Source organism: Devosia sp., from assembly GCF_017307495.1.
Lineage (GTDB): Bacteria > Pseudomonadota > Alphaproteobacteria > Rhizobiales > Devosiaceae > Devosia_A.
Genome location: NZ_JAFKHE010000014.1, coordinates 1 through 107,463, shown reverse-complemented (window position 1 = coordinate 107,463; position 107,463 = coordinate 1). Strand labels below are relative to the sequence as shown.

124 protein-coding genes and 2 tRNA genes (1 of these 126 only partly in view) are annotated in these 107,463 nt (G+C 66.3%); 64 read left to right on the top strand and 62 right to left on the bottom strand.

Annotated features, from left to right (window positions below):
* The 3 genes from J0I99_RS05515 to pyc all read left to right on the top strand — a co-directional run.
* A protein-coding gene (locus J0I99_RS05515; RefSeq protein WP_291396398.1) for a glycine betaine ABC transporter substrate-binding protein crosses the window boundary here: on the top strand, positions 1–695 show its 3' portion. The gene continues 355 nt to the left of window position 1, outside the view; the window shows 695 of its 1,050 coding nt (coding positions 356–1,050); its start codon lies off the left edge, out of view; its stop codon occupies positions 693–695.
* 173 nt (positions 696–868) lie between these two features.
* A complete protein-coding gene (locus tag J0I99_RS05510) occupies positions 869–1,276 on the top strand; it encodes a TIGR01244 family sulfur transferase (protein WP_291389893.1) in 408 nt (135 codons plus the stop codon).
* A gap of 87 nt (positions 1,277–1,363) precedes the next feature.
* Positions 1,364–4,804, top strand: a complete 3,441-nt coding sequence (pyc, locus tag J0I99_RS05505) for a pyruvate carboxylase (protein ID WP_291396397.1) — start codon at positions 1,364–1,366, stop codon at positions 4,802–4,804.
* A 235-nt stretch (positions 4,805–5,039) separates the two neighbouring features.
* On the opposite strand, the gene J0I99_RS05500 is transcribed toward pyc, so the two are convergent.
* The 3 genes from J0I99_RS05500 to J0I99_RS05490 form a co-directional block, all read right to left on the bottom strand.
* Positions 5,040–5,276: a hypothetical protein gene (locus J0I99_RS05500; protein WP_291396396.1), complete on the bottom strand. Its 237-nt coding sequence runs from the start codon at positions 5,274–5,276 to the stop codon at positions 5,040–5,042.
* A gap of 259 nt (positions 5,277–5,535) precedes the next feature.
* The gene (locus J0I99_RS05495) at positions 5,536–5,916 is read right to left on the bottom strand and encodes an ester cyclase (protein WP_291396395.1); all 381 of its coding nucleotides are present in this window, start codon (positions 5,914–5,916) and stop codon (positions 5,536–5,538) included.
* 9 nt (positions 5,917–5,925) lie between these two features.
* On the bottom strand, positions 5,926–6,234 hold the full coding sequence (locus J0I99_RS05490) for a YkvA family protein (RefSeq protein ID WP_291391154.1): 309 nt from the start codon (positions 6,232–6,234) through the stop codon (positions 5,926–5,928).
* A gap of 105 nt (positions 6,235–6,339) precedes the next feature.
* On the opposite strand from J0I99_RS05490, the gene ispG reads away from it, so the two are divergent.
* Together ispG and J0I99_RS05480 are read left to right on the top strand one after the other, a co-directional pair.
* Positions 6,340–7,578 carry a flavodoxin-dependent (E)-4-hydroxy-3-methylbut-2-enyl-diphosphate synthase gene (gene ispG, locus J0I99_RS05485; RefSeq protein WP_291396393.1) on the top strand — a complete coding sequence of 413 codons (1,239 nt, stop codon included), beginning with the start codon at positions 6,340–6,342 and terminating at the stop codon, positions 7,576–7,578.
* Entirely contained in the window at positions 7,575–7,697 is a 123-nt protein-coding gene (locus J0I99_RS05480; RefSeq protein WP_291396392.1) for a hypothetical protein, read from the top strand. Before ispG ends, J0I99_RS05480 begins: the two co-directional genes overlap by 4 nt.
* Here J0I99_RS05480 and J0I99_RS05475 read toward each other — a convergent pair.
* On the bottom strand, positions 7,684–8,157 hold the full coding sequence (locus tag J0I99_RS05475; protein ID WP_291396391.1) for a YbaK/EbsC family protein: 474 nt from the start codon (positions 8,155–8,157) through the stop codon (positions 7,684–7,686). The two genes, J0I99_RS05480 and J0I99_RS05475, sit on opposite strands and share 14 nt — an antisense overlap.
* A gap of 27 nt (positions 8,158–8,184) precedes the next feature.
* Positions 8,185–9,090, bottom strand: coding sequence for a polyprenyl synthetase family protein (locus J0I99_RS05470; RefSeq protein WP_291396390.1), 906 nt, complete (start codon positions 9,088–9,090; stop codon positions 8,185–8,187).
* Positions 9,091–9,391: 301 nt separating this feature from the next.
* On the opposite strand from J0I99_RS05470, the gene rpmF reads away from it, so the two are divergent.
* Both rpmF and fumC read left to right on the top strand, forming a co-directional pair.
* Positions 9,392–9,574: a 50S ribosomal protein L32 gene (rpmF, locus tag J0I99_RS05465; RefSeq protein WP_291391114.1), complete on the top strand. Its 183-nt coding sequence runs from the start codon at positions 9,392–9,394 to the stop codon at positions 9,572–9,574.
* A gap of 104 nt (positions 9,575–9,678) precedes the next feature.
* On the top strand, positions 9,679–11,073 hold the full coding sequence (gene fumC / locus J0I99_RS05460; protein WP_291396388.1) for a class II fumarate hydratase: 1,395 nt from the start codon (positions 9,679–9,681) through the stop codon (positions 11,071–11,073).
* A gap of 31 nt (positions 11,074–11,104) precedes the next feature.
* On the opposite strand, the gene J0I99_RS05455 is transcribed toward fumC, so the two are convergent.
* Positions 11,105–11,533: a hypothetical protein gene (locus tag J0I99_RS05455; RefSeq protein WP_291391174.1), complete on the bottom strand. Its 429-nt coding sequence runs from the start codon at positions 11,531–11,533 to the stop codon at positions 11,105–11,107.
* Between the two features lie 156 nt (positions 11,534–11,689).
* Here J0I99_RS05455 and J0I99_RS05450 point away from each other — a divergent pair, with 156 nt between their 5' ends.
* A complete protein-coding gene (locus tag J0I99_RS05450) occupies positions 11,690–12,142 on the top strand; it encodes a hypothetical protein (RefSeq protein ID WP_291396386.1) in 453 nt (150 codons plus the stop codon).
* A 37-nt stretch (positions 12,143–12,179) separates the two neighbouring features.
* On the opposite strand, the gene J0I99_RS05445 is transcribed toward J0I99_RS05450, so the two are convergent.
* Both J0I99_RS05445 and gloB read right to left on the bottom strand, forming a co-directional pair.
* Complete coding sequence (locus tag J0I99_RS05445) at positions 12,180–12,434, bottom strand: hypothetical protein (RefSeq protein WP_291394090.1); 255 nt, start codon at positions 12,432–12,434, stop codon at positions 12,180–12,182.
* A 177-nt stretch (positions 12,435–12,611) separates the two neighbouring features.
* Complete coding sequence (gene gloB, locus J0I99_RS05440) at positions 12,612–13,388, bottom strand: hydroxyacylglutathione hydrolase (RefSeq protein ID WP_291394089.1); 777 nt, start codon at positions 13,386–13,388, stop codon at positions 12,612–12,614.
* Between the two features lie 105 nt (positions 13,389–13,493).
* Here gloB and J0I99_RS05435 point away from each other — a divergent pair, with 105 nt between their 5' ends.
* Positions 13,494–14,246: a methyltransferase domain-containing protein gene (locus tag J0I99_RS05435; protein ID WP_291394088.1), complete on the top strand. Its 753-nt coding sequence runs from the start codon at positions 13,494–13,496 to the stop codon at positions 14,244–14,246.
* Here J0I99_RS05435 and J0I99_RS05430 read toward each other — a convergent pair.
* The gene (locus J0I99_RS05430) at positions 14,243–14,569 is read right to left on the bottom strand and encodes an antibiotic biosynthesis monooxygenase (protein ID WP_291394087.1); all 327 of its coding nucleotides are present in this window, start codon (positions 14,567–14,569) and stop codon (positions 14,243–14,245) included. The two genes, J0I99_RS05435 and J0I99_RS05430, sit on opposite strands and share 4 nt — an antisense overlap.
* A 134-nt stretch (positions 14,570–14,703) precedes the next feature.
* Between J0I99_RS05430 and J0I99_RS05425 the strand changes: the two genes are divergently transcribed.
* The gene (locus J0I99_RS05425) at positions 14,704–15,807 is read left to right on the top strand and encodes a histidinol-phosphate transaminase (protein WP_291396384.1); all 1,104 of its coding nucleotides are present in this window, start codon (positions 14,704–14,706) and stop codon (positions 15,805–15,807) included.
* Positions 15,807–16,787 (top strand): prephenate/arogenate dehydrogenase family protein, encoded by a 981-nt coding sequence (locus J0I99_RS05420; RefSeq protein ID WP_291396382.1) that lies wholly within the window; start codon positions 15,807–15,809, stop codon positions 16,785–16,787. The genes J0I99_RS05425 and J0I99_RS05420 overlap by 1 nt, the downstream gene beginning before the upstream one ends.
* Before the next feature lies 1 nt (position 16,788).
* Here the strand turns inward: J0I99_RS05420 and J0I99_RS05415 are convergent, their stop codons facing one another.
* Positions 16,789–17,796 carry a DUF2125 domain-containing protein gene (locus tag J0I99_RS05415; protein ID WP_291394084.1) on the bottom strand — a complete coding sequence of 336 codons (1,008 nt, stop codon included), beginning with the start codon at positions 17,794–17,796 and terminating at the stop codon, positions 16,789–16,791.
* Positions 17,797–17,882: 86 nt separating this feature from the next.
* On the opposite strand from J0I99_RS05415, the gene J0I99_RS05410 reads away from it, so the two are divergent.
* The gene (locus J0I99_RS05410) at positions 17,883–18,434 is read left to right on the top strand and encodes a gamma-glutamylcyclotransferase (RefSeq protein WP_291396380.1); all 552 of its coding nucleotides are present in this window, start codon (positions 17,883–17,885) and stop codon (positions 18,432–18,434) included.
* A 69-nt stretch (positions 18,435–18,503) separates the two neighbouring features.
* On the opposite strand, the gene J0I99_RS05405 is transcribed toward J0I99_RS05410, so the two are convergent.
* From J0I99_RS05405 to ftsE, 4 genes are all read right to left on the bottom strand, one after another.
* The gene (locus tag J0I99_RS05405) at positions 18,504–18,848 is read right to left on the bottom strand and encodes a hypothetical protein (protein ID WP_291394082.1); all 345 of its coding nucleotides are present in this window, start codon (positions 18,846–18,848) and stop codon (positions 18,504–18,506) included.
* Between the two features lie 116 nt (positions 18,849–18,964).
* Positions 18,965–19,792: a 1-acyl-sn-glycerol-3-phosphate acyltransferase gene (locus J0I99_RS05400; protein WP_291396379.1), complete on the bottom strand. Its 828-nt coding sequence runs from the start codon at positions 19,790–19,792 to the stop codon at positions 18,965–18,967.
* 62 nt (positions 19,793–19,854) lie between these two features.
* Positions 19,855–20,793, bottom strand: coding sequence for an ABC transporter permease (locus tag J0I99_RS05395; RefSeq protein WP_291389996.1), 939 nt, complete (start codon positions 20,791–20,793; stop codon positions 19,855–19,857).
* Positions 20,786–21,445, bottom strand: a complete 660-nt coding sequence (ftsE, locus tag J0I99_RS05390) for a cell division ATP-binding protein FtsE (protein WP_291389997.1) — start codon at positions 21,443–21,445, stop codon at positions 20,786–20,788. Before ftsE ends, J0I99_RS05395 begins: the two co-directional genes overlap by 8 nt.
* A gap of 162 nt (positions 21,446–21,607) precedes the next feature.
* Here ftsE and J0I99_RS05385 point away from each other — a divergent pair, with 162 nt between their 5' ends.
* Both J0I99_RS05385 and J0I99_RS05380 read left to right on the top strand, forming a co-directional pair.
* Complete coding sequence (locus tag J0I99_RS05385; protein WP_291396377.1) at positions 21,608–22,567, top strand: DUF3426 domain-containing protein; 960 nt, start codon at positions 21,608–21,610, stop codon at positions 22,565–22,567.
* Positions 22,567–22,977 (top strand): response regulator, encoded by a 411-nt coding sequence (locus tag J0I99_RS05380; protein WP_291389999.1) that lies wholly within the window; start codon positions 22,567–22,569, stop codon positions 22,975–22,977. The genes J0I99_RS05385 and J0I99_RS05380 overlap by 1 nt, the downstream gene beginning before the upstream one ends.
* A 9-nt stretch (positions 22,978–22,986) precedes the next feature.
* Here the strand turns inward: J0I99_RS05380 and lysA are convergent, their stop codons facing one another.
* The 3 genes from lysA to argH all read right to left on the bottom strand — a co-directional run bounded on the left by lysA (position 22,987) and on the right by argH (position 26,631).
* Positions 22,987–24,243 (bottom strand): diaminopimelate decarboxylase, encoded by a 1,257-nt coding sequence (gene lysA, locus J0I99_RS05375; protein ID WP_291396647.1) that lies wholly within the window; start codon positions 24,241–24,243, stop codon positions 22,987–22,989.
* A 108-nt stretch (positions 24,244–24,351) separates the two neighbouring features.
* Positions 24,352–25,053, bottom strand: a complete 702-nt coding sequence (locus tag J0I99_RS05370; RefSeq protein ID WP_291396375.1) for a gamma-glutamylcyclotransferase — start codon at positions 25,051–25,053, stop codon at positions 24,352–24,354.
* A gap of 135 nt (positions 25,054–25,188) precedes the next feature.
* On the bottom strand, positions 25,189–26,631 hold the full coding sequence (gene argH, locus J0I99_RS05365; RefSeq protein WP_291396373.1) for an argininosuccinate lyase: 1,443 nt from the start codon (positions 26,629–26,631) through the stop codon (positions 25,189–25,191).
* A 21-nt stretch (positions 26,632–26,652) separates the two neighbouring features.
* On the opposite strand from argH, the gene J0I99_RS05360 reads away from it, so the two are divergent.
* Positions 26,653–27,312: a TlpA disulfide reductase family protein gene (locus J0I99_RS05360; RefSeq protein ID WP_291392884.1), complete on the top strand. Its 660-nt coding sequence runs from the start codon at positions 26,653–26,655 to the stop codon at positions 27,310–27,312.
* Between the two features lie 2 nt (positions 27,313–27,314).
* On the top strand, positions 27,315–28,208 hold the full coding sequence (locus J0I99_RS05355; protein ID WP_291396372.1) for a PfkB family carbohydrate kinase: 894 nt from the start codon (positions 27,315–27,317) through the stop codon (positions 28,206–28,208).
* Positions 28,209–28,345: 137 nt separating this feature from the next.
* Here the strand turns inward: J0I99_RS05355 and J0I99_RS05350 are convergent, their stop codons facing one another.
* From J0I99_RS05350 to J0I99_RS05330, 5 genes are all read right to left on the bottom strand, one after another.
* The gene (locus J0I99_RS05350; RefSeq protein ID WP_291396370.1) at positions 28,346–28,966 is read right to left on the bottom strand and encodes a sugar O-acetyltransferase; all 621 of its coding nucleotides are present in this window, start codon (positions 28,964–28,966) and stop codon (positions 28,346–28,348) included.
* A gap of 123 nt (positions 28,967–29,089) precedes the next feature.
* Positions 29,090–29,272 (bottom strand): hypothetical protein, encoded by a 183-nt coding sequence (locus J0I99_RS05345; protein WP_291392877.1) that lies wholly within the window; start codon positions 29,270–29,272, stop codon positions 29,090–29,092.
* Positions 29,273–29,339: 67 nt separating this feature from the next.
* Positions 29,340–29,933, bottom strand: a complete 594-nt coding sequence (locus tag J0I99_RS05340) for a cob(I)yrinic acid a,c-diamide adenosyltransferase (protein ID WP_291392875.1) — start codon at positions 29,931–29,933, stop codon at positions 29,340–29,342.
* 54 nt (positions 29,934–29,987) lie between these two features.
* Complete coding sequence (locus J0I99_RS05335; protein WP_291392873.1) at positions 29,988–30,179, bottom strand: twin transmembrane helix small protein; 192 nt, start codon at positions 30,177–30,179, stop codon at positions 29,988–29,990.
* Positions 30,176–31,072 (bottom strand): LysR family transcriptional regulator, encoded by an 897-nt coding sequence (locus tag J0I99_RS05330; protein WP_291392871.1) that lies wholly within the window; start codon positions 31,070–31,072, stop codon positions 30,176–30,178. The genes J0I99_RS05335 and J0I99_RS05330 overlap by 4 nt, the downstream gene beginning before the upstream one ends.
* A 105-nt stretch (positions 31,073–31,177) precedes the next feature.
* Between J0I99_RS05330 and J0I99_RS05325 the strand changes: the two genes are divergently transcribed.
* Positions 31,178–32,128: an NAD-dependent epimerase/dehydratase family protein gene (locus tag J0I99_RS05325; RefSeq protein WP_291396369.1), complete on the top strand. Its 951-nt coding sequence runs from the start codon at positions 31,178–31,180 to the stop codon at positions 32,126–32,128.
* Between the two features lie 44 nt (positions 32,129–32,172).
* Here J0I99_RS05325 and gluQRS read toward each other — a convergent pair whose 3' ends face one another.
* On the bottom strand, positions 32,173–33,018 hold the full coding sequence (gene gluQRS / locus J0I99_RS05320; RefSeq protein WP_291392867.1) for a tRNA glutamyl-Q(34) synthetase GluQRS: 846 nt from the start codon (positions 33,016–33,018) through the stop codon (positions 32,173–32,175).
* Positions 33,019–33,050: 32 nt separating this feature from the next.
* Here gluQRS and J0I99_RS05315 point away from each other — a divergent pair, with 32 nt between their 5' ends.
* The 5 genes from J0I99_RS05315 (at position 33,051) to J0I99_RS05295 (ending at position 35,618) form a co-directional block, all read left to right on the top strand.
* Positions 33,051–33,695, top strand: coding sequence for a DNA-3-methyladenine glycosylase 2 family protein (locus tag J0I99_RS05315; RefSeq protein ID WP_291392865.1), 645 nt, complete (start codon positions 33,051–33,053; stop codon positions 33,693–33,695).
* Entirely contained in the window at positions 33,695–34,339 is a 645-nt protein-coding gene (locus tag J0I99_RS05310; protein ID WP_291396367.1) for an alpha/beta hydrolase, read from the top strand. Before J0I99_RS05315 ends, J0I99_RS05310 begins: the two co-directional genes overlap by 1 nt.
* A 98-nt stretch (positions 34,340–34,437) precedes the next feature.
* Complete coding sequence (locus tag J0I99_RS05305) at positions 34,438–34,995, top strand: HNH endonuclease (RefSeq protein WP_291392861.1); 558 nt, start codon at positions 34,438–34,440, stop codon at positions 34,993–34,995.
* 64 nt (positions 34,996–35,059) lie between these two features.
* Positions 35,060–35,323: a type II toxin-antitoxin system ParD family antitoxin gene (locus J0I99_RS05300; RefSeq protein ID WP_291396365.1), complete on the top strand. Its 264-nt coding sequence runs from the start codon at positions 35,060–35,062 to the stop codon at positions 35,321–35,323.
* A gap of 7 nt (positions 35,324–35,330) precedes the next feature.
* Positions 35,331–35,618 (top strand): type II toxin-antitoxin system RelE/ParE family toxin, encoded by a 288-nt coding sequence (locus J0I99_RS05295; RefSeq protein ID WP_291396362.1) that lies wholly within the window; start codon positions 35,331–35,333, stop codon positions 35,616–35,618.
* On the opposite strand, the gene J0I99_RS05290 is transcribed toward J0I99_RS05295, so the two are convergent.
* Both J0I99_RS05290 and J0I99_RS05285 read right to left on the bottom strand, forming a co-directional pair.
* Entirely contained in the window at positions 35,615–36,118 is a 504-nt protein-coding gene (locus J0I99_RS05290; protein WP_291392855.1) for a disulfide bond formation protein B, read from the bottom strand. The two genes, J0I99_RS05295 and J0I99_RS05290, sit on opposite strands and share 4 nt — an antisense overlap.
* Before the next feature lie 79 nt (positions 36,119–36,197).
* Positions 36,198–37,067 carry a DUF72 domain-containing protein gene (locus J0I99_RS05285; protein WP_291396360.1) on the bottom strand — a complete coding sequence of 290 codons (870 nt, stop codon included), beginning with the start codon at positions 37,065–37,067 and terminating at the stop codon, positions 36,198–36,200.
* A 288-nt stretch (positions 37,068–37,355) separates the two neighbouring features.
* On the opposite strand from J0I99_RS05285, the gene J0I99_RS05280 reads away from it, so the two are divergent.
* The 5 genes from J0I99_RS05280 (at position 37,356) to J0I99_RS05260 (ending at position 40,799) form a co-directional block, all read left to right on the top strand.
* A tRNA-Leu gene (locus tag J0I99_RS05280) sits at positions 37,356–37,440 on the top strand.
* A gap of 35 nt (positions 37,441–37,475) precedes the next feature.
* Positions 37,476–37,868, top strand: coding sequence for a hypothetical protein (locus J0I99_RS05275; RefSeq protein WP_291396358.1), 393 nt, complete (start codon positions 37,476–37,478; stop codon positions 37,866–37,868).
* Positions 37,856–38,878: a site-specific integrase gene (locus J0I99_RS05270; protein ID WP_291396356.1), complete on the top strand. Its 1,023-nt coding sequence runs from the start codon at positions 37,856–37,858 to the stop codon at positions 38,876–38,878. The genes J0I99_RS05275 and J0I99_RS05270 overlap by 13 nt, the downstream gene beginning before the upstream one ends.
* A gap of 206 nt (positions 38,879–39,084) precedes the next feature.
* Positions 39,085–39,870, top strand: coding sequence for a hypothetical protein (locus J0I99_RS05265; RefSeq protein WP_291396354.1), 786 nt, complete (start codon positions 39,085–39,087; stop codon positions 39,868–39,870).
* Positions 39,871–39,947: 77 nt separating this feature from the next.
* Complete coding sequence (locus J0I99_RS05260; RefSeq protein WP_291396352.1) at positions 39,948–40,799, top strand: hypothetical protein; 852 nt, start codon at positions 39,948–39,950, stop codon at positions 40,797–40,799.
* 103 nt (positions 40,800–40,902) lie between these two features.
* On the opposite strand, the gene J0I99_RS05255 is transcribed toward J0I99_RS05260, so the two are convergent.
* The 5 genes from J0I99_RS05255 to J0I99_RS05235 all read right to left on the bottom strand — a co-directional run bounded on the left by J0I99_RS05255 (position 40,903) and on the right by J0I99_RS05235 (position 46,022).
* Complete coding sequence (locus J0I99_RS05255; protein WP_291396350.1) at positions 40,903–41,466, bottom strand: recombinase family protein; 564 nt, start codon at positions 41,464–41,466, stop codon at positions 40,903–40,905.
* 1,067 nt (positions 41,467–42,533) lie between these two features.
* Positions 42,534–43,484, bottom strand: coding sequence for a hypothetical protein (locus J0I99_RS05250; protein ID WP_291396349.1), 951 nt, complete (start codon positions 43,482–43,484; stop codon positions 42,534–42,536).
* Positions 43,485–44,368: 884 nt separating this feature from the next.
* The gene (locus J0I99_RS05245) at positions 44,369–44,956 is read right to left on the bottom strand and encodes a hypothetical protein (protein ID WP_291396348.1); all 588 of its coding nucleotides are present in this window, start codon (positions 44,954–44,956) and stop codon (positions 44,369–44,371) included.
* A 54-nt stretch (positions 44,957–45,010) separates the two neighbouring features.
* The gene (locus tag J0I99_RS05240; protein WP_291391909.1) at positions 45,011–45,313 is read right to left on the bottom strand and encodes an AzlD domain-containing protein; all 303 of its coding nucleotides are present in this window, start codon (positions 45,311–45,313) and stop codon (positions 45,011–45,013) included.
* On the bottom strand, positions 45,303–46,022 hold the full coding sequence (locus tag J0I99_RS05235; RefSeq protein WP_291396347.1) for an AzlC family ABC transporter permease: 720 nt from the start codon (positions 46,020–46,022) through the stop codon (positions 45,303–45,305). Before J0I99_RS05235 ends, J0I99_RS05240 begins: the two co-directional genes overlap by 11 nt.
* 267 nt (positions 46,023–46,289) lie before the next feature.
* Here J0I99_RS05235 and J0I99_RS05230 point away from each other — a divergent pair, with 267 nt between their 5' ends.
* The gene (locus tag J0I99_RS05230) at positions 46,290–47,639 is read left to right on the top strand and encodes an MATE family efflux transporter (protein WP_291391926.1); all 1,350 of its coding nucleotides are present in this window, start codon (positions 46,290–46,292) and stop codon (positions 47,637–47,639) included.
* Positions 47,640–47,649: 10 nt separating this feature from the next.
* Here the strand turns inward: J0I99_RS05230 and aac(3) are convergent, their stop codons facing one another.
* Positions 47,650–48,429 (bottom strand): aminoglycoside 3-N-acetyltransferase, encoded by a 780-nt coding sequence (gene aac(3), locus J0I99_RS05225; protein WP_291396345.1) that lies wholly within the window; start codon positions 48,427–48,429, stop codon positions 47,650–47,652.
* Entirely contained in the window at positions 48,426–48,842 is a 417-nt protein-coding gene (locus J0I99_RS05220; protein ID WP_291391912.1) for a helix-turn-helix domain-containing protein, read from the bottom strand. The genes aac(3) and J0I99_RS05220 overlap by 4 nt, the downstream gene beginning before the upstream one ends.
* Before the next feature lie 255 nt (positions 48,843–49,097).
* Here J0I99_RS05220 and J0I99_RS05215 point away from each other — a divergent pair, with 255 nt between their 5' ends.
* Positions 49,098–50,177 carry a D-alanyl-D-alanine carboxypeptidase family protein gene (locus tag J0I99_RS05215; RefSeq protein WP_291391913.1) on the top strand — a complete coding sequence of 360 codons (1,080 nt, stop codon included), beginning with the start codon at positions 49,098–49,100 and terminating at the stop codon, positions 50,175–50,177.
* Position 50,178: 1 nt separating this feature from the next.
* Here J0I99_RS05215 and J0I99_RS05210 read toward each other — a convergent pair whose 3' ends face one another.
* The 5 genes from J0I99_RS05210 to J0I99_RS05190 form a co-directional block, all read right to left on the bottom strand.
* Positions 50,179–50,406 carry a sulfurtransferase TusA family protein gene (locus J0I99_RS05210; protein ID WP_291391914.1) on the bottom strand — a complete coding sequence of 76 codons (228 nt, stop codon included), beginning with the start codon at positions 50,404–50,406 and terminating at the stop codon, positions 50,179–50,181.
* The gene (locus tag J0I99_RS05205) at positions 50,396–50,863 is read right to left on the bottom strand and encodes a CAP domain-containing protein (RefSeq protein ID WP_291391915.1); all 468 of its coding nucleotides are present in this window, start codon (positions 50,861–50,863) and stop codon (positions 50,396–50,398) included. Before J0I99_RS05205 ends, J0I99_RS05210 begins: the two co-directional genes overlap by 11 nt.
* A 53-nt stretch (positions 50,864–50,916) precedes the next feature.
* Positions 50,917–50,993, bottom strand: a tRNA-Arg gene (locus J0I99_RS05200).
* Positions 50,994–51,133: 140 nt separating this feature from the next.
* On the bottom strand, positions 51,134–51,730 hold the full coding sequence (locus J0I99_RS05195; protein ID WP_291396343.1) for a copper chaperone PCu(A)C: 597 nt from the start codon (positions 51,728–51,730) through the stop codon (positions 51,134–51,136).
* A gap of 56 nt (positions 51,731–51,786) precedes the next feature.
* Positions 51,787–52,173, bottom strand: coding sequence for a hypothetical protein (locus tag J0I99_RS05190; protein ID WP_291391917.1), 387 nt, complete (start codon positions 52,171–52,173; stop codon positions 51,787–51,789).
* A 173-nt stretch (positions 52,174–52,346) separates the two neighbouring features.
* Between J0I99_RS05190 and J0I99_RS05185 the strand changes: the two genes are divergently transcribed.
* Entirely contained in the window at positions 52,347–52,772 is a 426-nt protein-coding gene (locus J0I99_RS05185; RefSeq protein ID WP_291396341.1) for an OsmC family protein, read from the top strand.
* On the opposite strand, the gene J0I99_RS05180 is transcribed toward J0I99_RS05185, so the two are convergent.
* Positions 52,769–53,491: a hypothetical protein gene (locus J0I99_RS05180; RefSeq protein WP_291396339.1), complete on the bottom strand. Its 723-nt coding sequence runs from the start codon at positions 53,489–53,491 to the stop codon at positions 52,769–52,771. The genes J0I99_RS05185 and J0I99_RS05180 overlap by 4 nt on opposite strands.
* A gap of 137 nt (positions 53,492–53,628) precedes the next feature.
* Between J0I99_RS05180 and J0I99_RS05175 the strand changes: the two genes are divergently transcribed.
* Positions 53,629–54,438: a thermonuclease family protein gene (locus tag J0I99_RS05175; RefSeq protein ID WP_291396337.1), complete on the top strand. Its 810-nt coding sequence runs from the start codon at positions 53,629–53,631 to the stop codon at positions 54,436–54,438.
* A complete protein-coding gene (locus tag J0I99_RS05170) occupies positions 54,435–55,904 on the top strand; it encodes a M48 family metalloprotease (protein ID WP_291396335.1) in 1,470 nt (489 codons plus the stop codon). The genes J0I99_RS05175 and J0I99_RS05170 overlap by 4 nt, the downstream gene beginning before the upstream one ends.
* Before the next feature lie 21 nt (positions 55,905–55,925).
* Here the strand turns inward: J0I99_RS05170 and J0I99_RS05165 are convergent, their stop codons facing one another.
* On the bottom strand, positions 55,926–56,342 hold the full coding sequence (locus J0I99_RS05165; RefSeq protein ID WP_291391923.1) for a DUF2177 family protein: 417 nt from the start codon (positions 56,340–56,342) through the stop codon (positions 55,926–55,928).
* Between the two features lie 135 nt (positions 56,343–56,477).
* On the opposite strand from J0I99_RS05165, the gene J0I99_RS05160 reads away from it, so the two are divergent.
* Genes J0I99_RS05160 through J0I99_RS05150 form a run of 3 tightly spaced genes read left to right on the top strand, consistent with a single transcriptional unit; the run spans position 56,478 to position 59,403 of the window.
* Positions 56,478–57,818 (top strand): NAD(P)/FAD-dependent oxidoreductase, encoded by a 1,341-nt coding sequence (locus J0I99_RS05160; RefSeq protein ID WP_291396334.1) that lies wholly within the window; start codon positions 56,478–56,480, stop codon positions 57,816–57,818.
* Positions 57,815–58,606, top strand: a complete 792-nt coding sequence (locus tag J0I99_RS05155; protein WP_291396332.1) for a DUF1365 domain-containing protein — start codon at positions 57,815–57,817, stop codon at positions 58,604–58,606. The genes J0I99_RS05160 and J0I99_RS05155 overlap by 4 nt, the downstream gene beginning before the upstream one ends.
* Positions 58,603–59,403 carry a DUF1295 domain-containing protein gene (locus tag J0I99_RS05150; RefSeq protein WP_291396330.1) on the top strand — a complete coding sequence of 267 codons (801 nt, stop codon included), beginning with the start codon at positions 58,603–58,605 and terminating at the stop codon, positions 59,401–59,403. The genes J0I99_RS05155 and J0I99_RS05150 overlap by 4 nt, the downstream gene beginning before the upstream one ends.
* Here the strand turns inward: J0I99_RS05150 and J0I99_RS05145 are convergent.
* Together J0I99_RS05145 and J0I99_RS05140 are read right to left on the bottom strand one after the other, a co-directional pair.
* A complete protein-coding gene (locus tag J0I99_RS05145; RefSeq protein WP_291396328.1) occupies positions 59,375–60,718 on the bottom strand; it encodes an ATP-binding protein in 1,344 nt (447 codons plus the stop codon). The genes J0I99_RS05150 and J0I99_RS05145 overlap by 29 nt on opposite strands.
* Positions 60,715–61,374 carry a response regulator transcription factor gene (locus J0I99_RS05140; protein ID WP_291391687.1) on the bottom strand — a complete coding sequence of 220 codons (660 nt, stop codon included), beginning with the start codon at positions 61,372–61,374 and terminating at the stop codon, positions 60,715–60,717. Before J0I99_RS05140 ends, J0I99_RS05145 begins: the two co-directional genes overlap by 4 nt.
* A gap of 149 nt (positions 61,375–61,523) precedes the next feature.
* Here J0I99_RS05140 and J0I99_RS05135 point away from each other — a divergent pair, with 149 nt between their 5' ends.
* Positions 61,524–61,787, top strand: a complete 264-nt coding sequence (locus J0I99_RS05135) for a PepSY domain-containing protein (RefSeq protein WP_291396326.1) — start codon at positions 61,524–61,526, stop codon at positions 61,785–61,787.
* Entirely contained in the window at positions 61,771–62,331 is a 561-nt protein-coding gene (locus J0I99_RS05130) for a cytochrome b/b6 domain-containing protein (RefSeq protein WP_291391689.1), read from the top strand. Before J0I99_RS05135 ends, J0I99_RS05130 begins: the two co-directional genes overlap by 17 nt.
* Before the next feature lie 64 nt (positions 62,332–62,395).
* Here J0I99_RS05130 and J0I99_RS05125 read toward each other — a convergent pair whose 3' ends face one another.
* Both J0I99_RS05125 and fdxA read right to left on the bottom strand, forming a co-directional pair.
* Positions 62,396–62,959, bottom strand: coding sequence for a CarD family transcriptional regulator (locus J0I99_RS05125; protein ID WP_291396324.1), 564 nt, complete (start codon positions 62,957–62,959; stop codon positions 62,396–62,398).
* Between the two features lie 330 nt (positions 62,960–63,289).
* The gene (fdxA, locus tag J0I99_RS05120; RefSeq protein WP_291391691.1) at positions 63,290–63,628 is read right to left on the bottom strand and encodes a ferredoxin FdxA; all 339 of its coding nucleotides are present in this window, start codon (positions 63,626–63,628) and stop codon (positions 63,290–63,292) included.
* A 247-nt stretch (positions 63,629–63,875) separates the two neighbouring features.
* On the opposite strand from fdxA, the gene J0I99_RS05115 reads away from it, so the two are divergent.
* Positions 63,876–64,160 (top strand): type II toxin-antitoxin system RelE/ParE family toxin, encoded by a 285-nt coding sequence (locus J0I99_RS05115; RefSeq protein ID WP_291391692.1) that lies wholly within the window; start codon positions 63,876–63,878, stop codon positions 64,158–64,160.
* A 10-nt stretch (positions 64,161–64,170) separates the two neighbouring features.
* The gene (locus tag J0I99_RS05110) at positions 64,171–64,455 is read left to right on the top strand and encodes a HigA family addiction module antitoxin (protein ID WP_291391693.1); all 285 of its coding nucleotides are present in this window, start codon (positions 64,171–64,173) and stop codon (positions 64,453–64,455) included.
* Here the strand turns inward: J0I99_RS05110 and J0I99_RS05105 are convergent.
* From J0I99_RS05105 to J0I99_RS05095, 3 genes are all read right to left on the bottom strand, one after another.
* On the bottom strand, positions 64,452–64,841 hold the full coding sequence (locus tag J0I99_RS05105) for an RNA-binding S4 domain-containing protein (RefSeq protein ID WP_291396323.1): 390 nt from the start codon (positions 64,839–64,841) through the stop codon (positions 64,452–64,454). The two genes, J0I99_RS05110 and J0I99_RS05105, sit on opposite strands and share 4 nt — an antisense overlap.
* Before the next feature lie 6 nt (positions 64,842–64,847).
* Complete coding sequence (locus J0I99_RS05100) at positions 64,848–67,907, bottom strand: helicase-related protein (RefSeq protein WP_291396322.1); 3,060 nt, start codon at positions 67,905–67,907, stop codon at positions 64,848–64,850.
* 658 nt (positions 67,908–68,565) lie between these two features.
* On the bottom strand, positions 68,566–69,360 hold the full coding sequence (locus J0I99_RS05095; RefSeq protein WP_291396320.1) for a DUF3108 domain-containing protein: 795 nt from the start codon (positions 69,358–69,360) through the stop codon (positions 68,566–68,568).
* A 195-nt stretch (positions 69,361–69,555) separates the two neighbouring features.
* Between J0I99_RS05095 and rpmB the strand changes: the two genes are divergently transcribed.
* Both rpmB and J0I99_RS05085 read left to right on the top strand, forming a co-directional pair.
* Positions 69,556–69,840, top strand: coding sequence for a 50S ribosomal protein L28 (gene rpmB, locus J0I99_RS05090; RefSeq protein WP_291391697.1), 285 nt, complete (start codon positions 69,556–69,558; stop codon positions 69,838–69,840).
* 248 nt (positions 69,841–70,088) lie between these two features.
* Entirely contained in the window at positions 70,089–70,772 is a 684-nt protein-coding gene (locus J0I99_RS05085; protein WP_291396318.1) for a queuosine precursor transporter, read from the top strand.
* On the opposite strand, the gene J0I99_RS05080 is transcribed toward J0I99_RS05085, so the two are convergent.
* The 4 genes from J0I99_RS05080 to J0I99_RS05065 form a co-directional block, all read right to left on the bottom strand.
* Positions 70,769–71,797: an esterase-like activity of phytase family protein gene (locus tag J0I99_RS05080; RefSeq protein ID WP_291396316.1), complete on the bottom strand. Its 1,029-nt coding sequence runs from the start codon at positions 71,795–71,797 to the stop codon at positions 70,769–70,771. The genes J0I99_RS05085 and J0I99_RS05080 overlap by 4 nt on opposite strands.
* Positions 71,794–73,686 (bottom strand): cobaltochelatase subunit CobT, encoded by a 1,893-nt coding sequence (gene cobT, locus J0I99_RS05075; protein ID WP_291396314.1) that lies wholly within the window; start codon positions 73,684–73,686, stop codon positions 71,794–71,796. The genes J0I99_RS05080 and cobT overlap by 4 nt, the downstream gene beginning before the upstream one ends.
* Positions 73,687–73,852: 166 nt before the next feature.
* Entirely contained in the window at positions 73,853–74,830 is a 978-nt protein-coding gene (gene cobS, locus J0I99_RS05070) for a cobaltochelatase subunit CobS (protein WP_291396313.1), read from the bottom strand.
* A gap of 220 nt (positions 74,831–75,050) precedes the next feature.
* Entirely contained in the window at positions 75,051–75,692 is a 642-nt protein-coding gene (locus J0I99_RS05065; protein ID WP_291396311.1) for a J domain-containing protein, read from the bottom strand.
* Between the two features lie 50 nt (positions 75,693–75,742).
* Here J0I99_RS05065 and J0I99_RS05060 point away from each other — a divergent pair, with 50 nt between their 5' ends.
* The 3 genes from J0I99_RS05060 to J0I99_RS05050 all read left to right on the top strand — a co-directional run bounded on the left by J0I99_RS05060 (position 75,743) and on the right by J0I99_RS05050 (position 78,214).
* Positions 75,743–76,003 (top strand): BolA family transcriptional regulator, encoded by a 261-nt coding sequence (locus tag J0I99_RS05060; RefSeq protein WP_291396308.1) that lies wholly within the window; start codon positions 75,743–75,745, stop codon positions 76,001–76,003.
* A 181-nt stretch (positions 76,004–76,184) separates the two neighbouring features.
* Positions 76,185–77,183 (top strand): OmpA family protein, encoded by a 999-nt coding sequence (locus tag J0I99_RS05055; protein WP_291396306.1) that lies wholly within the window; start codon positions 76,185–76,187, stop codon positions 77,181–77,183.
* 92 nt (positions 77,184–77,275) lie between these two features.
* A complete protein-coding gene (locus J0I99_RS05050) occupies positions 77,276–78,214 on the top strand; it encodes a hypothetical protein (RefSeq protein ID WP_291396305.1) in 939 nt (312 codons plus the stop codon).
* Here the strand turns inward: J0I99_RS05050 and aroB are convergent.
* Positions 78,204–79,325, bottom strand: coding sequence for a 3-dehydroquinate synthase (aroB, locus tag J0I99_RS05045; protein ID WP_291396303.1), 1,122 nt, complete (start codon positions 79,323–79,325; stop codon positions 78,204–78,206). The two genes, J0I99_RS05050 and aroB, sit on opposite strands and share 11 nt — an antisense overlap.
* Positions 79,318–79,911, bottom strand: a complete 594-nt coding sequence (locus J0I99_RS05040; protein ID WP_291396301.1) for a shikimate kinase — start codon at positions 79,909–79,911, stop codon at positions 79,318–79,320. Before J0I99_RS05040 ends, aroB begins: the two co-directional genes overlap by 8 nt.
* Positions 79,912–80,041: 130 nt before the next feature.
* On the opposite strand from J0I99_RS05040, the gene J0I99_RS05035 reads away from it, so the two are divergent.
* Positions 80,042–80,335 carry a hypothetical protein gene (locus J0I99_RS05035; RefSeq protein WP_291396652.1) on the top strand — a complete coding sequence of 98 codons (294 nt, stop codon included), beginning with the start codon at positions 80,042–80,044 and terminating at the stop codon, positions 80,333–80,335.
* Positions 80,332–81,243: a site-specific tyrosine recombinase XerD gene (locus J0I99_RS05030; protein WP_291396299.1), complete on the top strand. Its 912-nt coding sequence runs from the start codon at positions 80,332–80,334 to the stop codon at positions 81,241–81,243. The genes J0I99_RS05035 and J0I99_RS05030 overlap by 4 nt, the downstream gene beginning before the upstream one ends.
* 3 nt (positions 81,244–81,246) lie before the next feature.
* Here the strand turns inward: J0I99_RS05030 and J0I99_RS05025 are convergent, their stop codons facing one another.
* The gene (locus J0I99_RS05025; RefSeq protein ID WP_291396297.1) at positions 81,247–81,573 is read right to left on the bottom strand and encodes a hypothetical protein; all 327 of its coding nucleotides are present in this window, start codon (positions 81,571–81,573) and stop codon (positions 81,247–81,249) included.
* A 294-nt stretch (positions 81,574–81,867) separates the two neighbouring features.
* Between J0I99_RS05025 and J0I99_RS05020 the strand changes: the two genes are divergently transcribed.
* The 4 genes from J0I99_RS05020 to J0I99_RS05005 all read left to right on the top strand — a co-directional run bounded on the left by J0I99_RS05020 (position 81,868) and on the right by J0I99_RS05005 (position 85,614).
* Complete coding sequence (locus J0I99_RS05020) at positions 81,868–82,827, top strand: acetyl-CoA carboxylase carboxyltransferase subunit alpha (protein ID WP_291396294.1); 960 nt, start codon at positions 81,868–81,870, stop codon at positions 82,825–82,827.
* 124 nt (positions 82,828–82,951) lie between these two features.
* Positions 82,952–83,986, top strand: coding sequence for a murein L,D-transpeptidase family protein (locus J0I99_RS05015; RefSeq protein WP_291396293.1), 1,035 nt, complete (start codon positions 82,952–82,954; stop codon positions 83,984–83,986).
* 81 nt (positions 83,987–84,067) lie between these two features.
* Positions 84,068–84,673 (top strand): hypothetical protein, encoded by a 606-nt coding sequence (locus tag J0I99_RS05010; RefSeq protein ID WP_291396291.1) that lies wholly within the window; start codon positions 84,068–84,070, stop codon positions 84,671–84,673.
* Positions 84,674–84,777: 104 nt separating this feature from the next.
* Positions 84,778–85,614: a DMT family transporter gene (locus J0I99_RS05005; protein WP_291396289.1), complete on the top strand. Its 837-nt coding sequence runs from the start codon at positions 84,778–84,780 to the stop codon at positions 85,612–85,614.
* Positions 85,615–85,938: 324 nt separating this feature from the next.
* Here J0I99_RS05005 and J0I99_RS05000 read toward each other — a convergent pair whose 3' ends face one another.
* The 3 genes from J0I99_RS05000 to J0I99_RS04990 all read right to left on the bottom strand — a co-directional run bounded on the left by J0I99_RS05000 (position 85,939) and on the right by J0I99_RS04990 (position 88,311).
* Positions 85,939–87,003, bottom strand: a complete 1,065-nt coding sequence (locus tag J0I99_RS05000; RefSeq protein WP_291396287.1) for an NAD(P)-dependent alcohol dehydrogenase — start codon at positions 87,001–87,003, stop codon at positions 85,939–85,941.
* Between the two features lie 151 nt (positions 87,004–87,154).
* On the bottom strand, positions 87,155–87,925 hold the full coding sequence (locus tag J0I99_RS04995; protein WP_291396285.1) for a hypothetical protein: 771 nt from the start codon (positions 87,923–87,925) through the stop codon (positions 87,155–87,157).
* Positions 87,922–88,311 carry a hypothetical protein gene (locus tag J0I99_RS04990; protein ID WP_291396283.1) on the bottom strand — a complete coding sequence of 130 codons (390 nt, stop codon included), beginning with the start codon at positions 88,309–88,311 and terminating at the stop codon, positions 87,922–87,924. The genes J0I99_RS04995 and J0I99_RS04990 overlap by 4 nt, the downstream gene beginning before the upstream one ends.
* Before the next feature lie 154 nt (positions 88,312–88,465).
* On the opposite strand from J0I99_RS04990, the gene J0I99_RS04985 reads away from it, so the two are divergent.
* Positions 88,466–89,164: a CPBP family intramembrane glutamic endopeptidase gene (locus J0I99_RS04985; RefSeq protein ID WP_291396281.1), complete on the top strand. Its 699-nt coding sequence runs from the start codon at positions 88,466–88,468 to the stop codon at positions 89,162–89,164.
* Between the two features lie 450 nt (positions 89,165–89,614).
* Here J0I99_RS04985 and J0I99_RS04980 read toward each other — a convergent pair whose 3' ends face one another.
* A complete protein-coding gene (locus J0I99_RS04980) occupies positions 89,615–91,036 on the bottom strand; it encodes a pentapeptide repeat-containing protein (RefSeq protein ID WP_291396279.1) in 1,422 nt (473 codons plus the stop codon).
* A 783-nt stretch (positions 91,037–91,819) separates the two neighbouring features.
* Here J0I99_RS04980 and J0I99_RS04975 point away from each other — a divergent pair.
* The 10 genes from J0I99_RS04975 to J0I99_RS04930 all read left to right on the top strand — a co-directional run bounded on the left by J0I99_RS04975 (position 91,820) and on the right by J0I99_RS04930 (position 101,338).
* On the top strand, positions 91,820–92,401 hold the full coding sequence (locus J0I99_RS04975) for a hypothetical protein (protein WP_291396277.1): 582 nt from the start codon (positions 91,820–91,822) through the stop codon (positions 92,399–92,401).
* Positions 92,401–93,057: an ABC transporter ATP-binding protein gene (locus tag J0I99_RS04970; protein WP_291396274.1), complete on the top strand. Its 657-nt coding sequence runs from the start codon at positions 92,401–92,403 to the stop codon at positions 93,055–93,057. The genes J0I99_RS04975 and J0I99_RS04970 overlap by 1 nt, the downstream gene beginning before the upstream one ends.
* A 2-nt stretch (positions 93,058–93,059) precedes the next feature.
* Positions 93,060–93,740, top strand: a complete 681-nt coding sequence (locus tag J0I99_RS04965) for an ABC transporter ATP-binding protein (RefSeq protein ID WP_291396272.1) — start codon at positions 93,060–93,062, stop codon at positions 93,738–93,740.
* Complete coding sequence (locus tag J0I99_RS04960) at positions 93,737–96,385, top strand: FtsX-like permease family protein (RefSeq protein WP_291396270.1); 2,649 nt, start codon at positions 93,737–93,739, stop codon at positions 96,383–96,385. The genes J0I99_RS04965 and J0I99_RS04960 overlap by 4 nt, the downstream gene beginning before the upstream one ends.
* Before the next feature lie 212 nt (positions 96,386–96,597).
* Complete coding sequence (locus J0I99_RS04955; protein ID WP_291396268.1) at positions 96,598–97,215, top strand: hypothetical protein; 618 nt, start codon at positions 96,598–96,600, stop codon at positions 97,213–97,215.
* A gap of 9 nt (positions 97,216–97,224) precedes the next feature.
* Positions 97,225–98,028, top strand: coding sequence for a hypothetical protein (locus J0I99_RS04950; protein WP_291396266.1), 804 nt, complete (start codon positions 97,225–97,227; stop codon positions 98,026–98,028).
* A gap of 66 nt (positions 98,029–98,094) precedes the next feature.
* Complete coding sequence (locus J0I99_RS04945) at positions 98,095–98,772, top strand: response regulator transcription factor (RefSeq protein ID WP_291396264.1); 678 nt, start codon at positions 98,095–98,097, stop codon at positions 98,770–98,772.
* Positions 98,765–100,141, top strand: a complete 1,377-nt coding sequence (locus J0I99_RS04940; RefSeq protein WP_291396262.1) for a HAMP domain-containing sensor histidine kinase — start codon at positions 98,765–98,767, stop codon at positions 100,139–100,141. Before J0I99_RS04945 ends, J0I99_RS04940 begins: the two co-directional genes overlap by 8 nt.
* Positions 100,131–100,826 carry a phosphatase PAP2 family protein gene (locus J0I99_RS04935; RefSeq protein ID WP_291396260.1) on the top strand — a complete coding sequence of 232 codons (696 nt, stop codon included), beginning with the start codon at positions 100,131–100,133 and terminating at the stop codon, positions 100,824–100,826. The genes J0I99_RS04940 and J0I99_RS04935 overlap by 11 nt, the downstream gene beginning before the upstream one ends.
* 80 nt (positions 100,827–100,906) lie before the next feature.
* Positions 100,907–101,338: a PepSY domain-containing protein gene (locus J0I99_RS04930; RefSeq protein WP_291396258.1), complete on the top strand. Its 432-nt coding sequence runs from the start codon at positions 100,907–100,909 to the stop codon at positions 101,336–101,338.
* A 163-nt stretch (positions 101,339–101,501) separates the two neighbouring features.
* On the opposite strand, the gene J0I99_RS04925 is transcribed toward J0I99_RS04930, so the two are convergent.
* Entirely contained in the window at positions 101,502–101,927 is a 426-nt protein-coding gene (locus J0I99_RS04925; protein ID WP_291396256.1) for a LysR substrate-binding domain-containing protein, read from the bottom strand.
* Between the two features lie 67 nt (positions 101,928–101,994).
* Positions 101,995–102,591, bottom strand: coding sequence for a cation transporter (locus tag J0I99_RS04920; protein WP_291396254.1), 597 nt, complete (start codon positions 102,589–102,591; stop codon positions 101,995–101,997).
* 64 nt (positions 102,592–102,655) lie between these two features.
* Here J0I99_RS04920 and J0I99_RS04915 point away from each other — a divergent pair, with 64 nt between their 5' ends.
* From J0I99_RS04915 to J0I99_RS04905, 3 genes are all read left to right on the top strand, one after another.
* On the top strand, positions 102,656–102,934 hold the full coding sequence (locus J0I99_RS04915; protein ID WP_291396251.1) for a metal/formaldehyde-sensitive transcriptional repressor: 279 nt from the start codon (positions 102,656–102,658) through the stop codon (positions 102,932–102,934).
* Complete coding sequence (gene dmeF / locus J0I99_RS04910) at positions 102,931–103,926, top strand: CDF family Co(II)/Ni(II) efflux transporter DmeF (RefSeq protein WP_291396248.1); 996 nt, start codon at positions 102,931–102,933, stop codon at positions 103,924–103,926. The genes J0I99_RS04915 and dmeF overlap by 4 nt, the downstream gene beginning before the upstream one ends.
* Positions 103,927–104,201: 275 nt before the next feature.
* Entirely contained in the window at positions 104,202–104,768 is a 567-nt protein-coding gene (locus tag J0I99_RS04905; protein WP_291396246.1) for a tyrosine-type recombinase/integrase, read from the top strand.
* A gap of 83 nt (positions 104,769–104,851) precedes the next feature.
* Here the strand turns inward: J0I99_RS04905 and J0I99_RS04900 are convergent, their stop codons facing one another.
* The 3 genes from J0I99_RS04900 to J0I99_RS04890 all read right to left on the bottom strand — a co-directional run.
* A complete protein-coding gene (locus J0I99_RS04900; protein ID WP_291396243.1) occupies positions 104,852–105,376 on the bottom strand; it encodes a hypothetical protein in 525 nt (174 codons plus the stop codon).
* A 188-nt stretch (positions 105,377–105,564) separates the two neighbouring features.
* Positions 105,565–106,872: a hypothetical protein gene (locus J0I99_RS04895; RefSeq protein ID WP_291396241.1), complete on the bottom strand. Its 1,308-nt coding sequence runs from the start codon at positions 106,870–106,872 to the stop codon at positions 105,565–105,567.
* Between the two features lie 71 nt (positions 106,873–106,943).
* The coding region (locus J0I99_RS04890) for a hypothetical protein (protein WP_291396239.1) at positions 106,944–107,463 on the bottom strand (520 nt) is incomplete at its 5' end.

The following is a 107,463-nucleotide window of genomic DNA, read 5'->3' as shown; positions in this document are numbered from 1 at the left end:
ACATCTGGAACGCGGCGATCAAGAGCCAGAACGTGCGGCAGGCCGGCACGCCCTACGCCGACAGCGTGTTCGAGGGCTGGTTCGTGCCCGACTATGTCGCGGCGCAGTGGCCGGACGCCACCACGATCGATGGATTGAAGGCGCATGCCGCCGGTTTCGGCGACGGAAACGGCAGGGGCCGGTTCATCTCGTGCCCGATCGACTGGGGCTGCGCCGTCATCAACCGCAACATGCTCAAGGCCTACGGGCTCGACCAGATGTTCGACATCGTCGAGCCGGCCAACCGGTTCGAGCTCGACACGCTGATCGCCGAGGCGGTGGGGCGCAAGGAGCCGATCCTGTTCTACTACTGGGAGCCCAACGCGGTGCTGGCCCAGTTCGGGTTCAAGCCGGTGACGCTCGCGCCCTACAACCCCGACGCGTTCCTATGCATGGGCCGCCGGGCCTGCGCGGCGCCGACGCCCACCGGCTTTGCCCCGGATCCGGTGGTGATCGGACTGTCCGAGTGGGTCTATCTCGATGCCCCGCAGGTGGCCGCCTATTTCGCCCGCGCCAAGATGCCGTTCGAGGAGATGAACAGCATGCTGCAGCAGCTCGGCCAGGAGGGCGCGACGGTCGAGAGCGTCGCCGACCGGTTCGTGGCCGAGCGCGGCGAAATCTGGCGTCCCTGGGTGGGCCTGCCGGCCGCCCCGTAACGGTTGGTTAGGCATGGCGCCAGCGGCGGTCCCAGGGCGCTGGCCAGCGCCGCCTGAACCAAAGTCGTGAGACTTACGGCGGGCCCGGCCCTGCCTTGCCTCGTCACGGCCCCGCTGGCTATAAAGGCTGCCGGGAAGACTTGGGCCTATCTATCGGAGTTAGCGATTTGGACGTGAAGCGGATCAACGACCACGTGAGCGTGTCCCCGCAGATCAGACCCGAAGATGTCAAAGCCATCAAGGACCTGGGCTTCGTCGCCATAATCAACAACCGGCCGGACGGCGAGTCGCCGGACCAGCCTGAAAACGCGGCGATCGAACAGGCGGCGCACGACGCCGGCCTCGCCTATCACTTCATTCCGCTCGGCCGTGACGGGGTCAGCTCCGGCATGATCGAGCAGACCAGGGAGGTGCTCGAGGGGAGCACCGGCCCGGTATTCTGCTTCTGTCGTTCCGGTACGCGCTCGACCACGCTGTGGGCGCTCAGCCAGGCCGGCAAGGCACCCGCCAGCGAGATCATCTCGGCGGCGGCGCATGCCGGGTACGACATGTCCCATCTGCTGGGACATCTGAGCCAGTAGCAACGGGTTTCGGCCCGCAAGGCCGGCCTGAAACGATCCATGCCGGCACCAGTTGCCGCGCGCCCCTCCTCTGCTCGGGTTAAATCGATGCCGATCACCAAGATCCTTGTCGCCAATCGCAGCGAAATCGCCATCCGTGTGTTTCGCGCTGCCAATGAACTGAACATCAAGACGGTCGCCTGCTATGCCGAGGAGGACAAGCTGGCGCTGCATCGCTTCAAGGCCGACGAGGCCTACCTGATCGGCAAGGGCAAGGGCCCGGTCGAAGCCTACCTGCAGATCGACGAATACATCCGCATCGCCCGCATCTCGGGGGCCGACGCGATCCACCCGGGCTACGGCCTGCTGTCGGAATCGCCGGAGTTCGCCGATGCCTGCGAAGATGCGGGGATCATCTTCATCGGCCCGCGCGCCCAGACCATGCGCGACCTCGGCAACAAGGTGGCGGCGCGCAACATGGCCATCGCCTCGGGCGTGCCCGTGGTGCCGGCGACCGAGGCGCTGCCGGACGACATGGACGAGGTCCGTCGCATGGCCGCCGAAATCGGCTATCCGCTGATGCTCAAGGCGAGCTGGGGCGGCGGCGGCCGCGGCATGCGCCGGATCATGGACGAGAAGTCGCTGGTCCACGAAGTGTCCGAGGGCAAGCGCGAGGCCAAGGCCGCGTTCGGCAAGGACGAGATGTACCTCGAAAAGCTGATCGAGCGCGCCCGGCACGTCGAGGTGCAGCTGGTCGGCGACGACCACGGCAATCTCGTCCACCTGTTCGAGCGCGACTGCTCGGTGCAGCGCCGCAACCAGAAGGTGGTCGAGCGCGCCCCGGCGCCGTACCTCAGCCAGCAGGTGCGCGACGACCTGACCGGAGCGGCGATCCGTCTGGGCAAGGCGGCCAACTACCGTGGCGCCGGCACGGTGGAGTTCCTGCTCGATGCCGATACGGACAAGTTCTACTTCATCGAAGTGAACCCGCGCATCCAGGTCGAGCACACCGTGACGGAAGTGGTCACCGGCATCGACATCGTGAAGGCGCAGATCAAGCTGCTCGAGGGCGCGGTGATCGGCACGCCGGAATCGGGCGTGCCGCTGCAGCAGGATATCCGGCTCAACGGCAACGCCATCCAGTGCCGCGTGACCACGGAAGATCCGGAGCAGAACTTCATCCCCGACTACGGCCGCATCACCGCCTATCGCGAGGCGACCGGTTTTGGCGTGCGGCTGGACGGTGGTACCGCCTATGCGGGCGCCATCGTCACCCGCTTCTACGATCCGCTGCTCGAAAAGATCACCTGCTGGGCCCCCACGGCACCGGAGGCGATCGCGCGCATGCACCGGGCGCTGCGCGAGTTCCGCATCCGCGGTGTCGCGACCAACCTCGCCTTCCTCGAAAACATCATCACGCACCCCGATTTCATCGAGAACCGCTACACCACGCGCTTCATCGACACGACGCCGGCGCTGTTCGACTTCAGGCAGCGCCAGGACCGGGCGACCAAGCTCCTCACCTACATTGCCGACGTCACCGTCAACGGCCATCCGGAAGTGCGCGACCGGCCGCGCCCGCCGGCCGACGCGATCGAGCCGGTGGTGCCCGAGTATCCGCCGCTGATCGTCATCGAGGGGTCGAGGCAGGTGCTGGATCGCGATGGGCCCAAGGGCCTCGCGCGCTGGATGAAGGCGCAGCAGCAGGTGCTGTTCACCGACACGACGATGCGCGATGCGCACCAGTCGCTGCTGGCGACGCGCATGCGCTCGTTCGACATCACCCGCATCGCGCAGGCCTACAGCCGCGGCTTGCCGACCCTGTTCTCGCTCGAATGCTGGGGCGGGGCCACGTTCGACGTGGCCATGCGCTTCCTCAACGAGGATCCGTGGGAGCGCCTTGCCGCCGTCCGCGAAGGCGCGCCGAACATCCTGACGCAGATGCTGCTGCGCGGCAGCAACGGCGTCGGCTACACCAACTATGCCGACAACGTGGTGAAGTTCTTCGTGCGCGAGGCGGCCAAGGGCGGCGTCGACGTGTTCCGCATCTTCGACTGCCTGAACTGGGTCGAGAACATGCGCGTCTCGATCGACGCGGTGGCGGAGGCCGACAAGGTCGCCGAGGGCGCCATCTGCTATACCGGCGACCTGCTCGACCCGGACCGCTCCAAGTACGACCTCAAGTACTATGTCGGTCTCGCCAGGGAGCTCGAGGCGGCCGGCGCGCATGTCCTCGGCCTCAAGGACATGGCGGGCCTGCTGAAGCCGGCTGCCGCCAAGAAGCTGATCGAGACGCTGAAGCAGGAAATCGGCCTGCCGATCCACCTGCATACGCACGACACGTCGGGCGCCGCCTCGGCGACGATCATGGCGGCGGTCGAAGCCGGCGTCGACGCGGTGGATGCGGCGATGGACGCGCTGTCGGGTACGACGTCGCAGCCGACGCTCGGCTCGCTGGTCGCGGCGCTCAAGGATGGTCCGCGTGACCCGCACCTCGACGGCAAGGTGATCCGCGAGATCTCGTTCTACTGGGAGGCGGTGCGTACCCAGTACCGCGCCTTCGAGAGCGACCTCAAGGGCGGCGCCTCGGAAGTCTACCTGCACGAAATGCCCGGCGGGCAGTTCACCAACCTCAAGGAGCAGGCGCGTTCGCTCGGGCTCGAGTCGCGCTGGCACGAGGTGGCGCAGACCTATGCCGACGTGAACAAGATGTTCGGCGACATCGTGAAGGTGACGCCGTCCTCCAAGGTGGTCGGCGACATGGCGCTGGCCATGGTGTCGGCGGGGCTCACCCGCGCCGAGGTCGAGGACCCGAGCCGTGACGTCGCGTTCCCGGATTCGGTGGTCGGGTTTTTTGCCGGCGATCTCGGCCAGCCGCCGGGCGGCTTCCCGACGGCGCTGCAGAAGAAGGTGCTGAAGGGCCGCACGCCGCTCACCGCGCGCCCCGGTTCCTACCTCAAGGACGTCGACCTCGAGGCCGAGCGCAAGAAGATCGCCAAGGAGGCCGGCGAGGCCATCGACGACAAGCGCCTCGCCTCCTACCTGATGTATCCCAAGGTGTTCACCGACTTCGTCAAGACGCAGGACAAGTACGGCCCCACCGAGGTGCTGCCGACGCCGGTCTATTTCTACGGCCTCAGGGAGGGCGAGGAAGTGTTCCTCGACCTCGAGAAGGGCAAGACGCTGGTGCTCACCTACCAGGGCCGCACCGAGACCAACGAGAAGGGCGAGGTCCGGGTCTTCTTCGATCTCAACGGCCAGCCGCGCACCATCACCGTGCCGGACCGGCTGAAGGTCGGCGAGGTCAAGGTGCGCGCCAAGGCGGCGCTCGGCGATGCCAGGCAGATCGGCGCGCCGATGCCGGGGGTGATCTCGGGGCTCGGCGTCAAGGTCGGCGACAGGGTGTTCGCCGGCGACGTGCTGCTGTCGATCGAAGCGATGAAGATGGAAACCGCCATCCACGCCGAAGCCGACGGCGTCGTCGCCGAGGTCACGGTCAAGCCCGGCGACCAGATCGACGCCAAGGACCTGCTGGTGCGGTTCGAGTAGCCGCTGCCGGATCTGATCTGCAAGTAAGGCCCGGAGCGATCCGGGCCTTGTCTTTTTCAGCCGCCGGCGAAAGGGCCGTACCAGGCATCTGCCATCCGCTCGAGGGGCGCCTAGAGATGCTCCGGCGGGGCCGGCGGCGCGTCGTAGCTCGCGTAGCACCATGGGCAGCGCCGGGCGGCCCGTGGACGGGTGCCCCTGCAGGAGCGGCAGTAGCGCAATATCTTCACGTCATCATTCATTCGGGCACCACTACACCCTCGCTTTGGGGCAGGGGAACGCGGGCCAGGGTCTGCAGCACCAGGGCGCGGTCGGCCACCGAGCGCAGCCGGATGGTCATGGTCTCGGTCTTGATCGGGGTCTGCGGCGGCAGGACGTAGCCGAGTCCCGGCAGGTGGATCTTCGCCCACTCAGCGAACCGGCGCAGCTTGTTGCCGCCGGAAATCGGGAAGGTGGCGGAGTACTTGAAAGTCATGGATAGCACCTCACGGCCGACATGCGGGCATGGCCGCGCCTGGCACGGTTCTCGCAGTCGGAAAGGATCGGGGGAGTTCGTGAGAGTCCCGGTGCCGCTCTTGCCCCGCGGGCAGTTAGCGACACCAGGCAGCTAGCCTGCCTTGCTGAGGCGGCTTTCCTTCTGACGCTGGATCACGGTGGTGTGCATGGTCGGCATCATGGCCATATCCCACCCGTTGTCAAATTCACGCGCGCCCTGGCAGTCAGCCGCGCAACTGTCAGCCGAGCAACTGTGCCCGAACGGCGGCCAGCGTGTTGCCCCCCCAGTGCTCGGCGTAGCGGCCGTCCTCGAGGCGAACGATGTCTATCACACTGATAGCGACCGGCTTGCCCGTGGCCGGAATGCCCATCAGGGGGCCCAGATGGGTGCCGCGGATGGTTTTGCGCGTCACCACCCTGTCACCCTCGGCCAATTGGTCCTCGATATCGACCACCAGATCGGGAAACGCCGGACGGAGGACCTGGCTGAAGGTGTGCCACATGCCATCGGCGCCACTGGACATTCCCGGCGGGGCTGAGTGGTTTGTGAAACCCGGTGCCATGAGCTCGCGGAACGCCGCGTCGTCGCCCGCCTCGATAACACGCTTGTTGAAGCGCACGACAACGGCTTAACGCCGCCGGTACGTCCCGTCGATCACCTTTTCGCCGTCAGCGCTGCGCTGGTAGACCGGCGCCTGCTGCGGCAGCATCTTGACGATCCAGCCGACCAGCAGCGGCACGATGACGAAGTCGTCGACCCAGCCGAGCAGCGGGACGACGTCGGGGATCAGGTCGATCGGGCTCAGCAGGTAGGCCGGCACCAGCAGCATCAGCGCCTTGAGGTGCACCGGGGTCTCGGGCGCCAGGAAGGCGCGCCACAGCGTTACGAGTTCCTTGCGGAAGGTGAGGAAGCGGGCGAGGAGATTGAACCTGGTCATGGACCAGACATGGTCTTCGTTGGCGCGGGGTTCAAGGTCACGCAATCGTAACATTGCGCCGCCACGGTCAAAGGCCTATCTGCGTTGGCGGCAAGAGGTCTTTCGATGAGCATTTCTCCCCGCCGGCAGTCGGTCGGCGTCAATGTCGGTGGCGTGATGGTGGGCGGCGGCGCGCCGATCGTCGTACAGTCGATGACCAATACCGATACGGCCGACATCGAGGCGACCGTGCGCCAGGTGGCGCAGCTGTGGCGCGCCGGTTCGGAGATCGTCCGCATCACCGTCGATCGCGACGAGAGCGCGGCGGCGGTGCCGCATATCCGCGACCGGCTGGCCCAGCGCGGCATCAACGTGCCGATCGTCGGCGACTTCCACTATATCGGCCACAAGCTCCTCACCGACCATCCGGCCGCCGCCGAGGCGCTGGCGAAGTACCGGATCAATCCGGGCAATGTCGGCTTCAAGCAGAAGCGCGACACGCAGTTCGCGACGCTGATCGAACTGGCGATGCGCTACGACAAGCCGGTCCGCATCGGGGTCAACTGGGGCTCGCTCGACGAAGAACTGCTGACCCGGCTGATGGACGAGAACTCGGCCTCCGCCACGCCCGTATCCGCCGCAGCGGTGCAGCGCGAGGCGATCATCCAGTCGGCGCTGCTCTCGGCCGAACGCGCCGAGGAGCTCGGGCTGGGTCGCGACAGGATCATCCTCTCGACCAAGGTCTCGGACGTCCAGCACCTGATCGCGGTGTACCAGGATCTCGCGGCGCGCTGCGACTATGCGCTGCATCTCGGGCTCACCGAGGCGGGCATGGGCTCGAAGGGCATCGTCGCTTCGTCGGCCGCCATGGGCATCCTGCTGCAGCAGGGGATCGGCGACACCATCCGCGTCTCGCTCACGCCGGAGCCGGGCGGCGATCGCACGCAGGAAGTCCGCGTGGCGCAGGAGCTGCTGCAGACCATGGGCTTCCGGCAGTTCCTGCCCGTCGTCGCGGCCTGCCCGGGCTGCGGCCGCACCACCAGCCAGACCTTCCAGGTGTTGGCCAAGGAAATCCAGGATCACCTGACCAGCTCCATGCCGGAGTGGAAGGAACGCTATCCCGGCGTCGAAAGCCTGTCGGTCGCGGTGATGGGCTGCATCGTCAATGGCCCGGGCGAGAGCAAGCAGGCCGACATCGGCATCTCGCTCCCCGGCACGGGTGAAACGCCGGCCGCGCCGGTGTTCATCGAGGGCCGGAAAGTCGCGACCCTGCGGGGCGCCGATGTCGCCGAGCAGTTCAAGGCGATGGTCGCCGACTATATCGAGAAGCGCTTCGGGGCCGTCGAAAAGACGGCGGCCGAATGAGCCGCCTCAAGGACTTCCTGTTCACGGGCGAGGCTGCGCGTCGCCGCTGGCTCTGGCTCGGCGTACTTGCCGCGCTGCTGGTCGTAATGTGGCTGACGGGCAATCTCAGGCAGCCGTAGGCACGTCGCAGGCATCGGCCCACTTGCCGCCGCAGAGTTCCACCAGCCGCGCCAGCGGCAGGCGCACCGAGGCGTGGGTCGAGCCGCCGGCCGGGATGACCACGTCGTAGATCTTCAGCGACTCGTCACAATAGATGGTCAGCGGCGCCGGCAGGCCGAAGGGGCAGACGCCGCCGACCTGGTGGCTGGTCAGGCGCAGCACGTCCTCGGCGCCGAGCATGCGCGGGCGGCCGCCGAAGGCCTGCTTGGCCTTCTGGTTGGAGAGGCGGGCGTCGCCGCGCGTCACCAGCAGGAATTCGCTGTCGCCGACGCGGATGGCGAGGGTCTTGGCGATCTGGCCGGGGGCGACGCCGTGCACGGCGGCGGCGAGATCGACGGTGGCGGTCGAGTCCCCGGTGACGAGGACCTCGAGATCGGGGGCGCGGGCGGCCAGGTCGGCCTTCACGCTCGCAAGCGACATGGGGCAACTCCGATAAGCATGCGGTGGTCAGTGTTGGCGTTCGGCGAAGAACCTGGCGGTCTCGCGCAGGCCGTCGGCGCGCTGGTCGAACGGCAGCAGGGCCGAAAGGGCGTCGTGGATCATTTCGGCCAGTTCGCGCCGGGCGGCCGCGACGCCGATACGGGAGACGATGGTCTGCTTGCCGGCATGGGCGTCCTTGCCGGTGGCCTTGCCGAGCGTGGCCGGGGTGGCGGTCACATCGAGGATGTCGTCGGCGAGCTGGAAGGCGCGGCCGGCGGCTTCGGCATAGCTGGTGAGCAGCGCCAGCTGCTCGGCCGAGGCGCCGCCGAGGATGGCGCCCATGCGCACGGCGGCGCGGATCAGCGCACCGGTCTTCATCGCCTGCAGCTCGGCAATGGCGCGCTCGGTCAGGAAGCCCGCCTCGCCCTCGATGTCGCGCATCTGGCCGCCGGCCATGCCGCCCGCGCCGGCCCCGGCTGCGAGTTCGCCGACCAGGCGGATGCGGATGGCCGGATCGGGATGCGCGGCCTCCGAAGCCAGTACGGCGAAGGCATGGGTCAGCAGCGCATCGCCGGCGAGAATGGCGGTCGCATCGTCATAGGCCTTGTGCACGGTGGGCTGGCCGCGGCGCAGGTCGTCGTCGTCCATGGCCGGCAGGTCGTCGTGGACGAGCGAGTAGCAGTGCACCAGCTCGACCGCGAGGCCGGCGGTGACAGCCGCGGCGGCGGGGACCCCGAACACTCCGGCGGCCTGGCGGACCAGCAGGGGGCGCAGGCGCTTGCCGCCGTTGAGGCTGCCGTGGCGCATGGCGGCCACCAGCCGCTCGGCCGGCACCCCGGGCCCGGCGAGGGCAGGGCCGGTCAGCAGCGCGTCGAGCGCCCGCTCGATGTCGGCGGCATTGCTGGCGAGGTCTTGGGAGAAGGAGTAGGTCACGAGGCAGAGTCCAGGGCGCGGTGTCGCGTTTCTACCCAAACGGTCGTGCGCGGGCCACCCCCACCCTCGGTCGCTTCCCACAAGGGCGGGGGAGGTGGTAGCCGAGATGCCTGAGTTCAACGACTCACTCCGCCCTGTGGGGAGGGATCAAGGGTGGGGGAGCCTACGCGCTGATTCAGCGATTTGGCCCCTTCACACAGGCGTCATTGTGCTCTATAGACGCCCCCAATTCCCGACAGACCCTGTCTGTTAGACGCCGGAACGCCTTCGGCGACACGCTATTGAACCAGGAGTAACGACCATGGCAGTGCCAAAGCGCAAGACCTCGCCGATGAAGCGCGGTTTCCGCCGCTCCGCCGATGGCCTCGCCGCCCCGGCCTATGTCGAGGACAAGGATTCGGGCGAACTGCGCCGTCCGCACCACGTCGACCTCAAGACCGGCATGTATCGCGGCCGGCAGATTCTGCAGCCCAAGAGCTCGTAAGCCTTCGGGCCCGGGCTTCCTTGCGCAAGCGTTACTAGATTTCCAGCGGCCGGCTCCCTCCCAGGGCGCCGGCCGCTTCCATTTGTTCTGAAAGGCAGACCGGCATGGGTACGCGCGTCGAATCGGATTCCATGGGCACGATCAACGTGCCGTCCGAGAAGTACTACGGGGCGCAGACGGCCCGGTCGCTGGCCAATTTCGACATCGGCGGCGAGAAGATGCCGACCGAGATCATCCATGCCTTCGGGATACTCAAGAAGGCGGCCGCGCTCGCCAACCACAAGCTCGGGCTGATGGACGAGGCGACGCGCGACCTGATCGTCCGGGCGGCCGACGAAGTGATCGCCGGCAAGCTCGCCGACCACTTCCCGCTGGTGGTGTGGCAGACCGGCTCGGGCACGCAGTCGAACATGAACGTCAACGAGGTGATCTCGAACCGCGCCATCGAGATGGCCGGCGGGGTGATGGGGTCGAAGAAGCCCGTCCACCCCAACGATCACGTCAACATGAGCCAGTCGTCCAACGACACCTATCCGACCGCCATGCACATTGCGGCGGTCGAGGCGATCGAGGGCTACCTGGTCGACCGGGTCATGCTGCTGCGCAACACGCTCGAGGCCAAGTCCAGGGAGTTCATGGGCATCGTCAAGATCGGCCGCACGCACCTGCAGGATGCGACGCCGCTGACGCTGGGCCAGGAAATCTCGGGCTGGGTGGCGCAGCTCGACCTGGCGCTGAAGGCTATCCGGGCCACCCTGCCGCAGCTCTACGAACTGGCGCTGGGCGGCACCGCCGTCGGCACCGGCCTCAACGCCCATCCGAAATACGCCGAGGCGGTTGCCGCCGAGATCGCGACGCTGACCGGCTATCCGTTCGTTACCGCGCCGAACAAGTTCGCGGTGATGGCCGGGCACGATGCGTTCGTCGGCTCTTCGGGGGCGCTGAAGCAGCTCGCGGTGGCGCTGATGAAGATCGCCAATGACGTGCGCTGGCTCGCGTCCGGGCCGCGCTCCGGCCTGGGGGAAATCACCATCCCGGAGAACGAGCCCGGCTCCTCGATCATGCCGGGCAAGGTCAACCCGACCCAGTCGGAAGCCATGACCATGGTAGTGACGCAGGTGATGGGCAACGACGCCGCCATCGGCTTTGCCGCCAGCCAGGGCAATTTCGAGCTCAACGTGTTCAAGCCGGTGATCGCCTACAACTTCCTGCAGTCGGTGCGCCTGCTCGCCGACGCCTCCAAGAGCTTCAACGATCACTGCGCCGTCGGCATCGAGCCCGACAAGGACCGGATCAAGCAGCTCGTCGACCAGTCGCTGATGCTGGTGACGGCGCTCAACCGCAAGATCGGCTACGACAACGCCGCCAGGATCGCCAAGAACGCGCACAAGAAGCGCATGACGCTCAAGGAGTCGGCGATCGAACTGGGGCTGCTCTCCGGCGAGGAATTCGACGCCGAGGTGAAGCCGGAGCAGATGGTCGGCCCGCTCAAGGTCTGACCCGGGCCCCCGTCAGGGCGGCTGGTGCGGCTCAGCGCCTCGGCCAGTAGTCGCGCGCCAGGATGCCCAGCCCGATCGCGATCAGCAGCGCCGGCCAGAAGTTGCCCCAGGCAAAGCCGAAGAAGAAGGCGAGCCCCAGCGCGAGGAAGATGGCGGCAGAGACCAGCGAGCCGATCACTTCGCCGCTGACGGTATTGCCGTCGTCGCGATAGTGGCGGATCGCCGCCACCAGCGCTCCGGTCGCCGGGATCAGCAGGAAAAGCGCCCACCAGCGCTCCGGCAGCTTGAGGCCGAAGTTCTCGGCCAGCAGCAAAGCGCCGATCAGGATGAGCACGATGGCGCCCACGGGGGCGCCACCCCAGCGGGACCGGCGGGCTTCGCGCCGCGCCTCCCGTTCGGCACGTCGCCCGGTACGCCGATCGTCGGCAGGTTCGGGGGTGAGGTCAGGGTCTTGGCTCATGGGACAGCCTCGCGATGGGTGGCCCATTATGCGGCAAACCTCCGGGTCGCGCTTGACGCAGAGCAAATCGAGCAGCGGAGAGTTGGTCGCCGGGGCTAGCGAGCAGGGCGCGGCTTTGGCATTGTCCGGCGCACCAAGCGATCACGGAGTGCGCCGATGTCCGACAGTACCGTCTTCATACCCCCCGGGCGCCGTGGCGGACGCAGCGGGCCGTTCATTCCGCCGCTGCTGCTCATTCCGCTGATCGCCTATAATTTCTTCGCCTTCCTGTTCATGGGCGGCAATCCGGCCGGGTGGAGCCAGCAGCTTCTCGGCATTCCGATGGTATCGGGCGTGGTATGGTCGCTGACCGCGGGCGACCTGATGCTGGTGGTCGGGCTGGTGTGCCTGTTCTTCGAAGTGCTGAAGTCCACCAATACCGGGCGCAGCTCGGTGGTCGAGCACATGCTTTCGGTCGTGGTGTTCGTGATCTTCCTCGTCGAGTTCCTGCTCGTCGGCGCGGCGGCGAGTTCGGTGTTCTTCATCCTGATGATGATGTCGATCGTCGACGTGGTGGCCGGGTTCACGGTGTCGATCACCGGCGCCGGCCGCGACGTCTCGATGAACTGACCCACGTCGTCTCGCCCGGCACGGAGCGAGGGGAGGTTCAGGTGACGATGGTCTTGCGATAGCCGGCCGGCATGCGGCGCGTGGCGATGCGTGCGCCCTTGTCGTAGGCGCTGACGGCCTCGACGACCGGGGCGCGACGGCGATCGCGCTGCGGCGGCAGGTGCTGGCGTTCGGCGATCAGCTGGCTGACGAAATCGGACTGTGCCGGCTCGCTGACACGCAGCCGCTCGCGCGGCAGGTCGAGCACCTGCGGCAACCTGAAGACCTTGCGCTCCGTCCCGTCGTCGTCCATTGCCTCGGCCGTTCATTGCGGTCCGAGTGCGCGTCTTCCGGCGCGTCGCGGACCTCCACGCGAGCAAATGTCGCGAGGGCCCGGAGAGGTTGCACCAAATCGTCACGCGCGGCCCGCGCGTGATGAAGAAAGGGTTAACGATGGGGGATACCGGCGCGCCCGGATATTCCCGCGACTCTAGGCCTTGAACTCGTCCTTTGCCTTGCGCAGGGCCGCGAAGACCTGGGCCGGCGGCGCGTCGGACGGCAGCCCCATCGCCCTGGCCAGCACCGGCTGGTCGGCGCGCAGGAACGGATTGGTGGCCTTCTCCATCCCCAGCGTGACCGGGATGGTGAAGCGACCCGACTCGACCTGCCGCTTCACCTCGCCGGCGCGGATGTTGAGCGCCGGATTGCGCGGGTCGACGCTGAGCGCGAAGGCGGCGTTCGCGGCGGTGTATTCGTGGCCCGGATAGACCAGCGTGTCGTCGGGCAAGGCGCGCAGTTCCTCGAGCCCGTCCCACATCGGGCCGGGCTTGCCCTCGAACATGCGGCCGACGCCGAGCGAGAACAGCGCGTCGGCCGAGAACAGGTGGCGGCCGGCGGGGTCGTAGTAGACGATGTGGCCGAGCGTGTGGCCAGGGGTCTCGATGACGATGAAGTCGGTCTCGCCGAGCGAAACGGTGTCGCTGGCCGAGACCAGCACATCGAGGCCGAGGATCTTCTGCTGCTCGGCCTTGGGGCCGACGACCCGCACCCCATATTCACGCTTGAGCGCCGGAATGCCCTCGACATGGTCGGTGTGGTGGTGGGTAATCAGCACGTCGGTCAGGCGCCAGCCGCGACGCGCGGCGGCCTCCTTGATGGCCTTCGCGTCCGGGGCGTCGATGGCCGCGGTGCGGCCGCTCGCCACGTCGTGGACGAGGTAGCCGAAATTGTCCGTGCGGCACAGGAAGATGTCGATGAGCAGGGGCAACGGGTAACTCCGGATGGCCTCGCCCGCCAGAGGATGACAGGCGCGCTCGAAGCATGACAGAAACTAGTCAAGGAATTCGGACAACGCCATGATCGGCAGATCACCATGACGTCACAGGTCGAGCGGATCATCGGCTTTTACAGGTCCCCCCTGGGCAAGATCGCGCGCGCCCTGCTGCGCGAGGAGGTGCTGCGCTTTGCCGGCAGCGTGAAGGGCCAGCGCGTGCTCGGGCTCGGCTTCGCCACGCCCTACATGCGCTTCACGCTCGACACGGCGGAGCGGGTGATTGCCGCCATGCCGGCGCGGCAGGGCGCCTCGGCCTGGCCGCGCGAGGGCCCCTCGCATACGGTGCTGTGCGATCCGCTCGAACTGCCGCTCACCGATGCGGCAGTCGACCTGATCATCGCCGTGCACGCCTTCGAGCATGTCGGCGACAGCGAGGAACTGATGCGCGAGCTGTGGCGCGTATCGGCGCCCAACGCGCGGCTGATCGTCATCGTGCCCAAGCGGCGCGGCACCTGGTCGTCGTTCGACAACACGCCGTTCGGCGACGGCCATCCGTTCTCGAAGGGGCAGCTCGAGCGGCTGCTGCGCGACCACAGCTTCGTCATCGAGCAGTGGAAGGATGCGCTCTACCTGCCGCCGTCGCAGCGCTCGCTGGTGCTGAAGTCGGCGCGCTTCTTCGAGCGCTTCGGGCGGCTGTTCGGACCAACCTTCGCCGGCGTCCACTGCGTGCTGGCGCGCAAGGAACTGTTCCCCGCCGTTACCCGACGCAAACGGGCGGAGCGGTTCGTGCGCGTGCCGGCGCTGGCGCCGCAGCACGCGGTACCGCTCCGACATGACGGGCACCGCGACTAGAGTGCGCCTTCCGCCGGCGTGTCGGGCCGGACCTGGGCGACGACCGTGCCCGACCACGGCTCGGTCACGCCGCGGCCGCCGCCGAGGTCCTCGAGCAGCGGGCGCAGCCGGTCGAGACTGGCGATCATGGCCGGGCGCGAGGCGACGAGGCTGTCCATCTCGCTCCACTCGCCGACGATGCAGAAGTCGCGCTCGCCGGTCTTGACCACCCAGAAGTTGCGGAAGCCGCTGAAGCCGCTGCTGTCGAGGGTGCGGTGCAGTTCGACGAACTCGGCTTCCCTGCCGGGCTTCACCCGCATATGCACGATATTCATTGCCGTCATCGGATCCTCCTCCGCGGTCACACCATGCCGGCCCATACTAGCAGAACACGGGCGGGATGCGGGGCGGATTCCTTTGCAACGACAGGCCGCTTCCCCTATGGTCCGGCCCGATTTCGCCGGCCCCGCAAGTGAAAATGCCCGACACGCCCGACCGCCCCGTTCCCCAGCCCGGCATCCTCGAGATCGCCCCCTACGTGCCGGGGCGTTCCGACACGCCCGCCGGCGTGAAGCTGGTGAAGCTCTCGGCCAACGAGTCCCCGCTGGGCGCGAGCCCCCGGGCGATCGAGGCCTACAAGGCGCTGGCCGACCGGCTCTATGTCTACCCGGAGGGCTCGTCGCGCGAGCTGCGCACGGCGCTGGGCGAGGTGCACGGTATTCCGCCCGAGCGCATCGTGTGCGGCTTCGGTTCGGACGACATCCTGCACCTGCTCGCCCAGGTCTATCTCGGCGCCGGCGACCAGGCGGTGATGAGCCAGTACGGCTTCAACGTCTATCCGATCATCACGCGCGGCGCCTCGGCCGAGATCATCATGGCGCCGGAAACCGACTATCGCGCCGATATCGGCAACATCCTCCGGGCGGTGACGCCGCGCACGAAGGTGGTGTTCCTCGCCAACCCGAACAATCCGACCGGCACTTACCTGAGCAAGGCCGAGGTCGAGCGGCTGCATGCCGGCCTCAGGCCGGACATCCTGTTCGTGCTCGACAGCGCCTATGCCGAGTACGTGACGGCGGACGACTACTCGGTCGGCATCGACCTCGTCGACAGGGCGCAGAACGTCGTCATGGTGCGCACCTTTTCCAAGATGGGCATTGCCGGCGAGCGGGTCGGCTGGATGTACGGACCCGAGCATGTCGTCGATGCGATCAACCGCATCCGCGGGCCGTTCAACGTCTCGCTCTCGGGGCAGGCGGCGGCGGCGGCCGCGGCGCGCGACACCGCGTTCACGGCCCGGTTGCGCGAGCACAATGCGCGCTGGCGGGAGTGGCTGACGGCGTCGCTCTCGGGCAACGCCATCCGCGTGCCGCCGAGCCAGGGCAACTTCATCCTCGCCCTGTTCGAGGACGCGGCGACGTCGCGGGCGGCGTTCACGGCGCTGCGCGACAAGGGACTGATGGTGCGCGAGATGCATGGCTACGGCATTCCCGAGGGGCTGCGCATCTCCATCGGGCTCGAGGAGCACATGCGCGCCGTGGTCGAGGTGCTTGAGGCGTTCGGCGCGCCGGGGGGACGCTGATGTTCGAAAAACTCACCCTTGTGGGCATCGGCCTGATCGGCTCGTCGATCGCACGGGCCGTCCGGCTCAAGGACCTGGCCAAGACCATCGCCATCACGACCCGCAAGTCCGAGACGCTCGAAGAGGCGCGGGCGCTCGGGCTGGGCGACATCTACACGCTCGATGCGGCCGAGGCCGTGCAGGGGGCGGACCTCGTCATCCTGTGCACCCCGGTGGGCGTCTATGCCGAGGTGATGGGCCAGATCCGCGACCGCCTGAAGCCGGGCGCGATCCTGTCCGATGTCGGCTCGGTCAAGGGCCATGTGATGAAGGTGATCGAGCCGCTGCTGCCGGCAGGCGTGCACTTCATCCCCGGCCATCCGCTGGCGGGCACCGAGCATTCCGGCCCGGCGGCGGGGTTCGCCGACCTGTTCGTCAACCGCTGGTGCGTGCTGACGCCGAAAAAGGACGTCGATCCGGTGGCGGTCGATCGCCTCGTCTCGTTCTGGGGGGCGCTCGGCTCCAATGTCGAGTGCATGGATGCGGCGCACCACGACATGGTGCTGGCCATCACCAGCCACGTGCCGCACCTCATCGCCTACAACATCGTCGGCACCGTCGCCGACCTCGAGGCGGACACGCAGTCCGAGGTGATCAAGTTCTCCGCTTCCGGGTTCCGCGACTTCACCCGCATCGCCGCCAGCGACCCCGTCATGTGGCGCGACGTGTTCCTCACCAACCGCGAGGCGGTGCTGGAGATGCTCGGCCGCTTCCTCGAGGACCTGAGCCGGCTGCAGCGCATGGTGCGGGTCGGCGATGGCCCGGGGATGCAGGAGCTGTTCACCCGCACGCGGGCGGTGCGTCGCTCGATCATCACCGCGGGGCAGGAGACGGCAGCGGTCGACTTCGGCCGGCCGCACGGCCAGCCCGAGGTCGTCGCGCCGCCCGAGGACGTGCCGGCATTCGCGGTGCGCGAGCATGGCGGCGGCGAGGACGCCTAGGCTAGAACAGCGGCGGCAGCTGGGCGAAGACGAAGGTCAGGATCTTCATCTGGCCGTCCAGGATGGTCACGGTGTTCCTGAAGCTGCCGTCGGCCTGCGGGGCGCCCTTCAGCATGGCGAGCTGTACCGGCGGCAGGAACTGGCTCAGCCGGTCGAGCACGCCCGTGGTGCTGTAGTCCACCTGGCCCTCGACATAGCCGCCGCCGGAGAGGCGGGCCTCGCCACTGACATCGAAGCTCTCGGCCGGGCTGGGCTGCGTGCCGGCGAGCTTGACCAGCTTCACGCTGCCGCCCGCTGCCTGCCAGTTGCGGATGGCGTCGGGGTTGCCGAAGTCGCGGATATCGGCGGGCAGGCCGGTGATCTGGCTTTCGAGCGTCAGGTTACCCGAGGCGACCTGCAGCCCGGGCAGGCTGAGCTCGGCGGCGGCGACATAGCTGGCGAGGGCCGAGGTGCCGGCCGCCTTGTCGAACTGGTCGGGCATGTCGACCAGGTGGGCCTCGAGGTGCTTGGCGCTCGCCTCGAGGATGTCGCCGGCGACAGTATCAGTCACGGCGATGTCGTCGGTCTCGACGGAGAGGCGCGCCAGGCGCCAGCCCTCACCGCCCAGGCCCTTGAGCAGGTCGGCCGGAACCACCCGGAGGCTGCCGTCGAGCCGCGAGAAATCGAGCCGGCGCTGGCTGCCCGAGAAGGCGTCGTCGTAGGAGAACGGACCCTTGGCCGAGAAGATCATGTGCGTGGGATTGTAGGCCATCACCGAGGCGCGCAGGCCGGTGAAGTTCACGGTCAGGTCTTGGTCCGTCAACGTGCCGTTCTCGCAGTCGAGGTCGAAGCGGAACGGGAAGCCGGAGACGCCGAAGCTGCCGCACTCGAACTTCGGCGTGGCTTCGCCGTCGGCCTGGGCGAGGAGCCGCACCTGGCCGGTCACCTCGCCGGCGGCCCAGAACCAGCCGGTAGTCCAGGCCGCGACGACGACCACCACCGCGATCAACAGCCAGGCAAACTTCCGCAAAGTCAGGTCTCCCATTCCGGCGCATGCGTTGCGCGGCGCGGACCGTATCGGTAGGAACGTGACCGCGGCAAGGCGGACCGGCTCGGATGGCGCAGATTTCAACCCATTGGGTGTTCGGCTACGGCTCGCTGATCTGGCGGCCGGGGTTCGAGTTCGTGCGGCAGGAACCCGCCCTGCTGCGCGGCGTGCATCGCCGCCTGTGCGTCTATTCGCAGCGCCACCGTGGTACCGCGGCGCAGCCGGGATTGGTGTTCGGGCTGATGCCGGGCGGTTCGTGCCGCGGCATGGCGTTCGAGGTGGCGCCGGAACGCTGGGGCGAGGTGCACGCCTACCTGCATGAGCGCGAGATGGACAATGGCGTCTATCGCGAGGCCGTGCGGCCGCTGCGGGTCGGCGGCGCGGCGGTGGGTGCGCTCGTCTTCCTCGCCGACACGCGGCACCTGCAATATGCCGGCAAGCTCGCCATCGCCGAGCAGGTCCGGCTGGTGCTGGCCGGGGTGGGCGAGTCGGGGCCCAACCACGAGTACGTGCTGGAGACGGCGCGTAAGCTCGGCGAGCTGGGCATCCGCGACCGCCATCTCGACGAGGTGGTCGAGGCGCTGCATGGCGTGGACGTGCCGGTGGCGGAGACCGCGTAGCCCGTGCGTTTCACCGCTTGAGATGACGCCGGGGATAGGCAGCCCCACCGTGAAATGCTCCAGCCCGCGTCAGGCGGCGTTCAGGCCCAGCACGGGCTCGGCGCCCTCGAGATCCCACAGAACCGTCAGGCGCCCGATGGCGTCGGGGGCGGCCTCGACGCGGAAGACGCGATCGGCGCAGTCCATGGCAAGGCGGAAGCGGGCGCGGCTCACGGCATCCTCGATCAGGTCGGTGCTGCCGCCGGCCCACAGCACATGCGGGCCGAGCGCGATCAGGTAGAGTTCGTCACCGCAGAAGCGGAAGTCGTCGAGCCGGAGCGGTTCGAGCGCGTAGTAGCGGCCGGATCGGCCGCGCCAGTTCACCGGATGCGCGGTGGCGTGCTGCAGCAGCGTACGATCGAGTGTCGGCACCATGCCCCCGGCTCCTTCGGTTTCCGCACGAAAGAGAACAAAAATAGAACAAACTGGAGACAAATGTCAAGCGCATTGTCTCCATGACCCCATATCTATGGCTTCCTCTGGCCTGACCGTCAAGATGTAGTGGTTCTGGCCGCTTCCGGGGGCGTTCCCTGTTTCAGCGCCTCAAGGCGCTGGCGCAGCCGCGGGTCGATCGGGCGGCGCAGGCCGTCATCGTATGCGGCAAGGATCAGCCGATTGGTCTCGCCCTCGATGGCTGCGATCAGGCGGGCGCGGAACGCCTCGGCCGGCAGGCCGGGTGGAATGGCCGGCAGGAAGCGGGCGCGGGCGGTGCCGGGCCACAGCAGCGGGCTGTTGCGGCCCCAGAACAGGCCCGAATTGAGCGCCACCGGAACCACCGGCACGTTGAGGCCCTCGTAGAGGCGCACGACGCCGACGCGATAGTCGTGGGGATCGAGCGGCGCCTTCCGCGTCCCCTCGGGAAAGATGATGATGCGCGCGCCGCGCGCCAGGGCCGCGCGGGCGTCGTCCAGCATGAGCGGGATGGCCTCGCCGCCGCGCGAGCGGTCGATGCGGATGGTGTCGAAGGCCCTGGCCGCCTGGCCGAAGAACGGGATGTCCATCAGCTCCTTCTTGGCGATGAAGGCAGGCCGACGAGCGCCGGGCAGGATGGCGAAGATGTCCCAGTCGCTCATGTGCTTGGAAGCGATGATGCAGGGGCCGTCCGGGATGTTCTCCTCGCCCGTGACCTCGGTCCTGATGCCGGCCAGCAGGCGCAGCGCGGCGAGGTTCGAGTGGATCCAGTAGAGCGCCAGGGCCCAGCCGAACCTGGTGCGTCCCCGGACGACCGCGCTCACGCCGACGATGATCGCGAGCGGCACCGTCTGCAGGTAGTAGAAGGCGTAGAACAGCAGCGAACGGATCGCCTGGACGATCGGCATTGGTCCCCCCAAAACGACGGCAAGGTGCCTGCCCGGGCGCAGCCGGGCAAGCGGGATCTGGCTCAGGACGTCTTCTGCAGGAAGCGCCGGACGGTGATGCGCGAGGTGATGGCGGTGAGCGCGGCGATCACCGGCACCACGGCGAGGATGCCGAACATGCCGTCGATGCCGAGCGCGAAGCGGCCGAACAGGATGCCCAGTTGCTGGCCGGCCTCCTGCGGCACCATGGAGCCGGCCGCGAGCCCGACGAGGAAGAAGAAGGCCAGCGCCGCGAGGCCGCCGAAGATGCCGCCGCGAAAGCCGATGGTGAGGAAGCGCCCCTGGAACTCGCCGGCGATGAAGCTGTTCGAGGCGCCGATGAAGTGCAGCACGTCGACGATCTCGCGGTTCGACGCCATGGTGCCGCGCGTCGCAAAGATGATGGCGAGCACGGTGGCGACGACGATCAGGGCCAGCACCAGCAGGCCCGAGGCGACAATGGTGCCGGCCATGATGTTGAGCTGCTGGCGCCAGGCGGCGTGGGTGTCGAGGCTTGCGCCCTTCACCGCCTGCAGGTCGCGCTCGAGCTTGGGAATGTCGGCCTCGGCCGGATCGGACATCTGGACCACGACGAGGCGTGGGATGTCGATGGCGCTGAGGTCGAGGCCGGCGCCGAGCCAGGGCTCGAGCAGCTTCTGGCTCTCCTCGAGCGTCAGGGCGCGCGCCGAAGCCACGCCGGGCGTCGCCTCGGCGAGGGCGACGGCGGTACGCAGGTTGCTCTCCATCACCTCGCCCTCCATCGGGCGGATCTGGATGGTCATCTCGCGTCCGACGTCGGAGGACCAGGCGATGGCCGACTTCTGCACCAGCACGACGCCGCCCAGCGTTACCCCCGACAGGAAGGTCATGATGGCGATGAGCAGCACGAGGGTGCGGCCGGCGACCGAGCGCTCGGGCACGATCGCGGCCGAGCGCTCGCGCGCTTCGAGGCCGGCAAAGCGGGGCAGCTTCAGCTCAATCACCGAACACCACCTCGCCGTCGCGCAGGTTCATGCGGGGAAAGGGGAAGTTGTCGAGCAGCGGCAGCTCGTGCGTCGCGAGGATGATGGTGGTGCCCATCTTGTTGAGCTCGGCAAACAGCCGCACGAGGCGTAGCGACAATTCAGGGTCGACGTTGCCGGTCGGTTCGTCGGCGAGCAGGATGTCGGGCCGGCCGATCACGGCGCGGGCGATGGCGGCGCGCTGCTTCTCGCCGCCCGACAGCACGGCCGGCAGGGCATCGAGGCGCTCGCCGAGCCCGACCCATTCGAGCAGCTCGGTGACATTGGCGCGATAGTTCGATTCGGGCTCGCCGAGCACGCGCAGCGGCAGCGCGACGTTCTCGAACGTCGTCAGGTGGTCGAGCAGGCGGAACTCCTGGAACACGATGCCGATATGGCGGCGCATCTGCAGCAGGGCGTCCTGGTCGAGTGCGGAGGTGTCCTTGCCGAACAGGGTGACGCGGCCGCGCGTCGGCCGCAGCGACAGCAGCAGGAGCTTGAGGAGCGAGGTCTTGCCGGAACCGGAAGGGCCGGTGAGGAAGTGGAAGGTGCCGGGTTCGATGCGGAAGTTGAGATCGCGCAGGATCTCGGGGCCCTGCCCATAGCGCAGGCCGACATTGGAGAACTCGATCACCGGGCCAACCCGCTCCGAATCAGTTGAAGGGCATCATAACAGCGGTCCCCCGCCACAGACGGCGTTCTCGCCGACAATTCAGCCCAAATCTTGGTTGGTCCGGGGGATTCGTGGGAGGCCGGGTTTGAGGAAACTTAACCCCCCCACGGCTAGGGTCGGACCATGCACTCGCTCCAGCCCGCAACGGTCGTCATCGCCTGCCCGCATTGCGGCACGCGCTACCAGGTGCCGCCCGAGACGCTCGGCGCGCGGGGCCGCCGCGTCAGTTGCGCCCACTGCAGCAAGGACTGGCTGGCGGAAGTGCCGACGCGGGCCGACGAGGACCGGCTGTTCGCGCCCGGCGAGGAGGAGGCGCTGGACCGCCAGTTCGACGCGCTCGGGCAGGCATCCGGCGGCACGGAGCTGCCCGAATCGATCCGGCGGATGGCGGCTGGCGGCGAACCGCCGCCGTCCGAAGTGGTCAGGTCGATCGCCGAGATCAAGGCGGCGATCGCGCCCAGGGTTGCCGAGGCGCCCGGGCCGGCGCCAGCGGAACGCGCCCCGACGGCCGCCGAAAAGGCCGCCCGCGGCAAGCTCGACAAGCGCCAGCGCGCCATCGGCGAGGCACTGCCGGCGGCGCGCCTGCTGCGCGGCATCCGGCTCGCCGCGGTCCTGCTGCTGCTCGCAGTGGTGGCCGGCGGCTACTGGTTCCGCACCGAGATCGTGCGGCTGGTGCCCGACATGGCCGGGGTCTATTCGGCGCTCGGGCTCGGCGTGAACGTGGTCGGGCTCGAATTCTCCGACGTCTCGACCGTGATGACGCGGCGCGGCGACGATTCGGTGCTGAGCGTCATCGCCAGGATCAGGACGGTCGAGCCGCGGCGCGTCGCGGTGCCGCCGGTGGTGGTCACCCTGCTCGATGCACAGGGCACGGCCGTCTACCAGTGGAGCGTCGCGCCGGCCGCAGGCGACATCGCCCCGGGCGAAGCGCTCGATTTCACCGCCGAGCTGGCCGCGCCGCCGGCCACCGCGACCCGGCTCAAGCTCGGCTTTGCCGGGGCACGGCCGCGGACTGATATTGCGCCGGCCGCGCTGCCGGTCGCCGCCCCACCCCCGAACACGACCACCAACGAGACGCATTGATGGCCAGGATACTGCTTGCCGAAGACGATGATGGCGTGCGCGCCTTTGTTTCCCGCGCGCTTCAGCACGCGGGCCACGAGGTGGTCGAAGCCGAGGACGGCGGACTCGCCTCCGAGGTGATCGAGGATGAGCAGGGTCGCTTCGACCTGCTGCTTAGCGACATCAAGATGCCGGTGATGGACGGCATCGCGCTCGCGCTCAACGTCGCCTCCAGCTTCCCCGACCTTACCATCGTGCTGATGACTGGCTTTGCCGACCAGCGCGAACGCGCCCATGGGCTCGACCAGCTGATCTACGACGTGATCCCCAAGCCGTTCACGCTGCAGCAGGTGCTCGAGAAGGTGGATGACGCCCTGAACGGCCGTCCGGCGGAGATCGTGTCGCTGGCCCGGCAGGCTATCGCCGGCTAGGGCGAGGGCTCACACCCAGTCCGGCACGCTGTCGAGGGCGATCAGTTCGGCGATCGACCGGCGCGGGCGGATGACGTGCCACTGGCTGCCGTCGACCAGCACCTCGGGGATCAGCGGCCGCGAGTTGTAGGTCGAGGCCATGACCGCGCCATAGGCGCCGGCCGACATCACGGCGAGCAGGTCGCCTTCCCTGACGCCTTCCATCTTCCGGTCCTGGGCCAGGAAGTCGCCGGTCTCGCAGACCGGGCCGACGACGTCGGCGGTGATCTGCGGCAGGTTGGACTGGACCACCGGCTGGATGTCGTGATGCGCCTCGTAGAGGGTGGGGCGGATCAGGTCGTTCATCGCCGCATCGACGATGACGAAGGTCTTGCCGCCCTCCTTCACGTATTCGACCTTGGTGACGAGGATGCCGGCGTTGCCGACGATCAGCCGGCCGGGCTCGAGCACCAGCGATACGCCGAGCTTGCCGACATGGCGCTTGACCACCTCGGCATAGGCGAGCGGATCGGGCGGCGCGTCCTGGTCGTGGTGGTACGGGATGCCGAGTCCGCCGCCGACATCGACGTGGCGGATGTCGTGGCCGTCCGCCTTCAGGTCGTTGACCAGCTGGGCCAGCAGCCAGAAGGCATTGTCGAAGGGCAGCATGGAGGTGATCTGGCTGCCGATGTGCATGTCGACGCCGACGGCGCGCACGCCGGGCAACGCCGCGATGCGCGCGTACACTTCGTGCGCCCGGGCAAACGGAATGCCGAACTTGTTCTCGGCCTTGCCGGTCGAAATCTTGGCATGGGTGCCGGCGTCGACGTCGGGGTTGATCCGCACCGAGACCGGGGCGGTCGCGCCCATCGACACGGCGACGTCGCTCAGCCGCTCGAGCTCGGGCTCGCTCTCGATATTGAAGCACTTGATGCCGAGCTCGAGCGCGCGCCGCATCTCGGCAAAGGTCTTGCCGACGCCCGAGAATACGATCCGGTCGGGCGGCACCCCGGCCGCGATGGCGCGCTCGAGCTCGCCGCCGGACACCACGTCGGCGCCGGCGCCTTCGCGGGCCAGGAGCCGGATCACCGCCTGGTTGGAATTGGCCTTCATGGCATAGGCGACGAGCGTGTCGATGCCCTGGAAGGCATCGCGCATCACGCGCACATGACGGCGCAGCGTGGCGGCGGAGTACACGTAGAAGGGCGTCCCCACCTTGCCGGCGAGGGCGGTGATGTCGACCTCCTCGGCAAACAGCCGGTCGTCGCGATACTGGAAGTGATGCACCAAGGTCCACGCCCCTAAAGTCAGGGCTGAAGCTCTAGGCGAAAGGCGCGGAAAACGGAAGCTGGAGTTGTGGACGGCCCGACCGGGGCGGATGAAGAAGCGCCCTCTTCACCGCGGCCAGTGATGCTCGATCCGCTCCGCCACCAGCCGCTGGATCTGCCACAGGTTGCGGTCGTGGATGCCCAGCTCTTCGAGCCTGGTCACCGTCGAGAGCACATACTCGGCCATCGAGCCCTTCCAGCCATGCGCCTGCGCCAACTGGTCGGCGCGCTCGGCGAGGCTGAGGCCGCCGATATAGCGCTGGTCGCGACGATCGATGATGAAGGCGAGCGTGGTGAGCGGGCCGGTCTCGGTCATCACCTTGATCCAGCGCGCCGGGAAGGCCGAGGGCACCATGCTCATCTCGCGGCGGATCAGCTTGTGCAGGTTCTCGCGCAGGCGCGCGGCCGGGATGCGATAGGCGACGCCGCGGCAGGTGCCGCCGCGATCGAGGCACAGCATCAGGCCCGGCTGTTTCGGATTGCCGCGATAGCGCTGGTCGAACAGGCAGAAGCTGCGGTGCCAGCCCCTGGCGACGGCGATCTTTTCGGCGTCCGTATCGGTGGCCGGGTTCCAGATCAGCGAGCCGTAGGCAAAGATCCAGAAGTCATCCCCGGGGGCAGCCGAAATCCAGCGCTCGACCTCCGCGTCGTAGTCGGCATCGGTCGCCAGCCTCACGAAGGCGTAGTTCGGTGGCCCGGGATCCTCGATGACGGGGATGCGGGCGACGTGGTCGGAGGTGAGATGGAGGGGGCGGGGTTTTGGGGGCATGGCAGCTCGCATATTCGCCAAGGATTGTTCGGGAAGATACCCCCCACCCTGTCCCTCCCCCGCACGGGGGAGGTGACCTGCGCTCGAACGTCATCGTTTCGCTGGTGCCAGTGTTTTCCGACGAGATGCCGGACGTTATTCCACCCCGCCATCGCCATGGCCGCCGGATTTCTTCACGCTGACCGGCTCCGATTTCACGCCGGTGAGGATCTCCTTCCAGCGTGCGGCCTGGGCCGCGACGTTCTCGGGCGCCGTGCCGCCGTAGCTCTTGCGCGCCGCGACCGAGCTCTCGACGCTCAGCACCTTGTGGATGCGGCTGTCGATGCGGTGGTCGATGAACTTGAAGTCCTCGATGGTCAGCCCGTCGAGGCTCATGCCCTTCTGCTCGGCCAGCGCGACGATCTGGCCGGTGATGTGGTGCGCCTCGCGGAACGGGATATTGGCCTCGCGCACCAGCCAGTCGGCGATGTCGGTCGCAGTCGAGAAGCCGGCATTGGCCGAGGCGCGCATCTTCTCGCGATTCGCCTTCAGATCTTCCACCATGCCGGTCATTGCGGCGAGCGAGAGGGACAGGGAGTCGAGCGCGTCGAAGGCGACTTCCTTGTCTTCCTGCATGTCCTTGGAATAGGCGAGCGGCAGGCCCTTCATCACCATCATCAGCGAGGTGAGCGCCCCCATGATGCGGCCGACCTTGGCGCGGATCAGCTCTGCGGCGTCGGGGTTGCGCTTCTGCGGCATGATCGACGAGCCGGTGGTGAACTTGTCGGAAAGCTTGACGAAGCCGAACTGGGCCGAGCTCCAGATCACCAGTTCCTCGGCGAAACGGGATAGGTGCATGGCGCACAGGCTTGCGGCGCTGAGCGTCTCGAGGATGAAGTCGCGATCCGAGACGGCATCCAGCGAATTGGCGGTCGGGCGGTCGAAGCCGAGCGCCTTGGCGGTCATGTCGCGATCGATGGGATAGGGCGTGCCGGCCAGCGCCGCCGAGCCGAGCGGGCTTTCGTTGAGGCGTTTGCGCGCATCCTCGAAGCGGCCGTGGTCGCGGCCGAGCATCTCGACATAGGCGAGCAGGTGATGGCCGAAGGTCACCGGCTGGGCGTTCTGCAGGTGCGTGAAGCCGGGCATGATGGTCGCCACTTCTTCCTCGGCGCGCTTGACCAGCGCCAGCTGCAGCGTCTTCACCTGGGCCAGCAGCGTGTCGATGGCGTCGCGGACATAGAGGCGGAAGTCGGTCGCCACCTGGTCGTTGCGCGAGCGCGCCGTGTGCAGGCGCCCGGCGGCATCGCCGATGATTTCCTTCAGCCGGCTCTCGACGTTCATGTGGATGTCCTCGAGCGAACGCGAGAACGTGAACTTCTGTGTCTCGATTTCGGCGAGCACTGCCTGTAGGCCGGCAATGATCGCGTCGCGATCCGCCTGGGTCAGGATGCCCACTTCCGCGAGCATCGTGGCGTGTGCGATAGAACCGGCGATATCCTGCTTGTAGAGGCGCTGGTCGAAGCCGATGGAGGCGTTGATCTCTTCCATGATGGCGTCGGGTCCGGTCGCGAAACGGCCGCCCCACATGCGATTGCTCATCTCAACTCCAACGGTATGCAAATGACAGACCAAAGCCCGGCGCCGGTCAGGCGGATGCGCCCGATGCGGGTGCTGCTCATCGCCCTCGCCAGCGCGGCGGTAGCACTAGTCCTTACCCTGGTGATTGGCAACTTCATGCCGGCCCAGGCGCATCAGTGCCCGGCGCAGGTGGTGAAGGGCCAGAAGATCGACGCCGCCGCCGTCGGCCTGCTCGCGGCGCTGACCGGAACCGGCGAGGGCCGCGGCTATGCCGACATGGCGTTCAAGGACCAGGCGGGAGCGCCCCGGACCATCGCCGATTTCGCCGGCCGGAAGCTGCTCGTCAACTTCTGGGCCAGCTGGTGCGTCCCGTGCCGGGCCGAGATGCCGGCGCTCGACCGGGTGGCGGCCGAGTACAATTCGGACCGGTTCATGGTCCTGCCGATCAACCTCGACATCGGCGAGGGCGGGCTCGAGAAGGCGAGGAAGTTCCTCGCCGACGAGAACCTCCACAACCTGCCGCTCTACGCGGACTCGAGCTTTTCGGCGTTCGAGCGGCTGAAGCAGCAGGCCGTGGCGGTGGGCCTTCCCGCCACCTTGCTGCTCGACGAGAAGGGCTGCGAGCTCGCCGTCCTGCAGGGGCCGGCCGAGTGGGACTCGCCCGACGGCAAGGCCGTCATCGACACGCTGATCGGGAGCTGAGCTTGGCCCGCATCCTGTGCGTCGGCGCGCTGACCATGGACACCATCTTCCGGCTCGAGCGCCTGCCCGAGGCGCCGGGCAAGATCATCCCGCTCGATGCGGTGGAGGTGGCCGAAGGCATGGCCTCGGCCCAGGCGGCGAGCATCGTCCGGCTCGGCGGCGCGGCGGCGCTCTGGGCCTCGGCCGGCGACGACGGCATCGGCGACCGGCTGGTGGCACAGATTTCCGAGGCGGGCGTCGATACCGCGCACGTCCGCCGGGTGGCCGGAGCGCGCTCGGGCTTCTCGTCGATCCTGATGGACCAGACCGGTTCGACGATCATCGTGCCGCGCTATGATCCGACGATCACCGCGGCGCCGGACGGCCCGCCAGACCTGCAGGGCATCGACGCGGTGATGACCGACGTGCGCTGGCCGGCGGCCGCCAGGCTGGCGCTGGCCGCCGCCAGGGCAGCCGGCATTCCCGGCATCCTCGATGCCGACATGGCGCCGCGCGACGTGCTCGATGCGCTGGTGCCCGAGGCCAGCCACATCGTTGCCTCGGAAAGCGCGGCGAAGCTGCTGACCGGCGCGGAGGCACCCGAAGGCGCGGCGTGGCGCCTCTTCGACGAGCATGGCGTGTTCGTCGCCGTGACGGCCGGCGCCCATGGCTGCTGGTGGACCGAGGGCGCCGCCATCCGCCATACGGCGGCGCCGAAGATCGACGCGATCGACACGCTGGCGGCCGGCGACGTCTTCCATGCCGGCTTTGCGGTCGGGCTCACCGAAGGCTGGCCGATGGGACGGACCATCGCCTTTGCCTCGGCCGCCGCCGCCATCAAGTGCACCCGCTTCGGCGGGCGGCTGGGCGCCCCGACGCGAAATGAGGTCGAGGCGTTCATGGCAGCGCAGGGCTGAGGGCTTGGCTGCCCCTCACCCCGGCCCTCTCCCCAGAGGGGCGAGGGGGCGGTGTGGCACTGCCGGTGCAGAGTGTCCCCTCGCCCCTTTGGGGAGAGGGTCAGGGTGAGGGGAGCCACCCGCACCGGCCAGGCGCACTAAGCTGCTCGTGACCTCTTCACGTTGTCCTTGCTCGCAATGGTCCGGATCACCCGGCACGGGTTGCCGGCCGCCACCACGCCCGCGGGCACGTCCCGCGTCACCACGCTGCCCGCCCCGATGGTCGAGCCGTCGCCGATGCTGACGCCGCCCATGATCAGCACGTTGGCGCCGATCCAGACGTTCTCGCCGATGGTGATGGGCCGGTTGATGGCATTGCCGCCCACGATCCTGCCGGCCTCGTCGCGCAGGGCGCGCTCCTCGGGGTCGATCGGATGGCCGGCGGTCAGGAACTGCACGCGCGGGGCGATCACCGAGCCGTTGCCGATGCGCACGTCGGCGCCATCGAGGAACACGCACTCGAAGTTGATGAACACGCCCTCGCCGATATGGATGTGCCGGCCGTATTCCCAGGTCACCGGCGACATGACCATGCCGCCGCCGAAGCTGCCGAGCTGGTCGCGCAGCATGACGGTGCGGTTGAACATGTCGGAGTTGGGAACGGCGTTCAGCCGATCGAGCTTCTTGCGCGCTTCGGCCTGCATCTCGATGAGATGGAAGTCGGGGTTGGGATAGACCTCGCCGCGGCGCATCCTGTCATAACCGGTGGTGTCGACCATCGGCAAATCCTCCTGCGGCCCCCCGCAGTTGGCGTCGCTCTAGCGTAGCGATGACAGGCGCGAAAGCGCGGAATCTGGCGGGGTGGACGATTTTGGCCCGAACCGTTCAGCACGGGTTCAGCCTCAGGCCAGCTTGTCGACCTTCGTGCCCTGTCCCGGGGGCGGCGCGCTGCGGGCTACCTGATCGACCATCTGCAGAAGCGACATCTCCATCTCGTGCTGCCGCTTCAGCACGGCCATGGCAGCCGATTGCTGCGTGCCCAGCGCACGTACGGCAAGCAGTTGCGATGTCAGGTCGGTATCCATCCCCGCCAGTCTATCGGCAGACGGTAAACGCGCCGTTGGCCGGAGTCGTTAACGGGGCGTGAACGTCTCAGCCGTTGCCGTTGTCACCGCGGAACTTGCCCGGCGTCCACAGCACGTCGCCCTCGCCATTGGCATTGGCGACGCGGGCGAGGACGAACAACAGGTCCGAGAGCCGGTTGAGGTAGACCTGCACCGCGCGGCTGGTGTCGGGCTCGCGCTCGGCCAGGTCGACGACGAGCCGTTCGGCGCGGCGGGTGACGGTGCGCGCCACGTGCAGGGCGGCGGCGAGCGGCGAGCCGCCGGGAAGGACGAAGCTGGTCAGCGGCGCCAGCGGCTCGTTGTAGGTGTCGATCTGCTGCTCGAGCCATTCCGCCTGGGCCGGCAGGATGCGCAGCGAAGGCGGCGCCCCCTCGGCATCGGCGCCGGGGGTCGCGAGGTCCGAGCCGAGGTCGAACAGGTCGTTCTGGACGCGGGCCAGCACGCGGTCGAGCCTGGGCGTACTGGCGGTGTGCAGGCGCGCCAGGCCGATGCAGCTATTGGCCTCGTCGACGGTGCCAAAGGCCTCGACGCGCAGGTCGGCCTTGGAACGGCGCGGACCGCGCACCAGCCCTGTCGTCCCGTCGTCGCCGGTCTTCGTGTAGATCTTGTTGAGCTTCACCATGCGGCAAACGTGATCCGATTCCGGGTCCGCGCGCCAGCACAATGATGGCCGAGGTCAGCCGCGGCCGAAGAAGAACAGCGCCCCCAGGATGACGACGATGGCGACGAACTGGGCGATGACGCGGGCGCGCATCAGCTTCTGGCTGAGGTTGGGGTTGCCACCGCGGAACATGTTCCACAGCCCCCAGAACAGGATGAAGGTGACGGCGCCGAGGGCGAGGATGGTGACGATGGCAGTGATGTTCATTTGGGTACCTTGGCCAGGAGCCTGACGAGGCCCTCGCTTAGCCGATCATAGATGGCACGGATACGGCGGCTGGTGAACAATTCGCGGTGTGTGGTCAGCCACACCTCGAGTGGCGGCGGGTCGAGGCCGGGCAGCAGGCGGACCATGCCCGGCGTTGCAGCGACCAGGGTCGACTGGGCGAAACCGATGCCGAGACCCGCCTTGATCAGCTCCCAGGCATTGGTCTGGCTGTCGGTGCGCACGACGAAATCGTTGCGGCCGAGGGTGAAGCCCATCTGGCGCGCCCCGTCGATCAGCAGGTCGGAGCGGTCGAAGCCGACAAGGTCGTGCCCGGCGAGGTCCGCCGGACCGGCGGGGGCGCCGCGGGCGGCGACATAGCGCTCGTGCGCACAAGCGACGATCGGGATCTGTCCAAGCCGCTTGGCGATCAGCTCGAGCTGGGTGGGGCGGAACATGCGCACGGCGATGTCGGCCTCGCGCAGCAGCAGGTTCTCGACCGCGTCCGAGGGCACGAGCTCGAGCGCGACCTGCGGGAATTCCTGGCGCAGCTCGTAGAGCAGCGGCGGCAGGACATAGTGGCACATCACGGTGCTCGAGGTGATGCGGACCGAGCCGGTGAGCGCGGCGCTCGCGCCCTCGGCCATCAGGTTCGCTTCGGCAAGTGCCGCCTGGGCCGACTGCACCGGCTCGTAGAGCTTGAGCGCCGTGTCGGTCGGCCTGAGGCCGGCCAGCGTGCGCTCGAACAGCCCGACGCCGAGCGCCTGCTCCAGCGCCTCGACGTGCCGGCCGAGCGTCGGCTGGCTCAGCCCGAGGGCGCGCGCCGCGGCCGACAGCGAGCCGTGCTCGACGACGGCGCCGAAACTGCGCCAGAGGGACCAATCGGGTTCAGGCATCGCGCATCCTTGATATTCATTTGTGTATGGCAATTAGCCGAAACTGTCCAATCGATAAACACACGCGCAGGTCATATCTCTGGCTCACCAGCAAGGAGCAATGAAATGAGCAAGCCCAGGGTCATCGTCATCGGAATCAACGGCCATGTCGGCCACCACGCCGCCAAGGCCTTCGTCGCCGCGGGCTGGGAGGTCACCGGTTTCGGTCGCTCTAACCGGCAGCCGGTCGCCGGCGTGCGTTTCGTCCAGGGTGATGCCGACGACGTCGAGTCGATGCGGGCTGCGATCGGGGAGATCGACGTCGTGGTCAACGCGCTGAACCTGCCCTACCACCACTGGGACAAGGGCCGGAAGGAAGCGCTGACCGAGCGGGTGATCGCGGCCCTCGGCACGAGCGGCAAGACCCTGCTGTTTCCCGGCAACATCTACAACTATGCCGCCACCGACCGGGTGGTGACGCCGGACCTGCCGCAGCGGCCGCAGACGCCGCGCGGCGAGATCCGGGTGCGTGTCGAGCAGCTTTACCGCGAGGCGGCGGCGCGCGGCGACATCCAGGCGCTGATCCTCAGGGCCGGCGATTTCTACGGTCCCGAGAGCACCGGCGACTGGTTCGACCTCGTGATGCTGGCGCAGGCGAAGAAGCGCAAGCTGCAACTGATGGGCAGCAAGGGGGTCGGCCATGCCTGGGCCTATCTGCCGGACGTCGGGCGGGCATTCGAGAAACTGGCCTGGCACAGGAAGGAACTGGGGGCGTTCGAGACCTTCCACTTCGCCGGCAACTACGTGACGCCCGAGCAGTTGGGCGAGGCGATCGTTGCTGCGACCCCGGTGGCACTCAAGGTCTCGATGTTCCCGCGCTGGGTGATCGGCGCGATCGGCCTGGTCAACCCGATGATGCGCGAGATCGACAAGATGGGCTACCTGTGGGAGCAGCCGATGGAACTCCGGGACCCGCGGCTCGACGCCATTCTCGGCCCCGATTTCGCCACGCCGTTCGCGGACGCGGTGGCGGAAACGGTCGTGCCGTTCTTCAAGGCTCACAAGGCTGCCGCCTGATCACCTCTCCCTTTGGGGAGAGGGACGATGTGGCACACCTGACGCTAGAACCCCAGTTCCCGCCGGACATCCGCCGCCGACCAGCCCGCTTCGCGTAGGGTGCGCAGCGATTGCGAGCCCCTGGACTTGCTGAGCTTCCTGCCCTCGGCATCGAGGATCAGCTTGTGGAAGGTGTAGGTCGGCGAGGGCAGCCCGAGCAGCATTTGCAGCAGCACGTGGATATCGGTCGAAGGCTCCATGTCGCGGCCGCGGGTCACGTGGGTGATGCCCTGCGCGGCGTCGTCGACCACGACGCTGAGATGGTAGCTGGTCGGCGTGCCCTTGCGCTGCAGCACGACATCGCCCCACAGCTCAGGTCGGGCATAGCGGATCTGCGGCCGGTCGATCGGCGTCGGGCCGGCGACCGTGAAGGTCAGCAGCCCGGTCAGCGCCATGGCGGCCTCCGTCCTGAGCCGCCAGTTCGCCTCCTCGCCGCTGGCGAGGCGCCGTTCGGTCTCGGCGTGGCCGAGATGCCGGCAGGTGCCGGCGTAGAGCGGGGCGCCGTCCGGATCGGTCCCGGTCGCGGCGGCGGCAATGTCGCTGCGCGAACAGAAGCACGGATAGAGCAGGCCGCGCTGCCTCAGCCGGTCGGCGGCCGCGGCATAGGCCGGCAGGCGGGCCGACTGGCGCCAGACCGGCTCTTCCCAGGCCAGCCCGAGCCAGTGCAGGTCCAAAAAGATCGCCTCGGTGAATTCCGGCTTGCTTCGCTCCCGGTCGATGTCCTCGATGCGGAGCAGGAAGCGCCCGGCCATCGTCCTGGCCCATTGCGCGGTATAGAGGGCGGAGTAGGCGTGCCCCATGTGCAGGTAGCCATTGGGGCTGGGCGCGAAACGGAGAACGGGCTGCAGCATGGCCGCGACAGCTAGCACGCAAGGGCAGTGATTTGACAGACCGACTCGATTCCGCCGCAGCGCTGGCCCGCCACCTCGCCGCGCTCACCCGCCTCGATCCGCGCCTCGCCGAGATCGCCTCGAGGGCCGGAGCGTTCGAGATCCGCCGCTCGCCGGGCGGCTTCGAGGGGCTGGCGCGCATCGTCACCGGCCAGCAGGTGTCGACCGCGAGCGCCGATGCCATCTGGGCCCGCTTTTCGGTCCTGCCGGGGGCGCTCGATCCCAAGGGCTACCTGCGGCTGAGCGAGGAGCAGGTGCGCGGTGCCGGCCAGTCGGGCGGCAAGTACCGCACCTTGCGCGGCATCGCCGAGGCGGTGGTCGGTGGCGGCTTCGCGTTCGCACCGCTGGCGGAGCTGCCGGCCGAACAGGCCATCGCCGCCATGACCCGGCTCAAGGGCGTCGGGCCGTGGACGGCGGAGATCTACCTGATGTTCTCGGCGGCGCATCCCGACGTCTTCCCGGCTGGCGACGTGGCGCTGCAGCGGGCGGCGCAATGGGCCTTCGGGCTTGACGGCAAGCCGCCGGTCAAGGACTTGATCGGCATGGCGCGGCAATGGTCGCCGCATCGCTCGACCGCGGCGCTGCTGCTCTGGCGCTATTATCGCGCGGTCCGCAACAAGGAAGGAATTTCCGTCTGATGGCGAAGCTCTCCGGACCCATGCTGCCGCCTCAGTCGGGCGGGGCGGCGAAACAGGCGGTGGTGCTGCTGCATGGCTATGGCGCCGACGGCAGCGACCTGATCAGCCTCGGGCACCACTGGGGACAGCTGCTGCCCGACGCGCTGTTCGTCTCGCCCAATGCCCCCTCCCCGGCGGCGGGCAATCCCTTCGGCTTCCAGTGGTTTGCGCTGCAGGTCGATCGCATCGCGGGGCGGATCGAAGGGGCGAAACAGGCGGCGCCGGTGCTGGTCGAGTTCCTCGAGGACTTGTGGCGGCAGAGCGGGCTGGCGGCCGCCGACACCTACCTGGTCGGGTTTTCGCAGGGCGCGATGATGGCGCTGCATGTCGGCACGGTGCTGCCCGGGCCGCTCAGGGGGATCGTGGCGTTCTCCGGCGCCTTCGTGCCGGCCGACAGCTTCCCTGCCGGCGACAAGCCGCCGGTGGCGCTCATCCACGGCGAACTGGACCAGGTGGTCGACCCGCAGCTCAGCCTGGAAGCCGCCGACACGCTCGCCGCCGCCGGCTACGACGTCACGCTGCACATCTCGCGGGGCGTGGCGCATGGCATCGCGCCGGACGGTCTGGACTTCGCAACTGCCTTCCTTTTGGCGCAAAGCAACTGAATCGCCTCGACGAATCGCGCTTCACAGCCGTGTCACAGTCGGCATAGACTATCGACGATCATGACTGGCCGCGATTCCCGTATCTTTGGGTGCGACAAGTGACAGTACATGTGTCGCTTGAGAATAGCCCCGCCCTGGTGCTGAACGCCGACTATCGTCCGCTCAGCTACTATCCTTTGTCGTTGTGGTCCTGGCAGGACGCGATCAAGGCGATTTGCCTCGACCGGGTCAACGTCGTCTCCACCTACGACCGCGTGGTGAAGTCGCCAAGCTTCGAGATGGCGCTGCCCAGCGTCGTTTCGCTCAAGGACTATGTGCGGCCCGCCCGGCATCCGGCGTTCACGCGCTTCAACGTGTTCCTGCGCGACAAATTCCAGTGCCAGTATTGCGGCTCGCGCGACGACCTCACGTTCGACCACGTCATCCCGCGTTCCAAGGGCGGCCGGACCACCTGGGAGAACGTCGTCACCGCCTGTGCGCCCTGCAACCTGCGCAAGGCCAACCGGCTGCCGCGCGAGATCAGGATGTTCCCGATGCAGGAGCCGTTCCAGCCCAGCGTGCATGACCTGCACAACAACGGCCGCGCCTTCCCGCCCAACCACCTGCACCGCAGCTGGCTCGACTATCTCTACTGGGACATCGAGCTCGAGCCGTAGCCCTGCTTGCGGGCATCGCTGCCAATAACTATTATTGTCTCCGTTCGAATGACGGAGACTGAAGATGGCGATCAGCGCAGATCTGGGCAAAACCCTCGAGGCAGTGGTCGAGGACCTCGTCAGGAACGGCCGCTACAACTCCAAGAGCGAGGTCCTGCGCGAAGGCGTGCGGCTGGTGCAGGAGCGCGAGGCCGAGTTGGCTGCGCTCTGGGAGAAGCTGGATAAGGGCATTGCAGACGCAAAGGCTGGTCGGACTAGGCCGGCAGAAGAGGTCTTCGCAGAGCTCCGCCAGCGATACGGTCTGAAGCGGTCGGACAATGCGGCGTAGGGTCAGAGTGACCGATGAGGCCAGCCATGACCTTGGCGAAATCTTCGAATACGTTGCTATCGACAGTCCGGCCGCGGCAGAGAGGCTAATCAACCAACTAGATGACGCGATTCGCACGTTGGGCGATGCCGCCTTGCATTATCCCTTGGTTCACGATCGTCCGGAAACAGGTGTGCGCCGTCGCGTCGTGGGGCCATACAATCTATTCTTCCATTTGGAAGGAAGAGAGATCGTCGTAGACCGCATTCTTCACGGCGCTCGCAACGCCACGCACATCCTCTTCCCCGACGACTAGCCCTTGCGCCTCAACCACATCGCTGCGCCTAGCATCAGCACGATGGCCGCGGAGATCAGCGCGTTGAACCCGGCCAGCGACACGCCGAAGATCTCGAACTGTACCGCATCGCAGGGCACGACGCGGGTGGCGTTGATGTTCTGCAGGTCCTCGAACTTGACCTCGACGCCGACGCCGCTACAGGCGGTGGGGCCGGGCCAGAAGCCGTATTCGACCCCGGCGTGATGGGCGCCGAGGTAGGTGGACCAGACGAAGATCAGTGCGACAACGGCCAGCCCCGCGACAACAAGCGTCCGCGGCAGTCGATTCCACAGCAGCAGAAGCAACAGCAGGATCGGCAGTCCGACGTAGTAGGGGTTGCGCTGCTCCCAGCAGAGTTCGCACGGCACCAGCCCGCCGAAGATCTGCGAACCCCAGGCGCCGGCGATGGTGGCAAGTCCGACGACGAAGGAGATCAGGGCGAGAAGCCGAGGACGGTCGGCGGTGAGGCTGTCGGGCACGTTTGACGCTCCAGTCGATGCGGGCGCCATATTCCCGGGCGCCACCCTCAAGTCAACTTAACTCGGGGTAACGAGCGCGTCACTCGCCGGGGCCGCTGAGGCCGAGCGCGGCCATGACGGCCCTGGCGTTGTGCGGGGCATGCTCCTTGTCGGTCGAAACGAAGAAAGCGAAGACGTCGCGGTCGCCCGGGACAGGTCCTGCGGGGGCCACCAATGGCGCGCCGTCGGCCGGCCTGCCCTCCGACCAGGCCCTGAGCCATTGCGCGCGAAGATCGCGTTCCCCGGGCGAATAGCTCTCGCTGCCGGGCGCGCCCTGCAGGCGGGCATAGGCGAAGTCGGCGGTCTGGTCGGCATAGGGCCAGTCGGCCGTGTCGGCGACCACCAGGGCGACGTTGTGGGCCCGGAGCTGGGCGATGAAGCGCGGATCGGCGAAGCTCTTGTGGCGCACCTCGATGGCGTGCCGCACGCGGGTGATGCCGGTGGCGTCGAGGAACGGCGGATTCTTGTCGTAGTCGGTCCTTGCGGCCAGCGCGACGAGCGCCTCCGGCGTTCTCGGCAGCAGGGCGAGGAAGGCTTCCATACGGTCCTCGTCGTAGCTCGAGTTACCCGGCAACTGCCAGCAGAACGGACCGAGCCGGTCGCCGAGCGCCATCACCCCCGAGGCGAAGAAGTTGGCGAGGGGAAGCTCCACGTCCTTGAGCCGCTTGATATGGGTGACGAGTTGGTGGCCCTTGACCGTGAAGACAAACCCCGGCGGCGTCTGCGCGGCCCAGTTCGAAAAGCTCGCTGCCTTCTGGTGCGAATAGAAGGTGGCGTTGATCTCGATGCTGCCCAGTCGCGCGCTCGAATAGGCGAGTTCGCCCTTCTGCTTCAGCCCCTCGGGGTAGTAGCTCTTGCGCCAGGGTTCGAACACCCAGCCGGCCGTCCCCACCCTGATTGTCCCAGCCATCGATTCCTCCCGCGCACAGCGGGGCAATCTGCGACGAGCGTCAGCGTCAGTCCAGCAGGTTGAAGGATTGGTGCCCCCGGTCGGACTCGAACCGACATGCCTCGCGGCGGCGGATTTTGAGTAATCATGAGAATGGGGTGTGGCACCCCAAGACGCCCGGATTTCCTGACTTTCTTATGCGGTCGCCTCCGTCACAATGTCACAGTTTTGGTCACAACCGTCACAGTCTCGGTCACAAAAAACCGGCTGGCTTGAGTAGCTCGTGCGGGTCCGCTAGAAGGGCGCTGCGCGGGTGTGGCGAAACTGGTAGACGCACAGCACTCAAAATGCTGCGACTTCGGTCGTGTCGGTTCGACCCCGACCACCCGCACCAACTATCCCCCTCCCCCGGCTGCGGGAGGGCTCATCGTGGCTAAAGTCGATGAGGACAAGGTGCGCCGGGACATGGTCCTGCTGGCCACCATCGTGAAAGAACTCCGCCAAACTTATCCCCGCATGGAGCTTGGTCAGTTGCACGTGCTCTTGCTCGTGTTGGCTCGGCCCGGTGTCAATCTGGCTGACCTTGTGCCGCCCACGCGACTGACGCGGTCTGCGGTGTCCCGCAATGCGTTGGCCCTGTCGCAGGTGTCGTATCTGGACGACGAGGCGGGTGGCCGTCGCGGTGGCCTCGACTTGCTCACGCATTTCCCCGATCCGCACAGCACACGGGCGAAGATCGTCGCCCCGACGCAAAAGGGTCGCGCGTTGGCGGAGCGTCTGTCGTCCATCCTTCGCGGGAGGGCACCGCTATGGCTCGACTGAGGGGAAAAAGCTGGCAAGCGGACGTGCGGCTGGCGGGGGGTGCGCGTCTACGCCCCACCTTTCCAACCAAGGTGCAGGCTGAGGCGTGGGAAGCCCAAGCCCGCCTTGCCATCGAGCAGGGCAAGCCCATCCCCGAAACCCGCACGGCGTCGAGGCCCGGCAGCGCGACCCGCGACCTGTCGAACCTCGGCAACCTGTTCGACCACGTATGCCGCACCGAATGGGACGACATGCGGGCCGCTCGCACGCTCAAGATCAACGGCAAGTGCGCCGTGGACCACTTCGGGCGGGCCAAGGACGTGCGGACCGTCCTCGCCCCCGACATTGCGGACTACGCGGTGTCGCTGGCGGAGAAAGGGAACGCGCCGGGGACGGTCAACCGCAAGATCGCGGCGCTGTCCAAGCTCCTGACCACGGCGGTCAACGCCGGGGCGCTGGACAAGGTGCCGGTCATCAAGTGGAGGCGCGAGGAGAAAACCAAGTTCCGCTTCATCGACCAGAAGGAGGAGGCAGTGATCCTCGCCTACTGGCGCAACTCGGACTATGAGCGGGCCTACGGGCTCACCATGTTCCTGATCGACAGCGGCGCTCGGTGCTTCGCGGAGGCAATCCCGGTCAAGTGGGACCACTTCGGCAAGGACTTCGCCAACGTCACGTTCTGGCAGACCAAGACGTTCAAGCCGCGCACCGTGCCGCTCACCAAGCGGGTCCGGGCATGGCTCACCGACTGGAAGCGGGCACACCCCGACAGCGTTGGGCCGTGGGCGAGCATGAACAAGAACACCTTCACACACCGCTGGCGGTCCATGCAGGGGGACCTTGGGTTCCCGGACGTGACGCCCCACACCATGCGCCACACGTGCTGCACCCGGCTCGTGCTTGGCAACGCCCCTGTGAAGCTCGTGATGGAATGGATGGGGCACTCCTCCATCGCTACCACCATGCGCTACATGCAGATCAGGCCCGATAGTCTCGACGGCCTGCTAGGTGCCCTCGAAGGAAGGCTGTGAGCGAAGTGGAGGGCTCAGTCAGCAGCACTGCGATCTGCGACCCAGAGCCCTCCATTACGACCAGCAGCAAGAGCCGCTGGTGGCCCCAATATGTTCATGTTGGCGACGAAAGACCCCATTGGTGCGGGCCATCCGGGTGGCGTGTCGCCTTCCGTAAGTCCTGAACTTGCCCTAAGCATCTACTGGACTGGGAACGGGGGCTAACGGTGGATACTGCACAGAAGTACTCAAAGGACATGGACCGATTAATTGAGAAGGGGGCATTGCTGACGATCGCAATGCAAAAAGAGATCAGTCCCGATGCCGAGGTTCAGAAGACCCTCAATGGGAAGGAGATCACGAAGCTCCCTAACTTCGTGCTCGAGTACCAAGGTTGGTATTCGGAGAGCTTGGCGCTTCTAGCTCAGGTACTTCCCGAGCGCGTGGCCGACTTTCGTGCGCTGTACGCGCCAGCGGGTGCGCGGAAGGACCTTACGCACTCAACATACACGATCAGCGATTACCTTCGCGGGACACGAGTGACCAGATGGGACGACCACGTTGTCGTCGATAAGTCGGCGGCTCTGCACCCGATGACGCAGCAATTCTCGATAGTCCAGGGCCTAGCTCGCCGGTTCACTAGTACCCTGTTCGACATCAAGACACTCGTCCATGCCGATGTGCTTGACGACGAGCTTCATGCGGCTGAGGAACTCAACGGGAAAGGCTTCCAAAGGGGCGCAGGTGCCGTAGCCGGGGTGGTCTTGGAAGGGCACTTGGCAGCCGTCTGCGATCGCCACCGGATAACGGTCCGGAAGAAGGACCCTAGCATCGCTGACTTGAACGAGGCTTTGAAGTCGGCATCCGTTGTGGACGTAGTGCAGTGGAGGTTCGTGCAGCATCTGGCCGACTTGCGGAACAAGTGCGACCACAAGAAGGCCACCGAGCCTTCACGCGAGGACGTCGAGGAACTCATCGCGGGCGTTCGCAAGGTTACGAAGACCGTGCTGTAATCGAGAAGAAGAGGGCCGCTGCGAGAGAGTACGAGCACGGGTTCGACGCCGCGCGGCCGCGCCGAGGGAGATAGCCAGTGGGCTTGGTGAAACCATTCGCGTTCGTGTTGATGCCGTTCGATGTATCATTCGACGACGTCTACAAGCTCGGCATCCAAGCTACAGCAACCGAGCGAGGGGTTGTCGCCGAGCGCGTGGACGAGCAGGTTTTCAGTGAGACCATGCTGGAACGCATCTACCGGCAAATTGACGCCGCCGACTTCATCATCGCCGACATGACAGGTCGAAACCCGAACGTGTTTTATGAGGTGGGCTACGCCCACGCATGCGGCAAGTTATGCACTTTGCTGACTAGCGATGCCGGAGATATCCCATTCGATCTGAAACACCATCGACACCTCGTCTACGGCGGGTCCATCCAGACGCTCAAGCGGCTCCTTGCCCCCGAGATTGATTGGCTCATAGCTGAGATGGAGAGGCGGACAGCGGTGCCGCTGACTGTGCAGTTGAAGGAGACCAGCGGCTTCCTCAACAAGAAAGAGTGGAGAGCGACTGCCGAAGTGAGCATGACCCTAGATATGCACAATCGCACCGAGAAGCGGTCGCCTGAGATAGAGGCGATCTACCTCCACACGGGCGGAGGCTGGGAATACTCACAAGGTGCAGAGGAATGTCCCTCAACTCAGTCCGACCTCGACGACTACGTGTTGCGTCACTTCCTAAAGCCGCCTGTGACTAGGCTATCGCCGGGCGCCTGGGCACCACTCAAGTTGCTCGGAAGAAAGCGTGTGTGGTCCAAGTTCGACGGCACCGAGGCAAAGGACAACTACCGGATGGTGGGTCACGCAACGCTCGAAATCGCCACTTCCGAGGGCACGTTTCGCGAAGTGCTAAACCTCGACGTCATGGCGGACGAAATACCCTTCTAGCGCGGGGTATCCGAAGCATAAACCGATGGGGTGCCCACATAGGGGCAGCGGCGCTGTAGGTCCGAGAGCCCCCGGCCTCACGCGGAAGCGACGGTCTCCGAGCTTACTCCCCGCCCGCCAGCGGGACCACCTTCTGGATTGTCGCTTTCGAGAGACCAACCTGAGCGGCGATAGCGCGGATGCTCAATCCCTCGGCCCGCAAACGGAGGATGGTCTCGCGGACCTCGTCGGTCACCTGCCTTGGACGCCCGCCAGTCCTGCCCTCTGCCTTCGCCTTCGCGATCCCCTCCATCTGCCGCTCCTTGCGGATAGCGGTCTCAAACTCAGCTATGAGGGCGAGGATGCCCATGACGAGCTTCCCGGTGCGCGACGTGGTGTCCACGGCAGCATCGTCAAGCACCTTGAATGCCACACCCTTGGCCTCCAACCCCGAGACGATCTTGTAGAGGTCGGCGGTAGACCGGGCGAGGCGATCCAGCTTGGTGACCACCAGCACGTCTCCCTCCCGCACGTAGTCGAGGCAGCGGAGGAGTTCAGCACGATCCGTGTCCAGTCCGGACCGCTTCTCCGCGAAGACCTTCTCCGCCCCCGCAGCCTTGAGCCGCTCCACCTGCGTGGTGTGGTCCTGCTGCCCCGAGGAGACGCGGGCGTAGCCGACGATTGCCATTGTGATGTACCCTTTTCCTTAAGACTGTAATGTCCAGATAGTTAGTGGACGCGATGGGTACGGGTCAAGAGGGTTGTGCCAGAAAGTATACATTGGTGGACAGCGACAGCCGAGGACGGGGTACGTTCCCGGCTTGCCTCTCCTCGAAAAAAAACCGACGAGGCCGTGGTCGGCATCCAGAGAGCTGACGTGGCGGGGGGATTTGTCAGCGCATCAATGGTTGAGTTCGTCCTCTCGGATTTCTCCACCATTTCTAGGTGACCCTGATCAAATCAGGTGGGAGGGGTGGGAGGGGAGGGGCAACCCCACGGAACGCTCATAAGCAGCCGGGGGAGCACCCCAGACATACCCCTATATAACCAAGGGGGGCCTTCTCCTAAGGTACGGGGTAATGGTCTCAAGCGGCCGTGGTGGTCCGTCGGCAGGAGAGTTGGCGCCTTCAGCTTCAACCTGCTAGGTCGCCTGGCATGAGCACGTCACCCGACAACAAGAACCAACCCACCCTCCACCGTTCGATATGGCAGCGAGTGTTGCGGTCGCCGCGTACATGGGTCGCCTTAGCTGGGGTCTGCCTCGGCACGATGCTCGGCGGGCTTCTGGGCAATTTCGGAGTTGCAGGTCCTGGTGGGGCTTTTTAGGTGTGGACCCTGCCTGCTGCCAGCCCCGAGGGGTCTTGATTTCTGAGACCCCTGTTTCGTCAGGTCCGAGGTGCGCCGTCTGCGGTGTCGCCTTCGGGGGCGCCGGTTGGATGCTTCCTGTTTGGCTTCGCGAACGGCTGGCAAGGAGGTAGGGCAGCGACACCACATCTTTCCGGGCAGCGGTGCGTGCCGTATGAGTTCCGGGGACGGGCACCTGGGGGGAAACCGGCGCGGCGTTGTCGCCTCAGGCGGCAATCGCGAAGTGGCCCAACTCCCCCATCAAGGAACGGGTGGCAGCTGGGCTCGCTTCGTTGACCTCTAGGATCTGCTCGGGGAGCAATATGCAGCTGCCGTTGATCCCATAGGGTTGGACTACGGGTTAAGGCAGGGGGGCACTTTGCCACCCTCGGACGAAGCCAGTGGAAAAGTTCAGAACCCGATGGCAGCAAATGTGATCTCCAAGTCCTGACCGAAATCAACCGGCAACGGGTCCAGAAGGAAGGGGCCACATCGTTGAAGTGCTCGTGAGACAGCCGTAGCGAAGTCGTACTCGGATGAGTTGCGCGGACTGCCAATCATTTCTGGGCGGCCAACAAGATAGCCACTAGCGTCCACCGAAAATCTGAACGTCGCCCGCGCGTCGGCCTCCGCAGCGCCAGCTGGCAAAGCCACGCAGCCGCGAAGCTGCGACACGAGGCTATCCCGAAGCGGGTTCGGGTTCTTCTTAGCCTCCGCCTCTCTCTCCCGTGCTGCTGCCTCTTTCTTCCGAGCCTCCGCCTCTCTTTCTCGTGCTGCCGCCTCTCTTTCCCGGGCCTCCGCCAGTTGTTGTTGTATTGCTCGCTCGGCTACAATCGCCTGCCCGTCGGCAGAGAAATAGTCCGGCCGTGGCATAGCTCGCAGTAGTGGGCGAACGTAGTCTTGGAATGCGGGCTCATCAATATTGTACTCCACCAGTGCGTCAATGCCGCTCGCCAGTTGATACAGCACCTTGATCGTGTGCAGGCGAGGGACGCTTTGAAGGGACGATACGGTCCCTCTAGCTAGGTTCTTGTATCCAGCAAGTGAAAATCCGACGTAAAACTCAACATCGTTAAATAGAGCCCGTGCAATAAACTCTGTTCCGAAGTTGGGGACGCGAAACGCCAAGGGCTGGCCACTGGAACAGTCGTAGGCAAGGGCTTCCAACTCAACCAGCTGTAACAGAGGCAGGACTTCCAATTTGGTGTTGACACACGCCGCACCGTCCTGGGCGTGATGGCTCAGATATGTAGCCTGCTTACTTGTCAGTCGATCTGTCTCGCGGAAGAAGCCGTCTTGAGCATGAGCGTGACTTGCCGCAAGAACTCCCGCAAGAGTAAGCGCCACAAGGTTGTACTTCATTGTTCACCCCCCAAGCGAATTCGCCCAATACGTAACGCAAGCGTTAGCTATTGAGGGACCGCACTGCGCCCCATCGGTGGTGCAAAGTCAATCGGTTCCGAGTGACAACAGGGGGGTATACATTGGCTTGCGTTATCTCTCAGAAGTTGCCAGAAATCCTGGGGCTCAGACGGGACCTCACTGGGTTCAATCCGCTCTGGCGGTCGCCCCCGGGGGGCTACGTGGCGATTTCTTCATTCCTTCCGCTATATCCCGGTTCCATGCGAACATCCTGGCTTCGCTCGCAGATGCTGCCCTTAGAGCGCCGTAGCGCCTCCTTGGCGGCGGGGCACCCCATAGGTCCAGCATAAACGCCGTGTCAGGCGGCAGCGGTTCGCAGGCAGTGGCGGTCCGGGCCTGATCCGAACTGCCCACGGAGCGCCCGGCCTTTTCCAGTTGTCGGGTCTCCCAAGCCGCAATCGCACGATTGCGTTCCTCGGGCGTCAGCGCACAGCGGTCCAGTTCCCGGGGGCGGCTTATGGCCAGCCAAGTCAGTACGGTTGCAGGGATCACTACCACAGCTGCCGTCGCCCAAAACCGCTGTTCACCCCCCCGTTGGAGAGCGCTTGGTCACACCGCTGGTCACAGTCCAGCATTGTTGTGCCCACCGTCACAAAATCCGCGTCACCATATGGCGACCCTCTGGCTCGCCGAATTGGGCCACTTGACAGGGAGGAAAAGGCTTGCAAAATCATATGTGTAGCGACATGGGGACATACCCGAGATCGCCTAAGGAGACGTTCATGCGGATTTTGAGTCCGCTGCGTCTACCAATTCCACCACAGGGGCGCGGGCATGGCCGTAGCATTCCGCCCTGGCCCAGGCAAGTCTGGGGTGCTGGTGGATCAGACGATCGGCGGCACGCGGGGCTCGGGTTCGGGCTCCGGCCGGCGATGATGCTCGACCTCCTCGATGACCTGGCCTTCCTGTGAGGGTTCGGTCGGTTCGGGGATTGCGGCCCGGCTGCCCGGCGCGTGCCTGAGGATCGCGGTGGCCGGCCCGGCATGGGCTTCGTCGACCCGCGCGGTGACGATGGCACCGCCGCCGCGCACGCCCTCGACGAGGGCGTGGGCATTGGCCTCCGGCACGCCGGCGCTGGTGAGCGCGCCGACCAGTCCGCCGGTTGCCGCGCCGAGGCTGGCGCCGGCAAGCGACCCGACCGCGGTGGCGAACAGCCAGCCGCCGGCGACCACCGGGCCGAGGCCCGGGATGGCGATGATGCCGAGGCCAGCCATCAGCCCGCCCGCGGCGCCGAGCCCGGCGCCGATCTCGGCGCCGGCCGTCGCATCGTCGCCGACATCGTCCCGTTCATAGTCCGGAGGGGTGTTGGCGACGAGGCTGATGTCGGCATGCGAGATGCCGGCCTGGTGCAGCGCGTGCACGGCGGCAGTCGCGTGCTCGAAGGTGTCGAACAGTTCGGAGATGGTCTGCATTGGCTTGCCTCCCTGCTGGCTCGGTCAACGGCCGGGACCGGATCCGCGTTCCCGTCAGGTCCCGAGCGCGAGGCGAGCAAGATAGACCGCCAGCACCCCGCCGGCCATGGCGGCGAAGAGATTGCGGCTCAGCACCAGGATCAGGGCCGTCGTGGCGGCAGCAATGGCTTCGGCGGGGCCGCCCGCGAGGATGGCGGGGGCGACGAGCGCGGCCAGCACTGCGCCGGGCAGGTGGCGCATCCAGGTGGCGATGAACCCGGTCTCGGGCAGGCGGCTGGCGAGCGCGACGCCGCCGGCGCGGATGGCGTAGGTCACGGCGGCCATGCCGAGGATGGCGAGCAGCGCGTCAAGCGACATGGCGGCGCTCCTTCAGCCATTCCGCCACGGCGCCGGCGAGGCTGCCGGCGAGGCCGCCGACGATGATGTACCAGTTGCCGTCCACGAGCCGCGACGTGGCGATGGCGGCGAGCGCCGCGACGATCCAGGGCACGAGGTCGCCCCGACCCTTCCACATGCCGAGCAGCAGGGCCAGGAAGGTGGCGGTGAAGGCGAAGTCGAGCCCGTATCTGGCGGGGTCGTCGATGAAGGCGCCGAGCACGCGCCCCGTCAGCGTCGACAGCATCCAGGCGAGCCAGCTCAGGACCCCGGTGCCGAGGAAGAAGGCGACGCCGGCGCCGCCTTTCCTGATTTCCGTCATGGTCATGGCCCAGCTCTCGTCGGTGACGAAGAACGTCGCGCCCAGCGCACGCCAGCGCGGCAGCGGCGCGAGCAGCGGCCGCAGGGTTGCCGACATCAGCAGGATGCGCAGGTTGACGATGGCCGTGGCGATGACGATCGAGGCGATGGGCAGGCTGCCGGGCATCCACATGTCGAGGACGACGAACTGGCTCGAGCCGGCAAAGACCAGCCCGCTCATCAGCGCGACTTCGGCCACGCTCAAGCCGGCCTGGCCGGCGAGAACGCCCCAGACGAGGCCGTAGGCGGCGATCGAAATGGCGACCGGGGTGAACATGCGGATGCCGAGCCAGAACTGGTCGCGGCCATGGTGCGGGGCGGGTGCGTGCATGGCGCGAGGCTATAGCAGATGGCGCGGCGACCGCGAGGGTATGCGGTGACGCGGGGCCCGGCCGAATGTTGATGGCCCGTCCCGTCGTGCGCGATTGACGCCGGCATCGATAGGACGCTAATCAGGCGCCCGTGCGTTCGAACCCAACTGTGCTCCGACCCGCCTGCATCTTGCCGTGAGATGTGAAGAGGCCCCCGTGCCGACACACTACCGGCCGAGCTTGGGTAACGCCGCCGCAGACATGTTCGGGTTTCGGAGTCTCCTGTGATCGATCATAGCAAGCCGCTCTGGCGGCGCTTCCTCGTCTTCCTCGTGCCGCTGATGATCAGCAACATCCTGCAGTCGCTGTCGGGTACGATCAACAACATCTATATCGGCCAGATGATCGGGGTGAACGCGCTCGCCGCGGTGTCGGTGTTCTTCCCGATCATGATCCTCTTGATCTCGTTCGTGATCGGGCTCGCCTCGGGCGCCTCGATCCTGATCGGGCAGGCCTGGGGGGCGCGGAACCTCCCAAAGATCAAGCAAGTCACCGGCACGACGCTGACCGTCGGCTTCCTGATGGGGCTGGTCGTCGCCGTCCTGGGCGCCCTGTTCTCGCGCAACCTCATGGAAATGCTGGGCGCGCCGGCCAACATCATCGGCGAAGCGGCCGCCTATGGCCGGGTCGTGCTCATCGGCATGCCGGGCTTCTTCATCTTCCTGCTCGTCACCTCGATGCTGCGCGGCGTCGGCGACACGATCACGCCGCTCCTGACGCTGATCTTCTCGATCGGGGTGGGCCTGGTGGTGACGCCGGCTCTGATCCAGGGCTGGTTCGGCCTGCCGCAGATCGGCGTGCTCGCCGCGGCGGTGGCGTTCATCGCCGGCTTCGTCGTCGTGCTGATCTTCCTCTACTTCTATCTCAACGCCAAGCAGAGCCCGATGGCGCCCGACGCCGAACTGATCCGCAACCTCAGGGTCGACGTGAAGCTCCTGGGCCTGATCCTCAAGCTCGGAGTCCCGGCGGGCGTGGCCATGGTGGTGTCGTCGATCTCGGCCATCGTCATCGTCGGCATCGTCAACCGCTTCGGCTCGGACGCGACGGCGGCCTATGGCGCGGTGAACCAGGTGCTGAGCTACGTGCAGTTCCCGGCCATGTCGATCGGCATCGCCTCGGCGATCTTCGCAGCCCAGGCCATCGGGGCGCGGCGGTTCGACGAGGTGGAGCACGTGACGCGCACGGCGGCGGTGATCAATCTCGTCTTCACCGGCGCGCTGGTGCTGCTCGGCTACCTGTTCTCGGAAGTGGTGGTGAAGCTGTTCATCACCGAACCCGAAGTGGTGCAGCTGACCGAGACACTGCTCCATATCGTGCTGTGGAGCTGCCTGCTGTTCGGCTGGGGCTCGATCTTTTCGGCGGTGATGCGGGCCTCGGGCGATGTCTGGATCCCGATGGGCCTGTCGCTCGCGGCCATCATCCTCGTCGAGGTGCCCTCGGCGCTGACCCTCAGCCATTTCTTCGGGCTGCCCGGCGTCTGGTGGGGTTACTGCCTCAGCTTTGCCGCGCTTCTCACCTTCCAGGCCGCCTATTATTTCGGCTGGTGGCGGAAGAAGGAGATCAAGGCACTGGTCTAGGCACTGCGCCTCACCCCAGTTCCTGCTCCAGCCACCTGACTCCGAACGCGACGATGTCCGGGGCCGGAACGAGGACGGACGGCGCGGCGCCGATGGTGCCGCGCTGGCCCTTTCCGGTGGCGAGGAACGCCTCGACGATCGTCGCGAAGTAGTCGTCCGGCAGGCCGTCGGGCGGATCCGAGGTGTCGAACTCCTCGAACCAGCGCCAGACCTTGCGGCCGTCGACGAGGATGGGCGTCTCGTAGCGCTTGATGCGCTTGTTGGGGAAATCGGCGACGTGCTCGGCATGGTGCAGCAGCGTCATGGCATCGAGCGGCGCGCCCAGCATCAGCACCTTGCCGCCGGCTTCGACCAGCTTGCCGAGCGGCGATTGCCGGCCATAGCCATAGTCCATGGCGTGGTCGGCGGTGAACCAGTCGGCCCGGCCGCCGAGCGCCGCCATCGAGGCGCCGGGGTTGGCGCTGCGGCGCGCCCCGGGGGTCGTGCGCAACAGTTCGGGCCAGAAGCCATTTTCGCGCGTCGCGCGCGAACGGTGCGGATCGAAGGCCGGGATATGCTCGCGCATGGCAGGGTCGTCGCGGACCTCGTCCGCCAGCTGCCAGTCGCAGTAGCCCAGGATCGTGCCGTCCGGGCCGAGCACGTCGACGAGCGCGTCGACGATCACGTCCGGACCGCCGACGATCGGGCCGACCCGGCGGAGCGCGGCGTGCACCAGCACGGCGTCGCCGGCCGCAAGGCCGATGGCGGCGAGGTCAGAGGCGAGCGAACTGCGGGTAGCGGCCCCGCTCACCGCACCGCGCCGGCATAGCGCCGCTCGGGCGGATGCTGCTCTTCGGCGTCGGCGTGCTCGCGGTCATACTCGATGCGAGCGCGCTGCACTTCGCCCTGGTGTTCCTCGGCCCAGGCCCAGAGCGCGCTGATCGGCTGCTCGAGGCTGCGGCCAAGCTCGGTCAGCTGGTATTCGACGCGCGGCGGAATCTCGGGATAGACGGTGCGGGTGACGAGGCCGTCGCGCTCGAGGTTGCGCAGGGTCAGGGTCAGCATGCGCTGCGAGATGCCGCCGATGGTGTGGCGCAGCTCGTTGAAGCGCATGGTCTTCCTGCCCAGGTAGCCGACGATCATCACGCTCCACTTGTCGCCGATGCGGTTCAGGATGTCCGCCATGGCGTTGCAGGTTTCGCTCCTGCCGGGAATGGGTTTCATGGGTGCCTCCGAACGGCCGAAATGTGATTGGTTACCAATATAGACGCAGTTACCGTTTGTGACTAGGGGGCTGCCGCTGAGTCGCGGCGCGCCCCTGTGGCAGCACCGAACCAGCGCCCGAAATCCGCCGGATTTGACCCCGATGGCCATCGGCCTCAAAAACCCTTGATCGCGGTCCTGGGCGGTTGAGTGACGCGGAGTGCGTTGCTAGAAACCGTCCGACCCCGATACCCACTGCCATCCGGAGGCGCCTTGTTGGCCCAGTTCCGCCGGCGCATCGCCGCCAGCCTCATGGTTGCACTCGCCTGCCTCGGCACGACGCCGGCATGGGCGCTCCCCATGCTGCTGGTCGATGCGCAGACCTATGAGGTGCTCTATGCCGAGGATGCCGGCCAGCCCTGGCACCCGGCCTCGCTGACCAAGCTGATGACCGCCTATGTCGCGTTCCGGGCCATCGCCGAGGGACGCATCGGCCTCGACGACACCATCAAGGTGTCGCAGAACGCCTGGAACCAGGCGCCGGCCAAGTCGGGCCTCAAGGTCGGGTCCTCGATCACGCTGCGCGACGCGCTCTACATCATGGTGGTCAAGTCGGCCAACGACATCGCCGTCGCCATCGCCGAAGGGATTTCAGGCTCGGTGCCCAGGTTCGTCGACGAGATGAACGAGATGGCCAAGGCCATGGGGATGTCGGCGACGCACTACGTCAATCCGAGCGGGCTGCATCAGGAGGGGCAGGTCACTTCGGCGCGCGACCTCGCGATCCTGGCGTTGATCATCCGCCGCGACTACCCGCAATATGCGGACATGTTCGAGACCGAGGCGGTGCGGCTGGGCAAGGCCAAGCTCGAATCGAACAACGGGCTGCTGCAGCACTTCCTCGGCACCACCGGCATGAAGACAGGCTATGTCTGCGCCTCCGGGCTCAATATCGTCGCGACGGTCGAGCGCGGCGGCCGCTCCATGCTGGCGGTGGTCCTCGGAGGGTCGTCGGCGCGCGAGCGCAACGAACTGGCGGCCGAGCTGTTCCTGCGCGGCTTCGCCAACGTGCTGACCGGCACGGGGCAGAACGTGGTGCAGCTCACCAACCTTGCGGTGCCGCCGGTAGACATGCGGGCCCAGATCTGCGGCAAGCAGGCCAAGGCCTACGTGAGCGAGCGCGAGGCGGCGTTCCCGATGGGGCTGAAGGGCCATCCGAGCTACCTGACCGACGAGATCGACGGCAAGGTCTATACGGCGAACGATCTGGGCGTCTTGGTCGATGACGTGCCGGTGCCGCGCCCGCGCCCGAGCTGGGCCCCGGCGGCGACGCTGGCCACCGCCGCGGCGCAGTAGCTCAGGCCCTGGTGATCGAAAAGCGGAGCACGTCGCCGTCCTGGGCGAGGTCGCAGGCATGGCCGTTCTGCCGGCAGTAGAGCGGGATATCGACCCGAGCCATCGGGTCGGTGGCCAGCACGATGAGCGCCGCCCCGGGGGCAAGCCCGGCCAGGCGCTTTTCCATCTTCAGCACGGGCAGCGGGCACTTGAGCCCGCGGCAATCGAGCGTCTCTGCGTCAGTTGGCAAGCACCAGCACCCAGTACACGCCATGCGCCGAGTTCGGGTCGTAGGCGACGCCGAGGCCGGCGCGCGTGGCGCCCGGGGTGACGAGGGCCGCGGCATCGGCCGGCACGTTGCGCCAGCCCGAGAACACCTCGGCGAAGGTGGCGTAGCCGGCACTGAGCCGCATCACCAGCGCGCCCGGCGGCAGCAGCGGCTGGCCGCCGGTCTTGGCGTAATTGGCGGCGAGCGTCTGGGCCGTGCCATCGAGCACGGTGTCGCCGCGCACGTCGGCGGCGCCCTGCGAACGACGGAAATCATTGAGCAGGAACAGCGCCTCGACCCGGTTCAACTGGGCTCCGGGCTGGTTCATCGGCGCCGTCAGCCCGGGCGACAGGGCCTGGCCGCCTCCCATCGAGCAGGCGCCGAGGACGGCGGCAAGCGTCGCAACGGCGGCGAGGCGGGCGATGGGCAGGATCGACATGGGGCGAAAACTCCGTGCATGGCCGGATGGTTCCGGCGTGCCAGACATGCAGTTGGTGACCCCGGCGCGATTCGAACGCGCGGCCTCAGGATTAGGAATCCTGCGCTCTATCCTGCTGAGCTACGGGGTCACTCGCTCGGCACATAGCAAATGATCGGGCCGGGGGGAACCCGTTCGCGCGTGGTGCCTTCGTTCGGCTGGGACGACCGGCGCTGCCGAGGGTGGCGCGGCGCGCCACCCGGAGCCGCAGCGTCGGCCGCGCTACTCGCGTCAGTGGGCCTCGTGGCCCGGGGCATCGGAGTGGTTCATGGCGTGGGCCGGCGCGCTGGCCCCGACGCCGCCGACCAGCACCTCGATGGTGATCGCACCGGCCTTCTCGAAGGTCAGCGTCAGTGGGAAGGTACTGCCTTCGACGAGCGCCTGCTTGAGGTCCATCAGCATGATGTGCAGGCCGCCAGGAGCAAGGGTGACGGTCTGGCCAGCGGGGACCGGGATGCCGTCGGCCAGCTCGCCCATCTTCATCACGTCGCCGTCCATCTTCATTTCATGCAGTTGCGCCACCCCGGCGACCGGCGAGCTGGCCGAGACCAGCCGGTCGTCGGCCGTGCCCTTGTTGACCAGGGTCAGGTAGCCGCCGGCGACGGGGGCTTTGGGCAGGGTGGCGCGGGAGAAGGCGCCCGAGATCTCGATGTCGCCGGCCGTCACGACCATGGCGGCCGTCGGGGCGGCGGCCGCGTGCGTGGTGTCGTGGGCGAGGGCGGGCAGCGGCGAAAGCAGCAGCGCGGCGAGAACCGGGGCGAGGCGGGCGGCAGGGCGGAGGGCATGGGGGATGGCCTGGGCGGCCGCGTGGGCGAGGATACGGATCATGATGATCTCCAGTCTGGGAAGCGGTCTGAGCGGCAGCGGGGCTGCCGGCGAGGCAATCAGGCCGCGGCTGGAGGCGCCCGGGACTGGCCGAAATGATCGGGCCGGATGGCATTGTGGGCGACGTCGGCATGGGCGTGGCGGACGGCGTCAACGGCGACAGGCGCAAGCACGTGCAGCGTCGTCGGGACGATCGCCGCGAACTCGTGCTTGGCAATCCCCGCCGCCGGGCACTTCAGGGCGGTCGGGTCCTGTTGCCCCCTGTCGCCTGCCGCGGCCGGGCCGCAGATCGACCATTCGAGGTGGGCCTCGAAACCGAGCTTGGCGAGGTCGCGCTGCAGGCCGGCGGCCTGGTGCAGCGGCAGCAACAGGGTCAGCAGATAGATCGCCAGCACCGCCAGTGCGGTGCCTGTCTCCCGGACAAGGCTGCGCGATCGAGAGCTCATGGCCCCTCCCTCGATGCGCTGCTAAACGCTGGCGGCGGATGACGCAAGTCCATCGCGTGTCGCACCGGGCTGCTTCGATCGACGCGCGTCACGGCCGCGCAACGGCGGGAACTTTTGTCCCCCGCCGCCGCTTGCTAGGGTCGCGCCCGTACAATCAGGAGAGGAGAGCCCGGATGAAGAGACATGCGACCGCGGTGTGGAAGGGGACGCTGCGCGAGGGCGGCGGGGTGCTCGATGTGCAGAGCGGGGCCTTTGCCGGGCTACCCTACACGCACAAGGGCCGCTTCATCGACGAGGAAGGCCGCTCGGGCACCAATCCGGAGGAACTGATCGCCGCCGCCCATTCGGCGTGCTTTGCCATGCAGCTCAGCGCCTACCTCACCGAGAACGGCACGCCCGCCGACAGTCTTGCCGTCACCGCCAATGTCGAGTTGATCCCGGGCACCGGCATCACCGGCAGCGCGCTGGTGCTGGAGGGCAAGGTGCCGGGCATCGATGCGGCCAGGTTCACCGAGCTGGCGCAGAAGGCCAAGGCAGAATGCCCGGTCTCCCGTGCGCTCGGGGCCATCAAGGTCAGCCTCGAGGCACGGCTGGTCTAGCCGAAATCGGCCTCGCGCCAATCCGGCCATGCGGCGACCGAATGGACCCGCCGCGTGTGCCGCTGGTCCGCGCCGAACGGCGCCGCCTCCCACTTCCAGCGCAGCCCGGAGCGCGGCATGAAGCGCCCATGCATCAGGTCGGCACTGTCGAGGACCACCCCATGCCGGTTGAAGACGCGGTAGTCCAGGTCGGTGATCAGCGTTGCCGGGCAGGGCAGAGCGGCGAGCGCTGCCAGGTGATCCTCGATGACTTGTCGATGCTGCCCAGCCGGCGCGGCGAGCGCCATGCTGCCCAGCAGGTTGGCCGAGATCACCCAGTCGAGGTCGGCGATGCCGGCGAGGAAGGCGAGCGGGTCAACGCTGGTGGCCGGCGACAGGTCGCGCCACTGGCGCTCGATATTGCCGTAGCGGGCGAGACGCGGGCGGATGGCGGAAAGATGGGCGCGGTCGACCAGCACCACCCGGGCAAAGGTGCGGGCCAGCGATTCGAGCGGCAGCTCGAACAGCGGCCCGGCGCCGAGCACGACGACGGTCCGGCGGACCGGGAAATCGTCGATGCCGGTGTCGATCAGTCCGCGTGCATTGGCAAGGTGCGGCGCCCAGGCCCGGCTCTGCCGCAGGCCGGTCGACCAGTAGCGGACCGCCTCGGCAAGGTAGGGCCGGAACCGGGGCGGCGTATCGCGGCGGCTCGCGGCATGGACACGGAGTTCGGCGAGCATCGCGGCGGGCCCGGCTGTGGACTAGTGGTGATCCTATTGCGTCCGGCCGCGCGTGCAACATTGATCGCGCATGACCGGAAAGGGAAGAATTTCGCCGCAATTTCGTGCAGTTTCGGTCATGTCGAAGGGGGCGGAACTTGCTTGCTCGGGAACTGGTCAGCATTGCCATGGCCGCAGTGGTCGCCGCCATGCCGGTGAGCGCGTCAGCGGCCTGCGACGGGCTGGTCGACGGCCCCCGGGGCGTCGTCGCCTCGGTGCGCGACGGCGATACCGTGGTTCTCGACACGGGGATGGTCGTGCGCCTGATCGGGACGCAGGCGCCCAAGCTCGCCCTCGGGCGCGAGGGCTTTTCGGCCTGGCCCCTGGCCGACGAGGCGCGGATCGCCCTCGAAAGGCTCGTGCTCGGCAAGCAGGTGCGCGTGCGCCATGGCGGCGCGCGCACCGACCGGCATGGCCGGACGCTCGGCCAGGTGTTCCTCACCGACCAACCCGAGACCTGGGTGCAGCAGCAGATGATCGCCGCCGGCTGGGCCCGGGTCTACTCGTTCCCGGACAATCGTGCATGCGTGCCACAGTTGCTGGCCGCCGAGACACAGGCCCGCCTCAACAAGCTTGGCATCTGGGCCGATCCCTACTATCTCGTGCGGCGGGCGGACCGGCCGGATGATTTTGCCGGGCGCCCGGGCTACTACGAGCTGGTGGAGGGTCGCGTGCTCAAGGCCGACAGGGCCCAGGGGCGCGTCTACCTCAATTTCGGCCGATCGTGGAAACAGGACTTCACCGCCGTGATCGACAGGGCGGCGCTCGGCCTGTTCGCGCGCGACGGATACGATGCGGAACAGCTCGAAGGCGCCCTGGTGCGGATCAGAGGCTGGATGGACGAGATCGACGGCCCTCGGGTCGAGATCACCCATCCCGAGCAGATAGAGGTTTTGCGCGCTCCATGAGCATGGCATCCGGGATCAAGGCGCTCGCCGCCCTCTTGGCTGCAGCCCTCATGGTGCTGCTCGCGGCCTGTTCGAGCCTGCCCGGCGTCGCCCCCAGCCATCCGGCCGACACCATTCCGATCGCCCAGGCGCCCTCGGACGACCCGGAGGAGGATGCGATCGGGGCGCGCGAGCACCCGCGCATCGTCGCCTCCTATGGCGGCATCTATTCGGACCGCCAGGCCGAGATCATGATCGCCCGCATCGTCGGGCGGCTGCTGGCGGCTGCGGATCAACCCAACCAGAAGTTCACCGTCACCATCCTCGATACCGCCGAGGTCAACGCCTTCGCCCTGCCGGGCGGCTATGTCTACGTCACGCGCGGCATCCTCGCGCTTGCCTCCGACACTTCCGAGATCGCGGCGGTGCTGGCGCACGAGATCGCGCACGTCACGCTCAAGCACGCACGGGCCCGCACCAACCGGGCCAAGACCGACGAGATCGTCGACAAGGTGATCTCGGGTGTGTTCGGCGCCGACACCGCGACGGACCAGGCCTCCAACCGCTCCAAGATGTCGCTGGCCGCCTTCAGCCAGCAGCAGGAGCTGGCGGCCGACAAGGAGGGCATCCTGACGTCGGGACGGGCCGGCTACGATCCGCACGCGGCAGCCCGGTTCCTCGGCGCCATGGGCCGGTTCGCGCATTTCTCGCAGGGCGATGCCGACCAGGAGGGGGATTTCCTGTCCTCGCATCCCTCGACGCCCGACCGCATCCAGAAGGCGATCGAGACGGCGCGCTCCTTCTTCGGTGCCCCGGGCCTGGGCGAGACCGATCGCGAGGGCTACATGGCCGGCATCGAGGGGCTGGCCTTCGGCGACAGCCCGGCGCAGGGCGCCATCTCGGGGCGCCGCTACATCAACCCGACGCTGAAGTTCACCTTCGAGGTGCCGCAGACCTATACCCTGCAGATCTCGAAGGGCGCCGTGGTGGGCGTTGCCGGCGAGGGCGAGGCGGTGCGCTTCGACAGCGCCGAGGTGCCGGCCACCATGGGGCTGGAGGACTATCTCAAGTCGGGCTGGATCGCCGGGCTGCAGCCGCAGACCGTCCGGCGCGAGAGCGCCAATGGCTACGACATGGCGACCGGCACGGCGGTGACGCCGCAGTGGAACTTCCGCGTCGCGGTGGTGCGCCACGAGGGCCGGGTGTACCGCTTCATCTTCGCCTCGCGCTTCGACAATGCCGGCTTCGCCAAGGCGGCGGAGGCGACGCTCAGGAGCTTCCGCGCGGCGACGGCCAAGGATCTGGCGCTGGTCAAGCAGCTGGTGGTGCGCAGCGTCACCGCCGGGCCGCTCGACACGGCCGACTCGCTGGCCCGCCGGATGAGCGGGCTCGGCCGCGGCACGGACCTGTTCTACATCCTCAACAATCTCTATCCCGGCGACACGCTGATCACCGGTCAGCGCTACAAGATCGTCACCGTCGAATAGGGCTCAGCCGGCAGGTCCGGGTCACGCCGCCGTCGGCGGGGCCAGCCACATCGTCGCCGCATAGCCGGCGAGCGCCGCGAGGCTGGTCACCACGGCCCCCCAGGCGACGTCGACGAGGCTCAGTCCGAGCGGCCAGTTGCGCAGCGTCGAGAGGTTGGTGAAATCGTAGGTGCCGTAGGCGACGAGCCCCAGCAGGGCGCCGGCGCCGAGAGCCGCCAGCCATGACCGGTGCTCAACTGCCGGCAGCACGGCGAAAAACACGATGCCGACGACGTAGAGCAGGTAGAACACCGCCGCGACCGGCAGGTTGGGCGGATCGGCGAGCAGGTCGCCCAGCGCCGGCTTGTACAGGCGCGGCACCATCGTGGTCAGCCACACGACGTCGAGCGCCAGCATGGCGATGGCGGAACCGATATAGGCGATGACGAATGGCGGCATGGCACGCTCCCTGTAGGCGCGCAGTAACGGGGGCCGGCGGCGAATTGTTTCGCATTGCCCGTTTTTTGCCCGCGCCATGAAACCTTCGGGCACCGTCGGCCGTAGCTGCTCGCGGTACCAGCGGGGAATACAGCAGTGCATCATCTATCGGAGCTTGGACACCGGCACGGACGCCGCATCGCGGTGGTTGGGTCGGGGGTCGCCGGATTGTCGGCCGCGTGGCTGCTCAGCCGACAGCACGAGGTCGTGCTGTACGAGAAGAACGCCTGGCTGGGCGGGCATGCCAACACGGTCGATGTCGACTGCCCGGAGGGCGTCATCCCGGTCGATACCGGCTTCATCGTGTTCAACCCGGCGAACTATCCGAACTTCGTCGCCATGCTCGAGCACCTGGGCGTGCCGAGCCTGGCCGCCGACATGTCGCTCGGCGTCTCGGTCGGGGGCGGACGGCTCGAATATTCCAGCCGGCCGCTCGGCCTGTTCGGCCAGCCCCAAAACCTCGTTTCGCCGCGCTTCTGGCGCATGATCGCGGACATCCTCGCCTTCTACAAGGTGGCGCGCAGCCTCGATCATGACGGCGTCGACGGCACCAGCCTGGGGCAGTTCCTCGAGCGCGGCGGCTATTCGCGCGCGCTCATCGAGGAGCATGTGCTGCCGATGTGCGCCGCCATCTGGTCGACCACCGCCAGCCAGATCCGCGATTACCCGATGCGCGCCTTCCTCAGGTTCTTTTCCAGCCATGGCCTGCTGCAGGTGGTGGGTCGCCCGCAGTGGCGCACCGTCGCCGGCGGCAGCCGCGCCTATGTCGAAGCGCTGCGCCAGGACATGGGCGGCAAGGTCCAGGTGCGCCGCGCCGCGCGGCGGATCGCGCGGACCGGCGGGCTGGTGACGGTCGAGGACGTGGGCGGCGAGCTCGACACCTTCACCGACGTGGTGATCGCCGCGCATGCCGACGAAGCGGCGCGGCTGCTGGCCGATCCGTCGCAGGTCGAGCGCGACATCCTCGGGGCGTTCGAATACACGCCCAACCTCGCGGTGCTGCACGACGACCGCTCGCTCATGCCGAGGCGCCGCAGCGTGTGGGCAAGCTGGAACTACATCGAGGGCGCCGAGGGCGACGAGGGTCCGCTCTGCGTCAGCTACTGGATGAACCGGCTGCAATCGCTGCCCACCAAGCGGCAGCTCTTCGTCACGCTCAATCCGGTGCGCGCGCCGCGGCCCGGCAGCGTCATCCGGGCCATCGAATACACCCACCCGCTGTTCAATGCCGCCGCGCTCCAGGCGCAGGACCAGCTGTGGCGGCTGCAGGGGGTGCGCAACACCTGGTTCTGCGGCAGCTATTTCGGCTACGGCTTCCACGAGGATGCCCTGCAGTCCGGCCTCGCCGTGGCCGAGTCGCTGGGGGCGCCGGCGCCCTGGGCGAGGAAGCCCGGCCGCATCGCGACGCGGCCGCGCGAATTCGAGCCGGCGCAATGAGATCGGCCATCTATACCGGCGAGGTCGTGCATGCCCGGATGCGGCCGCGGTCGCACCGGCTGCATTATCGCGTGTTCTGCCTGCTGCTCGACCTCGACGAGCTGCCGCGGCTGGACCTGAAGCTGCTCGGCATCGAGCGGGCCGGCATCTTCGGCTTCCGCGCCCGGGATCACGGCGACCGGCACATGCCGCTGCGGCAATGGGCGGCGCAGCTGGTCGCCGAGGCCGGTATCGACTGGGACGGAACGCGCATCGAGCTGCTGTGCTACCCGCGCCTGTTCGGCTTCGTGTTCAATCCGCTCAGCGTCTACTTCTGCTACGGGCAGGCCGGCGAGGTGCAGGCCATCCTCTACGAGGTGCACAACACGCACGGCGAGCGACACACCTATGTGATGCCGGCCCGGCCGGACGCCGGCGGCGTGGTGCGGCACGAGGCCAGGAAGTCCTTCTTCGTATCGCCGTTCATGCCGATGGATTGCCTCTACCGCTTCCGCATCCTGCCGCCCGGCGACGGCGTCGGCGTCTCCATCCTCGAGAACGACGCCGACGGGCTGCTGCTCACCGCCTCGTTCACCGGGCAGCGCCGGGAGCTCTCCGACCGCAATCTCCTCCGCCTGCTGCTGCGCTATCCGCTGATGACGCTGAAGGTGGTCGCCGGCATCCATTACGAGGCGCTGAAGCTGCTGCTCAAGGGCGTCCGGTTCCTCGATTGGCACGCGGCGCGGCGGCGCATCGACCACAGCGCGCCGATGCGTGCGGAGGCGCCTGTCACGGAGCCCGCCGAATGAGCATCTGGCTCGCGATCCTCGTCATCGGCCTGTTCGCCGCCGCCGCCATGGCGGTGGCCTGGCGGGTGGTGCTGGCCACGGGAAACTCGGGCTGGGCCGATGCGTTCTGGAGCTTCACCGTCGGCATCGCCGGCGTTGCCGCGGCGCTTGCACCGCTCGGGGGCGAGCTCTCGGCCCGGAACTGGCTGGTCGCGGCGCTGGTGGCATTCTGGTCGCTGCGCCTCGGCACACATATCGCGCGACGCACGCGCAAGGGCGCCGACGATCCGCGCTATGCCGAGCTGAAGCGCGGCTGGGGCGACGACTGGCCCCGGCAGATGCTGCTGTTTCTCGAGATCCAGGCCGGCGTCGCGCTGCTGCTGGCCGTCGCCGTGATGGCCGCGGCGCACGCGCCGGGACCGCTCGGCATCGGGGACGCCATCGGCGTTGCCATCGCCGTCCTCGCCATCGTCGGGGAAGCGATCAGCGATGCACAGCTCCGCCGCTTTGCCGCCGACCCGGCCAACAGGGGCCGGGTCTGCGCGGTGGGACTATGGTCGGCGAGCCGCCATCCCAACTATTTCTTCGAGTGGCTGTACTGGGTCGGGCTGGTGCCGATCGGGCTGGGCTCCGGCTGGGGCTGGATCAGCCTCGTTGCGCCCATCCTGATGTATGTGCTGCTGCGCCACGTCTCGGGCGTGCCGCCGCTCGAGGCGCACATGCTGCGCTCGCGCGGCGAGGCCTATCGCGCCTACCAGCAGCGGGTGCCGGCGTTCTGGCCGATCCGGCTCAGCCAGCAAACACCAGCCGGGCGGTAAAGCCGTCCGCCCGGTCGGTGCCGGGGGACAGCAGCTCGAGCCGGCCGCCGACCTGGTGCATGATGGTCTCGACGATGGTGAGCCCGAGCCCCGACCCGGCCGCCTCCGTGTCGCCGCGGGCGAAGCGCCGGGTCAGCTCGGCCAGCTTGTCGGCCGAAACGACGGGGCCGCCATTGCTGACCTCCACGACACCGGGGCGCGGCACGGCCACCACCACGGGAGTGCCGGCCTTGCCGTGCAGCAAGGCGTTCTCGATCAGGTTGCGCATGACGATCCCGAACGCGTCGACGTCGATCGGCGCGCTGACCGGGTAGCCGTGCGACAGGTCGAGGATGACCTGGTCGTGGTGGGCGCGCGGCCCGCCCGTCTCGTCGACGATCAGCCGCAGGGCCGGCAGCAGGTCGATGGCCGCGGCCACGCGGGCGGTGCCCGATTCGGCGCGGGAGAGGGCGAGGAGCTTGGCGGCGAGGGCGCTCAGCCGATGCAGCGTCTCCTCCACCCGGCGGGCGCGGGGCTGGGCCGGGTGGCCGCTCAACTCGTCGACCAGCCGCTGGGTCTGCGCCAGGCTGCCGGCAATCGGCGTACGCAGCTCGTGGGCGCTGTTGGCCGCCAGGGTCCGCTCGGCCTCGAAGGCGGCGCGCAGGCGTTGCAGCAGGTCGTCGATCGCCGCGGTCATCGGCCTCAGTTCGGTCGGCGTACGGCTGATGTCGAGCGGGGCGAGGTTGCCGACGTCGCGGCGCGCCAGCTCCTTGCCGACCTCGCGCAGGGGCGCCAGCCCGCTGCGCACGGCAAAGTGGATGCCGAGCGCGCCCAGCGGCACCAGCAGGGCCAGCGGCAGCAGCATGGCGAGGATGCTGCCCCACAGCGCTGCTTCGCGCCTCGCCGCCGCTTCGGCCACCTGGATGAACAGGCCGGTCTTGGGTTCCTGCGTGGTGTAGATCCGCCACGGCGCGTCGTTGGAGAAGCCTTGCGCAAGGGCTGCGCTGAAGCCCTCCCGCGGGGCATCGTGCGAGCGCATCACCACCCGCCCCGACGGCTCGCGCACCTGGTAGACGACGAATTCGGCATGGCGCTCTTCGGGCAGTTCCAGATGGTATTCGAGCGGCTGGTCGAGATCCCCGTCATGATCGTCGCCGAGGCTGTCGACGGCGAGCGGCAGGATGCGCTCTGCCGTCTCGCGCAAGCCGCTGTCGAGCGTCTGCTGCAGCTCGTTGCGGACCACGAGGATGGCAAACAGCGCCCCCAGCAGCCACAACAGGGCCGCTCCCGCGGTCAGGGCGAGGACCAGTCGCCGCGTGATGCTGCCGGTGTTCATGGCGGGGCCAGGCGGTAGCCGAGCCCGCGCACGGTGTGGATCACGCCGGCCTCCAGCTTCTTGCGCAACCGGCTCACATAGACCTCGACGGCATTGCTCTCGACCTCGTCGCCGAAGCCGAACAGGGCGTCCTCGATCTGCGCCTTGGACACCAGCGTGCCGGGATGCTGGGCCAGCCGGTCGAGCACCGCCCACTCCCGCGCGGTGAGCTCGACCGGGCGGCCCGAGACGGTGACGACGCGGTGCGCCGCGTCGACCTCCATCGGGCCGACGACGAGCAGGGGATTGGGGTTGCCGGCGTAGCGCCGGCCGACGGCGCCCAGCCGCGCCACCAGTTCGTCGAGGTCGAAGGGCTTCACCAGGTAGTCGTCGGCGCCGGAGTTGAGACCCTCGATGCGCATCGACAGCTGGTCCATGGCGGTGAGGATGATCACCGGGGTGGCGTCGCCCTTGCGGCGCAGCGCGCGCAGCAGCTCGAGGCCGCGGCCGTCCGGCAGGTTCAGGTCGAGCAGGATGACGTCGTAGGGCGTCGTCATGCGCGCCGCCTGCGCCGCATCGAGACGGCGGACCCAGTCGGCGGCATGCCCGTTGGCGACGAGATGGTCCCGTACCGCCTGGCCGAGCATCTCGTCGTCTTCCACCAGCAGCAAACGCATAGGGTCTCCCGTCGCAGGCGGCGTCGCATGTCACGCCTCGCTGACGCCAACCTTACGCAAATGCCGGCGCCGCGTCAGCGCACCGTAAGCGACGCACGGCAAATCCATGCGGCCGGTGATTGCCGGTCCCATGCACAGGAATATCAACGATGAAGAAGACCCTCGCCCTCGCCTTCGTGGCCTCGCTGCTGGCCATGCCGGCTTTCGCGGCCGACGTGTGCAACGTTCCGGCCGACAAGGCCCAGAGCAAGGATGTGCTCAAGGCCCAGCTCGAGAAAGACGGCTGGACGGTGCGCCAGATCAAGGACCAGAAGGGCTGCTACGAGGCCTATGCCGTCAATGCCGCCGGGAAGCGGATGGAGAACCTGTTCGACCCCGAAACGCTGAAGATGCTCGATGTCGAAGCCGACTGAGGCGATCGGTCCGGTCACGGTGTGGGACCCGCTGGTGCGGGTCTTTCACTGGTCGCTCGTCGGTAGCGTCGCGATCGCCTGGATCACCGGCGACGAGGGCCCCAAGACGGTGCACCACTGGGCCGGCTACGTCGCGGCGGCGCTGATCACCGTCCGGCTGGTCTGGGGACTGGTCGGGACCCGGCACGCCCGCTTCTCGGCGTTCGTGCGGCATCCCAAGGCGGTCCTCGGCTACCTGCGCGACATCGCCCGGGGCGTCGAGCGGCGCTATATCGGCCACAACCCGGCCGGCGGCGCGATGATCATCGCCCTGCTGCTGGTGGTCGGCGCGCAGGTGCTGACCGGCTGGCTCGCGACCACCGACATGTTCTTCGGCGTCGACTGGATCGAGGAACTGCACGGGCTCACGAGCAAGCTCATCCTGGTGCTCATCGGCCTGCATGTCCTGGGTGTAGTCGTCGCCAGCTGGCGCCACCGCGAGAACCTGCCGCTCGCCATGCTCACCGGCCGCAAGCGACCGGCGACGGGCGACGACGTGGCGTGAGCCAAAGCAAAGAAGGCCGGCATCGCTGCCGGCCTTCTTCGTATCTGGGCAAGGGGAAGCCGGCTTACGCGGCGGCTTCCTCGGCATCGGCCGCGTCCGCCTTGGGGCCGCGGCGCGGCGACTTCTGCAGGTTCTTCTCGATCAGCTGCACGGCCTCGGTGAGGGTCAGCTTGTTCACGGCCGCGACCTCGCGGCTCATGCGGTCCATGGCCTGCTCGAACAGCTGGCGCTCGGAATAGGACTGCTCCGGCTGGTCGTCCGAGCGGTACAGGTCGCGCACGACTTCCGAGATGGCGATCAGGTCGCCCGAGTTGATCTTAGCTTCGTATTCCTGGGCGCGGCGCGACCACATGGTGCGCTTGACGCGGGCCCGGCCGGTGACGGTCTCGAGGGCCTTGTTGACCTCGTCTTCCTCGGCGAGCTTGCGCATGCCGACCGACTTGATCTTGGCGACGGGCACGCGCAGGGTCAGCTTGTCCTGCTCGAACGAGATGACGAACAGTTCGAGGGTCAGCCCCGCGACTTCCTGTTCTTCGATCGAGGTGATGAGGCCGACGCCGTGGGACGGGTAGACAATGTACTCACCCGTTTTGAATCCAAGCCGCTGCTGAGGCTTCTTGGTGACCATGAAGGGATACTCCTATTAACGCCGCCGTGGGACCGCTCTTCGCGGAAAGGCCGTCCCTTGTTGTTGCTCATTCGCCCGTCGAACGGTAAGCAAGCACCGTTTGCGCATCCCAGCCGTCCGCGAGACCGGCTGACTGCGCCCCATATTTGCTGGTGTCATAAAAAAAGTGCCTGGCGGCACGCTGGATGACGGGCAAGCTCCATTCGATTTCTGGAGCCTAGCACAAAATTTCAGCAAAATCAAAAGTTGCGAATCACAGCCCGCCGGATCGGGGCGATCCGGCGTTCAGGATGCGTTCATCGGCAAGGCAATCCGGCGGCGAAGCCGTGGTCAGTCGCCCTCGCCGGGGGCCTCGGAGAAGTACTTGTCGAACTTGCCCGCGACGCCGTCCCACTCCTTGGCGTCGGCCGGCGGGTCACGCTTCTCGGTGATGTTCGGCCAAGCCGAGGCGTATTTGCTGTTGATTTCCAGCCATTTGTCGAGGCCGCCCTCGGTATCGGGCTTGATCGCCTCGGCCGGACATTCGGGCTCGCATACGCCGCAGTCGATACACTCGTCGGGATGGATGACGAGCATGTTCTCGCCTTCATAGAAGCAGTCGACGGGGCAAACCTCGACGCAGTCCATGTACTTGCACTTGATGCAGTTGTCCGTGACGATGTAGGTCATATTCGCGAGCGTTCCTGCTCAGGGTTATCGGGCCGCTGGGTCTTGGCCGGACCTCGCCGGAAGCACGAGGTCACGTGGTCGTGCTAGCCCTTTTTGTCCGGCATCGCAAGCCGGACGGGTGGCAAGGTTTCTGGACCCACTGCCACACCACGGCTGCGCTGCCGACCACGCGCATGAAGCCGAATGCGTCGATTTACGGCCGTTCTCGGATGTGTTATGCATTACGTAATGCGTAAGGTTATTCCGGATGATCGTCAGCTATCGCGACCGACGTACGGAACGCTTTGCGTCGGGCGACCACGTCAGGGAGTTCTCCGGTTTCGCGCGCCAGGCAGAGCTGCGGCTGGATCGGCTCGAGGCGGCGACTGCACTACAAGACCTGGCCGCGCTGCCGGGCAATCGACTTGAAGCCCTGAGGGGTGACCGCGCCGGTCAGTACAGCATCCGGATCAACGACCAGTGGCGCCTTTGCTTTGAATGGCCTGCGGGGTCGGCCGGACCGGTCAATGTCGAGATCGTGGACTATCACTAGGAGTATGCCAATGCCCCGCAGCCCCATCCACCCCGGTGAGCATCTGGCCGAAGAACTCTCTGAACTGGGTCTGTCGGCCGCCGAACTGGCCCGCCAGCTCGAGGTTCCAGTCAACAGGATCACGTCGATCATCAACGGGCAGCGCAGCATTTCAGCTGATACGGCCCTGAGGCTGGGGCACTGGTTCGGCAGCAGCGCCGAATTCTGGCTGAACCTGCAGAAGATCTACGAATTGCGCCTGGCGGAGCAGCAGGTCGGAGAGGCAATCAGCAAGCTGCCGACCCGCGCCGCCTAGTCTTCGCTGTCCTCGCCCTCGTCCGAGCGCAGGCGGTCGATCTGGCGCCGCTCCTTCTTGGTGGGTCGGCCGGCCCCGGGCTGGCGGGCGGCCAGCGGCAATGGCTGCTGCTCGCGTGGGACAGGCGGCGGCGACAGGTCCTCGTACAGGGTCGCCGCCTCGGTTGCCGGGCCGCGCCGTTCGCCGGCATCGAGGATGCGCCAGACGAGCAGGCGGGAGTGCACCGTCATGGTCAGCACGTCGCCCGGGCCGACCTTCAGGTCGGCCTTGTCGGTGCGTTCGGAGTTGACCCGGATGGCGCCCGCCTCGATGAGCTTCTGCGCCAGGGTCCGCGACTTGACGGCGCGGGAGAAGAACAGCCACCGGTCGAGCCGTTGCTTCTCCAAGCGCGGCTACTCGCTCTTGGGGTTCCGAAGCGCGGCGAGGGCAGCCCAGGGTGAGTTCGGGTCGAGGGTCGCAGGCTTGCGATCCTCGCGGGGCCGATGTTCCTTCCAGTCCTCGCGCGGCTTGTCGAAACGCTTGCCGCTGGACTTGCCCTTGTTGTCGAACGGCTTGCGCTGCTCGTCGCGGCGGCCTTCGAGGCGCGGCCGGCCGCCCGGCTTGCCGTCGCCTGCGGGCTCGCGATCGGGGCGGCGGAAAGAGCGCGGCGGCTTGCCGCCATCGGCCGTGGCTTCGGCGCCGTCCGGGCGCGGCGTGCGACTGCGGTTGCTGTTGTGGCGCGCATTGTCGGGACGGCGACCGGCCGGGAACCAGACTTCGTCGAACTCGGGCTCGGCAGGCTTGTCGCTCTCGGCCTGAACGGCGGGAGCCGGCGCGCCGAGATCGGCGGTCGCGGTTTCGACGGCTGCCGTTTCTTCGAGCGCGGCGGCGGCCGGCGCCGCGCCTTCGACGGGGGTGGCGGCCTCGGCGTTCACGGCGGCCTCCGTGGCCGGCGCAGCCGAAGCTTCTGGGACCTCGGCGGCAGCGGTTTCGGCTGCCGGGGGTGCGAGCGCTGCCGCCTCAGGAGCGGCAATGGCGGCCTTGGGCGTGCGGCGCACGCGATAGCCGAGCGAAGTGAGGATCGAGGCGAAGTCCTCGCCCGCCGTACCCAGCAGCGAGGTCATCTCGACGGTGACGCGGAAGCCGTTGCCCTCGGCGGCGCCGGCCGGCAGTTCCCCCTGGTGCGTCGCGGGGTTCAGCGCGATCAGCGGACGGATGATGTCGGCCAGGCGCTCGAGGATGTCGACGCGCACGGCGCGGCGGCCGGCGACCTTGAAGCCGGCGAGCTCGTAGAGCTTGGTGTCGACCTCGGGATCGATGAGGAAGCTGGTGCGGCCCGAGAGCACGATCTGCGGCAGTTCGGTGACGCCGGGCTGGCGCACCCCGCCATGCTTGAGGGCATACAGAATCAGGGCCAGCTCACGCGGCGCCGGCTTCAGGCTGGCCGGTACGTAGATGTGGTAGGCGCCGAACTTGACGCCGAGCTTTCTGAGCTTGCCGCGCTCGTCCTGGTCGAGGCCCTTGACCTCGTCGGCGACCGCGCCGCGCGGAATGATGCCTAGGCTCTCGTAGAGCCGGTAGGCGAGGCCGCGCGCCGTGCCCTCGATCTCGGCCGGCGCTTCCAGCGCCAGAACGGCCTCGAGCTGGGTGTTGATCAGGTGCCGCAGCCACAGGTTCAGCCGGTCCTGCACGCGCTCGAGGTCGGGGCCGGTGAGGTTCTCGTCGGCGAGGACGATGAGTCGCGGGGTCAGCAGCTGCTCGCCCTCGGCGAGGTTGGCGATCACCTGACCGCGCCAGCGCACATAGCCGTCGGTGGCGAGCACGAACTCCTCGTTGGGCGCTCCCGCCACGCGTTCGGCGCGGCGCGCGATCTCGGGCGCCACCACCTGCGCGGCGGCGGTCGCCACGCCCTTGGCATCGCCGCCCTCGGATCGGGCCAGGGTAAAGCGGAAGCCTTCGATGGAGCCGATCAGGTGGCCTTCCAGGCTCACTTCGCCGAGGTCGTTTATTTCAGGCGATACCATATGCTTGTCTCTCAGATGGCGCATGAGCACCGAAGTGCGGCGGTCGACGAAGCGCTGCGTCAGACGCTCGTGCAGGGCGTCGCTCAGCCGGTCCTCGATGTCGCGGGTCTTTTCGCGCCAATATGCGGGGTCTTCTAGCCAGTTCTTGCGGTTGGCGACAAATGTCCAAGTCCGGATTTGCTTGATCCGGTTGGACAAGGTGTCGATGTCGCCTGTCACATTGTCGCAGAACCGCACCTGCTCGGCAATCCAGTCGGCGTCGACATGCCCATGCCGGCGCAGGTCGAGGTAGATGCGGGTGATGATCTCGCCGTGCTGGGCCGGCGAGATGTCGCGATAGTCCGGGATGCCGCAGCATTCCCAGAGCATCCGGACCGCCTCGTCGCCTCGCGCCAGCGCGCCGGCTTCGTTGCGGGCGGTGAACTCGAGCGCGTGCTGGTCGGTGGCGACGGGCACGCGGGTGAGGGCGCGGACGGGCGGGGTGCGGTCGAGACTCGCGTGCAGGGCCTCGATCGAGGCGAAGTCGAGCTCGTGGTTGCGCCACTGGATGACGCGTACCGGCTCGAAGTCATGCATCTCGAGCTGCTTGATCAGCTCGTCCTCGAACTCGGGGGCATTGCCGGTCACCCCGAAGCTGCCGTTGTGCATGTGGCGGCCGGCGCGGCCGGCGATCTGGCCGAACTCGGCCGGGGTCAGGGGCCGCGTCTGGTGGCCGTCGAACTTGTGGTCGTCGGCGAAGGCGACATGGTGCACGTCGAGATTGAGGCCCATGCCGATGGCGTCGGTGGCGACGAGAAAGTCGACGTCGCCGTTCTGGTACATGTCGACCTGGGCATTTCGCGTGCGCGGACTCAGTGCGCCCATCACCACCGCCGCGCCGCCGCGCTCGCGCCGGATCAGTTCGGCGATGGCGTAGACCTGGCTGGCGGAGAAGGCGACGATGGCCGAGCGCTTGGGCTGGCGGCTGATCTTCTTGGATCCGGCATAGAGCAGCTCCGAGAAGCGCGGCCGGTGGATGATCTCGACACCCGGCAGGAGCGCGCGGACCAGCGGCGCCATGGTTGCCGAGCCGAGCAGCAGCGTCTCGCTGAGGCCGCGGGCATGCAGGATCCGGTTGGTGAAGACATGGCCGCGGTCGAAATCGGTCGCCACCTGGATCTCGTCGATGGCCACGCATTCGACCGGCACGTCGAGCGGCATGGCTTCGACCGTGCACACCCAGTAGCGCGCCTTGGCGGGCACGATGCGTTCTTCGCCCGTGACCAGCGCCACGTGCTGGGCGCCGATGCGGTCGACCACCTTTTGGTAGACCTCGCGCGCTAGCAGCCTGAGCGGCAGGCCGATCATGCCCGAGCGATGCGCCAGCATCCGTTCGATGGCGAAGAAGGTCTTGCCGGTGTTGGTTGGCCCAAGGATCGCCTTGAGCGAGGAGGCGGAAATGGCAGTCATCACGCCCTATTTAGGTGATCGGAGGGCAAACGACGAGTGTCTCGTTCAGGAACAATCCGTGCCCTGTGCCGGCGCCCGCGTTAAATATTGGTCCAAACCGGGAACAAACCGGAAAGGAATCGGTTGCGACTCACGAATCCGGGTTTGTTCCCCACTGCATCTGGTGGGTGAGGCAACGAGTGTGCCGCAAGCAGGCGGCAATCCTGCGACGAGTCCCGAAGAAGGCCCGGCCGGCCGTTCAACATTGTTGCCAAGTGGTTGATTTTGGCCGGTTTTGCCGTCGAATCGGCGAAGTGTGAACGAGGCATAAACGAGCGTCGGGCGAAGTTTCTTCGAAGATTGAGAGACGGAGTGCCGTGCGCCGGGGCCCTCGAGGCGCCGCGTTGGCAATAAAGCCGTTGACCGTCCCGCTTTGGCACGTCGATTTCGGTAGGGGTTCGTTAACCATGATTTTCGGGGGGCGCCTCGGGAAGTCATTTCGAGGCGGTGATTTCCCGCCGCCGGCCGTCGAGCTTCGGTGAAGGTGCTCGGCGCCGGGGACTGCGGTCTGTTGCCAACGGTCCGGGGCGGCAGGTCAAATCATGAGCGCGTTGATGGGCTTGCCGACGTCAAAATGAGCTGGAGCAGAGGTTCAGGCGCTGTCCATCAGCGTTCAAAATCACTCGGTCAGGTCGGTCAGCACCACTGACAGGTCGCCGGCCTCGGTGGTGATCAGGGCGCGGTAGGGGATATAGGTACCGGCGAGCTTCAGCGGTGCGAACCAGATCAGGATGCGCTCGTTCTGCGCCAGGTAGTTGGTGATCTCGTTGTAAGTGTAGTGCCCCGAGATCGGCGTGTAGTGCACGCTGCACAGCACCAGCGGACCCTGGTAGCCCGTGCGCCTGGACGTCGCCATGTCGTCCTTGACGTACTTGAGCGACAGGTTGAAGCGCTCGACCCCCGTGAAGATGGGCATCTGCTTGTTGCACAAGGACTTGTCGAGGGCGGGGCCGCGCAGCACGAACGGCGCCATCATGTCGGTGGCGGTGGCCAATTGCTTCCGCTCGATGGCGATGCGGTCGATATTGTCGACAATCGGCGGCTCCACCTTGAAGGTGGCGACGCTGCCGCTCGCATAGGTGATGGCGGAGGTGAACTCCTCGCCCGCGGCGCGGGTCAGGAGGTCGAACTTCTGCGCGTGCAGGCCATCCCGGCCCGAGGTGCCGACCGAACTCGCCTTGGCCGACCCGCTGGCGATCAACTGGGCCAGGCCGGCGATCTTGGCATCAAGGGCCAGCGCGTACTGGCTGCCGTTGTCGGTGAGGATGATCGTGACGTTGGCGATATGCGTGCCGCCCATGGTCACCGTGTACTCGGCGCGCGTCCGGGTTTCCTCGGCCGCAGCCGGAAGCCCGACCAGGGCTACAGCCAGGGTCGCAAGGCGCAGGGCGTTGCGGAAAGCGGCACTGAACACGGCAACGGTCCTTGGGGCGAATCACGGTGCAGCGGTCAAAATGCCGCCCGCAGGCGGCGCTTGGCAAGGCAATCCCAGTTCACAAGCTTGACGGTCCGGGCCTCTTTCTCTATGGAGGCGCACGCAATCAAGAACAGACTACAGCCCGTTGCGCGGGATCCTCCCGCGCCAAGGGACATTTTACAGGAACTCAACATGGCTCGCCGCTGCGAACTCACCGGTAAGGGCGTCATGGTCGGGAACAAGGTGAGCCACGCGCTCAACCGCACCCGCCGGCGTTTCCTTCCCAACCTCGTCAACGTATCGCTCCTGTCCGATGCGCTCGGCCGTACGGTCAAGCTGCGCATTTCGGCCAACGCGCTGCGCTCGGTCGAGCATCGTGGCGGCCTCGATGCCTTCCTGCTTAAGGCCTCGGACGACGAGCTGAGCCTGCGCGCCCAGGACCTCAAGAAGGAAGTCCGCGCCGCGCTCGCTTCGTAAGCGCCGGCCGATACCAGTTTCGAACCGCGCGTCCCATGGGCGCGCGGTTTTGCTTTGGGCGCTCGCTGCCCCACCCACCTGGCGTCATCACCGTGAAAGCGGGGATCTCCGTTTTTGGGGTAGGCACCGCAAACAGAGATTCCCGCTTTCGCGGGAATGACATCGAGACTAGAAGAACGTCTGGAGCCTTGGCTCCACTGCCGCCCCGGTCTTCTGCCGGCTAGCGGCCCTTATAGAGGTGCAGGATCATGCTCGCTCGCTTCGTCGCGGCGCTCGCCGCGATGGCCGTGGTTGTTACCGCGTCCAATATTCTCGTGCTCTATCCGGTCGACGCGCAGTTCGGCCCGTTCAATCTGAAGGACCTGCTGACCTGGGGCGCCTTCACCTATCCCTTCGCCTTCCTCGTCACGGACCTGACCAACCGCTATGACGGCGCGACCCGGGCGCGACTGGTGGTGGTGGTCGGCTTCCTCATGGCAGTGGCGCTGTCGTTCTACCTGAGCTTCAACCCGCTGCCTTGGAACGCGAGAGGCGCCCCGGCGACCACGGCGCGCATCGCCACCGCATCGGTGACGGCCTTCCTCATCGGTCAGCTGCTAGATATCTCGGTGTTCTCGCGCCTGCGTGCCAGCAGGAACTGGTTCCTGCCGCCGCTGGCCGGCTCGCTGCTCGGCTCGCTCATCGACACCACGATATTCTTCTCGATCGCCTTCGCGCCCGCCTTTGCCTTCGTCGACGGCATCTATGGGCGAGAGGACGGCTCGCTCGGCTTTTCCGCGCCGTTCCTCAGCGTCGGTGGCGACGTGCCGCTGTGGTTGTCGCTGGCGACCGGCGATTTCCTGGTGAAGTTCCTCGCCGCGCTGCTCCTGCTCGCACCCTATCGGGCGCTGATGGGCAGGCTCATGCCGCTGCCGCCGCTCAGGGCCGCCTAGTCGAGGCTGAACTCGAGGAGCAGGCTGCGCTCCCAGTCGTTGAAGTTGTTGTCCGAGACGAGCGTGATGCGCGTGCTGCCGTCGGGCGCCTGATGCACGGCGAGTGCTTCCATGTTGTCGATGTCGCCGCCGGCGGTCTGCAGCAGCACTTCGCCCTGCATGTGGGCCCCGGCCTTCACCTCGGCGGCCGGGATGCGCACGAGGCGCATCTGGAAGGCGAGGAGCGCGATGCCGCGTTCAAGCACGAGCAGGTCGCCATTGGGCAGGAAGGCGCAATCGGTGGGATTGGTGCCGGCGCCCGAGATGTAGCTCAGCGGACCCTTGTCGTTCTTGCCCAGCAGGTAGGCCGAATGCTGCCCGTCGTCGTCGATGATGCCCTCGGTCAGCAGCAGGGTGGACCCGGCGATAGGGGAGGCCTCGGGGGCAACGCAGACCGCTTCCAGCGTTTCGTTGGTACGCGTGTCGCTCAGCCATTTCGGGATCGAAACGTCCCGGGCAGCGCCCTGCGGACGGCCGTCGACCAGGGCGAAATCGGCAACGCGGGTAAGGTTCTCGAAGCCGACCCGGACCGCGCTCGGCTGGCCGGCGCGCATGAGTACCGCCAGGGCTTCGGCGTCGCGGGTATAGGCGCGCGGCAGCTCGGCGCCCTTGGTGTTCTGGATCGGCTCGATCCTGACCCCGATGAGCCCGATCGGGCGGGCCGCCTCATCATAGAGCAGCTGTCCGGAGACAAAGTTGCCGCGGTCCGAGACCATGACCAGCTTGTTGTCGGGACCGGTAAAGCCGAGGCCGGAAAGACCGCCGAAGGTGTCGACCTGGCTCTGCATCTCCATGCCGCCGCGCCAGACGAGGCCTTGCACGCGCTGCCCGATCGCGACCGACATGAAGGTGTTGATCGGCACGGCGGTGACCGTCTGCTCCTCGGCGCGAACCCCAAGGGCGGCCGCGGCCAGCACGGCGGCGCCGGCACTGACGATTAGCAGGCCCGCTCCGGCAAGCCGCGTGGCACGCCGGGACGAGCTCATCCGTAGCGGCTCTTGCGCTGGGCGCCCGGCACTTCCTCGTCGAACAGCGAGGCGAGCTCGTCGGTGAGCGCACCGGCCAGCTCCTCGGCATCGAGCAGGGTGACGGCACGGCGGTAGTAGCGCGTCACGTCATGGCCGATGCCGATGGCGACCAGTTGCACCGCCGAGCGGGTTTCGATCTCTTCGATCACCTGGCGCAAGTGGGCCTCGAGATAGTTGCCGGCGTTGACGCTCTGGGTCGAATCATCAACCGGGGCGCCGTCGGAAATCACCATCAGGATGCGGCGATTTTCAGTCCGCCCGAGCAGGCGCTTGTGCGCCCACTGCAGCGCCTCGCCGTCGATGTTCTCCTTGAGCAGCCCTTCGCGCATCATCAGCCCGAGGTTGCGCCGGGCGTGCCGCCAGGGCTCGTCCGCGGCCTTGTAGATGATGTGGCGGATGTCGTTGACGCGGCCCGGATTGGGCGGGCGTCCCGCCTCGAGCCAGGCCTCGCGGCTCTTGCCGCCCTTCCAGGCACGGGTGGTGAAGCCGAGGATCTCGACCTTGACGCCGCAGCGCTCGAGCGTGCGGGCGAGGATGTCGCCGCAGATCGCCGCGATGGTGATCGGTCGGCCGCGCATCGAGCCGGAATTGTCGAGCAGCAGCGTCACCACGGTGTCGCGGAAGTCGGTGTCCTGCTCGACCTTGAAACTCAGGGCCTGCAGCGGATCGGTGACGACGCGGGTCAGGCGTGCCGTGTCGAGCAGGCCTTCCTCGAGGTCGAACTCCCAGCTGCGGTTCTGCTGCGCCATCAGGCGCCGCTGCAGCTTGTTGGCGAGCCGTGCCACGGCGCCGGCGAGGTTCTCGAGCTGCTTATCGAGCAGCGCCCGCAACTGGTCCAGTTCCTCGGGCGGGCAGAGGTCCGGGGCGCGCACGACTTCGTCGAACTTCTGGGTGAACACCTTGTAGTTGAAGGCGTTCTGGAATTCCTTGGCATTGGCGCCAGGCGGCGGCGGATTGGGCTGGTCTTCACCAGCCTCGGAGGATTCATCCTCGTCGGCGTCGGTGAAGTCCATCTCGGCGCCTTCCACCTCGCCCTCCTGCTCGGATTGTCCAGGCGTCTGGTCCTCGTCGGCCTCGGCGTCCTCGCTCTCGCCTTCGCCCTGCTCGGGCGTCTTCTCGTCGTCCTGGCCGCGCTGGTTGTCCTGGTCGTCGTCGCCCTCGCTGTCGTCGCTTTCGCCGTCGTCCAGATCGCTGTCGGGCACGAGGTTGAGGTCGCGCAGAAGCTGCCGGGTGGCTCGGCTGAACAGTTCCTGGTCCTCGAACCTGGTCAGCAGCGTGGTGAGGGACGTGCCGGCGCGCTCCTCGATCTCGCTCTTCCACAGGTTGACGATGGCGTTGCCGGAGGGCGGGATGGCGACCCCGGCCACTCGTTCGCGCAGGATCAGGCCAAGGGCCTCGGCCAGCGGGGCGTCGGCCTTGTCGCTGACCTCGGCGAAGTTCTGGCGGAACAGGCGGTCTTCCAGCATCTCGTGGATATTGCCGGTCATGCCGGGCATGCGGATGCAGCCCAGCGCCTCGACGCGGGCCTGTTCCAGAGCATCGTAGGCGGCGCGCGCTTCCGGTTCGGCGGGCGCGCGCCTGCGGTGCGTCTCCGGGTCGTGGCTGGCAAGCCGCATGGCCATGGCGTCGCCCTGGCCGCGCGCGATGGCGATGTCGCGCATCGTGGGCAGGCGCGGCAGGTTGGCGAGCCGCGCCTTGTCCGAGGTCAGGATCGGCCGGTCGGCCGAAAAGCTCACCTCGAGATCGCGCTTGTTGCCGATGGCGCGAACCGCCGCCCCCATCGCCGTCTTGAACGGCTGGGTCGTGTCGGGCTTGTTCGACTTGGAATTGCGCGCGGGAGGGGCCATGGCTTCTATCGGTTCGATCTCGCCGGGGAGGAAGGCCCCCTCACCCGGCCCTTCGGGCCGACCTCTCCCCCAAGGGAGAGGTGCGACTGTTGCACATCCGGCGCCCCATGCCAGCTCTCCCTTGGGGAGTGCTCGCCGCGTCAGCGGCGGGTGAGGGGGCCTTGCGTCAGGCGACCACTGCGAGGTTTGCCGCGCTTTCCGGCAGGTCCTCGCCGAACACGCGCTGGTAGAACTCGGCCACTACCGGGCGCTCGAGTTCGTCGCACTTGTTGAGGAAGGTCAGGCGGAACGCGAAGCCGGTATCCCCGAAGATCTCGGCATTCTCGGCCCAGGTGATCACCGTGCGCGGGCTCATTACGGTCGACAGGTCGCCGTTGATGAAGGCCTGGCGGGTGAGGTCGGCCAGCCGGACCATGTTGGACACGGTCTTCTTGCCCTTCTCGCCGGTGTAGGACTTGGCCTTGGCGAGGACGATGCCGACTTCCTTGTCGTGCGGCAGGTAGTTCAGCGTCGTCACGATCGACCAGCGGTCCATCTGGCCCTGGTTGATCTGCTGGGTGCCGTGATAGAGGCCGGAGGTGTCGCCGAGGCCAATGGTATTGGTGGTCGCGAACAGCCGGAAGGCCGGGTGCGGGGTGATGACGCGGTTCTGGTCGAGCAGCGTCAGCCGGCCCTGCGTCTCCAGCACGCGCTGGATCACGAACATCACGTCGGGGCGGCCGGCATCGTATTCGTCGAAGACGAGGGCGATGTTGTTCTGCACGGCCCAGGGCAGGATGCCGTCGCGGAATTCGGTGACCTGCTTGCCATCCTTGAGCACGATCGCGTCCTTGCCGACGAGATCGATGCGGGAAACGTGGGCGTCGAGGTTGACGCGGACCAGCGGCCAGTTGAGGCGCGCCGCGACCTGCTCGATATGGGTCGACTTGCCCGTGCCGTGGTAGCCCTGCACCATCACGCGGCGATTGAACGCAAAGCCGGCAAGAATGGCGAGCGTGGTGTTGCGGTCGAACAGGTAGTCCGGGTCCGCGGGCGGCACATGCGGATCGGTTTCCGCATAGCCCATCACCTTCATGTCGCTGTCGATGCCGAAGGTCTCGCGGACGGAATATTCCTTGTTCGGCAGATTGGTGAATTCAGGCATTTTTCACGAGGCTCTCGGGAGAAATAGGTCAAGACGGCTGCCTTGGGGATTGGGCGCTCTATAGCAGCATCGGGGCCGCGGGGGTAGGGCACAATCACAGCCTGGCCGCGTCGCTCCGAGGCACGACGGTGCCCCGGCCCCCTGGCTTTCCGTCCACTATCGCCGGACCGAATGGCAGCATCAGAAACATTCATGCGCTCGGCGCTCCGCCGACCGCCGGTCAGCGCCCTACGAAGCCCTTCGACTTCAGGTGCGCATAGGCGGCGATGATGGCGCGCAGTCGATCTTCCGAGCTCTTGTCGCCGCCATTGGCGTCGGGGTGGTGGAGCTTGACCAGCTTCTTGTAGGCGACGCGGATGTCCTCGGCCTTGGCGAAGCCCGCAAACCCGAGTGTCTCGAAGGCGCGCCGGTCGGGCTCGTGCAGCGGCTTTACCCGCTCCTGGGCCGGCTGCTTGTTCTGGTGGCGGGCATAGCGGGCGAAGACGCCGAACGGATCGTTGACGCGCTTGGCGTTGGGATTGCGCGGCGCGCCTCGCGGCATGCGCGGGCCCTGTCCGGGCCCCGGCTTGCTGCCAAAGCCCCAGCTCGGCCGGCCGTCGGTTTCGCGCTCGGCATTCAGGGTCGAAGCCATCTCCTCTGGCTTCATGCCTTCGAAGAAGTTGAACACCTGATTGTAGTGGCGGACATGCTCCAGGCAGAAGTGGTGATACTCGCCTACCGCCCTGTTGCCCTTGGGCGCCTTGTAAAGGCCGGGTTGGTCGCAACCCTCCCAGCCGCAGGCCGCGACTGCGGCCTTCGGTTCAGGTTCCGGATGACGGTTCTTGATCCGGATTCGGTCAAAATACTTGGAATCGAGCTTCATCAATCCTAGTTTCGGGCCCGTGCCACGCCTCAAGCTGAACCGGTAGCCATATGTCCGTTCGCGACCAGATTGCAGAAAAACTTTTGGTCAAATTCACGCCAAGCCACCTTGAAGTGATCGACGAGAGCGAGAAACATAGGGGGCATGGCGGTTATCGGGAGGGCGGCGAGAGCCATTTCCGTGTCCGTATCGCATCTGCACAGCTCACCGGAATGTCCCGCGTTGCCCAGCATCGTGCCGTCATGGGGGCGCTCGATGCGGAGCTGAAGGGCGGTGTGCATGCCCTCGCCATCGAAGTGGTGAGCCGCTAGTCGGCGTCTGCTGCTGATCTGTTGGATCGGCCGGATATGGTGCGGCCTGCTCCGCGGTGCAAGCGGGCGGCAGTTTGCGGCCAAACCTCGGCAAAGGCGTGGCGCCTCGCCCCCGTGTCTCCGAATTGTCGCCCCAGCCATTGCCTACCCCTGTCGATGCAGACAGGCACGGAGGGCGACCATGTCGACAATCTTGAAGCATGCGGCACTCATGGCCGCGGCATTGCTGTGCGCGCTGCCGGGCGTGGCGCTGGCCGCCTCGAGCAAGTTGCAGCTGATCGTGGGCGGCGAGGCCTATGACGGGCCGCCGCGCTTTGAGGTGATGTTCGACGGCAAGGTGCTGGGCGCGGCGGCCGTGAACGCTGCGATCGACACCGGCACGGCCGGCCGGTTCGCGGATGCGGCAGACAAGTCCGCGTATGTGGAAAGCTTCTCGTTCGATATTCCCGAGGACGTGTTCAAGCCGGGCGCCGAGGTGCGGGTGCGCCTCATCAACGAAGCCTATGGCGGGGATGGCTCCAATCGCGACCGCAACCTCTACCTCGCTGCGGTGGCGGTGAACGGGCGGGCGGTCACGGTTTCCGGGCTGTCGACACAAGGCATCAGAGCCGACACAGGCAACGAGGTGCTGGGCGAGTTCCTGGTGCTGCGCGACGGCAACGTCGAGGGGGTGTCACGGGCGCCGGTCGGTGGCTGGCCGCTGCCCGGGGCAGCGGACGCTGCCGCGGCGCCTGTTGCCGGCACTCTGAAAGCACCCGTTGCCGTGCAAGCCCTGCGCTTGCCGGCCGAAGGCGAGGAGGTCGTGCAGACGGCCAGCCTCGACCGGGCCCCCTCAACCCGCCCCGATCCGGCCTGCACGCGGGACGAACTCTACAACGTGGTCGGGTTCAATGAGAATTCGAACGACCTGACGCCCCGGCTCAAGGCTCGGCTCGACCAGATCCTCGCCGATATCGGCGAACAGAAGTGCAAGGTGCTGGTCACGGGCTATTCAAGCAAGCAGGGCAACCACGCGACCAACGCCCTGTTCGCCATCGAGCGGGCGCAGAACGTGCTCGGCTACCTCAAGCAGGCCGGGCTGAGGTTCGAGAAGGCCACCGCCAGCGGTGGCGGAGCGACCGAGCAGTTCGGCGCGACGTCCTACGCCAATCGGCGGGTGGTGATCTCCATCGCACCGTGATGCTGCCATGCTTACCACCCTTTCAGCCTTGCGTTGCAACACAAGGCTGGCGGCGCGATAATGTTCGAGCGGCTCTAGCAATGGGGTATCTGATGAGCGTGCGTAAGACGTTGTTGTTGGTGGCGGCATGTGGCGCTTTGCTTACGGGGACAGCCGGAGCCAGCGAGGTCACCGTAAGCCTCGTGGGAGAGGCAGGCCCGGCAGGCGATCCCGCCTACGTGGTCCTGATCGACGATACAGTCGTTGGCGCGGGGATGCTCTCCCCGCCGGAAGGCGTGCAGGTTCGGCAGGTTCCCGATGTCGGTGCGCTTGCCGCAAAGCTCACATTTCCAATTCCGGATGGGGTGCTCAAGGCGGACTCGGTTGTCAACGTACGCATGATGAATGACTCCTACGACGCGGCTTCCGGCAAGGATGCAACGATCTATGTGGCGGGCGTGGCCGTCGATGGCGCGTCGGCGGATGTCGCCAAAGGCAAGATCGTCACCGCCGATGGCGAGGTCATGCCCAATTACTTCGCCGCGGGGGGCTCGTTGATGTTGACGTGGAATGCGAGTGCTCGATTCACGTCGCCGGAGGGAGGATGGCCGCAAGCTTCGGGTTCTGCGCCCGCGCCGGCGACGTCTGCGTCGGAGCCAGCCGCTGCCCAGACTCAGCCGCAGACAGAGCCGATTGCGACCAATGAGCCCGTCGCCGAGCCTGTTGCTTGCTCTGTGGATGAGAGCCTAGCGATCCTCGACTTCGAGAACGGCATGTTCGGGCTCACGCCTGCGGCGGCGCAGCAGATCGATGCCTTCCTCGCCGACAAGAGCGTTGCCGGCTGCAAGCTGGCGGTAGTTGGGTATGCCAGCCTCGGTGGAGCGCCGGACGTCAATGTCGCCATGTCGACGGCGCGGGCCAAGACGATCTTCGACTACGTCGAGAGCAAGCAGCTGGGCTTTGCCGAGGCAACGACGTCGGGGTTTGGGGCGACGGACCAGTTCGGGGCGCCCAAGGAGAACCGTCGCGTCGTCCTGACGATCAGTCCGTGACTGCGCGAATGTCCTCGAGATAGGCGCGGACAGCCGTCGGGTCGACGTTCTTCTCGATGAACGCCTGGCCGATGCCGCGCGTCAGGATGAAGGTGAGCGCGCCGCGCACCACCTTCTTGTCCTGGGCGATGGCGTCCATCAGGTAGTCGGTGTCGGGCAGTTCGCCAGCAATGTCGGCGAGGCGGGTCGGAAGGCCCGCGGCGCGCAGGTGCTGGGCGATACGGCCGGTGTCCTGGCTGGGGGCGAGGCCGAGCCTGGCCGAGAAGCCGTGAGCGAGGACCATGCCAATGGCGACGCCCTCGCCGTGCAGCAGGCGGTCGGAGTAAGCGGTGGCTTTCTCGAGCGCATGGCCGAAGGTGTGCCCGAGGTTGAGCAAGGCGCGGACGCCGGTCTCCTTCTCGTCGGCGAGGACGAAGCGGGCCTTTGCGGCACAGCAGCGCGCCACCATTTCTGCGCGCAACGCAGCATCCCCGGCAAAGATGGCCGGGCGATGCTGCTCGAGCCAGAAGTAGAACTCGGCGTCGTCGATCAACCCGTACTTCACCACCTCGGCATAGCCGGCAGCGAACTCGCGCTCGGGCAGGGTGGTGAGGGCGTCGAGGTCGGCGAGCACCAGCCTTGGCTGGTGAAAGGCGCCGATCAGGTTCTTGCCGTGCCGCGAGTTGATGCCGGTTTTGCCGCCGACCGAGGAATCGACCTGGGCCAGCAGCGAGGTCGGAACCTGAACGAAATCCATGCCGCGCCGGGTGATCGAGGCGGCAAAGCCGGCGAGGTCGCCGATCACCCCGCCACCGAGCGAGATGACCAGGTCGCCGCGCTCGAGACGGGCGGCGAGCAGGGCGTCCACCACCTCTTCCAGCCTGTCGAAGGACTTGGTCCTTTCGCCGTTGGGGAGGACGATTTCGGCATGGCCGATGCCGGCCCTGTCGAGCGCAGCGACGAGGCGCGGCAACTGCGTCCTTGCCACTTCGTTGTCGGTGACGATGCCGAAGCGGCGGCCGGGAAACATCGCGGCCAGTCGCTGGCCCGCACCGTCTAGCAGGGCTTGCCCGATCAGGATGTCGTAGGCGCGGCCCGGCAGGGCGACGTGGACGGTGGTCGGCTCAGCCATTGGCGTCAGTCCTCTCGAGATAGGAGAGCACGGCGTCGATGACCTCGGAGGCAACCTGGTCCTGCGGCACGTCGCGCGACACCACGGTGACGTCGGCCTCGGCATAGACGGGGTAGCGCACGTCGATCAGCTTCTGCAGCGTCTCGCGCGGGTTGGCGGTCTTGAGCAGCGGCCGGTTCGAGCGGCGCGAGACGCGCTGGAACAGCAGTTCGAAATCGGCCTTGATCCAGACCGAGACGGCCGAGGATTTCACGAGGGCCCGGGTTTCGGGATTGATGAATGCTCCGCCGCCGGTGCCGAGCACGATGTTGTCGTCCTTAAGCAGGCGAGCGATCACCTTGACCTCGCCGGCCCGGAAGTCCGCCTCGCCATGGGTGCGGAAGATGTCCTCGATGGTCATGCCGGCGGCCTTTTCCACCTCCTCGTCGCTGTCGACGAAATGGCGGCCCAGTCTCGAAGCAAGGCGGCGTCCAACGGTGGTCTTGCCGGCGCCCATCATGCCGATCAGCACGATCGGGCGGTGGCCGAGGCGCCGCAGCAGTTCCTCGCGCCGGTCGTTCTGTCCGCTCGCGGCGTCCCTCGACATGGCATGTCCCCATTCGGCCGGTTTAGAACCGTTAGGGCGGCATAAAGTCAATGCCTGCTAACGTTTGGTGCCCTTGATCGACCTGCGCAAACAGGGGAGACTGCCCGTTGCGTGACAAGAGCGGATTGCCATGCCGACCCTTATTCGACTGATCGTTGTGCTGCTGGTTCTCGTCGGCATCGGCTATGGCGCCATGTACGCCCTGACGGTGTTCGTCGCGCCGCGCGACAAGGAAGTGACCATCCGCATCCCGGCCCGGGACCTCCTGCCCCAGGCGCAACGCGACCCGCTGGTGCGACGCGAAATCGACACGACGCGCCCGACCACGCCGGCGCCGGAAGCGGCACCCGTCGTCGAGCCAGCGCCGGCCGACGCGCCCAGCGGCGGGGACACGGTCGTCACGCGCCAGCAAGGCGTCGAATGAGCGCCGGCCACCTGGTCGAAGCGTTCCTCGAGATGATGAGCGCCGAGCGCGGCGCGGCGCGGAACACGATCGAGGCCTATCGCCGCGACCTCAGGGACTACGCTGACTTCCTCGAGCGACGGAACTCGTCTGTCGCCGGTGCCGGACGCGCGGAGGTGGCCGCCTACCTGGCGTTCCTCGCGGCACAGGGCATGGCCGCCTCGTCCAGCGCGCGAAAACTCTCCGCTATCCGACAGTTCCACAAGTTCCTCGCCGCCGACGCGATCCGGGGCGACGATCCGACCCGGATCATTGCCTCGCCCAAGGCGCGACGTGGCCTGCCGAAGGTGCTGTCGATCGCCGAGATCGACCGGCTGCTGCGTACTGCCGAATCGGAGGTCGAGCATCCCGAAGCGACCGACGCGCAGCGTGCTTTGTCGGCGCGACTCTACGTCTTGCTGGAACTGCTTTACGCCACCGGCATGCGGGTGTCCGAGCTGGTGGAACTCAAGCGCGCCGCGGTGATGCGCGATGCCGCATTCCTCACGGTGCGCGGCAAGGGCGGCAAGGAGCGCATCGTGCCGCTGACGGACCGGGCGCGCGACGCGGTCACGGCCTATATGGCCCGGCTGGAACCCGGGGTGTGGCTGTTTCCCGCCGGGGGGGAATCGGGACATCTCAGCCGGCAGGTGTTCGCACGCGAGCTCAAGGGGATCGCGGCGCGGGCCGGGATCGCCGCGGCGCGGGTGTCGCCGCACGTGTTGCGGCACGCCTTTGCCAGCCACCTGCTGTCAGGGGGAGCCGATTTGCGCGTGGTGCAGACGCTGCTCGGCCACTCCGATATCTCGACCACGCAGATTTACACCCATGTGCTCGACGAGCGGCTGAGGTCGCTGGTCGAGAGCCGGCATCCGCTGGCGGAGGAGTAGGCGTCAGCCCTTCCTGGTCGCCAGCGCGTCCATTCGCACCAGCAGGTCGTCCAGGGCGCGCAGCACGTCGCTCATCAGGAGAGGCTTGGCGGGCTCCGGTTCTTCGGACCAGCCCGACCGGAGCTCAGCGATCCGCTGCCTGCGCCGACGGCGGGCGTCCCGAGCCAGCGCCAGGGTGCGACGGATAGGTTCACTGGTGTCGTCGAGCGCGAACAGGGCCTCGCAGTGCGGGCACCAGGCCTGGCCGCCTGACCTCAGCAGCTTGGCGCGTTCCTGGAACTGGCCGCGGCAATTGGGGCAGGCGACACTCACCAGGGCACAGGCAGACATGGTCGACGAAGCTTCCGAACAGGATGCTGCATGCTTGTCATCAAAGCGTCATCCAATGGTTAATCCGGCGTCACCGCCGTGAAAGCAGCGGTTTCACCACGGCAACCGGCGGCGCTTGACTCAGACGCGCGCCGTCGCCACTTTCCGGCCACTTTGGGGCGCGAGTGACGCGCCTTCCCAGGGCGGGCCGCGCCGGTTCGTTGGAGCGGCAACTGGCTCTGGGCTGATGTGGTCGCGCCTTCGAGGTGGAAAAGTCTGCACCTTTTCCGGAAGACGCTCTAGCTGGCGGGTTGGATGACGTCCTATCTCGATTTCGAAAAGCCGGTCGCCGATCTCGAAGGCAAGATCGCCGAGCTCAAGTCCCTCGCCACGTCCGACCAGGCCGTGTCCATCGATGAGGAAGTGAGCCGGCTGAGCGCCCGGGCCGACGAGGCGCTCGTCGACATCTACAAGAAGCTCACGCCCTGGCAGAAGACGCAGGTGGCCCGCCATCCGCAGCGCCCGCACTTTTCGGACTACATCAGGACGCTGATCACCGAGTGGACCCCGCTCGCCGGCGACCGCAAGTTCGCCGAGGATCCGGCGCTGCAGGCCGGCTTCGGCCGCTTCAACGGGCAGCCGGTGGCCGTGCTCGGCCAGGAGAAGGGCTCGAACACCGAGAGCCGGCTCAAGCATAATTTCGGCATGGCCCGCCCCGAGGGCTATCGCAAGGCCGTGCGCATCATGGACATGGCGGACCGCTTCGACATTCCGCTGCTCTCCTTCGTCGACACGGCCGGCGCCTATCCCGGCATCGGGGCCGAGGAACGCGGGCAGGCCGAGGCGATCGCCCGCTCGACCGAGCGCTGTCTCGAACTGGGCGTGCCGAACCTCGCCATCATCATCGGCGAAGGCGGGTCGGGTGGCGCCATCGCCATTGCCACGGCCAACCGTGTGCTGATGCTCGAGAACGCCATCTACTCGGTGATCTCGCCCGAGGCCGGCGCCTCGATCCTGTGGCGCGATGCCGCCAGGGCCCAGGACGCCGCCAACAACATGAAGATCACCGCGACGGACCTGATGGCGCTCGGCGTCGTCGACGGCATCATCGCGGAGCCGCCGGGCGGGGCGCACCGGCATCACGAAGAGGTGATGGCCTCGACCTCGCGTGCCATCAGCCAGTTCCTCGCCGATTTCCCCGGCAACCGGGGACGGCTGGAGATCCGGGAACACAGGCGCGACAAATTCCTCGCCATCGGCACCAATTTGAGTTGATCGCGCGGCCCGGCGCAGCGCAAGAGGCATGCAGGCAGGGTCGGGTTAACCATGTGCGGATACGCTGTGGTAACCGTGCGGGCCTAACCGGGTGCCAGGCAGACCTCATCTCTGGGTAGCGACTTTGGGTAGAACGCTTCGTTCCATCTTTCTCCTGGGTGCCAGCCTCGCCGTTGCCGGCATGCTGGCCGGCTGCGGCGCATTCAAGCCGGCATCGAACGCCAAGGCGATGGCGCCCCTGAAGCAGGAGACGGTGAGCCGGCTCGCCGGGATGGGCTCCTCGCCCGGCGCCGGCATGATGGTCCGCATCTTCAAGGAGAGTTCGGAACTCGAGGTCTGGAAGCAGACCGCCTCGGGCTACAAGCTGTTCAAGTCCTACCAGATCTGTGCCTGGTCGGGTGACCTGGGCCCCAAGGTCAAGGAGGGCGACCGGCAATCGCCCGAGGGCTTCTACACCATCACGCCGGGCCTGATGAACCCGAACTCCAATTACTACCTTGCGTTCAACACCGGATTTCCGAACAAGTTCGACCGCGCCTACGGCCGTACCGGCTCCGACCTGATGGTCCATGGCGACTGCTCGTCGCGCGGCTGCTACTCGATGACCGACGAGTCGATCGCCGAGATCTACGCCCTGGCGCGCGAGACCTTCAAGGGCGGCAACCCTTCCTTCCAGCTCCAGATTTATCCGTTCCGCATGACGGCGGCCAATCTCGCCAAGCATGCCGACAACCCGAACATGAGCTTCTGGAGGGATATCAAGGAAGGCTACGACCGGTTCGAGCTCAGCCGGGCGCCGGTCAACTGGGATGTCTGCAACAGGGAATATGTGTTCGACGTGCCGGGCGGCACGGTGCTCGACGCAGCGGGGGCCTGCCCGGTGACGGTGGCCCAGAACATCCCGCAGGCGGTCAAGGACAAGATGGCGGCCGACGAGGCGGCGATGGCGACGGAAGTTGCCAACCTCGCGGACAAGGCAGCCAGGGCCGCTGCCGAGGCCCAGAAGGCGGCCGACGCGGAAGCCGCCGCCAAGGCGCGCGGCGAGGCGATCGGCAGTTTCATCGGCGGCCTGTTCGGCGGCGGGCAGCAGGTGCAGGGCGTTATCGATCCTTCGATCATCCCGCCGATTCCGCGACCACGCCTGCATCGGTCGGCGTGACGGCTCCCCTGGGATCATCGGCATTTGCCACCATTTGGGCATCGTCGTGGTGTTGATCGACATCACTTCCGGGGAGGCCTGATGCGCCGCTATCGCCGTTTGGTCCTGATCGACCGGGTCATCCCGTTCCTTGCCGCCCTCGTCGGGCTCGTCGCCCTGGCGGGCGCTGTGGCCGTCCAGCTCAACGCCGATGCCAGGACTGCCGCGGTCATGGCGGCGATGGCGGAGTTGCGGGCTTCCGTCGATGCGCTGGGCACACGGACCGATGCGCTCGCTGCGCCGGCGAACGACGGCATCGCGGCGGGCCTGCTGGCCCTGCAGGACCGGATGAACAAGCTCGAGGGCGAGTGGGGCGCGCAGCAGGCCGCTGTCGCCAGCGCGCCCACTGCAGCTCCGGCCACTGCCGAGGCGGTCACCGCCACCGCCGACGTTGATGCGACCCTGCCCACGACCGACTGCATTCCGCTCGGCACGCGCTTCATGGTGACGCCGAACGAGACCTTTCCGCTGTGCCAGTCGAAGGCGGTCGTCAAGACCGGCCCCATCACTGCCGACACCGTCTACGTGGAAGGCCCCGGCTCCGTCGTCGAGACCGGCTTCGGCAGCCTGCCCGGCACCACTTGCACGATCATGGTCTTTTCTGCCGACGAAGCCGGTTTCGCCGAAGTCCGCGTCACCTGCACTTGAAGCGGGCGGCCGCCCGACGACGTGCTTGCGGGTCTCCCGCGACACCCGGGCCTTGAGACCGAGGGTTCCCGGCGCGGTCGGGAAAGGCTAGATGAGCCGTCGCCATGAGTTTCCCCTTGTCCACCTCGACCGCGCATGTCCCCGTCCAGGCCGCCTCGCTCAAGGGCATGGCGCTGGGCACTGCTGCCTACACGCTGTTCGCCATCCACGACGCGCTGGTGAAGTCGGTCATCCATGTCCTGCCGGTGGTGCAGATCCTGTTCGTGCGCAGCCTGGTCATCGTCCTGATCTGCCTCGCGATCAGCCGGCGCCAGCTCCTGGTCGACCTCGTCCGTTCACCCAACAAGCCGATGCTGCTGCTGCGCGCCATCCTGACCCTGGCGGCCTGGTGCATGTACTATTCGGCCGGGCGCGAGCTCAAACTCGCCGAGATGACGACGCTGTACTATTTCGCGCCGGTGCTGACGATCATTCTCGCGGTGGTCTTTCTCAAGGAGCGGCTGACGCTGGCCCGGGTGGGCGCGGCGGCGATCGGCTTCTTCGGCGTCGTCGTCGCCAGCAACCCGGCCGGGCTGACCATCGGAGTGCCGGCGCTGATGGTGCTGGGTGCCGCCTTGTTCTGGTCGGTGGCGATGATCCTGATGCGGTCGATCTCGAAGTCCGAGAGCTCGATGGTGCTGATCTTCTCGCTCAACCTGTTCTACACCATCGCCATGGGCATCGCCTCGATCCCGCTGTGGACGGCGATGGACCCGATGCAGCTGCTGGTGGTCGCGGCGGTCGGCGTGGTCGGCGGCACGGCCCAGTATGTGCTGGTCGAGGCAGCGCGGCTCGTGCCGGCGAGCGTCGTGTTCGTCGGCGCCGCACTGGTGGTTGCCGCAGGGCTGGTGCTGGCCTGGAGCGAGCGGCGGCCGCGGCGGGTGGTAGTGGACACGCCGTAGCCAGCGGCGCCTGTCAGGTGGCGGCAACGGCATTGGCGTCGTTCTCGACGCTCTGCCAGAACTCGCTCGTAATGTTGCTGCGCGGGAATGGCGTCGGCCAGGCGCGTGGCGCGGGCGCGCTGCAGCTCGGCCCTCCGGATTCGCCGCTCGATGATGGCGGCGGCGATATAGCTGATAGCGGCGTCCTGGAGGTCGAACAGCGTGTCGATGCCGCCATAGGTGCGCGACCACAGGATCGAGTCCTCGTGGTCGGCGAGGCCGATGGTGACGCGCAGCTCGCTGCCCCGCGTCCCACCGTCGAGCCCTCTTCCGGCAAGGCGAAGGCTAGGTGCGCAGCGTCGCCGAGTCGATGACGAAGCGGTACTTCACGTCGCCCTTGAGCAGGCGCTCATAGGCCTCGTTGATCTGCTGCGCGGGGATCTTCTCGATCTCGGCCTGCACCCCATGCGCGGCGCAGAAGTCCAGCATTTCCTGGGTCTCGGCGATGCCGCCGATATTGGAGCCGGTGAAGATGCGGCGCGCCCCGGTGAGGGTGAAGGCAGAGACTTCGAGCTTTTCCGGCGGCAGGCCGACCAGGACGAGAGCGCCCTCGAGGCCGAGCAGGCCCATGTAGAGGTCCATGTCGTGCACGGCGGAAACGGTGTCCACGATGAGGTCGAGGCTGGATCCGGCCGCCTCCATCGCCGCGCGGTCGGAGGAAACCAGCACCGCATCGGCGCCGAGTTCCCTCGCCGGCCCCGCCTTGTTGGGCGAGGTCGTGATCACCGTGACATGGGCGCCCATGGCGTGCGCGATCTTGACTGCCATGTGGCCAAGGCCGCCGAGGCCGACCACGCCCACCCGCTTGCCCGGGCCTGCGCCGAAGCGCTTGAGCGGGGAGTAGGTCGTGATGCCGGCGCAGAGCATGGGGGCGGCGGCATCGAGCGGCAGTGCGTCCGGAATGCGGACGACGAAATTCTCGACCACGGTGATGGCGGTCGAGTAGCCGCCGAACGTATGTCCCGTTCCCGGATCGTGGGGCCGATAGAAGTTGCTTCCGCCATAGGTCCAGGTGGCGCCCCGCTCGCAGTGCTGCTCGAGGCCCGCCTTGCAGGCAGCGCACTCGCCGCAGCTATCGACCATGCAGCCCACGCCGACGCGGTCGCCGACCTTGAACTTGGTCACTGCGCTGCCGACCGCCGCTACCACGCCGGCGATCTCGTGGCCCGGAACGCACGGGAAGGGCTGGCCGCCCCATTCGTCGCGGGCGCAATGCAGGTCCGAGTGGCAGATGCCGCAGTAGCTGATATCGATCAGCACGTCCCGGGGACCCGGGTCCCGGCGGCTGAGCTCGAACGGAGCGAGGGGAGACTTGGCGGTGGCGGCGGCATAGGCCCGGGCGGAAATCATCGGCAATCCTCGGATGGAGATGCCGACCTGTATCGATTCAACGATGGTCGGTGCAAGGGCGGCGGTCGGTCGTCGGCGCAATCGACCCATGAACCTGGGCAGGCGCACCGGCCACACCCGGACCAGAAGGTTCGCCGGCTGGCGCGACCGGTCAGGCGGCGGCACCGTCCTGGCCGCGCCGCATCAGGCTCATGTAGACGACGGTCAGCGAGATGACCGCCAGGAAGATGGCGCTGGTGATGATGGTCCCCAGGCCCAGTCCGCCATATTGCTGCGATTGCGAAAGCAGGTCCCCGAACGAGGCTCCCAGTGGCCGCGTGAAGATATAGGCGAGCCAGAAGCCGAGGATCGGGTCGAGCCCGAGGAACCGGTAGCCAACCGCCAGCGAGGCGATGATCATCCCGAACAGGATGCCGGTGGCCAGGTAGCCGAGCCCGAACTGTTCGGCGACCAGGTCGCCGGCCGCAGTGCCCAGCGCAAAGGTGAACAGGATCGCCAGCCAGTAGAATGCTTCTCGCCGGGTCGTGTAGATGGTGTGGATCGAAAGCGTCTTCTCGGATCGAAACCAGGCCCAGAAGGTGCCGGCGAGCGCGAGGGTGAACACCACGGTCGTTACCGCCAGCGGCACGCCGAAATTGTCGACCAGGTTGTCGGTCACGAGCGTTCCGACGACACTGATCAGCACCACGGCCAGCCAGTAGGACCACGGGACATAGCGCTTCTGCGCGAACTGGATGATGAGCGCGACCACGAGCACGCCGACCATCAGCAGCGAGGTCCTCGACAACCCAAGTCCAAGGTTGACCGACAGATAGTCGGCGGCCGTCTCGCCCATGGTCACCGCCATGAGCTTGATCAGCCAGAAGTCCCAGGTCGCCTGCGGAACCCGATTCCGGTTGGTCGTCGTCGCGTTGCCGCTCATTGCTTTCCTCCCGACTTGAGGACGTCCAGGACGGTCTGGAGGCTGGCCGCTATCGTTGCCGCATCGGGCGTTGCGGCTCGCAGGGCCGAAAAGGCTCCGTCATTGGCCTCGTCGATGACGCCCCAGGCGTCGCGGTCGAGCGGTCTCAGTCCGGTCTCGGCCTGGTCCCAGGCGCTCTCGTAGTCGCGGACCCGCTGCTCCGCTGCGGTGAAATCGCCACCCGCCGCGATCGTCTGCACGTCTGCCACGATGGCCACGAGTTTCGACAGGTCGCCCAGTCCCGCCTGGGTTTGGGCCGAGGCCTCGGGCGCGAGGAAACGATACCCACCGGCAAAGATCGCCACCGGCAAGGCTACCAGAAACACGGCAAGGATAAGCTGGCGCACGGATCACCGTCCCCCTGTTCGCCCCGATGCGGCGGACATTGACTTGGCATCGGAACCTGACGGCAGGCTGACGAGCGCCGTGTTCTTCACGTCAACGATGTGGCGACGGGCTGCATGTCATCAGAGGGTCATGGCCCCCGCCTAGGAGGGAGGCATGGGACAGGACAGGATGTCGGCGCTCATCTCGAGCCTGGTCGCGGTTGCCGGCACCGGCGCGCTGCTCGGGTTGACGCTCGCGATCGGGCAACAGCGGCAAGAGAACCTGGCGCTCTTCTTCGCCTATCAGGGCGCGGCGCTGGTCGTGGCTGCTGCGGTAGTCGCCCACATCAGGCTATCGAAGCGTGGCCGGCTCGCCTATCTGGCTCCGGGGCGCTTCGGCGCGCCCGCCCGGGCCATGCCGCTGCTTGGCGTCCGGGCGGGTGAGAGCTGGGCGAAGACCGGCACGGTGTTTGCGGTGATCGTGAGCGTGGTCACCGCAGGATACCTGTATTCGAGCGGACCGGTCGCGCTCGCTGCGCCCCTTTCGGCGTGGGCACTGGCCGCCTTCATCGCCGTGCCGCTGTCGCTGTCCAACGCCTTTGTCGAAGAGGTCGTGACCCGCTGGACGCTGGCCGAGGGCCTCACGGGCGATCTTGCCCGCGCCGCCCCGTGGGCATCGGCGACGCTGTTCGGCGCGGTGCACTACTTCGGCATACCGGGCGGAGTGCCGGGCGTGCTGATGTCAGGCTTCGTCGGGTGGCTGTTGACCCGCAGCATACAGGACACCGGAGGGATTGGCTGGGCCATCCTGATTCACTTCGTCCTCGACATGCTGATCTTCACCGTCAGCCTCGCCAGCTTCATCCGGCCCTAGGGGGAGCGGGGGCAGGGGCCCTCTCACAAAAAGATGCGGAGGCCGGCTCTGTCGGCCTGCGGGAAGCGCGAGACACACGTCCGCGGGGCTTCCCCCCCGGCTCAAAGATCAGACTTCCACTTCCCGCCGGCTGTACGCTCGCGCCACCCGGCTCCTGGCCTCAGCCCGGGACGCTCACCGGCCTCACACCCAGAAATCTGATGCCGCGCCTCTGGAAAGGAGGCTCATGCGACAGCCAATCAGAACTGCCCGTGGCACTGCCTGAACTGCCACCTGTCGACAATTTTAATAGCTAAATCAACACTCTATGGTGTAGATATTTCGATTGCCTGCCTTTTGCCTACTACGAGTTCCACCGAACTTGCGGCTGCAAGGTGAGTCTGGTCCCTCGACTCGCCACAGACCTACTGCTGCCTAACTATCAACGCCACCTTGCGATGCGCCAACCCGTCACCTGCAAGTGCCGACCACTTCCACCTGCGGCGCGGTGCCCGAGCCGAAGTCCACGTCGGTTCGACAGAAGATGGCGGTGCCGAACAGGCCGTTCACCAGCGCAGCGTTGGTGATGTTCGCCTCGAGCGTCGCGTCGGTGAAATCAGTGCCTTCCACGACTTTCTGAGCCCGGATGCGATCGGAAAAGCTGAGCGACAGCGTCTGGCCGCCCAGATTGGCGCCCCGTAGTGATGTCGTGGTGTCCACCGACAGGTGGCCAACTCTAGACTTACCGAAATCTACGCCCGTAGCATCGGCTCCGTCGAGATGGAGTTCGCCGATGCGGGTTCCGTCTAGCGTGATGGTGCGCATCGAGATTCCGCTCACGACCAGCGTGTCGATGACAGCGCCGTACAGCGACGTGCCTTCGAGAATCGCCTCACCGTCCATCGTATCTCCGAACCCGCCGCGCAGCAGGAAGGCCATGTACGGACTGGAGGTACCGTTAAACAGGGCGCCCGCCGCAACGCTGTTGATGAACTCAAAACTGCCGGCGGCGTTAGTCAGGTCGGTATTGGAGAAGTTTGCGTGCCACGGTTCGATTCGGCCGAAACGGGTGCCGGCGAAGGATGACCCCGACACATCGAGGAAATTCCAGTCGATCGCAAAGCCGAGCGCTTCCTTGCGAAGATCCATGCCGCTGAAATCACAGGCGTTGCATTTCAGTAGGTTAAGGTCATCGTCCCAGTATTTCTGCAGCTGCGGCAGCTTGTCGGGGCTGGAACCGTAAGTTGCAGCCAGGTATTCCTGGTTTGACGAACCCCCGGGATACTTATGTTTCAGTTCGAGCAGCGTCTGGAGGAATTTGCGGGCGCGTTCGCTGTCGGGACTACCGGGCGTGGACGGTTGCTGGTCGAGATTCTGCTGCACCTTGGCCTGCTGCTCCCGCCGTTCGAACGCCGCCGGCGTTTCCTGCTGCCAGACAATAAATGGCTGGTTGCGAAAGGCGCGGGCATAGGCTTCTCGCTCTTCTATCCTGGTGTGCGGCAGATTCGGAGCAGCTTGCAGGGCGAAGTAGCTGTCGCAACGAGTGGCCACCTGGTTGCCCGCGCCATCGTCAAGCTGGCATTCGTAGTCGTAGCGTACCTGCGACGAAAGCTGCTTGCACGACTGGCGTGTGGGCTCAAGTGGGGCGGCGGTGGGCAGCATGCCCGAGCAGATGATCTCCCAAAGCGAGTTGTTGCTGGCATCCGCGGCAGCTTGCCAGCAGTCCAGCGGCTCGTCCTTCCACGGGTTGCCCATTAGGCTGAATGTGCCGCCGTCAAGTGCTGTTACGCTGCCGTCCGGTTGAACTCGGCAGATCGCCTCCTGTGCGCCGGCCGGGGATGCTGCAAACAGAGCGGAGCCTGCCACAGCAAGCACGCCAAGGAAGCTCTTCATATCTGAAATACAAAGCATCTATTGCGAAACCTATTGTCGCGCGCTGGGGAGCGTGCAGGGCAATGATAGGGGGCGGTAGCTCGACGTCATGATTATGTATTGTCACGCCTCCTTCGGCTCGCCGTCGTCAAGAGGCGTCGCGCTTCGCACTACTGCTCCCGCTATCACCCCATTCACCTGCCTTGCCACCAAGTTGCGCCGGTCCATTCCAGTTGCCTCAGAAAGTCGCGTCGTCAAGCTTCCGTATCAGCGCTGACACTCGCTTCGGCCACATGCCGCCGTCCTCAGTAGGCTGCAGCGCGCCAGCTGACCGCTTGCGGCCTGCGGTGTAACAAGCGGTGACCGGCACAGACTCCGAAAAGGAGTGCTGCCGGAGTGGATTGGGGACGCTAGTAAGACGATTGCTGCTGCTCCATTCGTGGAAACGGCAGCACAATACCAATGTCCGGTTCTACCAGAATAAAAACACGCTATTTTACAAGTGTTTAGAAAGCGCCGTGGCAGTGCTTGAACTGCCATTGCGTGCTAATTTGTTTAGCAAAATCAATTTGATAGACTGGTAAGATTTTGTGCGCCTACCTTTTGCCTAATTCGCTCGCGCAGCGTGGCTTAAGTTCAGCACAACGAGATTGCTGGCGCAACGCAAACGCGATGTCCGCTTCTGGCCCGAAGCGGCCGCCCGTTCAGTCCACTAGCGGCAAGCATACAGTTTCGTAAGTTCGCTGCCAGCGTGAGGATAGCTGGTTGATCGACACTGAAGACACTCAACCAAAGGAGTGCTTCATGATGATCTTTCAGCGAAACCGCGCCGTTGCCGTGCTTGCCCTGATCGGGGGGCTGGCTGTCCTTGGTCCAGTCGTTCCCTCCAACGCAGCCGAACAGGCCGTCAAGGCCGAGGTCAATCCGCCCGGTGACATCCCGGACAACCAGGTCTTCATCACCTATGCCGCGCCGCTTGGCGCAACGCTTCAGGTACCCGAGGGCTGGGGTCGGAACGACACGGCGGCGGGAGCGGTATTCTCGGACAAGTACAACATTCTGGAGGTCCGGGTTGCGCCGGCGGCGGCCGCTCCAACGGTCGACAGCGTCAACGCCTCGGACGTGGCGGCGCTCAAGGCGACGGACCGGGCCGCCAATATCACGTCGGTGAAGGCGCTGAAGCTGGATGGCGGGGATGCCATTCGTATCGACTATGCCATCAATTCCGATCCCAACCCCGTCACAAACAAGCAGATCCGGCTCGAGGGCGTGCGCTTCATCCTGTTCGGTCACGGGAAGATCGCCACGCTTGATATGCGGGCGCCCTACGGCGCCGACAATGTCGACCAGTGGCGCCTGATGTCAAACTCGCTGCGGGTGCAGTGATGGACGCGCTGGTCGCCAAAGGGCTGTACCGCTTCTTCCATAGCGGCGACACGGAGGTCGTGGCGCTCAAGGGCGTCGATCTCACGGTGGCCGGCGGTGAAATGGTTGCGCTGGTCGGTCCCTCCGGCAGCGGCAAGTCTACGCTGCTGTCGTGCCTTGCCGGGCTCGACACGCCGGACGGCGGTGCTGTCGAGATCATGGGGCAGAAGCTGCCTCGACGTTCCGAGCTCGAACGGGCGCGTATGCGCGCCCGTTCGATCGGGATGCTGATGCAGTCGGGCAATCTGCTGGACCACCTCACGGTCCAGCAGAATATCGATCTTCAAAGGTATTTGGCCGGGCGTCACGCCAGCGACGGCGGTCCAAATGTGCTTGAAGCGATCGGCCTTGGCCATCGGCGCGACGCGCTCCCGGCTCAATTGTCTGGTGGCGAGGCGTCGCGCGCCGCTCTGGCGGTTGCGTTGGCTATCGAACCGCAAATCCTGATCTGTGACGAGCCAACCGCTGAAGTCGACGCAGAGACCGAACAGGCCATCCTTTCGGTGCTTGAAGGGAGGCGCAACGACGGTGGCGCGGTCCTGGTCGCAACCCATAGCGAGGCTCTGTCCAAAGTCGCCGACCGGATCGTCACCATTCGCGACGGGAGGCTGAAGTGAACATGGCTTTCAAGAAGTGGCTGGTGGAGGGCAAGGCGGTGTCGCGGACCTTCTCCCGTGGCGGCGAAGAATTTACCGCACTCGACAACGCGTCCTTCCGCATCGCTGCGGCCGACCAGATCGCGCTGACGGGACGGTCGGGGAGTGGAAAGTCGACCCTGCTCAATCTAGTGGCGGGGCTCGATCAGGCCTCAAAAGGCACGCTGTTCTGGCCGTCACTCGGTGCGGCCGAGACGTTACGTCCGTCCCATATCGCCGTGATGTTCCAAAGCCTCAGCCTCGTGCCGACGCTCACGGTCATAGAGAACGTCGCCCTGCCGCTCGACCTGCTCGGCAAAGCCGCTGACCGCGAAAAGCTGTCGCTCGCGGCACTCGAACGCTTTGGCCTCTCCGACCTGGCGGACAATCTGCCCGAGGAACTTTCGGGCGGGCAGGCGCAGCGCGTGTCGCTGGCGCGCGCCACGGTGACATCCCCGCAGCTCGTGATTGCGGACGAGCCCACCGGCCAGATCGATCACGACACCAGCCGGCAGGTGATGTCGGCGCTCCGTGACTGGGCCGATGAGACCGGCGCGGCGCTACTGGTGGCGACTCACGACTCAGAGGTCGCCGCGCAGTTCCCGATGAGTTGGCAAATGACCCACGGCCGCCTCAGTGCGGTGGAGAAGGAAACCGCAAGATGATCTTCACATGGATGAAGGGCCTGGTTCGCACCCGTTTCGGGCGTCTCGCCGGAGCCTCCGCCGGCATCACGCTGACTGTCGCGCTGGTTGCCGCGATGGGTGTGTTCATGGTCGAAAGCAACGCGTCGATGACGGCGCGCGCCGTTCAGGCGGTCCCGGTCGACTGGCAGGTCCAGATGGTTCCCGGCTCCGATCAGGTTGCGGTCAAGACCGCTATCGCCGACGCAGCGGGCAACGCAAAGACGGCGCTCGTCGGCTACGCCGATGTCGCCGGGCTCGAGTTTAAGACGGACAGTGTCCAGTCGACCGGCGCCGGCAAGGTTGTGGGGTTGCCCGACGGGTATCGCGATACGTTCTCGAAGGGGTTTCGCCTGCTGACCGGCACCTACGATGGGGCGGTGCTCCTGCAGCAAACCGCTGCCAACCTCCATGCCGGCCCCGGCGATACAATTGCCGTCCATCGCATCGGCCTGGCGGATGCCTCGGTTACCGTTACAGGAGTGGTCGACCTCGTGAGTGCCGACACCTTGTTTCAGGCCGTCGGGGTCCCGCCAGGGGCAACGCCGCAGGCACCTCCCGACAATGCGGTCCTGATGCCACTCGGCCAATGGCAGGGCCTGTTCGACCCTCAGGCACAGAACCGGCCGGATACCGTGCGGATGCAGTGGCACGTGGCGCTCGATCACGGCGCGCTCGTCCAGGACCCGCAGGCCGCCTACCAGGACGTGACACATCAGGGCCACAACCTCGAGGCGCGCGTCGCCGGCAGTGCGCTGCTCGCCAACAATCTTGCGGCCAGCCTGGACTCTGCCCGCAGCGACGCACTCTATGCGCGGGTGCTGTTCCTGTTCCTCGGGGCACCCGGCATCGTTCTGGGCATCCTTCTCACCGTCGCGGTGACGGCGTCGGGCGGGGACCGTCGCCGGCGCGACCAGTCACTGCTCAGGTTGCGTGGCGCTTCGTTGCCGACAATTATGCGCTTCGCTACCCTCGAGGCCTTGCTGACGGCGGCCATTGGCGTCGCGGGGGGGCTGGTATTGGCGGCGCTCCTGTCCTCTCTGGTCCTCGGCCATTCGATCCTCACTGCAGCCGGTTTGCCGTGGCTGGTGGGCGCGGCCATCCTCGGCCTGGTCGTTGCGCTTTGCGCCGTGCTCGTCCCCGCAGCGCATACCGCCCGCACATTGTCGGTGGCGAATGCCCGGCAGGTCGTGGGTCGCAGGTCAAAGCCCCTGTGGCAGCGGCTTTATGTCGATGTCGCCCTGCTTGTCATAGCCGGTCTGATCTACTGGAAGACGGCAGCCAGCGGATACCAGATCGTTCTGGCGCCCGAGGGCGTGGCCGCGACGGCGGTGGACTACACCGCATTCCTGGCACCCATCAGCCTGTGGGTCGGTGCCGCGCTGCTGGCGCTCCGCCTGTCGGAACTGGCTCTGTCGCGGCCGGCTCCGCTGTCCCGGGCGATCGGGCCAGTGGCCTCCGCGGTCGCCATACCGGTCGCCGCTTCGGTGAGCCGCCAGCGCGGCAGGATAGCGGCGGGTGTGGCTCTGACCGCCCTGGCGTTCGGGTTCGCTAGTTCGACGGCGATTTTCAACACGACCTATCAGGGCCAGGCCCGGGTCGACGCCGAACTGACGAACGGGGCGGACGTCACGGTCACAGGGACGACCGCCGACCCCGCCGGCGACAAGCTCGGCGAACTCGCGAGCCTGCCGGGGGTTCAGGGCGCACAGGCCATGCAGCATCGGTTTGCCTATGTCGGCACCGACTTGCAGGATCTCTATGGTATCGACCCTCAGTCGATCGGTAGTGCCACCTCGATGGCCAACGCCTACTTCGCCAATGGCAATGCGGCGGCTACGTTGGCCAAACTGGCGGCAGAGCCCTCGGCGGTGCTTGTCTCCGACGAGACGGTGACCGACTATCAGTTGAAACTCGGCGACACGATCAACCTGCGACTTCAGGGCAGCGATCATCAGTATCATCCGGTTGCGTTCACCTTCGCCGGAGTGGTGCGCGAATTTCCCACGGCGCCGCGCGACAGCTTCATCATCGCCAACGCCGACTATGTGGCTCAGCAGACGGGCGTTTCGGCACGCGAAGTCGTGCTGCTCAGGACGAATGGCGACCTCAGCGGCGTCAAGGCAGCAGCGCAGACCGTCGCTGGCGGACTTGCGGGCGTCAGGATCACCAGCCTCGACGATGCCACTCACATCATCGGGTCGAGCCTGACCGCCGTGGACCTGGGTGGTCTCACCCGGCTCGAACTAACCTTCGCCGTGCTGACGGTTGCTGGCGCGACAGGGTTAGTGTTGGCACTTGGCCTGGCGGATCGCCGCCGTAGCTTCGCGATCCTCTCGGCACTAGGGGCAAGGGCGAGCCAACTGGCACCGTTCATCTGGGTCGAGGGTGCGATGGTATTCGTCGGAGGCGCAGTCTTCGGAATGGCGACCGGCACTCTGATTGCCCAGGTTCTGGTGACCGAACTGCAGGGTGTATTCGACCCCCCGCCGGAGGCGATCACGCTGCCTTGGCCCTACCTCCTGACGGCGCTGGGAGTTGGATTGCTGGCGACCGCAGGAGCGGTCGCTCAGTCCCTGCAGGATGTCCGGAAGACACCGGCCCAGCGTATGAAGGAGCTGCAATAGCCACGGACCCCGACGTCGGCCAATCCGGGCGGCGTCGGGTTCGCTTCTTACCCTCGCGATTGCACTCCTCGTCGGCGCAAGGGTCTTTGGGCGCAAAACCATCCAAGGGCCGGCATACAAAACTGTAAGCTGGTCGGCAGGTCGTCGTGATCTGTGAAGTGCAGGTTCTCTGAGCCGCGGACAAGAGCGCCGTCGGCTTCAAGGAGCCTCGTATGCGCAAGTTTGCTGCTACACTGCTATTTGCGGTCGCCCCGCTGGCGATCGTTTCTGCCTTTCCGGTCGCTACAATGGCCGCCACCATGTCGGAACTCGGCGACCTCAGCTCGCTTTCCGCCATAGCGACGGACACGCTGAACATCGCCAAGTCCGGTGACCTCAGGGCCGCCGAGCACCGGATCACCGACTTCGAGTCGGCCTGGGACAAGGCCGCAGGCACCATGCAGCCGCTGAGCCCGGAAAAGTGGCACGCGGTCGACATGGCTGCGGACGATGCCATCTCATCATTGCGGACAGCCGCGCCGGACGCGGCGGCCGTCGAAAAGGCCGTTGGCGGCCTGATTGCCGAGCTCGACAATCCTAGCGCTGGCAGCACTGCCACAGTCCCGGCACCGACTACCGCCCCCGGCGCTTTTGCCGTGACGAATGCCGACGGCAGTCCGCTCCCTTGCGAAGTGGCGCTCAAGTCGCTTCGTGATGCCGAACCGGGCAAGGTCCCGTCCGACCAGGCGAAATACGACGAGGCCAAGAGCAAGGGCATCGATCGCTGCAACGCCGACGACGACAAGCGTGCCGACGGCCTGTTCGCCCAAGCCTACGCCCTGCTGCAGTAGGAGCTGGCAATGCCCTCGAACCTTCCGCAGGCTCAGGCCTACAACCGCGTTCCCCGCGTCACCGTCGACTTCTGGCTGATCAAGCTGATGGCGGTGACTGTCGGTGAAACGGCCGCCGACTACCTCGCAGTCAACCTCGGGCTCGGCCTGCCGCTGACCTCCGCCATCATGACGCTGGTGCTGGTGGCGGCTCTCGTCGTGCAGTTCGCGCAGAAGCGCTACGTGCCACTCTGGTATTGGCTGGCCGTCGTGCTCGTCAGTGTCGTCGGCACTTTGCTGACCGACAACCTGGTCGACAACTTTGCAGTGCCGCTCGAAGTGACAACCGCCGTGTGTGCTGTGCTGCTTGCACTCACGTTTGCAGCCTGGTTCTGGAGCGAGCGCACCCTCTCGATCCACACTATCGTGACCACACGACGGGAGGGATTTTATTGGGTGGCGATCCTTCTCACCTTCGCCCTGGGCACCGCGGCGGGCGACCTTGTGGCCGAGAAGCTCGACGTCGGTTACCTGATGACGGCGGTTCTGTTCGCAGCCGTCATCGGTGCCATCGCCGTCGCCTACTACGCCTTCCGGTTGAACGCGGTACTGGCCTTCTGGTTGGCTTATATCCTGACGCGACCTATGGGCGCCTCGTTCGGAGACCTTCTGTCGCAGCCGATGGAGTATGGCGGGCTCGGCCTTGGCACGGTCGTTACCAGTGCGATCTTCCTCGGGGTGATTGCCGCAACCGTCATCTACATGACGATTACGCATCGGGGAGGCGAGATGATAACTTCCGATGCCGCAGTTCGTCCCGACCCTCGCGCCTAAGGGAAGGACGAAGCGTGATGGTGGTCACCCCCCGTGGCTGCCATCACGTCATTGGAGAGGAGCGCCATGCGCATTCTTGTAGTCGAAGATGATCAGCGCACATTCGAGTATGTCCGCAAGGGTCTGCTCGAAGCGGGTCACGTCTGCGATGTCCTGCAGGACGGCACAGACGCTCTCGCGCACGCGACGCGCGAGCCCTACGACGTGCTGGTCGTCGATCGCATGCTGCCTGGACTTGATGGACTTTCTCTCGTCAAGGCACTGCGGAGCGCCGCAGTGAAATCGCCGATCCTCTTCCTGACCTCGGTCGGAGGTGTTGATGACCGGGTCGACGGTCTCGAGGCAGGAGGCGACGACTACTTGGTCAAGCCGTTCGCCTTCTCCGAACTTCTGGCGCGGATCAACGCTTTGGGGCGCCGGCCGCCGCCGCAATCTGCAGCCGAAAAAACCAAGCTCGCCGTGCTGGATCTGGAACTCGACCTGGTGCGTCGAACCTGCCGACGGGCCGGCGAAGAGATCGAACTGATGCCGCGCGAATTCTCGCTACTGGAATATCTGATGCGAAATGAAGGTCGGGTGATTACCCGGACGATGCTGCTGGAGCGGGTCTGGGAGTTCCACTTCGATCCGCAGACCAGCGTCGTCGAGACCCATATCAGCCGGCTTCGCGCCAAGATCGACAAGCCGTTCGACCACCCCTTGCTGCACACGGTGCGCAACACCGGCTACAGCCTGCATGCCTAGCACAATCATCCGCAGCACGCCAGTTCGGCTGGCAGTGATACTGTCCGCTGTGTTTCTCATTGGCTTGGCGATTGCCGGCCTGGTCGCTTTTGCGCTCGTGCGTCAGGAACTGGCGGTCCGTATCGATCAAAGCGTTTCCGACACTTATGCGATCATCGCAGCGGCCTACAACGACGGCGACGTTGGTGACCTGACGGAGTCGGTCACCAGCCATTCGGCTCCAATCGTCGGCGACGATCAGGTTTATCTGCTGCAGGATCGCATCGGTACGCGGCTCGCCGGCAATCTGCCAATCATGACCTTCAATGACGGTTGGTCGACAGTCACTCCGCAAACGGCCGGCGACTCCGAGCCCAGAGCCGATTACCGCGTCTTCTCGGGCATAGTCGACGGATACCGTCTTACAGTCGGAAAGAGCCTGAGCGAAGTAGATGAGATCGGGCTCCTGATTCTGACAGCTTTTGCGTGGGCGGGGGCAGGGCTGATCGTGCTGGTCTCAGCGACTGGCGCGGTGATTGCAATGAACGGTCAGCGTCGACTGGGACAGGTTTCCGCCGCAATGGATCAGGTTGGTCGCGGAGATCTGCAAGCCCGCATCCCGATCAGCCGGCGCAACGACGATATCGACCACATTGGCCGCGAGGTGAATACGGCGCTCGATCGGCTGGTCGCCCTCGTCGAGGGTATGAGGCAGGTCAGTGTCGACATTGCCCATGAGTTGAAGACACCGCTCAACCGTCTCGGCATCGCCATCGAGGCAGCGCTCGAGGGGCTGTCGCGCGGAACCGACATCGAGCCGCTACTGGAGCAGGCACAGGCCGAGGGGCGGGTCATCAACGCCACCTTCGACGCCTTGCTGCGTATCGCTCAGATCGAATCCGGCGCCCGACGCGCGCGGTTCACCGATCTCGATCTGGCGCCATTGCTCGAAACCATCGAGGACGCGTTCGAGCCGGTCGCGGCCGAGAACCAGCAGAGCCTGACACTGGTCAGCGTTCCGAAGCTGCCTGCGGTTCATGGCGATAGCGATTTGCTGACCCAACTCGTCGCCAATCTGGTTGAAAATGCAATGCGGCACTGCCCGCCGGGGTCGTCAATTTGCCTTTCGGCATCGGCGATAGACGGTCGTACTCTATTGAGAGTGACGGACACGGGACCAGGAATTCCGCAGGCTGAACGCGAAAAGGTGTTTCGTCGCCTCTACCGGCTGGAGAAGAGCCGGACCACCTCGGGAAGCGGACTCGGCCTCGCCTTGGTAAAGGCGATTTGCGAACTCCACGGTGCACACATCGAGCTCGGCGACAACGCTCCGGGCCTGATCGTCAGCATCACTTTTCCGCCGACACAGGAGGCAAGCCGTGTCTCGTAGCGACAAGCTCTGGTTGTATCTGGGCGGCGGCTTTGCCGTCGCGTTGCTTGGTGCATTCGGGCTTCTGGCCGACGAAGTGCTCGAAGGCGAAACGCTGGATTTCGACAAGTCGGTCCTGATGATCTTCCGCGATCCGGCGGCTCCTTCGACGCCGCTTGGACCGTCATGGCTGGTTGAGGCGGCGCGCGACATCACGGCGCTCGGGAGTTTTTCCGTCCTCGGCCTGCTGGTGACTGCGGTCGTTCTCCATCTGGTGTTCACCGGCAAGTGGCGGGTCGGCGTGCTGATCCTCGTGTCGGTGATCGGGGGAACGATCGCGAGCAGCACATTGAAGACGATCTTCGATCGGCCCCGGCCCGACCTGACTGGCGCCGTACAGGTCTTTACCGCAAGCTTCCCGAGTGGCCACGCAACGGTCTCCGCTGTCACCTATCTGACGATCGGTGTGCTGCTGGCTCAAAGCGAAACGCACTGGCCTCCCCGGATCCTCTATCTGGTCGGCGCGTTGTTCCTCACTGGAATCGTTGGGTTCAGCCGCATCTACCTGGGTGTGCACTACCCCACGGACGTCGTCGCGGGGTGGTCGCTCGGTACTGCATGGGCGCTGCTCTGCGTGATCGTCGCCAGTGCCCTCAGCTCGCGACAATATTCAGGGCTGGACCGGGTCGCCCATACAAAACCGTAAGCTCCTTGTCAGCCGGCCGAAACCCCGGTGGGTAGTCCTGTCTTCGCCAAAAGGCGCTTGGCTACCCAAGGAGAAGACCAATGTACATTCGAAGCACAATCGTAGCCCTCGCGCTAACGCTCTCGGCGCTGTCTGGCGCTGCCCATGCCGGGCCCACTGATGATCAGACCGAGTCAGCGGCACTCGCGAACGTCTCCGTCACGGCTGCTGATGCCATCGCCGCGGTGGTGAAGCTGAATGGCGGCATCGTCGTCGAACTTTCGCTCGATGCCTCGGGTACCCCGCACTACGCCGTTTCGACCGTTGCGTCCGACGGCAGCGAGGCCAACTTCGTCGTGGACGCCAAGACCGGTGCCGTCGTCGAGGTTGGCAATGCATGGTCCGACAATCATGGCGGTGATGAGGAAGCGATGGACGGCGCGGAGCAGGATGGTCGCGATGGCGAGATCAGCGACGGCGGCCAGTCCCAGACTGACCCCGGCGACGGCGACGGCGAAACGCAGGGCGACTGACGTCACCACATCCGTTCAGCGGTGAAGGCTCACCCATGCACAGTGCCCACCGCCGACATGCCGCCGGGTCCACCAGCCCGGCGGCACTGTTATTCAAACGACACCGAGCAAAGGTCGGGTGGACACCGTGACTGACCTGGCAGCCGCAGATGACCCCGGCATTCTACTGGGTCCGATGGCGCAACAGCTCGAGCACGACCTGAAACACCAGGGAATACTGACGCCGGCTGGGGTAGTAGAGGTGAAACCCCGGAATGGGTGGAGACCATTCGCCCAGTAGCTGCACAAGCTGGCCCGTCGGTGCGTATGTTAACACGCTATCCTCCGGCACGAACGCGATCCCGTAGCCCCGGACGGCCGCTTCGACCGCCAGGCGGATCGACGTTAAGGCGAGCGCTCCATCGATGCGCACCCTGAGCGCACGGCCCTCTTGCTCGAATTCCGACGCGCAGGGCGTCCCGCTACCAATCAGGCGCAAGTTGATCACCTGTGCCCGACGAGGCCCTGCGGGATGCTGGGAGCGGGGTGCTGGGCGAGGTATCGCGGGGAGGCTACGGGAAAGGGACACTTGTCGGCTACCATGCTCCATATTGAGACGGACCAGAACTGATGCTCCCTGCTACCTGTCGATAGGTTGAGAGCGCTGGGTCCCGAGGTCACGGCACCGCGCGATGCTCCTCCTGCGCCGCTTCCCAGACTTCGTGGGCTGCATCCAGGTTCATGGCGGCGATGGCAAGTCCGACGATGACATCGGGCCACACGGAGTTCCAGATGTAGGCCGTAATCAGGCCAGCTCCGATGATTGCCACATTGGCAATGGCATCGTTGCGCGCGGAGAGGAAAGCGGCGCGCGTCAAGCTGCCGCCATGCGAGCGAAAGCGGGCCAGCAGGAAGGCGCAGAGCAGGTTGACCGCGAGCGCGCCAGCGCCGGTGATGGAGAGCGCGAAGGCTTCGGGCGGCTGCGGGTTGGTAAACTTGCCCCACAAGGCCCAGAGCAGCGCCAGAGCAGGCAAGAGCAGAATGCCCGCCATCGCCATCCCGACGCGTGCCCGGGTCTTGGCGGCCCAGGTGAGTGCAAAAAAGATCAGGAGATTAATCGAGGCGTCCTCGAGAAAGTCCACGCTATCGGCGAACAGCGAGACCGAGCCAATAGCCAGGGCAACGGCGAACTCCACCCCGAAATAGGTGAGGTTTAGCAGCGCCACGACGAGAACGGCGCGGCGCAGGCTCTGGGTCATGGTCGCTTGTTGCATTACGTCCCCCAATTATCAGCTCCTTCGTTGCATACCGGGCGAAAATAGGGTAGCCCCCTATTCCATGTCCCACACAACGAAACATAAGGCCAAGTTGCTGGCCCGCGTTCGCCGTCTCAAGGGCCAGATTGATGCCATTGAGCGCTCGCTCGAGAACGAGGTCCCCTGCGGTGAGGTGCTCAATCTGGTGGCTTCGGTTCGCGGTGCAGTCACCGGCCTCACTATAGAACTGATTGAGGATCACATCCGCGAACACGTTTCCAATCCAGACACGGACGATGATCGCGGACGTGCTGACGGTGCCGCCGAACTGATCGACGTCATCAGGATGTATCTCAAATGACTGACGCGCGCCTTTCCAGCCCTCACGACCACGTATTCCTGGGTGCCGACCACCAGCGCAACGAGCGCCGCACCTGGATGGTGATCGCCATCACCGCGACGATGATGGTGGTCGAGATCGCCGCTGGCACCTTATACGGCTCAATGGCGCTGGTTGCCGATGGCTGGCATATGTCGACCCACGCCGCCGCCATGCTGATCGCAGCTCTGGCTTACCTGTTCGCCCGCCGCAATGCGCACAATCCCCGCTTCAGCTTCGGCACAGGCAAGCTCGGCGATCTTGCCGCCTTCGGCAGCGCCGTCGTGCTGGCGCTGATCGCGCTCCTGATCGGCTGGGAGAGCCTGGTGCGGCTCTACAGCCCTGTGGCGATCAACTTCCATCAAGCCATCATCGTCGCGGTCATGGGGCTCGGCGTGAACCTTCTCTGTGCTTGGCTCCTGCGCGACGATCATGCGCATCACGGCCACCACCATCATGGACACGACCATGGTCATGCGCACGACCATTCACATAAAGAGTACCAGCACGACCAACACGGGAATGGTCAGGCGCCACACCGCCACCACGCCGGTGACAACAATCTGCGGGCCGCCTACCTGCATGTCCTCGCCGACGCCCTGACCTCGGTCCTCGCCATTGCGGCCCTTGTGCTGGGGAGTCTCTACGGCTGGAACTGGCTTGATCCGACAATGGGCCTCGTCGGCGGTCTCGTCATTGCGCGCTGGTCCTGGGGACTTATCCGCGACACGGGCGCCGTACTGCTCGACTACGTTCCTGACAACGAGGATCTGCCAGACGATATTCGGCAGGCCATCGAGACCGATGACGACCGGATCACCGACCTTCACATCTGGCAGCTGGGGCCAGGGCACCATGGTGCCATTGTCTCAATCGCTTCATCGCAGCCAGAGCAGCTCTCCGTCTATCGAGCAAAGCTGGCGCACATCCATGAGCTGTCACATGTTACCATCGAGGTGGAAAGGGCAGCGTAAAATCGGCGCAACGTCCGCTTCCACCAACCTCCGCTCATATGCAGACAGTCGGCTATCGGCCCCTGGTCAGCCATTGCGGTTGCATGATTTTAACGACCGGTTGTGGCGCCAAGCGGACGTTGGACGGTGCAAACATCACATAATGTGGAGTTTCTGATGTTGGGCGCTACGCGCTTGAAATAGAACAATAATCTGCGCGCTTTTCTCCGGTTGTCCTAGCCAACATCAGAAAGCATGCTGTCTGCGTTGGGATAGTTATCCAAGGCAGGGCGAGCATGAAGCAAGCGCAGGTACTGACCGAGAAGGACACGAAGCGGGTGTTGGCACACATTGCCCGCAAGCCGTTCGCCGCACGCAACAGGTGCATGCTGCAACTGAGCTGGCTGTCGGGAATGCGTGTCGGCGAGATAGCAGCGCTAAGGGTTGGCGACGTGATCGATGCCGATGGGCGCATACGCAGCCAAATCCAGCTTAAGGCCGAGCAGACAAAGGGCGACGCAGCTAGAACGGTGTTGCTCAACGCACAGGCGCAAACGGAGCTGTCGATCTACCTGCATGCGATCGGCAAGTCCAAGGCTGCCGATCCGTTGTTTCGGAGCAGGGTCGGGAAGCGCTTTTCAGCCAACAGCCTATGTCAGGTGTTCCTGCGCATCTACGACGAGGCGGGACTGGACAAGGCAACGTCGCACAGCGGCAGGCGCACATTCATCACGACGCTGGCGCACAAGGGGGTGAATGTGCGGGTGCTGGCGGAATTGGCCGGCCACCGCAGCATCGCTACCACCCAGCGGTACATTGAGCTGAACGAGAACGTGCTGCGTGCGGCGGTGGAGCTTCTGTAGCTACCGAGGGACAGTAGCTGCCCCTCGGTCTGTCCGTTGAGTAACTCAACGACATGTGCCGTTGAGATGCCCAGCAGGGCACTTTAGTTTGCCCCGTACGATTGTCCATGGTTCCTGCCGGTTGAGGCTAACGCCTCGAGACCGCCCGCATCCCGCATGTTCCAAGCGATGTCTTCGGGCTCGTCGATTCCCTCAACCCCGAAGCGAGGGTCAGTCCACCGCAGCGCTTCCATGTAGAGCACTTTCATGTTGCGGTTCTGTGTCGCGATGGCGAGCTCAATGATGGCAGCGAAGCTAGCGTCATAGCGTTCGACCGACTCGACTTCGCGTCCATCCTCATCAAATGGCGGCGGCCCGACATGTTCAGGAACTTCAACGCCCGCATCGTCGAGCAATTCCGACATCCATTCCCGCATATGTACCGGCGCATACGGCCCAAGGGTTTCCTGCCAGATGATATAGCAGAATGCAGCGGCCATTTCCGGATCGGTCGAATGGCAAATGTAGGCCTCGGAGATCATCTCTTCGATCTCGTCGGCTGACAGGTTTGCGACAGGCGGGAGCATGTGTTCGTCATCGTCAAAGTCGATGCTAGTCTGGTTCGTCATGTTTATGGTCCTTTGTTGAGGACGACTGCGGATTATCGCGTCGTCTGTGACAAAGATCTCATTTGGTGGCCACGAATGGCATTGACGGCACTGTAGGGCGATCCGGCGTGGTTGGTTGTCAATGCATGACGACAGGTTGTTGATAGGGAGCGCAACCAGCTCGACGCTCCCCATTCAGGTTTGCTTCCTTACTCGCGGTGCTCGTCGCCCGTGTCGTACGCGTCGCTATGTCGAAGCATCGCGAAAGTGGGCTTGTAGGTTGCCAAGGTCGCGAGGCTTCCGCTCGCCAGGACTCTGTCGATCGCCTCAACGCCTGCTCCCACGTGGGGCACGATTGAGTGATGATGGTCCACGGTTTCACTGTCGAAGACGCGATTGGCGAGAGAGATTCCCCAGCACAGCGCCGCAAGATTGTGATGGGCAAGCAAGTGATTGCTGAGCTTGTCATGGAAGCTCATCGCGGTAGGCGGACGCGACACGCAGAAATCGCTAAGCGTCATCCGATCCCCTATCGGGCTCGGCCAGGGCCATCGCACGTCAGAACCCACGAACTTTGCCCCATCCGGCACTGCCCTCATCGGCATCGACATTTCCTTGCTGGTAAATGTCGGTATCGTGAATGCTCGCTTCTGCGCTAGCGCCCGGAACGGGCTCGACGTATCGAAGCTTATGCGCAGTCTTGGGTTGATGTGCCGGTTGATGCTTCGCTGCAGTGCAGTCAAGAGAACGGCGGTTTCCAAATCGGACGTGCCGAGTACATGTATCCAAGTCTTTGTCTCGATCTGACCCTCATTGGCCATGATCAGAACACGACGACAAAGCTGGTAAAGGTCATTGCGCAAGATACCTGCAAACGCCCAACCCTCGAACGCGTACTTCTTCACCTCGTCGTACCAGGCATCCGCCTCATTGGGATCGTTGCCCTGTAGGACGTTGAGTAGCTCAACAGCGTTGGTCTGCCGGTGACGTTCAAAGAACGCGAGGTGATCGGAGGTCTGCGTGAGGCAATCCCGGAATGACTTGAACGCGTAGTTGGGATCGCGACGCACAGGACCCGTGGGGACATCAAGCGTCATGGCATAGTCCGCGTGCAGCTCCATCCACCGAAGGATATCAAGTCGGTCTTGATCCGATGTGATCTTCATGCGGCCAGACGCGATCTGGTATCCGCCGCTGTCGCAGATCAAGGTGGTGCTGGAACGGTCTCTATCAGTAATGATGCACGGGCGTGGTTGCCTCAATGCCTGGCCAGCCGAACTCATCACATGACTGATCGAGAAAAAGTCGCGGTTGGCTGGATCGAGGAAGTTCAGCATGTTGGAACTGATCCCGTTCGGCAGCGGCCGAGTCCAGTTCGCCGCGTGAACGTCCATGGCAAACCCCGGCGAGACAGAGGGGACATAAACGGCCTGGTCCTTCGGGGTGGGATCGTCAGCGATGTGGTTCGTTACAGCTGGGTAGTAGGCAAGCGAAAGGGCTTTGAGCGGATGGCTCATTTTCAAATCTCCTAAGTGTTTTCTTGGAATGAATTTGGACGGGGGAGGGCGACTGCTCTCCCCCGTTTGTCTTAGGCAGCGCGAGCCGAAGCGGTGATCCGCATCGGTTCGAGACGGCGCGAGCTGAGTTCGCCACTCGAGGTCGCGGTCGGCAGGTATACTTCGTAGTTGCCGAAGCGATCAGACCATCCGAGACGAAGCATTCCGCCTGTGTCTGCGCCAAACGTCAACGACGAGGCGTCCTCGTTGAGCACGGCCTGAATGACGTCGTGCAGGTCCTTGGTGCGCAGGTTCAGTGCGTCAGTTCCCGGCATATGGAGGTCACACGAGATCACTACGTCCGGCTGGCCGGGCAATTTGTACGTCATCTTGCCGTTTGAGAAGCCGAGCTGAGCGACCTTTTGCGCGGCCTTGGCAGCACCCGGCTTCCAGTCGGCAAGCCTGTTGATTTCCGCCGAGAACTGACCCGGGATTTCCACCGAGAAGTGACCCGCCTCTAGGTATGTTTCGGGTCGGGTTTGATGGTCAAGGTTCTGGCTTTCTCCTTCGTGGTTTTGGGATCGTGAGCGGAGCTGTTCTTGAAGCGGAAGC

Excerpts from the sequence above, each read along its gene's own strand:
- J0I99_RS05100 (WP_291396322.1), bottom strand. The coding sequence starts at position 67,907 with ATGACTGCCATTTCCGCCTCCTCGCTCAAGGCGATCCTTGGGCCAACC.
- J0I99_RS05300 (WP_291396365.1), top strand. The coding sequence starts at position 35,060 with ATGGCGATCAGCGCAGATCTGGGCAAAACCCTCGAGGCAGTGGTCGAG.
- J0I99_RS04905 (WP_291396246.1), top strand. The coding sequence starts at position 104,202 with ATGAAGCAAGCGCAGGTACTGACCGAGAAGGACACGAAGCGGGTGTTG.
- J0I99_RS05245 (WP_291396348.1), bottom strand. The coding sequence starts at position 44,956 with ATGCAGACCATCTCCGAACTGTTCGACACCTTCGAGCACGCGACTGCC.
- J0I99_RS05055 (WP_291396306.1), top strand. The coding sequence starts at position 76,185 with ATGTCGACAATCTTGAAGCATGCGGCACTCATGGCCGCGGCATTGCTG.
- J0I99_RS05030 (WP_291396299.1), top strand. The coding sequence starts at position 80,332 with ATGAGCGCCGGCCACCTGGTCGAAGCGTTCCTCGAGATGATGAGCGCC.
- J0I99_RS05060 (WP_291396308.1), top strand. The coding sequence starts at position 75,743 with ATGTCCGTTCGCGACCAGATTGCAGAAAAACTTTTGGTCAAATTCACG.
- J0I99_RS05205 (WP_291391915.1), bottom strand. The coding sequence starts at position 50,863 with ATGTCGATCCTGCCCATCGCCCGCCTCGCCGCCGTTGCGACGCTTGCC.
- J0I99_RS05190 (WP_291391917.1), bottom strand. The coding sequence starts at position 52,173 with ATGAGCTCTCGATCGCGCAGCCTTGTCCGGGAGACAGGCACCGCACTG.
- J0I99_RS05220 (WP_291391912.1), bottom strand. The coding sequence starts at position 48,842 with ATGAAACCCATTCCCGGCAGGAGCGAAACCTGCAACGCCATGGCGGAC.
- J0I99_RS05110 (WP_291391693.1), top strand. The coding sequence starts at position 64,171 with ATGCCCCGCAGCCCCATCCACCCCGGTGAGCATCTGGCCGAAGAACTC.
- J0I99_RS05430 (WP_291394087.1), bottom strand. The coding sequence starts at position 14,569 with ATGACGGCAATGAATATCGTGCATATGCGGGTGAAGCCCGGCAGGGAA.
- gluQRS (WP_291392867.1), bottom strand. The coding sequence starts at position 33,018 with ATGCTGCAGCCCGTTCTCCGTTTCGCGCCCAGCCCCAATGGCTACCTG.
- J0I99_RS05475 (WP_291396391.1), bottom strand. The coding sequence starts at position 8,157 with ATGTCGCTTGCGAGCGTGAAGGCCGACCTGGCCGCCCGCGCCCCCGAT.
- J0I99_RS05025 (WP_291396297.1), bottom strand. The coding sequence starts at position 81,573 with ATGTCTGCCTGTGCCCTGGTGAGTGTCGCCTGCCCCAATTGCCGCGGC.
- J0I99_RS04925 (WP_291396256.1), bottom strand. The coding sequence starts at position 101,927 with ATGGAGCATGGTAGCCGACAAGTGTCCCTTTCCCGTAGCCTCCCCGCG.
- J0I99_RS05240 (WP_291391909.1), bottom strand. The coding sequence starts at position 45,313 with ATGTCGCTTGACGCGCTGCTCGCCATCCTCGGCATGGCCGCCGTGACC.
- J0I99_RS05040 (WP_291396301.1), bottom strand. The coding sequence starts at position 79,911 with ATGTCGAGGGACGCCGCGAGCGGACAGAACGACCGGCGCGAGGAACTG.
- J0I99_RS05400 (WP_291396379.1), bottom strand. The coding sequence starts at position 19,792 with ATGCCGATCGTCCAGGCGATCCGTTCGCTGCTGTTCTACGCCTTCTAC.
- J0I99_RS05435 (WP_291394088.1), top strand. The coding sequence starts at position 13,494 with ATGACGTCACAGGTCGAGCGGATCATCGGCTTTTACAGGTCCCCCCTG.
- J0I99_RS04965 (WP_291396272.1), top strand. The coding sequence starts at position 93,060 with ATGGCTTTCAAGAAGTGGCTGGTGGAGGGCAAGGCGGTGTCGCGGACC.
- J0I99_RS05180 (WP_291396339.1), bottom strand. The coding sequence starts at position 53,491 with ATGCTCGCCGAACTCCGTGTCCATGCCGCGAGCCGCCGCGATACGCCG.
- J0I99_RS05360 (WP_291392884.1), top strand. The coding sequence starts at position 26,653 with ATGACAGACCAAAGCCCGGCGCCGGTCAGGCGGATGCGCCCGATGCGG.
- J0I99_RS05450 (WP_291396386.1), top strand. The coding sequence starts at position 11,690 with ATGTCCGACAGTACCGTCTTCATACCCCCCGGGCGCCGTGGCGGACGC.
- J0I99_RS05085 (WP_291396318.1), top strand. The coding sequence starts at position 70,089 with ATGCTCGCTCGCTTCGTCGCGGCGCTCGCCGCGATGGCCGTGGTTGTT.
- J0I99_RS04920 (WP_291396254.1), bottom strand. The coding sequence starts at position 102,591 with ATGCAACAAGCGACCATGACCCAGAGCCTGCGCCGCGCCGTTCTCGTC.
- J0I99_RS05455 (WP_291391174.1), bottom strand. The coding sequence starts at position 11,533 with ATGAGCCAAGACCCTGACCTCACCCCCGAACCTGCCGACGATCGGCGT.
- J0I99_RS05235 (WP_291396347.1), bottom strand. The coding sequence starts at position 46,022 with ATGCACGCACCCGCCCCGCACCATGGCCGCGACCAGTTCTGGCTCGGC.
- J0I99_RS04940 (WP_291396262.1), top strand. The coding sequence starts at position 98,765 with ATGCCTAGCACAATCATCCGCAGCACGCCAGTTCGGCTGGCAGTGATA.
- J0I99_RS05130 (WP_291391689.1), top strand. The coding sequence starts at position 61,771 with ATGTCGAAGCCGACTGAGGCGATCGGTCCGGTCACGGTGTGGGACCCG.
- J0I99_RS05445 (WP_291394090.1), bottom strand. The coding sequence starts at position 12,434 with ATGGACGACGACGGGACGGAGCGCAAGGTCTTCAGGTTGCCGCAGGTG.
- J0I99_RS05340 (WP_291392875.1), bottom strand. The coding sequence starts at position 29,933 with ATGGTGAAGCTCAACAAGATCTACACGAAGACCGGCGACGACGGGACG.
- J0I99_RS05425 (WP_291396384.1), top strand. The coding sequence starts at position 14,704 with ATGCCCGACACGCCCGACCGCCCCGTTCCCCAGCCCGGCATCCTCGAG.
- J0I99_RS04900 (WP_291396243.1), bottom strand. The coding sequence starts at position 105,376 with ATGACGAACCAGACTAGCATCGACTTTGACGATGACGAACACATGCTC.
- J0I99_RS04915 (WP_291396251.1), top strand. The coding sequence starts at position 102,656 with ATGTCCCACACAACGAAACATAAGGCCAAGTTGCTGGCCCGCGTTCGC.
- cobS (WP_291396313.1), bottom strand. The coding sequence starts at position 74,830 with ATGCCTGAATTCACCAATCTGCCGAACAAGGAATATTCCGTCCGCGAG.
- J0I99_RS04970 (WP_291396274.1), top strand. The coding sequence starts at position 92,401 with ATGGACGCGCTGGTCGCCAAAGGGCTGTACCGCTTCTTCCATAGCGGC.
- pyc (WP_291396397.1), top strand. The coding sequence starts at position 1,364 with ATGCCGATCACCAAGATCCTTGTCGCCAATCGCAGCGAAATCGCCATC.
- J0I99_RS04995 (WP_291396285.1), bottom strand. The coding sequence starts at position 87,925 with ATGAGCGGCAACGCGACGACGACCAACCGGAATCGGGTTCCGCAGGCG.
- J0I99_RS05310 (WP_291396367.1), top strand. The coding sequence starts at position 33,695 with ATGGCGAAGCTCTCCGGACCCATGCTGCCGCCTCAGTCGGGCGGGGCG.
- cobT (WP_291396314.1), bottom strand. The coding sequence starts at position 73,686 with ATGGCCCCTCCCGCGCGCAATTCCAAGTCGAACAAGCCCGACACGACC.
- J0I99_RS04955 (WP_291396268.1), top strand. The coding sequence starts at position 96,598 with ATGCGCAAGTTTGCTGCTACACTGCTATTTGCGGTCGCCCCGCTGGCG.
- J0I99_RS05185 (WP_291396341.1), top strand. The coding sequence starts at position 52,347 with ATGAAGAGACATGCGACCGCGGTGTGGAAGGGGACGCTGCGCGAGGGC.
- J0I99_RS05410 (WP_291396380.1), top strand. The coding sequence starts at position 17,883 with ATGGCGCAGATTTCAACCCATTGGGTGTTCGGCTACGGCTCGCTGATC.
- J0I99_RS05145 (WP_291396328.1), bottom strand. The coding sequence starts at position 60,718 with ATGAACACCGGCAGCATCACGCGGCGACTGGTCCTCGCCCTGACCGCG.
- J0I99_RS05420 (WP_291396382.1), top strand. The coding sequence starts at position 15,807 with ATGTTCGAAAAACTCACCCTTGTGGGCATCGGCCTGATCGGCTCGTCG.
- J0I99_RS05330 (WP_291392871.1), bottom strand. The coding sequence starts at position 31,072 with ATGCCTGAACCCGATTGGTCCCTCTGGCGCAGTTTCGGCGCCGTCGTC.
- J0I99_RS05035 (WP_291396652.1), top strand. The coding sequence starts at position 80,042 with ATGCCGACCCTTATTCGACTGATCGTTGTGCTGCTGGTTCTCGTCGGC.
- dmeF (WP_291396248.1), top strand. The coding sequence starts at position 102,931 with ATGACTGACGCGCGCCTTTCCAGCCCTCACGACCACGTATTCCTGGGT.
- J0I99_RS05140 (WP_291391687.1), bottom strand. The coding sequence starts at position 61,374 with ATGCGTTTGCTGCTGGTGGAAGACGACGAGATGCTCGGCCAGGCGGTA.
- J0I99_RS04975 (WP_291396277.1), top strand. The coding sequence starts at position 91,820 with ATGATGATCTTTCAGCGAAACCGCGCCGTTGCCGTGCTTGCCCTGATC.
- J0I99_RS05135 (WP_291396326.1), top strand. The coding sequence starts at position 61,524 with ATGAAGAAGACCCTCGCCCTCGCCTTCGTGGCCTCGCTGCTGGCCATG.
- fdxA (WP_291391691.1), bottom strand. The coding sequence starts at position 63,628 with ATGACCTACATCGTCACGGACAACTGCATCAAGTGCAAGTACATGGAC.
- fumC (WP_291396388.1), top strand. The coding sequence starts at position 9,679 with ATGGGTACGCGCGTCGAATCGGATTCCATGGGCACGATCAACGTGCCG.
- J0I99_RS05480 (WP_291396392.1), top strand. The coding sequence starts at position 7,575 with ATGAGCCGCCTCAAGGACTTCCTGTTCACGGGCGAGGCTGCGCGTCGC.
- J0I99_RS05170 (WP_291396335.1), top strand. The coding sequence starts at position 54,435 with ATGAGCATGGCATCCGGGATCAAGGCGCTCGCCGCCCTCTTGGCTGCA.
- J0I99_RS05500 (WP_291396396.1), bottom strand. The coding sequence starts at position 5,276 with ATGACTTTCAAGTACTCCGCCACCTTCCCGATTTCCGGCGGCAACAAG.
- J0I99_RS05385 (WP_291396377.1), top strand. The coding sequence starts at position 21,608 with ATGCACTCGCTCCAGCCCGCAACGGTCGTCATCGCCTGCCCGCATTGC.
- argH (WP_291396373.1), bottom strand. The coding sequence starts at position 26,631 with ATGAGCAATCGCATGTGGGGCGGCCGTTTCGCGACCGGACCCGACGCC.
- J0I99_RS05345 (WP_291392877.1), bottom strand. The coding sequence starts at position 29,272 with ATGGATACCGACCTGACATCGCAACTGCTTGCCGTACGTGCGCTGGGC.
- ispG (WP_291396393.1), top strand. The coding sequence starts at position 6,340 with ATGAGCATTTCTCCCCGCCGGCAGTCGGTCGGCGTCAATGTCGGTGGC.
- J0I99_RS04985 (WP_291396281.1), top strand. The coding sequence starts at position 88,466 with ATGGGACAGGACAGGATGTCGGCGCTCATCTCGAGCCTGGTCGCGGTT.
- J0I99_RS05115 (WP_291391692.1), top strand. The coding sequence starts at position 63,876 with ATGATCGTCAGCTATCGCGACCGACGTACGGAACGCTTTGCGTCGGGC.
- J0I99_RS04930 (WP_291396258.1), top strand. The coding sequence starts at position 100,907 with ATGTACATTCGAAGCACAATCGTAGCCCTCGCGCTAACGCTCTCGGCG.
- J0I99_RS05255 (WP_291396350.1), bottom strand. The coding sequence starts at position 41,466 with ATGGCAATCGTCGGCTACGCCCGCGTCTCCTCGGGGCAGCAGGACCAC.
- J0I99_RS05335 (WP_291392873.1), bottom strand. The coding sequence starts at position 30,179 with ATGAACATCACTGCCATCGTCACCATCCTCGCCCTCGGCGCCGTCACC.
- J0I99_RS04945 (WP_291396264.1), top strand. The coding sequence starts at position 98,095 with ATGCGCATTCTTGTAGTCGAAGATGATCAGCGCACATTCGAGTATGTC.
- J0I99_RS05125 (WP_291396324.1), bottom strand. The coding sequence starts at position 62,959 with ATGGTCACCAAGAAGCCTCAGCAGCGGCTTGGATTCAAAACGGGTGAG.
- J0I99_RS05250 (WP_291396349.1), bottom strand. The coding sequence starts at position 43,484 with ATGAAGTACAACCTTGTGGCGCTTACTCTTGCGGGAGTTCTTGCGGCA.
- J0I99_RS05270 (WP_291396356.1), top strand. The coding sequence starts at position 37,856 with ATGGCTCGACTGAGGGGAAAAAGCTGGCAAGCGGACGTGCGGCTGGCG.
- J0I99_RS05405 (WP_291394082.1), bottom strand. The coding sequence starts at position 18,848 with ATGGTGCCGACACTCGATCGTACGCTGCTGCAGCACGCCACCGCGCAT.
- J0I99_RS05370 (WP_291396375.1), bottom strand. The coding sequence starts at position 25,053 with ATGCCCCCAAAACCCCGCCCCCTCCATCTCACCTCCGACCACGTCGCC.
- J0I99_RS05150 (WP_291396330.1), top strand. The coding sequence starts at position 58,603 with ATGAGCATCTGGCTCGCGATCCTCGTCATCGGCCTGTTCGCCGCCGCC.
- J0I99_RS05165 (WP_291391923.1), bottom strand. The coding sequence starts at position 56,342 with ATGCCGCCATTCGTCATCGCCTATATCGGTTCCGCCATCGCCATGCTG.
- J0I99_RS04950 (WP_291396266.1), top strand. The coding sequence starts at position 97,225 with ATGCCCTCGAACCTTCCGCAGGCTCAGGCCTACAACCGCGTTCCCCGC.
- J0I99_RS05080 (WP_291396316.1), bottom strand. The coding sequence starts at position 71,797 with ATGAGCTCGTCCCGGCGTGCCACGCGGCTTGCCGGAGCGGGCCTGCTA.
- J0I99_RS05380 (WP_291389999.1), top strand. The coding sequence starts at position 22,567 with ATGGCCAGGATACTGCTTGCCGAAGACGATGATGGCGTGCGCGCCTTT.
- J0I99_RS04895 (WP_291396241.1), bottom strand. The coding sequence starts at position 106,872 with ATGAGCCATCCGCTCAAAGCCCTTTCGCTTGCCTACTACCCAGCTGTA.
- rpmB (WP_291391697.1), top strand. The coding sequence starts at position 69,556 with ATGGCTCGCCGCTGCGAACTCACCGGTAAGGGCGTCATGGTCGGGAAC.
- J0I99_RS05325 (WP_291396369.1), top strand. The coding sequence starts at position 31,178 with ATGAGCAAGCCCAGGGTCATCGTCATCGGAATCAACGGCCATGTCGGC.
- J0I99_RS05020 (WP_291396294.1), top strand. The coding sequence starts at position 81,868 with ATGACGTCCTATCTCGATTTCGAAAAGCCGGTCGCCGATCTCGAAGGC.
- J0I99_RS05350 (WP_291396370.1), bottom strand. The coding sequence starts at position 28,966 with ATGGTCGACACCACCGGTTATGACAGGATGCGCCGCGGCGAGGTCTAT.
- J0I99_RS05005 (WP_291396289.1), top strand. The coding sequence starts at position 84,778 with ATGAGTTTCCCCTTGTCCACCTCGACCGCGCATGTCCCCGTCCAGGCC.
- rpmF (WP_291391114.1), top strand. The coding sequence starts at position 9,392 with ATGGCAGTGCCAAAGCGCAAGACCTCGCCGATGAAGCGCGGTTTCCGC.
- J0I99_RS05010 (WP_291396291.1), top strand. The coding sequence starts at position 84,068 with ATGCGCCGCTATCGCCGTTTGGTCCTGATCGACCGGGTCATCCCGTTC.
- J0I99_RS05155 (WP_291396332.1), top strand. The coding sequence starts at position 57,815 with ATGAGATCGGCCATCTATACCGGCGAGGTCGTGCATGCCCGGATGCGG.
- aroB (WP_291396303.1), bottom strand. The coding sequence starts at position 79,325 with ATGGCTGAGCCGACCACCGTCCACGTCGCCCTGCCGGGCCGCGCCTAC.
- J0I99_RS05000 (WP_291396287.1), bottom strand. The coding sequence starts at position 87,003 with ATGATTTCCGCCCGGGCCTATGCCGCCGCCACCGCCAAGTCTCCCCTC.
- J0I99_RS05285 (WP_291396360.1), bottom strand. The coding sequence starts at position 37,067 with ATGGCTGGGACAATCAGGGTGGGGACGGCCGGCTGGGTGTTCGAACCC.
- J0I99_RS05050 (WP_291396305.1), top strand. The coding sequence starts at position 77,276 with ATGAGCGTGCGTAAGACGTTGTTGTTGGTGGCGGCATGTGGCGCTTTG.
- J0I99_RS04960 (WP_291396270.1), top strand. The coding sequence starts at position 93,737 with ATGATCTTCACATGGATGAAGGGCCTGGTTCGCACCCGTTTCGGGCGT.
- J0I99_RS05195 (WP_291396343.1), bottom strand. The coding sequence starts at position 51,730 with ATGATCCGTATCCTCGCCCACGCGGCCGCCCAGGCCATCCCCCATGCC.
- J0I99_RS04980 (WP_291396279.1), bottom strand. The coding sequence starts at position 91,036 with ATGAAGAGCTTCCTTGGCGTGCTTGCTGTGGCAGGCTCCGCTCTGTTT.
- J0I99_RS05065 (WP_291396311.1), bottom strand. The coding sequence starts at position 75,692 with ATGAAGCTCGATTCCAAGTATTTTGACCGAATCCGGATCAAGAACCGT.
- J0I99_RS05490 (WP_291391154.1), bottom strand. The coding sequence starts at position 6,234 with ATGACCAGGTTCAATCTCCTCGCCCGCTTCCTCACCTTCCGCAAGGAA.